Raw genomic sequence first — 98,596 nt, 5'->3', positions numbered from 1 at the left:
CGTACCGGCGCGTGCCACTCGGACTCGCCGATGTCCCGCAGCAGCGCGTCGAGCCGTGCGGTCTCCGCGTCGTACGGGGTGACCCAGCCGGGGATCGGGATACGTGCCGGGCGGCGGCCCAGGCAGTTCTCCAGGACGCGGGACCGCAGCAGCGGGTCGAGGTCCAGGTCGCGGTCCTCGTGGAGCAGTGCCACGGCGTCCCGCAGCCGCAGGGCTTCGTCCGCGCACGGCGCGCAGGCCGTGAGGTGGTCCTCGACGGCCCTCGTCTCCCCGGCCGAACACGCCGAAAGCGCCCAGGCCCCGAGGAGGGACTTGAGCACACCGTGGGTGAGGACCGGCACCTCCGGCTCGGGTTCCCCGGGCTTCTCCTCCGTCCCGTACCCCTCCGCCGTCAGGTCCGCGTGGTCGTCCGCCGACCGGCGCGGCCCCGGTATCCAGGGGGCGCGTGCGACGTCGTCCCCGTCGCCGTCCGCCCCCGTCACAGGGCCCGTCCGTAGCCGGGCGGTCCGCCGCCCTCGGGGTGCCGGGTGTTCGCCGAGGAGAGCAGCTGGAGGCCGAGACGGAGGCGCCGCCGCGCCTCGTCCTCGGTGACGCCGAGGTCGGCGGCGGTCTGCCGGTAGTCCCGCCGCTGGAAGTACGCCAGTTCGAGCGCGGCCCTCAGCGGCGTCGGCATGGACGTCACGATGTAGTCGGCGCGGGCCGCGACGGAGGCCCGGCGGACCTTCTGCTCCAGTTCCTCGACGGAGCCCCGGCCGGTCTCCGCGTACGCCGTCGCCTCGGTCTGCCGCAGCCGGTGCACGGCCTGCGACTGTGTCAGGCGGGCGACCCACCCGCGCATGTTGCCCTGCTTGGGGTCGTACGCGTCGGGGTTCTCCCAGATGTAGCCGAAGACCTCGCGGGTGATCTGGTCGGCCGCGTCGTCGTCGTCGAGGACCCGGTGGGCGAGGCTGTGGACCAGGGAGGCGAACCGGTCGTACAGCTCGCCGAGCGCGGCGGCCTCCCCGCGCGCGAGCCGCTGCTGCATCCTGCGGTCCCAGCGCGGCGGTGTGTCCTTCGCCATCCGACCCTCCGCTCTCCCGGCTTCCGGCTCCCCTCCCGGCTCCCCGGCTCCCCTGTTCTCCTCCAACGTAGTGCGCCCCGCCGACAACGTACGTCCGTTTGCCGCAAGTGCGCCCTTGACGCGGATCCGGGTGGTAAGGAAAGCGTCATCCTTCGGCCCGGGGGTTTCGCGGCGTTCCGGCGGGGCAGGCGGCGTCCGTGACGACGATCGAGGTCGACGAGGACGAGTACGGCTCCTGGACGGTGTTCCGGGTGCGAGGAGAACTGGACCTGGTCACCTCCCCCCGGATACGCCGCCGCGTCCACGACGTGGTCGCGGGAGGCCGCCACGACCTGGTGGTCGACCTGTCCGCCGTCCGGTTCTGCGATTCCAGCGGGGTCGGCATGCTGATCGCGGCCCGCCGGCTGCTGCGTTCCTGTGGCGGCAGGCTCCGGCTGATACTGCCCGAGGACCGGGAGGGTCACGTCGGCCGGGTGCTCGCCGCGCTCGGCGTCCGGCGCCTCTTCGAGGTGTACGAGAACGTGCCGGCGGCGCTCACGGGCACGGATCCGATCGAGGCGGCGCTCACCGACACGACGGCCCTGACCGCGAGCGGTCTCACCGCGACGGACCGAATCGCTCCCTGAGCCGGTACTTGAGCACCTTCCGCAGCGTCTCGTTGCGGGGGAGCGCGTTCACCACCTCCAGCTGTTCCGGCAGCTTGTGGACGGAGAGGCCGGCGGCCCGCAGGAAGGCCGTCACCGAGGGCAGGGTCAGCGGCGCGGCGCCCGGCGGCTGTTCGACGACGGCGCAGACGCGTTCGCCGCGCTCGGCGTCCGGGAGGCCTATGACGGCGGTGTCGCCGACGTCCGGGTGCGTGTGGAGGAGGTCCTCGATCTCCTTGGCCGAGATGTTCTCTCCCTTGCGGATGATGATGTCCTTCACGCGGCCCGTGAGGACGAGGTGCCCGCTCGGGGTGAGGTGTCCGAGGTCCCCGGTGATGAGGAAGCCGTCCTCGTCGAAGGCGGCGGCCGTCTGCGCCGGGTCCAGGTAGCCTCGGCAGACGGCCTCGCCGCGCAGGCGGACCTCGCCGGTGCCGGTGATCCGGATCTCCATCCCGGCGGGCGGACGGCCCTCGGTGGTCGCGAGGTTCTCGGCGGTGTCGTCGGGGGAGCCCATCGTGATCATGGGGACCTCCGTCATGCCGTAGCCGTGGGTGAGCTGGCAGCCCAGCTCCTTCCGTACGGCGTGGTAGATCTCGGGCGGTTTCGGCGCCCCGCCGCCCGCGAGCAGCCGCAGCGTGGGGATGACCGGCCCGTCCGGGTGCCTGCGCTGTTCGGCGAGGAACATCGCGTAGAAGGCGGTGGAGCCGCCGGCCACGGTCACCCCGTGCCTGCGGTACTCGTCCAGGGCGTCCGGCAGCGCGAACTGCTCGAACATCACCGCGGGGAACCCCTGGAGCAGCAGCATCACCGTGTAGTCGGGCCCGGCGATGTGCGCGTACGGGAAGGCCATCGAGCCGACGTCCGCGTCGGTGAGCCGCAGCGCGTGGGCGAGGCAGGAGCCGCCGGCGAGGAGCGAGCGGTCGGTGTGCAGGACGCCCTTGGGGTCGGAGGTCGTGCCGGAGGTCCAGTAGATCCAGCGGACGTCGGTCCCCGAGGAGGGCGGCGGGGGCAGCACGGCCGGGTCGCCGTCGGGGAGGGAGGCGTACGCCTCGAAGACGCCGCGGGCGCCGAGCCGCCGGGCCATCTCCGTGTGGTCGAATCCGCGCCAGACTCCGGGGACGGCGAAGAACTCGGCCTTGGACTCGCGCAGCGCGAAGCCGACCTCCTTGTCCCGGTAGAAGGGGATCACGGGTGTCTGCACGGCTCCGATGCGGGCGAGCGCGAAGGAGAGCACGGCGGTCTCGACGCGGGTGGGCAGCTGCCAGGCGACGACGGTGCCGGGCCGCACGCCCATGCCGTACAGACCGGCGGCGCAGCGCTCGGCGCGCTCGCGCAGGCCGCCGAAGGTGAGGACGCGGTCGCCCTGGAGGAGGACGGGCCGATCGGGGGTGAGGGCGGCGCGGCGGGTGACGAGCTCCCAGAGCGTGCGGGAGTCGCCGAGAGTGTGTGCGGTCTCATTCATCCCGTACTCCTCTTGGCTGACGTTCCGTCAGATCGTGCGGCGAGCGTAGAGGCCCGGCGCTTGTCGGTCCAGGGGTGCGGGGCCTAGCCTGAGTCAGATCTGACGGTCCATCAGAAACATGGAGGGGTCATGACGGAACTGCCCCGCATCATCAGCGTCGACGACCACGTGATCGAGCCGGCCCACCTGTTCGAGACCTGGCTCCCGAAGAAGTACCGCGACCGGGGCCCCCGGCCCCTCACCGCCGGCATCGGCGAGCTCGCCTACGTCGCCGGCAAGTACCAGATCACGATGGACCCCGAAGGCCCGCCCACCGACTGGTGGATCTACGAGGACCTCAGGTTCCCGTACAAGCGCAACATCGCCGCCGTCGGCTTCGACCGCGACGACATGACCCTCGAAGGCATCACCAGGGAGGAGATGCGGCGCGGCTGCTGGGACCCGAAGGCCCGCCTCGCCGACATGGACCTCAACCACGTCGAGGCCTCCCTCTGCTTCCCCACCTTCCCCCGCTTCTGCGGCCAGACCTTCGCGGAGGCCCAGGACAAGGAAGTGGCACTCGCCTGCGTCCGCGCCTACAACGACTGGATGGTCGAGGAGTGGTGCGGCGACAGCGGCGGCCGGCTCATCCCGCTCTGCCTCATCCCGCTCTGGGACATCGACCTCGCCGTCGCCGAGATCCGGCGCAACGCCGCACGGGGCGTCAAGGCCGTCACCTTCTCCGAGATCCCCACCCACCTCGGACTCCCGTCCATCCACTCCGGCTACTGGGACCCCTTCTTCGCCGTCTGCCAGGAGACCGGGACGGTGGTCAACATGCACATCGGGTCGAGCTCCCAGATGCCCGCCGCCTCCCCGGACGCGCCACCCGCCGTCCAGGCCTCGCTCAGCTTCAACAACGCGATGGCCTCGATGATGGACTTCCTCTTCTCCGGCGTCCTGGTGAAGTTCCCGGGACTCAAGCTCGCCTACAGCGAGGGCCAGATGGGGTGGATCCCGTACGCCCTCGAACGCGCCGACGACGTGTGGGAGGAGCACCGCGCCTGGGGCGGCGTCCGCGACCTCGTCCCCGAGCCCCCGTCCACGTACTACTACCGGCAGATCTTCTGCTGCTTCTTCCGCGACAAGCACGGCATCGCCTCGCTCGACGTCGTCGGCCGCGACAACGCCACCTTCGAGACCGACTACCCGCACGTCGACTCGACCTTCCCGCACACCAAGGAGGTCGCCCTCGACCACGTCCGGGGCCTCGACGGCGAGACCGTCTACAAGCTGATGCGGGGCAACGCCATCCGCATGCTGGATCTGGGCATCGTCTGATGGACCTGACCTGCACCGACGAGGAGGAGGAGTACCGCGCCCGGCTGCGGGAATGGCTCACCGCGACCCTGCCCGGCCTTCCCGGGCGGCCCGACCCGCTCGACTGGCCCGCCCGCCGCGCCTACGACTGCGGCTGGCAGCGCAGGCTGTACGACGCCGGATACGCCGACACCCACTGGGACGCCTCCCCGACGCAGCGGCTGATCTTCCTTGAGGAGACAGAACGCGCCGGAGCGCCCTACGTCGGCGCCAACTTCGTCGGGCTCCTCCACGCGGGCCCGACCATCGCCGCCGAAGGCACCGCCGCGCAGCGCGAGCGGTGGCTGCCGCCGATCCTGCGCGGCGACGCGGTCTGGTGCCAGGGCTTCAGCGAACCCGACGCCGGCTCCGACCTGGCCTCGCTCAGGACCCGCGCGGTGCGGGACGGGGACACGTACGTCGTGAGCGGCCAGAAGATCTGGACCTCGCACGCCGAGGTCGCCGACTGGTGCGAACTCCTCGTACGGACCGACCCGGCGGCCCCCCGGCACCGGGGCATCAGCTGGCTCGCCATGCCCATGGACACCCCCGGCGTCACCGTACGGCCGCTGCGCACCCTCGCCGGCTCGACCGAGTTCGCGGAGCTGTTCCTCGACGAGGTACGGGTGCCCGTCTCCCACCGCGTCGGCGAGGAGAACGACGGCTGGCGGGTCACCATGGTGACGCTCTCCTTCGAGCGTGGCACCGCCTTCGTCGGCGAGGTCGTCGCCTGCCGCCGCCTCCTCGGCGAACTCGCCCGCACGGCCCGGGAGAACGGCACCTGGGACGACCCCGTCCTGCGGCGGCGGCTCGGCAGGCTCTCCGCCGAGTTCCAGGCCCTCTGGCGGCTCGTCCAGGCCAACGTCAGCGAAGCCCAGGCCACCGGCGGCGTTCCCGGCGCGGGCGGCTCCGTCTTCAAACTCCACTACTCCCACGCCCGCCAGGAGCTGTACGAGGCCGCCGCCGCCGTCCTCGGCCCCGACGCGCTCGACCTGGACCGCGACTGGACCCTCGACCGGCTCACCTCGCTCTCGTACACGATCGCCGCCGGCACCTCCCAGATCCAGCGCGACATCGTCGCCGAGCGCATCCTCGGCCTCCCGAAGGGACGGTGACCCCCGCCATGGACTTCCGACTCACCGAGGACCAGCGGGCCCTGCGGCGGGGCGCGCGGGACCTGCTCCTCCGCCGCTTCGACCGGGACGCGCTCCGGGCCGCCGCCGCCTCCGGCGCACTGGACCGGAAGCTGTGGCGTGAGCTCGGCGCGGCCGGGTTCTTCGCGCTGCGGCTCCCGGAGGAGGAGGGCGGGGCGGGGCTCGGCCTCCCGGAGGCGGTGCTCCTGTTCGAGGAGGCGGGAAGGGCGCTGCTGCCCGGGCCGCTGGTGGCGACGCACATGGCGGCCGGGGCCGTGCCGGGGGCGGCGGAGGGAGAGACGGTGGTGACCTCCGTCGACGAGGGGCTGGTCCCTTGGCTGGACGAGGCGGACGTGGTGCTGGGGGAGGTGACGGGAGCCGTCCCGATGAGGTCGGTGGATCCGCTGACGCCGCTGCACCGAGTGCCCGGACGCGGGGGCGCGACAGGGCCCCTGGAAGCCGTCCTCCTCACCGCCGCCGAGCAGGTCGGGAGCGCGGAGGCGAGTACCGAGGCGGCCGTCGGATACGCCCGGGGGCGCAAGCAGTTCGGGCAGGCGATCGGCGGGTTCCAGGCCGTCAAGCACCTCTGCGCCGGGATGCTCGTCCGTACCGAACTCGCCCGCGCCGCCGTCCGCGCCGCGTCCGTCACCGCCGACCCCGTCGAGATCGCCGGGGCCAAGCTGCTCGCCGACGACGCCGCCACGGGCAACGCCCGCGACTGCCTCCAGGTGCACGGCGGCATGGGCTTCACCTGGGAGGCGGACGTCCATCTGCACCTCAAGCGGGCCTGGGTGCGGGCCCGGCTCCGGCTGCCCGCCGCGCGGGCCGAGGAGGCGGTGGCCGCCGCCCTGTAACCGGCGGTGGCGCTCCGCACCCGCCGGGTCACGCAATGTCGATACCGGGTTGTGTCCTGCGGCGGGGCCGTCACGGCCCGGAGTCGGCCTCCGGCTCCGGTACGCTCCGTGGGATGCGAGCGCATGTTGACCCGGATCGTCCCGGTGTCGCCCGTTGGGTGACTCCGGTGCCGGGAATGCGCGCCGCTCGCGCCCCGAGGACGCGCCCTGCGCGCTCCTGTTCGACTCCCCGCAGCGCGCGTCGCACAGTATGGACTACGCGTACTCCTTCGCGCTGGAATATGCCCGAAGCGCTTGTTGCGGTGACTGTACGTCAACCATGCTGTCTCGCAAGGAAATCACGTTCCGTCAGGGCGTCGATGGCTGTGAGGCGCGAGGCGATGTGTCCGCCGGTTCGGATGGTGTGAGCGGTGCAGGTGCTTCAGGTTCAGTTGGAAGTCGGGCCCGACCCGGCAGAGGTGGGGCGAGCCCGGAGGTGGGCGCGGTCACGGCTCGCCGGTTCGGGCATAGGGGATGACGAACCGCTGGCCGAGACGCTGGTGCTGCTCATCTCCGAGCTCGTGACCAACGCGGTGGTGCACACCGGCTGTCCGGCCGTGCTGCGGATGCTGTTCGTGGCGGAGGGCGGGGTGCGGGTCGAGGTCGCCGACGCCAGCGACCGTCCGCCGAAACCGCGGCACGCGGAGGGCGAGGACACCAACGGGCGCGGCCTTGAGCTGGTGGACGGCCTCGCGGACCGGTGGGGCTGGCAGCCCGAGGGTGCGGGCAAGAGCATCTGGTGCGAGGTGGACCGGGCGCCGGTCGGGCCCGTCCCGGGCCCGGGGCTCCCGGTGTCGCCCGGCCGGGTGCACTGTTGACGGTTCGTTCCGTTTTGCCCACTCTGGTGTGAGCGATGCGCGGCGAGGGGAGCCGAGGGCCGCGGGCCCTCGGCGTGTGCGGGTCGCTGCCGGGTGGCGGCGGCTCTGCCGCCGCCCGCCGGCCCGATCCGGAAGGCAGGCCTCACAGGATCGCGACCGGTGCCACCGGTGTGCCTGTGCCGCCGACGAAAGGTTCCGGCATCGCGGAGAGCAGGAACGCGTACCGCCGCTCTTGTGCACAGGCTGTGGACAGGGATTCCAGATTCCAGTTCTGCCCCTGGAGCATTCCCATCTCGACGAGGTCAAGGGCGTGCACGGGAAGCCACAGGTCCTCGATCTCCGGCGGGAAGATCTCGAAGGTGAGAGTGTCGTTGGCGACGGCCGCCACGTCATGGGCGTGGAACCACTCCGGCGTACGGACCGAAAGGCCTGGTGACGGGAAGGCGTACCCGTGCCGGTCCCCGGCCAGGTACAGCCGCATCTGACCCGTCCGTACGAGCACGATGTCGCCGGAGCGGACCGTCACTCCGCCGAACTCCGCCGCCTCGTCCAGGTCCTCGGGGGTGACCGGGTGGTTGCCCGGCAGCCGGTCCAGGCCCTTCGCGGCGGCCACGTCGAGCAGCACCCCACGGCTCACGAGGTGCCGGGCGGTGTGGATGCCGCTGAACTCGGAGCGGCCGTGCGGGGTGATGGAGGCGGCGGGCCGGCCGTTGTAGATGCGGCCCGAGTGCGAGACATGGGTCAGGGCGTCCCAGTGGGTGCCGGCCTGGAGGCCCAGGGTCACGGCGTCGTCGCTGGTGGCGACCGTGCCGGGGCCGAAGAGCTCCTGGTTGATCTGGACCATGACGTGGAGCGGATTGACCCGGCCGGGGATCATGCCGGTCTGCACGCCGTCCTGCCTGAGGTCGACGGCGAGCGGGACGCGGCGGCCGGTGCGGACGGTGGCGACGGCCTCCCGTACCACCTCGTCCGTGACGAGGTTGAGGGTGCCGATCTCGTCGTCCTGGCCCCAGCGTCCCCAGTTGTTGACGCGTTTGGCCATCTCGTGGAATGCGGCGGGCAGAGACATCGGGGGCCTCCGGGGTCTTGTTTTCCGGTATCTGACGGACCGTAGAATCCTGACGACGAACGAATCTAACGGGCCGTCAGAAAATGCGGGAAGGGGCCGGGCGTGGGGAACTTCTTGACTGGCAAGGTCGTCGCCGTCACGGGCGCGGGACGGGGTATCGGCCGCGCCGTCGCCCTCGCGTGCGCGGCGGAGGGCGCGAACGTCGTCGTCAACGACTACGGGGTGTCGATCGAGGGCGGGGAACCCACCTCCGAGATCGCCCTCTCCGTCGTGAAGGAGATCGAGGCGGCGGGCGGCACGGCCGTCGCCGTCGCCGACGACATCTCGACGATGGCGGGCGGACAGCGGGTCGTCGACACCGCCCTCGCGGAGTACGGGCGGATCGACGGCGTCGTGTGCGTCGCCGGCATCCTGCGCGAACGGATGCTCTTCAACATGACCGAGGAGGAGTGGGACCCGGTCGTCGCCACCCACCTCAAGGGCACGTTCACCGTCTTCCGGGCGGCCTCGGCCGTCATGCGGCGCCAGGGGACCGGCACCCTGATCGGCTTCACGAGCGGCAACCACCAGGGGTCCGTGGCCCAGGCCAACTACTCCGCCGCGAAGGGCGGGATCATCTCGCTCGTACGGTCGGCGGCGCTCGGCCTCCACAAGTACGGGGTCACGGCGAACGCGGTGGCGCCGGTGGCGCGGACGCGGATGTCGGCGAACGTCCCCATGGAGCTCAAGGAGATCGGGGAACCGGAGGACGTGGCGGCGCTCGTCGTCTACCTGCTCTCCGAACGGGCCCGGGAGGAGCGGATCACCGGCCAGGTCTACACGATCGCGGGCCCCAAGATCGCGGTCTGGGCCCAGCCGAGGGAGCTGCGGGCGGGGTACGCGGAGGGCGGCGGGTGGACCCCCGAGCGCATCGCGGACTTCCTGCCGGGGACGGTGGGGGTGGACCCGATGCCGATGCTGGCACGCCTTGAGGAGATGGCCCGGGCGGCGGCGGAGGGCTCACGGCCCAACGCGGTCGGGGAGGGCTCTCGCTCCGGCGCGGTCGCGGAGGGCTCCAGCTCCGTTGCGGACGCGCCGACGGGCAGCAAGGGGAGCGGCTCATGAGGGGAGTGGTGTTCGACGGGAAGCAGGTCCAGGTCGTCGACGACCTGGAGGTACGGGACCCCGGCCCCGGCGAGGTCCTCGTGGGGATAGCCGCCGCCGGTCTCTGCCACAGCGACCTGTCCGTCATCGACGGAACCATCCCCTTCCCCCCGCCCGTCGTCCTCGGGCACGAGGGCGCCGGAGTCGTCGAGGCGGTCGGGCCAGGGGTCACGCACGTCGTCCCGGGCGATCACGTGGCCCTGTCGACCCTCGCCAACTGCGGTGCCTGCGCCGACTGCGACCGGGGCCGGCCCACCATGTGCCGGAAGGCGATCGGGATGCCGGGGCGGCCGTTCTCGCGCGGCGGGCGGCCGCTGTACCAGTTCGCGTCGAACTCGTCGTTCGCCGAGCGGACGGTCGTCAAGGCGGTCCAGGCGGTGAAGATCCCCCAGGACATCCCGCTGACCTCGGCGGCGCTGATGGGCTGCGGCGTCCTCACCGGAGTCGGGGCCGTACTCAACCGGGCGAAGGTCGGCCGGGGCGAGACGGTCGTCGTCATCGGCACGGGCGGCATCGGCCTCAACGTCCTCCAGGGCGCGAGGGTCGCGGGCGCGCTGACGATCGTCGCCGTGGACACGAACCCGGCGAAGGAGGCGGTGGCCCGGCAGTTCGGAGCGAGCCACTTCCTGACCTCCACCGACGGCGTACGGGACATCCTGCGCACCGGCGCCGACCACGTCTTCGAGTGCGTCGGCCACACCGGCCTCGTCCGTACCGCCATCGACCTCCTCGACCGGCACGGCCAGGCGATCCTCCTCGGCATGACCGCCCCGAAGGCGGAGGCGAGCTTCCTCCCCGCGGCGATGTTCCTGGACAAGTCGATCCTGGGCTGCCGCTACGGCTCCTCCCGCCCCCAGCGGGACATCCCCCTCTACGCCGAGCTGTACCGCTCGGGGCATCTGCTCCTCGACGAACTGGTCACCACCACCTACCCGGTGGAGGAGTTCGCGCGGGCGGTGGAGGACGCGGAGGCGGGCAAGGTGGCCCGGGGGGTGCTCACTTTCTGACCGGCCGGGTCCGGCATCCGAGGTCCCGGCGGGACCGCTTCCGGGCCGCGCGGCGGCGCTGCTTTTGGGCCGCGTGGCGGGGTCGCTCCCGGGCTGCGTGGCGGGACCGCTCCCGGGCCGCCCGGCGGCGCCTCTCCCGGCCGGCCGGGTCCCTCGAAACAGGCTGGGCACAGGGGCGTACGGCCGTTACGGTCCTGATCATGTCCTACCGTGAGCTCGCCACCCGGCCCGTCCTCGCCTGGTGCGCCGTCACCGCCGCCGGGCGGCTGCCCGTCGCCATGGCGCCGCTCGCGCTCGTCTTCCTTGTGCGCGAGCGGCCCGGCGGGTACTCCCTCGGGGCCGTGCTCGCCGCCGCGTACGTCATCGGGGAGATCGTCGCCGCACCCGTCCTCGGCCTCCGCATGAACGCCGAACGGGCCCGGCCGCAGCTCGCCGCCGGGCTCGCCGTCGGTGCCGTCGGGTTCGCCGGGCTCGGGGTCGCGTCCGACGCGCACCCCGTCGCCCTCTCCGCCCTCGCGGTGCTCGCGGGCGCCGGTCCCGCGGCCGTGGCGGGCGGGCTGCGCGCGCTGCTCACGAGCATGGTTCCCGAGCGGGCCGTCACGCAGGCGATGAGCATGGAGTCGATGCTGACCTTCGGCGTCTGGGCGGCCGCCCCCGCGCTCGCCACCGGCCTCGCGCTCGGCGCCGGCCCCGCCGTACCGCTGCTCCTCATGGCCGTCCTGACGGGGCTCGCCGTGGCCGGGATGTGGCTGCTGCCGGCCGGCTGGGCGGCCGAGCCGCCGGAGAAGGGGGTCTCCGCGCGGCGGGCGCTGCTGCGGGCCTGGCCCGTGTACGTCCTCGGGGCCGCCGGGCTCTCGCTGCTCGCGCTCGCCGAGCTGCTTTTGCCCGCCCTGCTCGAACAGCGCGGGATCGCCATCGGCTGGGCCGGTGTGCTGCTCGCCGGGTTCTCGATCGGCTCGGCGGCCGGCGCGTTCGTCTACGGCCTGCGGGGGCACTGGCCGGGCCCGCTGCTCGTGCAGTCCGTCGTCCTGGTGCTCGCCGTGACCGCGGGAGTCGCCCTCGTCGCCCTCCTGCCCTGGACCGCCGCCATCGGCGTCGTCCTGGTCGCCGCCGGGCTCCTCCAGGCCCCCGCCGCGCTCACCCGCAACCTCGCCCTGCGCCGGCTCCTCCCGCCGTCCGCGCTCGCCGCCGGGTACTCGGTCATGTACGCGGCCGTCGGCGCCGGTTACGCGGCGAGCGGCGCCCTCGCAGGAGGCCTGCTGAAGGTCGCGGCCCCGTCGACCGCGATCCTCTGCGGCGTCGCCCTGACCGTGCTGCTCACGGCGGTCGGCGCGGTGGGCGAGCGGCGGCTGACCCTCCGGGCCGGGGACGCTCAGGAGGAGGTCGCGCCCGTGGAGGAGCGGAAGGTGCGCCGGTAGGACGTCGGGGTCACCCCGATCGCGCTCATCAGGTGGGTGCGCAGCGACTGGGCCGTGCCGAAGCCCGCGTCCCGGGCGATGCGGTCGACGGGCAGGCCGGTGGACTCCAGGAGGTGCCGGGCGCGTTCGACGCGCTGCTGGGTGAGCCACTGGCCGGGGCTGATGCCGACCTCGTCACGGAAGCGGCGGGTGAACGTCCGTACGCTCATCGACTCCTTGCCGGCCAGGTCCCGCAGCTGGATCGGCTCGTGGAGGTGGGCGAGCGCCCACGCGCGCGCGGTGGTCGTGGTGTGGGTGCCGGCCTCCGGCAGCGGCCGCTCGATGTACTGGGCCTGGCCGCCGTCCCGGTGCGGCGGCACGACTGTCCTGCGGGCGACGTCGTTGGCGACCGCCGTGCCGTGGTCACGGCGCACGATGTGCAGGCACAGATCGATCCCGGCGGCCACGCCCGCCGAGGTGAGGACGTCGCCGTCGTCGACGAACAGGACGTCCGCGTCGACCCGTACGCGCGGGAAGAGACGCTGGAAGTGCTCGGCCGAGGACCAGTGGGTGGTGGCCGGGCGCCCGTCGAGGAAGCCGGCGGCGGCGAGCACGTACCCGCCGGTGCAGATGGAGACGAGCCGGGTGCCGGGCCGGATGTGGGCGAGGGCGGCGGCCAGCTCGTCGGTGAGCCTGCCCTCGTCGTAGACGGGGCCCAGTTCGTACGAGGCGGGCACGACGACCGTGTCGGCGGTGGCGAGCGCCTCCGGGCCGTGCTCGACGTGGACGGAGAAGTCGGCGTCGGTCGGGACGGGCCCGGCGACCGGGGCGCAGGTGACGATCTCGTAGAGCAGCCGGCCCTCGGGGTCCCGGGCGCGGCCGAAGATGCGGTGCGGGATGCCCAGTTCGAAGGGGAGGAGGCCGGGCAGCGCGAGGACGGCGACGCGGTGCGGGGGCGGTTCGGACGGCGACGGCACGGGCGGTGCTCCCTCCGGAGGTCGGTCGAAAAATCAGTGGTGGTCCAGACCACTCGGGTGATAGGTCAGCTGTCCGTGACGGACAACACGTACAAGTCTGAGGCCCCCGAGCGGATTCCCGCGCCGGCGGAGCCGCCCGCCGAGTCACCCGCCGGGCCGCCCGTCGAGCCGCCCGCACTGTGGAACCGTAACTTCCGGCTCTTCTTCGTCGCCCGGGGCGTCGCCGTCTTCGGCGAGGGCATGGTCCCGGTCGCCTTCGCCGCCGGCCTCCTCGGCGCCGGCCACCCCGGCTCCACCGTCGGCTACGCGCTCGGCGGCTGGACGGCCGCCTTCGCGCTCTTCGTCCTCTTCGGCGGCGTCCTCGCCGACCGCTTCACCGCCCGCCGCATGATGATCCTCGCCGACCTGCTGCGCCTGCCGGGAGCCGCCGTCCTCGCCGTCTCCTTCACGCTCGGCAGCCCGCCGCTGTGGGCGGTGTACGCCCTCTCCGTCGCCGCCGGCATGGGCGCCGCCCTCTTCCAGCCGGGCGTCGCCTCCACCATCCCGCGCATCGCCCCCGACGTGCAGCGCGCCAACGCCGTCCTGCGCGTCGTCGAAGCCCTCATGACCATGGCGGGCCCGGCCGCGGCCGGCCTGCTCGTCGCCCTGTGGGACGCGGGCGCCGCCTTCGCCGTCAACGGCGTGACGTTCGCGGTCAGCGCCCTCTGCCTCGCCCTCATGCGCATCCCGCCCCTCCCCTCCGACTCCCGGCGCCGCGACTCCCTCGGCGCCGAACTCGTCGGCGGCTGGCGTGAGTTCAGGTCACGGAGCTGGCTCTGGGGAGTCATCTCCATCTGGACGGTGTACGGGCTGACCGTCGCGGGCCCCATGGTGCCCCTCACCGCGAGCCTGGTCACCGGGGATCACGGCTCGGCCGCGTACGGCGTGCTCATGGCCGTCAACGGCGCCGGCAGCGCCGTCGGCGGCCTGCTCGCGCTCCGGCTGCGCCCGCGCACGCCCCTCGCGGCGGGCGCGGTCGCGCTCCTCGGCCTCCCCGTGAACCTCGCCCTGCTCGGCCTGGGCGCGCCGGTGGCCCTGCTCGGCGCCGGGCAGTTCATCGGCGGCGCGGCCTTCGCGTTCTGGCTGGTGATGTGGTCGACCGCGGTGCAGACCCATGTACCGCAGGAGGCCCTGAACCGGATGCACGCGTACGACGTGGCCGGCTCGCTCCTCATGATGGGCGTCGGCCGGACCCTGTCGGGGCCGGTGGCGGCGACGGTCGGCACGGAGGCGGTGCTGCTCACGGGGGCGGGCATCGCGGTGCTCGTGGTGGGGGCGCTGCTCGCGGTACGCCCGATCAGGACGCTGCCGAGGATGTGAGCTGCTCGCGGTGCGCCCGATCAGGACGCTGCCGAGGGCGTAAGGGGGCGGGTGTCCCGATCCTTTGCAAACCTGTCATTCGGGCCAATGGCGGGGCGGTGGTGGAGACGGGAGCCTCGGTGGCATGGCCCAGACAACCGAGAGCCCCGCAGGTCGCGCCCCCGACCGCCCTCCCCTCCGCACCCCCCGCTTCCACCGCGCCTGGTTCGTCGCTGCGGTCACCTTCGTCACGATCATCGGCGCGGCCGCCTTCGCCTCCCTGCCGGGCCTGCTGATCGAGCCGCTGCACGAGGATTTCGGCTGGTCGCGGGGCACCATCGGCTTCGCCGTCTCGGTGAACCTGGCCCTCTACGGCCTGACCGCCCCCTTCGCCGCCGCCCTCATGGACCTCTTCGGCATCCGCCGGGTCGTCGCCGTCGCCCTGACGGTCATCTCCCTCGGCTCGGTCCTCACGGTGTGGATGACGGCGGCCTGGCAGCTGGTCCTCTACTGGGGCGTGCTCGTCGGCCTCGGCAGCGGCTCCATGGCCCTCGCGTTCGCCGCGACCGTCACCAACCGCTGGTTCGTCGCCCGCCGGGGCTTGGTCACCGGCATCCTCACCGCCGCAGGCGCCTCCGGGCAGCTGGTCTTCCTCCCCCTCCTCGCCTGGCTGGTCGAGCACCACGGCTGGGAGCCGGCCGCCGTCACCGTCTCCCTCGCCGCCCTCGCGGTCGTCCCCTTCGTGTGGCTGCTGCTCCGCGACCACCCGGCGGACGTCGGGCTCGCCCCGTACGGCGGGGAGTACGCCGACAAGCCCGCCCCCGTCACGGGCGCGGCCCGCCGCGCGGTCACCGTCCTCCTCAAGGCGGCCCGCACCGGCCCGTTCTGGCTCCTCGCGGGCACCTTCGCGATCTGCGGCGCGTCCACGAACGGCCTCGTCAAGACGCACTTCGTGCCCGCCGCCCACGACCACGGGATGCCGGTGACGGCGGCGGCCGGACTGCTCGCCGTGATCGGCGTCTTCGACGTCGTCGGCACGATCGCCTCGGGCTGGTTCACCGACCGCTTCGAGGCGCGCCGGCTGCTCGCGGTCTACTACGCGCTCCGAGGGATCTCCCTCCTCTTCCTCCCGATGCTGCTGGCCCCCTCGGTCCACCCCCCGATGCTGTTCTTCATCGTCTTCTACGGCCTGGACTGGGTGGCCACCGTCCCGCCCACGATCGCCCTGTGCCGCGAGCACTACGGCGAGGACTCGGCGATCGTCTTCGGCTGGGTCCTCGCGTCCCACCAGGTCGGCGCGGCGGCCGTCGCCTTCGCGGGCGGCGTGGCCCGCGACGTCTTCGGCACGTACGACGTCGTGTGGTACGCCTCGGGCGCGCTGTGCGCGGCGGCGGCGCTGATGGCACTGGTGATCAGGCGGCCCCGGACGGAGGGCCTGCCGTCGGCTGGAGCGTGAGGGCGCGCCGGGTTCAGCCGGCCTTGTCCAGCGGCTCGAACCCGACGTGAAGGCGCATGCCGAGCGCGACGGCGAGGCGTTCGAGGAGCGGCAGGGTGGGCATGGTGCCGCCCGCCTCGAACCGGGCGACGGCCGGTTGCTGGAGCCCCGCCGCACGGGCGAGCTGCGTCTGTGTCATGCCGAGCTCCTCCCGGCGCTCCCGCACCGCCCGACCCAGCTCGAACCGGACCCGAGTCGCCTCGCAGGAGGCCCGTGCCTCGGGATGCACCAGGGCCTGCTCACGCAGCCCGTCCCAGTCCGTACGGTCGCTCATCGAGTCACCCCTCGTCGACGGTGTGTTCCTGCGTGACGCACGCCGCCCACGCGCGCACAGCCCGGTCCAGTTCGGCGGCCTCGTGCTGCCGGGTCTTGCGGAAGACGGTCAGCAGGATGATTCTCCGGCCGGGAGCGATCTTGTACTCCACCTCCGGCTCAAGTTCGACATGGCCCATGGCATAACAGGGACGTTATGGCGAGCGTACTCCGTGTGCGCGTCGTTCGCCGGGGAGTACCCGAAAGGGTGAGGGCGCGGGCTACCCCCTGAACCGCCCGAACCGCCCCCGGTGGAACAGCAGCGGGTCGCCCTCGTCGGCCGCGCCCAGGGACTCCACCCGGCCCACCACGATCAGGTGGTCGCCGCCCGTGTGGACGGTGGTGATCGTGCAGTCGATCCAGGCGGGGGCGTCCGGCAGGCGGGGGGAGCCGGTGGCCGGGGCCGGGGTCCACTCCACGCCCGCGAACTTGTCCGCGCCGCTCACCGCGAACGACCGGCACAGTTCGCCCTGGTCGGCGCCGAGGACGTTGACGCAGAAAGTCCCGGCCGCCGCGATCCGGGGCCAGGTCGTCGACGTGCGGGCGACCATGAAGGCGACAAGCGGCGGGTCGAGGGAGAGCGAGGCGAAGGACTGGCAGGCGAAGCCCGCCGGGCCTTCGGCGTCGAGGGCCGTCACGATCGTGACCCCGCTCGGGAAGTGGCCGAGGACGCGGCGGAACTCGGCCGGGTCGACGGGCGGCCGCTCGTCCTCCCGTACCGCGCGCAGTACCGGCCGGGGCAGTGGTTCCACGGCCGTCGGCGAACCGGCCGCTCTCAGGTGTCGGACGGCGGTGGCCGCCATCCCCGCGTGTCCCATCACGTCGTCCATTGAAGCTGACGGGCCGTCAGATGGGAAGCCCCGGGTCGGCCGGGGAATCGCCGTCCGGGGGAGCGGGTCAACGCCCCTCGTACCGCGCCTCCCGTCGCTCCACGAAGCTCGCCACCCCCTCCCGCGCGTCCCTCGTCGCCATGTTGAGCTCCTGCGCCGCCGCCTCCGCGGCGAAGGCGGTGGAACGGTCGACGTCCAGGGACGCGTTCACCAGCTGCTTCGTGAGGGCGAGGGCCCGCGTCGGGCCCTGGGCCAGGCGTTCCGCCCATTCCCGGGCCGTCTTCGCCAGGTCCTCCGCCGGGACGACCCGGTTCACCAGGCCCAGCTCCTTCGCCTCCGCCGCCCCCACCGCGTCACCGAAGAACAGCAGCTCCTTCGCCCGCTGCGGCCCGATCAGCCTCGGCAGCAGATACGCCCCGCCCCCGTCGGCGACCAGCCCCCGCCGGACGAACACCTCGATGAACCGGGCCGACTCCGCCGCGAGCACCAGGTCGCACGCGAAGGCGAGGTGTGCGCCGATGCCCGCCGCCGTTCCGTTCACCGCCGCGATCACCGGTTTCTCGCAGTCCAGTACGGCTCCGACGAAGCGCTGCGCCCCGCGCCGGATCGTGCGCGTCACGTCCCCGGGGACGGTCTCCGAGACGGCCGGCGCGCCCCGCAGGTCGGCCCCCGCGCAGAAGCCCCGGCCCGTCGCCGTCACCACCACCGCCCGGACGTCGGGGTCCGCGGACGCCTCGGCGAGCAGGGCGATGATCCGTTCCCGCTGGTCCCAGGTGACGGCGTTCATCGCCTCGGGGCGGTTGAGCGTGATCCACGAGACGCCGTTCTCGATGCCGTGGAGTACGTCGGACATGGCTCTCCTATCGGCAGACCGCCAGCGCGTCCAGGGCCACCGCGCCCTGCCCGCGCGGCAGCACCATCAGCGGGTTGATGTCCAGTTCGGCGAGGTCGCCGTCGAGTTCGAGGGCCATCCGCTGCACCCGCAGGACGACCTCCACCAGCGCGTCGACATCGGCCGGCGGGGCACCCCGTACCCCGTCGAGGAGGGCCCGGCCCCGCAGCTCGGCGAGCATCGAACGGGCCTCCCGCTCACCGAAGGGCGGGACGCGTACGGCCGTGTCGTTCAGGACCTCGACCAGGACCCCGCCGAGCCCGACCGTCACCGTCGGGCCGAACAGCTCGTCGCGGGTCACGCCCACCACCATCTCGACCCCACGCCCCACCATCTGGCAGACCAGGATGCCGTCGAGTTCGACCGACTCGTAGCGGGCGATGTCGGTGAGCTCGCGGTACGCGTCCCGCACCTGGCTCGCCGACGTGAGACCGACCTTCACCAGGCCGAGCTCCGTCTTGTGGGCGAGCTGCGCGCCCGAGGCCTTCATCACCACCGGGTAGCCGACAAGACCGGCGGCCCGCACGGCCGCCGCCGCGCTCGTGACGAGCTGCTCGCGCGGCACCCGGATCCCGTACGCCCGCAGGAGCTGCTTCGCCGCGTGCTCGCTGAGCCGCCGGCCGGGCCGCATGAGCGCCCGCGCCTTGCGGAGGGACGGGGAGGGCGTGCGGGGTGCCTCGTCGAAGGGGGAGCGATAGCCGGTGGTGAAGCGGTGGTGGTCGAGGTAGGCCTTCACGGCCCCGATGCAGTTGGAGAACGTACGGAAGGTGGCGAGGCGCGAGGAGCCGAGGAGGGTCGTGCGGTACGCCTCCTCCGTGCCGACCGGGGAACCCCAGACCACGCACACCAGCTTGTCCGTCTCCTCGGCCGCGTCGACCAGGTCCTGGGCGAGCCTGTCGCTCATCGGAGGGAAGGGGCCGGTGATGGGACAGATGAGGACGCCGACGGACGGGTCGGCGAGGATCGCGTCGATGATCTTCCGGCCGCGCCAGTCGCCGACCGGGTGCCCGCCGTTGTCGACGGGGTTGGCGACGTTCAGGTACTCCGGAATCCACTGGTGGAGTTCGTCCTGCTTGGTCACCGGGAGGGTGGGCAGCCGGAGGCCCGCCGCCGTGGCCAGGTCGGCGAAGTGGGCGCCCGTGCCGCCGGAGATCGAGTAGACGACGACGCCCTCGGCGACCGGCTTGCGGGCGCGGGCGAGGAGCGTCGCGGTGTCCTGGAGCTGGTCGAGCCCGTCGACGCGGATCACCCCGAACTGGCGCATGGCCGCGTCGACGACCTGGTCGGCGCCGGTGAGCTTGCCGGTGTGGGAGGCGGCGGTACGGGCCCCGGTCTCGGTGCGTCCGACCTTCACGGCGACGACGGGGACGCCGTTGCGGGCCGCGCGGTCGGCGGCGAGGAGGAAGGAGCGGCCGTCCTTGAGCCCTTCGACGTAACAGGCGATGGCGCCGACCTCGGGCCGTCCGGCGAAGTAGGAGAGGAAGTCGGCGGTCTCCAGGTCGGCCTCGTTGCCCGTGGGCGCCCAGTGGGAGAGGCGGACACCGAGCTCCTGGAGGGTGAAGACGGGCCGCCCCTGGTGGCCGGACTGGGTGATGAGCGCGACGGCGGGTCCTTCGAGGTCCTCGCGGAAGCGCTCGAAGGCGTTGAGGTTGGTGTTGGGGCCGAGGAGCCGGAGTCCGGAGCGGCGTACGGCGGCGGCGAGACGTTCCTGCGCGGCGGCGCCCGCCTCACCCGTCTCGGCGAACCCGGAGGCGAACGCGACGGCGAACCTCACCTTGGTGGCGGCGAGTTCCTCGATGACGGGGAGCGGGTCGGCGACGAGGAGGACGGCGAGGTCGACGGGCTCGGTGAGCGCGCCGACGGAGGGCACGCAGTCGATCCCGAACACGCTGGTACGGGTGGGGTGGACGGGCACGATCCGGGCGCCGACCCGCTCGGCCCAGGCGAGCAGCTGCCGGGTGATCCCGGTGTTGGGCCGCCCCTCGGTGTCGGAGGCGCCGACGACGGCGACGGACTCGGGCCGGAAGAACCGGTCCAGGTCGGGCACGGGCGCGTACAGCGGGCGTCCGCTGACGTCCTGGTCGCCGGCGACGGCGAGGACGCCGTGCACGGCGGTCCCCGGCGACTCCCCGCAGGCGACCACGCGGGCGCGGAGGTCGGTGGTGAAGGTGCCGTGAGTCGATCCAAGCATGGGGGAGCCCGCCCTTCACCCGTCCGTATACACCTGACGCTCAGTCAGATTAGCGAACTGACGCTCAGTCAGGAATGGGTGTGCGGGGACCGGCCCGCGGATGTGCGAAGCGGACCGGGCCCGCGGACGTCCGTGGACCGACCGCGGATGTGCGCAGCGGACCGGCCCGCGGACCTCCGTGGACCGGCCCCCGGACGCCCGCGGACCGGTCCGCGAAGAAGGGCCCGCCGGACGGCCGGAGGGCCCCTCGTGGGTCACGGACCGCCGCACACCGGGCGGTGCCGCTCCCCGCTCACGACCCCGTGTCAGCCGTTGTCGTAACGGTTCACGAAGTTCACGCGCGCGAAGGTCCATGAGTCCGGCGACGCGTTCGTCCAGCCGATGACCGCGGTGGTCGCGAGCGTGCCGCCCGCGAGGGCCGGCCAGGTGAACATCCGTTCGCCGCCGTCGGCGTAGCCGTACATCGCGCCGAGGTCGTCGCGGCCGTCACCGTTGTAGTCGCCGACCACGATCTTCATGTTCGCGCGGTGCAGGTCGCCGGCCTTGACGTTCAGGGCCACCTGCAGCGTGCCCACCGTGCCGTCCCGGTTGCCCTTCAGGACCTGGAAGCCGTCGTGGCCGTCGACGTAGTCGTACCAGAAGCCCGCGTCGTCGCGGCCGTCACCGTCGAAGTCGCCCGTGTGGATGTCGGTGCGGTCGAGCGCGCCCCAGGTCTCGGAGCCCCAGACCTGCCGGCCGGAGCCGAAGGCACCCGCCGGGGTGGCCGTCCACATCCACAGCTTCACGGCCGTGTCGCCGTACTTGTAGAGGGCCGCGACGTCGTCGCGTCCGTCGCCGTTGAAGTCGCCGGTGGCGTACTTCGCGTTCGCCGCGGTCCAGGAACCGGCCGGGGCGGTCCAGCCGACGACGGGCGCGGCGAAGGTGCCGTTGGCGGCGGACCGGAACGTGAACATCGAGTCGTGGCCGTCGGCGTAGTCGTACCAGGCCATGAGGTCGTCGCGGCCGTCGCCGTCGAAGTCGCCGCTGTGCAGCCGGACCCGGGAGAAGGTCCAGTGCCCGGGCGCGACCGACCAGGAGGAGACCGGGGTCGCGAACGTGCCGTTCGCCTGGCCGAGGAACGTCCACAGCTTCACGGAGCCGTCCGCGTAGCCGTAGAAGACGGCGACGTCACCGCGTCCGTCGCCGTTGAAGTCGCCGGACGCCTTCTTCATGTTGTCGTGGTGCCAGTTGCCGGCGGGCGTCGAGAAGGCGGAACGGGGGGTGCCGAGGGCGCCGGTGGCGCTGCCGCCGAAGACGTGCATGCCGTCGTGGCCGTCGGCGTAGTCGTACCAGTTGACCATGTCGGCCCTGCCGCTGCCGTCGACGTCGCCCCGCACGGCCGAGCCGTTCGTCCACTGGGACTGGCCCTGGGCGTCGTACACGACGAGGTTGCCGCGCTCCTGGAGCACGACCTGGCCACCGGCGGCCGTGGTGCCGGACTGCCACAGGGTGGCGGTGCCGGCGGCGTCGCGCACGACGAGGTTGCCGTCGGCGCCGAACAGGGCGGTGGCGCCCGCGTTGCCGGCCGTGTTCGACGACCAGAGCACGTGGCCGGCCTTGGCCGTGACGACGAGGTTGCCGTCGGCGCGCATGGTGAGCGTGGCGGCGGCGGAGGCCAGCGTGTCGCCGGAGGCCAGGCGCTGCCCGGCGGCGAGCCGGAAGCCGGTCACCAGGCCGTCGGTCCGTTCGGCCACGGCTCCGTTGCGGGTCTCCGTCACGCCGAAGCAGCCGCCCTGCCAGGAGCGGCTGCTGACGCCGACCAGCTCGACCGCGCCGTTTCGCTCGCGCAGGACGGGGCCGCCGCTGTCGCCCTGGCAGATCGCGTCGTCGGCGGAGCTGCCGGCGATGCCGAGCGTGGTGGCGTCGACCGTGTTCACGCCGAAGGAGGCCACGTGCAGCCGGTCCGGCACCCACTGGGTCTTCGTCCGGCCGAAGCCGGCGACCTTGAGGGTGTCACCGGCCGCCGCGGGCCCCGAGGCCAGGGCCACCGGCTGGATCCCGGTCGCGGGGGTCGCGAGCCGGGCCAGGACGAGGTCGCGCCCGGCACGCGGCACGAGCTCGGTGATCTCCGTGACGTGCCCGCCGGTGGTCGCGGTCAGATCGGCGCGGCCGATGGTCGCCACGGTCCGCAGAGCGGGTGCGCCGGCCGCGACCTCGCCACCCTGTAACGGGCTCGCGGCGAAGCAGCTGGCGGCGGTGACGATCCACTGCGGGTCGACGAGCGCGCCGGAGCAGCCGCGCAGCTGGTCGCCGCTGCCTATCTGGAGCTGCGCGGTGAAGGCGTACGAAGTGTCCGTGACCGCGGTGCCGGAGACGGCCTGCGCGGGGGCGCCCGTCAGGACGAGGGGTGCGGCGATCAGAGCGGCCGACAGTGCGGCGAGACCCGCGGGTCTGGTGTGTCGCATCAGTGAGTTCCTTGGTGGCAGGTACGGCGAAGGGGCGTGACCGGGGACTACTTGGAGGTCCTGATCTCCACGAGCATGTGGGGACGGCCCTCGGGGTCCGCGGTCTCGCCCACCGGCTTCCAGGAGTTCGCGGGGATGTCGTACGTCTTCTCCTCGGTGCCGACGGTCATGTCGAGCTCCGTCGCGTACGCGTTGCTCTTCACGCCGTACACCGTGGGGATCTCCAGCGTCAGCCAGCCGCTGTTGCCGGTGGCGCGGAAGCAGACGCGGGACTTCTCGCGGGACCAGACCTCGAGGAGGCCCGTCCCCGAGGCGCAGTCGGCGAGCAGGATGTGACCGTCACCGCGCTTGAGGGTGATGCCCTGCTCCGCGAGGATCTTGTCCGCCTGCGGATAGTCGTAGCTCTCGACGGCGAAGCCGGGGGCCTCGTCGGCGACGGCCTCCGCGGTGGTGGCGTGTGCCGGGGCGGGGCTGCCCGCGGGGGCGGCCGTCACCGCGATCCAGGCCAGGGCGCCGGCGGCCGCCGAGGCGCCCAGGATGCGCCCCGCGAGGCGCCCCGCTCTGGACGCCGTGGTGGTGCGTGCCTTCATCTCAGTCCTCGTGGTCGGTTCCGCCCGAATGGCCGGAACATGCTCGAAAAGGGCGGTAAGGCTGCGGTACGGCACGCCGGAAAACCTTTCCGTCCGACCGGACGAATAAGGGTGCTGAATCAGCCACCGGCACCTCCGAATTTCAGCGGGAGCCACCCCTGGGAGGGGGTGGCGTCATGAAGATCACGCCCGCAGCCCCAGGTATGTAAGACCGCCCGTCGCATGCTTGTCCATATGGCAAACCATCAGAAACGGTGCAGATCAACGAGTTTGAGTATGACCTGCGTCACCCCGCGAAAGGGATGCCCTGGACTCGGTGAAGAATTGATGGAGCTATCCGGAATGCAGGAATTCGCCTCTGGGAAAGCAGGTGGACGGCCCGAGGTGGCCAGGTATCGTGCCCGGCTGTACCGACGGAATTGACACCGTCGTATCCCGATCGGGAAGGATGCTTACTTTGTCAGCGTCATTGTGGAGCAGGCGCCGGATACTCACGACCGTCGCCGCGGCGACCGCCGCCCCCGCCCTGCCGTCCATCCTCACCCTGACCGCCACGCCCGCCCACGCGACCGGCACCGTCGACGGCACCCCCGACACCGGTCTGCCCGACAGCGAGCGGGGCCGGGCCGTCTGGGCGTACAAGATCGGAGGCCGGGCGGTGCGCGAGGCAGCCGCCGCGGCACTCGTCGGCTCCCCGGCCGCCGTCTCCGCCTTCCTCGCCACCCAACTCCCCGCGGCACGCGCGGAGGACAACCGCTTCGCCGTCCTCACCAGCCTCCCGTACGCGGGCACCTCCGCCCGCGGGTCGGCCGAGGCCGCGTTAACCGCGGGAGACGCCGCCGTCGCCGCGTTCCTCCGCGACGGCTACTCACAGGCCGTCGAGACGGACCTCAGGGCGTCGGTCTTCACCATCATGAACAACGGCGGCACCGCCGTGCGGCGCGACGCCGGTGCGGCACTGGACCAGGGCACCGCGGCGGCCCTGCGCACCTTCCTGGTGGAGACCCAGCACACGGCCCGGCAGGAGGACGAGCGGGTCGAGACCCTCGCCATCCTCAACACCGCATCCCCGGAGGTGAAGAAGTACGCCGAACGCGCCCTCAACGACGGATCGCCCGAGGCGATCCGCCAGTTCCTCGCCTCCGGTCAGTACATCGCCCGCGCCCGCGACGAGGAATCGGCCACGATCGGCCAGCTGGTCGCCATCGTGGAACGCGAGGGCGAACGAGCGAGACTCAAGACCGAACAGGCCGTCGCCGCCTCCGACCGCGCCAAGGAAGCCGCCGAGAAGGCCAAGGCCGCCGCCCTGCTGGCCGCCGAGAACGCGCGGAAGGCCCAGCAGGACGTGGCCAAGTCGGCCGCCGCGGCCAACGACGCCGCCAGCGCCGCACGGGGAGCCGCCGACGCCGCCTCCACCGCCATCGCCGCCTCCCGCACCGCCCAGTCCGCCTCCCACCGGGCGGCGCTCGCCGCCCAGGCCGCCGCCGCTGCCGCCGCCTCGGCCGGAAACGCCGCCTCCCGCGCCTACAACGCCGCCATCGCCGCCTCCAAGGACGCCACCAAGGCCGCGGCCGCCCGCAGCGCAGCCCAGGGCGCCCGGGACGCCGCCGCCCGCGCGACCACCGCCGCGAACGCCGCCGACCAGGCCGCCATCGCCTCCCAGCAGGCCGCCGGCGCCGGCTCCGCGGCGGCGAGCGCCGCCCAGAACGCCGCCGCCGCGGCGAACGCGGCGGCCGACGCCGCCGCCAGCGCCGGCGCCGCCAAGACCCAGGCCGCCAAGGCCCGCCAGGCCGCCGCCGAGGCCAACGCCGCCGCCGCCCGCGCCACCCGCGCCGCGTCCACCGCCCAGATCCTCGCCGGCCGGGCCGCGGCCGCCGCCCGGGTCGCCCGCGACGCCGCTCGCAGCGCCGCGTCCCACGCGCTCAAGGCCGCCGCCGCGGCCGAGGACGCCGCCGACAACGCGGGCAAGGCCATCGAGTACGCCAAGCGGTCCACCGAGTACGCCGCCGCCGCCGTCGAGGCCGCCACCACCGCGGCCAACGCCGTCAAGGAGGCCCAGGCCGTCGAGAAGGCCGCCCGCGAGGCCGAGACCGCCCGCATCACGGAGGACACCGAACTCGGCGTCCTGGAGGCCCGGCTCAAGGCGCAGGCCGAGATCGACGACGTCGCCCGGGCCGAACGGGAACGCACGGAGGCGGACAAGACCGCCACCGAGATCAAGGACCTCATCGCCGCCGCCGAGACCGCACTGCGCGCCGGAGACACCGCCAACGCCCTCACCGCCGGCCGGAAGGCCGCCGTCCGGCTCCTCGACGCGACCGGCACCTGGACCCGCGAGGCCGCCGAGTACGCCATCGCCGGCACCGACCAGGACATCCTCAACTGGATCGACGCCGACCGGCTCCTCGCCCAGCGCACCGACGACCGGGAAACCGTCCTCGCCATCGCCAAGGCGGCCAAGTCCGCCGTCGCCGATGCCGCCAGGGCCGCACTCGCCAGTGCCGACCCCGACGCCGCCCGCGCCTTCCTCGACCACGGGGTCATCGAGGCGGCCGCCACGGACAACCGCGTGAACGTCTTCAGGATCCTGGGAGAGAACCCCGGCACGGCCGTCCGCACCAAGGCCGAGGCCGCCCTGAACGACGGCCGGGCCATCGCCCTGCACCGCTTCCTCAGCGTCGAACTGCCGGCGGCGGTCAAGGAGGACGACGCGGTCGAGGTGTTCCGGCTCCTCGGCGCCGGCGGCCCCTACATGAAGTCGGCGGCGCAGATCGTCCTGGAGGGCTCCGCCCGCATGCGGCGGGCCTTCATCAGCCACGACCAGCACGACATCGCCCGCCTCGACCACGACCACGCCACCCACGTCTCCGCCATCCGCGCCGCCATCGCCCACGCCGCGAAGGTGGCCGCCAAGGCCCTGGAGGACGCGGCCCTGGCGTCCAAGGCCGCCGCCGAGGCCCGCCAGGCCGCCCAGGAGGCGGCCGACTGGGCGACCAAGGCGCAGGGCTACGCCGACGACGCCGCGAACTCGGCCCTGCAGGCGAAGGCGAACGCCGACGCCGCCGACAAGTCGGCCGCCGACGCCGCCGGTTCGGCCGCGCGGGCGAAGGCAGCGGCGTCCGTCGCGCGAGGCGCGGCCCGCTCGGCGAACTACTCCATGCGGCAGGCGGCGGCCTCGGCCGCCCAGGCGGTCTCCTCGGCCACCAGCGCCCAGGCCTCGGCCTCCCGCGCCCAGGCCTCCGCCACCCAGGCCGGCCAGGACGCGAAGGCCGCCGCCGACGCGGCCAGCCAGGCGCGCTCCATCGCGGTCGCCAAGCGGGAGGCCGAACTCGCGGCCGCCGCGAAGGCCGCGGCCGAGGCGGCCAGGCAGCACGAGCAGTCCGGGACGAGCCCCGTCGCACCGGACGACGACGCCGACACCAAGTTCTGGGGCCTGTGGCCCGAGGACATGTCGGACCCGAAGGACTGGGCCGCCGTCACCGGCCACTGGAGCACCATCGCCGGCACGGCCGCGGTCGTCCTCGGCATCGGTGCGCTGTTCTTCCCGCCGCTCGGCGTGGCCGCCGCGGTCGCCGGCGTGGTGTCCTGGGGCCTCCAGGGGGTGAGCGCGATCCTCAGCGGTGTCGGATACGGCTGGGACAGCAGCCAGTTCAAGTCGGCGCTCGGCATCTTCGTGATCGGCGGCCTGTTCCTCGGCAAGGGCGCGCTGTTCAAGAAGTTCGGCGTGGCCGAGGAGATCGGCGCCAAGGTGTCGACCATCGCGAGCGACGTGACGACCACGGTGATCGGCTGGCTGACCTGGTAGAGGCGCCGCGCCGCACGCCGCCGTCCCCGGCCGGGGCGGGAACCTCCCGAGGATCCCGCCCCTGTCGGCCCGGGGCGGGAGCTGCCGAGGCCCCCGCCCCTGCCGGGCCGGGGCGGGAGCCTCCCCGCCCCCTACGCCCCGCGCCGTGCGATCCGCCGCGCGATCTTCTCCGCGTCGCGCGCCAGCTCCCGGAGCATCCCGCTGATCGGGTTCGTGAACCCGGTGAAGTACAGGCCGGGCGCCTCGCTCGGGCACCGCGCCCCGCTCACCACCGGCATCCCGCGCCCGTCGAGAACGCCCAGGTGGCCGAGGAGCGGTTCCAGGGCGCGCCGGTAGCCGGTCGCCGCGATCACCGCGTCCGGGGCGATCCTGCTGCCGTCCGCGAGGACCACCTCGCCGCCCTCGAAGGCCTCGACGGCGGCGACGATCTCGACCTTCCCGGCCCGTACGGCGTCGATCAGGCCCACGTCCTGGACGGGGACGGCGCCCTCGCGCTGGCGGGTGGCGAGGCCCTTCTCCGGCCGGGGCAGTCCGTACGCCGAGAGATCCGGCGTCGCGAACCGGGCGAGCAGGGCGCCGAGGCGGTCGACGAAGGCCACGGGCAGCCGCCGTATCAGGATGGCGGAGCGCTGCGCGGGCCAGCCGGCCGTCGTGCGGCGCACGATGTGCGGGGCGGTGCGCACCGCGAGCCGTACCCGCCCCGCGCCGCCCTCGGCGAGGTCGGCGGCGATCTCGGCGCCGGTGTTGCCGATGCCGACGACGAGGACGTCCTTCCCGGCGTACGGCCCGGGGGCGCGGTAGGTCCTGGCGTGGCTGAGCTCGCCCGTGTACGCGTCGCGGCCGGGCCACTCGGGAAGGCGCGGGGTGTGGTTGTAGCCGGTGGCCACGACCACCGCGCGTCCGGTGAGGCGCCGCCCGCCGGTCGCGTGCAGGACCCAGTCCTCACCGGCCCGCTCGATACGGAACACCTCGACGCCCGTCACGATCTCGAGCTCGTGCTTCTCGGCGTACGTCTCCAGGTAGCGCACCACGTCCGCGCGGGCGACCCAGCGTCCGGAGGAGCGGGGTATCCGAAGCCCGGGGAGGGCGGAGAGCCGCCGTGTGGTGTGCAGCCGCAGCCGGTCGTAGTGGGCGCGCCAGGAGGCGCCGACGGCGTCGGATCTCTCCAGGACGACGGCCCGGACGCCTCGCGCGCGCAGGGCGGCGGCGACGGCGAGTCCGCCGGGTCCGCCGCCGATCACGTACACGGGGTGGACGGGCGGTTCATGGGGGGTGGTGACCATGAATGCTGAGCGTAATGACGTGTACACGTAGTGGGTCTCGACCAAGAGGGATTTCGGTTGCGAATCGGTCACGCGTGCCCACCCCTTGCGCCGGCGGCCGGGCCTGCGCTGAACTGACGTACCGTCAGATCCGGCTCGTCGAGGGGACAGGACACCCATGCAGACCGTCTGGCTCACCGGCGCCGAATGGCTCGCCGTCCTCCGCATCGGCCTCGGCCTGTGGTGGCTGGAGAGCTGGCGCCACAAGGACAGGAAGGGCTGGTTCGAGCGCGGCACGGGCATCGCCTGGGCCGCCGACGTCGCTGCCAAGCACCGGTGGCCCCAGGTCGGGAAGGGCTTCGACACGGTCGTCGCGCCCCGCCCCAGGCTCATGGCGTACGTCGTCGTCTACGCCGAACTCTGCGTCGGCCTCGGCCTGGTCACCGGCCTCCTCACCCCCGTCGCCCTCGCCGGCGGCCTCCTCCTCAACCTCCTCTACCTCGTCCTGATGATCCACGACTGGGCCGAGCAGGGGCAGAACGCGATGATGGCGCTGATCTCGCTCGTCGCCCTCCTCGCGATGTCCTGGCAGACCTGGTCCCTCGACTCCGCGCTCGGACTCTTCCCGTGACGGCGACGGAACGCGACCGGACAGGCCCGATGACGGCCGCCGACCCCGACATCGACGCCTTCACCCGGCCCTACTGGGACGCCGCCGCCCAAGGCCGGATGCTCCTTCGCCGGTGCGCGGACTGCGGCCGCGCCCACCACTACCCGCGCGAGTTCTGCCCGCACTGCTGGAGCGAGGACGTCCGCTGGGAGCGGGCGAGCGGCCGGGCCACCCTCTACACCTGGTCGGTCGTCCACCGGAACGACCTCCCGCCCTTCGGCGAACGGGTGCCGTACGTCGCCGCCGTCGTCGGCCTCGCCGAGGGCCCGCGCATGATGACGCAGGTCGTCGGCGTGCCGGAGGAAGACCTCCGGATCGGGATGGACCTGGAGGTCGCCTTCCGGGCGGAGGGCGAGGTCACGGTCCCGGTCTTCGGGCGCCCGCGCTCAGAGGGCTGAGATGTTCCGCCAGAGGTGGGCGCGGTCGCTCGGGTCGCAGGTGTACGTCATCGCGAACGGCGGTCCGGTGAGCAGGCAGTAGCCGCTGTTCACGTTCTTGATGGTCCGCCCGGCGGACGTCGACGTGCCGATCTTCCAGGACTGGACGTCGGAGCCGTTGCAGGCGGCGACGGTGACGGTGGAGCTCGACGGCTGCAGGCACTTGCCGGAGATCTTGCTGATGAGGCGGAAAGTGCCGTTCGCCCCGGGGGAGTACGTCCAGGAGTAGGCGAGGTAGCCGCCGTTGGTGGGCTTCGAGCCGCACTCGTACGTGTCGACGAGGACGGCGTAGCCCGCGTCGTTCTCCGCCAGGCACTGGCCGTTCGAGGCGTTCTGCAGGGAGTACGTCCCCGAGGGCGCCGAGCCGCCGGAGGAGGGCGGCGGGGGTGCGGGCTGCTGGGTCGTCGGGTCCGGCCGGGGAGCGGGACGGGTCGTCGTACCGCCGCCGGAGGTGCTGGTGCTCGAACCGCCCCCGGACCCGCTTCCCGACCCACTGCCCGATCCGCTGCCGGACCCGCCCCCTCCACCGGGCACGGTGCCGGTACCGCCCACGCCGCCGCCACCGCCGGGCGGGGGCGGGACGGCCGGGGAGGTGCCCGGCGGCTTCGGGCCCGGCGGCTTGGACGACGGGGTCTTGGCGCCCGGCGTCTTCGCGGACGGCGAGCCGGGCCCGGTCGACGAGGGGACGTTCGCGGGCTGCGAGGCCACGCCGGACGGGGGCGCGGAGGAGGTCCCCGGGTTGGCGCCGAGGCGGCCGATCTCGTACGGGCCGAGGGCGACGGTCAGGGTGGTGCCCGTCGCCACGACGACGGGCACGGCCAGCATGACGAACCGGTTGCGCCGCCCCTCGCGCTTGCCGGGCGCGGCCTGTCCGGTGACGGCCAGGGGATCCGGCGAGGCGGTCGCGGGCTCACGCCCGCCCTGCGGGGTGAGCGAGGCCGTCGCCACGTCCTTGGCCGGCTCGGCCTCCTCCAGCTCGGCGAGCTGCTCGGCCGTGGGCGCCCCGGCGGCGAACGCCGCCCGCTCGCCGATCCGCTCACTGACGGCCGCCGGCCACACGACCCCCGCGGCCTGCTCCTCGGTGAGCCCGACGAGCTCCTCGGCGGTGGGCCGGTCCGCCGGGTCCTTGGCGAAACACCTCTGTACGAGCGCCGCCAGCTCGGGCTCGGACTCCGTGAGCCGGCCGAAGTCGGGCTCGCCGTGGACGACCCGGTAGAGCAGGTCGGGCCCGGAGCCGTCACCGAAGGGCGGACGGCCGTTCGCCGCGTAGAGGAGGAGGCTGCCGAGCGCGAAGACGTCGGCGGCGCCGGTCAGCCGGCGGTCGGCGACGGCCTGCTCGGGCGCCATGTAGGCGGGGGTGCCGATGACCATGCCGGTCCTGGTGAGGCGGCTCTGGTCGGCGGCGCGGGCGACGCCGAAGTCGATGAGCGAGAGGCCGGAGGAGGTGAGCATGACGTTGGAGGGCTTGAGGTCACGGTGCACCATGTCGGCGCCGTGCACGACACGCAGCCCGGCCGCCGCCCCGTGGAGGAGCCGCCACAGGGCCTCGCCGGGCAGCGGGCCGCCGTTCAGCCGGATGGCCTCGCTGAGGGTGATGCCCGGTATGAACTCGGTGGCGAACCACGGCGGCTTCGCCGTGCGGTCGCTCGCGAGCAGCTTGGTGTTGGCCCCGGCGGGCAGCCGGGCGAGGTTGTCGAGCTCGTGCCCGAAGTGGCTCAGGAAGTCGGTGTCCTCGGCGAGCACGGGCAGTACCCGCTTCACCGCCGCGAACGTGCCCGGAACGGCGCCGAGATAGACCCGCCCCATCCCCCCGGACCCGAGGACGCCGAGCAGCCGGAACGCCCCGATCTGACGAGGATCCCCCGCTTCCAGCGGCATGGCCCCGCTGCCGCTCAAACTGTCCGGATGCGAATTGTTTTCCGATTCCCCCTGCATGGGCGACACAGTAGCCGAGCGGGCCGACGATCTGAATGTGGGTCAAGTGCGCGTCAGGCAGCTCCGGTTGCCGCCGGTAACTGCCGGGCGGGATCCGTCTCCCGCGCCTCGCGGGCTTCCCCCGCCGGGAATGACCAGCGGGGCCTGAAGCCGGCCGCCCCAAGGGCCTACACCCGCGCGGTCAGCGCCAGGATCTCCGGTGCCGCCTCCGCCAGGGACGGGAAGTGGCGATGGGCCTCGGGGTGCGGGGCTTCGGTGTTGACGGTCCACACCGTCATGCCGGCCGCGAGCCCGGACCGTACGCCGGACGGCGCGTCCTCGATCACCAGACATTCCGCCGGGTCCGCGCCCAGCTTCTCGGCGGCGGTCAGGTACGGGACCGGGGACGGCTTCCCCTCCGCCACGGAAGCCGCGTCGATGACGAGCGCGGGTATCGGAAGCCCGGTCCGCTCGAACCGGCCCCGCACCCGGTGCTCGTAGTTCGACGTCACGAGCGCCCACCGGTCCGCCGGCAGCGCGGCGAGCAGCTCGGCCGCCCCGTCGAAGGCCGCGTACGTCCCCGTACGCACGTCCTCGTCCTCCAGCTCGTGCAGGAGGGCGAGGCACTCGTCCGGATCGGCGTCCGGCGCGACGGTCGCGAAGGTCTCGACCGGCCGCGTCCGCAGCGCGACGGCGTACACCTCGTCCCCGTCGAGCCCGTACCGCGAGGCCCACGCGTGCCACACGCGGCGCTGGTTGGCGACGGCGTCCACGAGGGTGCCGTCGACGTCGAAGAGGAAGAACGTCGTGGGGATCACGCCCCGGAGGCTACGACGAGCCGTCCGGGGCGCGACCGCCCGGTACCGCGCTACGCGGTTTTCACGACACCGACGTGAACTTGGTCCCCTCGCCCGCGTACAGCGAGGTCGCCGTCTTCGTGAACGGCGTGGCCCACGCCCCCGTCCCCAGGTACACGTGCGTCCCCGCCGCCCCGTAGGCGACGAGGTCGGGCCGCCCGTCGTTGTTCGCGTCGTCGACGCCCACCAGCTGGCTGTACGCGCCCCAGCCCGTGCCGATCTTCGTCCGGGCCGCGAACGTGCCGTCGCCCTTCCCGAGGTACAGCCACAGCACGCCCGCCGTGTCGCGGGCGACGAGGTCACCGGCCGGGCCTCCGGCGAGGTTCCCGACGGCCGTCAGCTGGTTGTGGACGCCCCACCCGGAGCCGACCCTGGTGCGGGTGGCGTAGGGAGTGGTGGCGCTGCCCGTGCCCTTGTACAGCCACAGCACGCCGGAGGCGTCCGTCGCGACGAGATCGGCCCTGCCGTCGCCCGTCAGGTCGGAGCCCGCCGCGAGCTTGTCGTAGATGCCCCAGCCGGATCCGACCCGCACACGGGCCGCGAACGTGCCGTCGCCCTTGCCGAGGTAGTTCCACAGCACGCCGGTCGTGTCCCGGCCGATGAGGTCACCGGCGGCGCTGCCCGCGTTGTTCCCGGCCGCCTCGATCAGGTTGTACGTGTTCCACCCCGTACCGACCTTCACGCGCGGCTTCGCGGGCGTCACCTGACCGGCCACCGGCCAGTCGAGGGTGTCGTCCCGCCACAGCGTCCCCGACGCGTCCCGCGCGAGCAGGTCGGGCGAGCCGTTGTCGCTGAGGTCGTGCGCGTTCGCCTTCCGGGTCACCTTGAACGAGCCCGTCGCGTACCCCGGGTACCCGATGCCGTTGGTCGGCGTGAGGGTGACCTGCCAGGTGTAGTCGCCGTTCGGGGCGCTGATCCCGCCCGTCAGGCCGTCCCACGTGAGCCTCACGGGCGCCGACGGCCGCGAGAGGCGCTTGGTGAACGTCCGCCCGGTCACGTTGTGCCGCAGGGTGACGTCCACGTTCACGTTGTACCGGGAGAGCTGCCACTCCATGGGCACCAGACCGCCGTTGCGGTCGAGCTCCGCCACGGCGGGGACGGCGCTGCGGAGTACGGTCGGCGAGGTGGACGCGCCGGGCGTGCCCGCGACCAGCGAGGCCTGCGGGTAGCCGCCCTCCCCGATCTTGAACAGCCCTTCCCCGTCGGTCGACTTCCCGCCCTGGACGTAGATGCTTCCGTCGGGCGCGGTCGACGTGGACGTGAAGTGGTCGAGCAGCGGCATCGTCTCGCCGGTGAGGACGTTCTGCGCGGTCAGCGCGTACAGCGGGTCGGGGGAGGGGGCGGTGAGCCCGCCCGGCACCCCGTACAGCACCCAGTCCCCGCTGAACCCGGCGACGACACCGCCGGTGCCCGCGCCCAGGGAGATGTACTTGAAGGGCTCGTACGCGCTCCGCTTCTGCACGGCCACCCGCATGACGCCGTCCACGGTCTCCGTCCACGCGAGGTACGCCGGGCTGACGGCGCCGGTGACGGTGGCCGGGTCGAAGGGCCGGGTCGCCTGCTCCGGCGCGTGGAAGTTGCCGAGGAGGTTCGTCAGGGCGCGCCAGTACGTGGTGGTGCTGACCGCTGTCTTCCTGAACATGAGGGACACGTCGGCGCCGGAGTGCGCGACGATCCTGTAGTCGCGCGCGTAGGGGAGGTACGAGATCCTCTCCTGCTGCTGCACGCCGTTCACCCGGGTGAGCCGGTAGAGGTCCTCTCCGCCGGCCGTGTTGGGCACGGCCAGGTAAAGCGTCGATCCGGCTGCCCCGGCGACCCTGTAGTTCGTCCCGAGCGACGCGGACGGCTCGACGAAGGACGTGAACATGCTGACGCTCATGTCCCGGAGGACGAAACGATTCCCCTCGCGGGTGATGACCGTGTCCGAGCGGCTCGGGTGGGCGAGCGTCCCCGGAATGTCGGTCCTGCTGCCGTCGGACAGCCTCGTCCACGTCAGCGCGGTCCCACCCGTGCCGTCGTCCTTCGAGGTGAGGAAACCGGTCGTCCCGGCACTGACGAGCTTCTCGCCGGCCGGGAGGGTGACGGTGGTGTCCTGCGTCGCCGCCACGGCGGCCACGGCCGTCGGCGCGGCGACCAGCGCCGTCCCGCCGACGGCGGTGACGGCGAGCACGGCGGTGACGGCCACGACGAGCCGACGACCGGATCTGTGCGCGTGATTCATGGTGCGTGTCCCCCCCCAGGGATACGGGCGCGGTGTCGGCAACACCGCGCCCGTTCCTCATGATTGCGTAGAGGCCGCAGCGTACGAGACGAAGGACGACCACGTCGCGGGGGAGACGGCGAGCTGGGGGCCGTGGGGGTTCTTGGAGTCGCGGAGGTGGATGGTGGTGGGGTGGGCGGCGACTTCGAGGCAGTTGCCGCCTTCGGAGTCGCTGTAGCTCGACTTGCGCCAGTCGTAGGCGACTTCGACGCACTCGCCGCCTTCGGAGCTGCTGTAGCTGCTCTTGAACCAGGCCAGACCCGTGGTGTTCATCGTTCTCCCAGCAGTTTCTCGATCCAGGTCAGCGACTCGTGTTGCGTGAGCGCCCGCGACCGGATGATCCCATAGCGCTCGGCGTGCTGGCGGACCTCCTCCGGGTCGGTGATCAGCCGGGCGTGCCCGTAGATCTCGGTGTACGCCGTCTCCCGTCGACCCTTGGGCGTGAGCAGGGTGAAGGCGCCGTCCAGGTAGGGGTGTTCGTACCCGTCCTGGGGCATGATCTGGAAGTCGACCGTCCGTCGACGGGCCACGTCGAGGATGCGCCTCAGCTGCTCACGGTGGACATCGGGGCCGCCGAACGGCCGGAGCAGAACGGCCGCCTCCAGGACGAAGCTGATGGTGGGTGCGGGCCACTTGTCGAGCAGCACCTGACGGGAGATCCGGTCGGCCACCCGCTTCTCGACGGTCGCCTCGTCCAGCATCGGACGGCGGTCTCTGAAGAGGGACAGTGCGTAGGCGGGCGTCTGCAGAATGCCCGGCACTGCCTGCACCGCGTAGTAGTGCAGCGCCACCGCCTCCGACTCCGCCTTCGCGAAGTCCTGGAACCAGTCCGGGTGCCGTACCCGCGCCTTCGCCTGCGCCTCCCGCACATCATCGACCGCTGCCACCAGCACCCCACCCGCATGGAGCACAGGGTCCGCCCGCAACAGGAAGTCCGGCTGCGGAATCCGTACCCCCCGCTCGATCGCCGAGATCAGGTCCTCGCTGCAATGAGTGATCGTCGCCAGTTCCGCCTGGCTCAGGCCCGCGTTCTTCCGCAGCACCTTGATGATCTTCCCGAGCGCACGGAACAAGTGCGCCGTACCGTCTGCTTCCATCGGCCGTTCCGGCCGTTCCGCCTCGTTCTCCGACATCCGTACCGCCCTCTTGGCGCACCCGTACAGTGACTCAGCGTCGTCGCGTCGCTGCTGTTCAGCGTAGGGCGCACCCACCACGCTCAGGGGCATGAAGTCCGAAACAGCCACCCCAACCAGTGAGTTCACGCTCCGGCTCTCGGCGACGCGCCGGGGCGCGCGCCTCGCCCGGCTACTCGCCGTGCAGCAGCTCCACGACTGGGGCGTGACCGGTTCCGCCGCCGATGCGGCCGAGGTGGTCGTCGCCGAGCTCGCCAACAACGCGGCCCTGCACGGACGGGTCCCCGGCCGGGACTTCGAGGTGCGGATGGCTCTGGACGACGAGCACGACCACGTACGGATCGAACTCTCCGACGCGCGGGGCGAGCGCCGGCCGTTACCGTCCGCGCACCCCGACGAGGGCGGCTACGGGCTGCTGCTCGTCGCCGCCCTCGCCACCGCCTGGGGCGTGAAGGACCGCTGTCGGCAAGACGGTCTGGGCGACCGTCCCGCTGACCCGTCAGAACACGGTCTCGCCCCCCAGATAGGCCGCCAGCCGAAGGTCCTCGAAGGGAGCCCTCCAGTCGCCGGTTCCCCTGGCGAAGTAGACGTCCCCACCGGAGGTGTACCCCGCCAGATCAGCGCGGCCGTCGCGGTCGACATCGCCCACACCGACCGGAAGGAAGGGACCCCAGTTGTCACCGATCCGGCTACGGGCGGTGAAGGTGCCGTCGCCCTTGCCGAGGTAGAGCCAGAGGACACCGGCCGTGTCACGGGCGACGAGGTCTCCGGCGGCGGCGCCGCCGATGTTCCCGGTGGCGGTGATCTTGTTGTAGATGCCCCAGCCGCCGCCGATTCGGGTGCGCGTCGCGAAAGGGGCGGTGGTGGATCCTGTGCCCTTGTAGAGCCAGAGGACGCCGGTCCTGTCGGTGGCGAGCAGGTCCGGGCGGCCGTCGCCGGTGAGGTCGCTGCCACCGGTGAGCTGGTTGTAGATCTGCCAGCCGCCGCCGACGCGGACACGGGGTGCGAGCGTGCGGCCGACGCCCTGGTGGTGCCAGAGGACGCCGGTCTTGTCGCGGGCGACGATGTCGGCGTACGCGGAGCCGACGACGTTCCCGGGGGCGACGAGCTGGTCGTAGGTGTTCCAGCCCGTGCCGATCCGTACGGCGTCCTCGTCCTGCCAGGTCGGTCCCCAGCGGGTCGTGTACCCGTCGTGGACGAACAGTTCGCCCCTGTGGTTCCGTACGAGCAGGTCCGAGCTGCCGTTGTCGTCGAAGTCGTGCGAGGTGGGCTTCCGGACGACCTTGAAGGCGCCGGAGACGACGAGGTCGGGGCCGATCCCGTCGTGGGGAGTGGCCGTCATCTTCCAGGTGTAGTCGCCGTTGTACGCGGTGAGGGAGTCGCCCAGGAGGCCGTTCCACTTCACGGTGCGGCTTCCGTCGGAGAAGTGGGCCGGGACTGTCGCCCGCTTTCCGGTGGCCTTGTGGACGAGTTCGACGCGTGCGGTGGCCCCGATCCGGCTCAGAGTCCAGGACAGGGAAACCGGGGCGGGGGTCCGGTCGAAGTCGATCGTCTCGGGGACGTCCTGCTTCACCAGCTCCAGCCTCGTGGGCTCGCCGGTGCTCGCCACCAGGGTGACCACCGGCCGGGCGCCCTCGGTGCCGGGGGCGATCCGGTACAGGCCCTCGCCGTGCTCGACGGTCCCGCCCCGTGCCATCTGGACTCCGTCGGCGCCGGACACGGAGCTCGTCGTGTGGTCCAGGAGCTTGACGGTCTCACCTGTTGTGAGGGAGCGGGCGTACAGCGCGTACAGAGAGTTCGCCCGCAACGACAGGTACGGCGTCGAGAACTGCCGGTACGTCACCCAGTCACCGATCAATTCGATGGCGACGGAGGCCGTGGTGCCCAGGTCGTGGCGTACGGTCTCGTCGGTGCCCCGCCGGGTCGCGGTCACCTTCACCGTGGAGTCCGGCGACTTCTCGACCCAGGCGATGTGGGTGGCCGACAGGGTGGTGCTCCCCACTTCGCCCTCGGGCAGCTCGTACTCCTCGACGACCGCGGCTGTCGCGATGTCCACGACTGCCGCGCGATTCCGCTTCATCCCGTCCACGGTGCCCGAGTAATGGATCACGGCGCTGTCGGGCGACTCCACGTAGAGGTAGGTGATCACGGCGTCGGCCGGCAGACCGGTCACCGTCTGATCGACCAGGGCACCCTGCGGCTTGCCGACGATGTGGATGTCGGTGCCGCCGGTGGAGTTGGCCTTCTTCATGACGAGGCGGGTGCCCGCGTACCTCGCCAGGGTGTAGCCGCCGCCCAGAGGGCTGACGTCGATCTCCAGCGGCTCACCTCCCCTGGCCATGTCGTACAGCGTGAACACGCCGTCCTTCGAACCCCCCGACACGATGTCCGTCCCGTGGGCCGACGCGTACGAGCCGGGAAGGACCGTCGTGGCGCCGTCCGCATACCGCGTCCACCGGTAGGTGAGGGGTGTGTTCGTGATGCTCTGGGCGCTCAGGAAGCCCGTCGGGCCGGCGCCGGCGACCCAGGCGTCGACCGGGAACGGAGCGACGTCCTCCGTCGACTGCACGGCCGTCGTCACGGCCCCCGTCGTCGCCATGGCCGCCGGCGCCGCGCCCGTCGCCGCCCCGCCCGCCGTGACGGCGAGGGCGACGGCGACGGCGGTGGTGAGCCGGTACCGGGATGCGCGTGCTGTGGACACGTGTGTTTCCCCCAGAGGTGTGGGCATGGCGGGTGATCCGCCATGCCCACATGACTCACGAGGGAGCCGAGAAGTTGTACGCCGGTGTCAGAAGAGCTCGACGGTGCCCTCGCCCAGACCCGGGTTGTAGGGCGCCCAGCGGGACGTGAAGGGGGCGCGCCAGTCGCCCGTGCCCCGGTAGCGGTAGAGGCTGCTGTAGGAGCCGCCGCCGTTGTTGTACGCGATCAGGTCGTTCCGGCCGTCGCGGTCGGTGTCGCCGACGCCGACCAGGCTCGTGTAGGGGCCCCAGCCGCTGCCGATCCTGGTGCGGGGTGCGAAGGTGCCGTCGCCCTTGCCGAGGTACAGCCACAGCACGCCCGCCGTGTCGCGGGCGACGAGGTCTCCGGCGGCGGCGCCGCCGATGTTCCCGGTGGCGGTGAGCTGGTTGTAGATCCCCCAGCCGCCGCCGACCTTGACGCGCGTGGCGAAGGGATCGGTGGCCCTGCCCGTGGCCTTGTAGAGCCAGAGGGTGCCCGTGGTGTCGGTGGCGAGGAGGTCGGGGCGGCCGTCGCCGGTGACGTCGGAGCCGGCGGTGAGCTTGTTGTAGATGCCCCAGCCGCCGCCGATCTTCGTCCGGGGGGCGAGGCCCTTGCCGTTGCCCTGGTGGAGCCAGAGCACACCGGTCCTGTCGCGGCCGACGACGTCCCCGGCGGTCGTGCCGGTGATGTCGCCGGTGGCCGTGATCCGGTCGTACGTGTTCCAGCCCGGCCCGATGTCCATCGGGTCGAGGGCGTGGATGGTGGAGGAGCCCTCGATCTGACGGAAGTCGTACGCGCGCAGGAAGCCCGTCCCGTCCCGGGAGAGCAGGTCCGCCGAGCCGTTGTCGTCGAAGTCGTGCGGCTTCGGCGCGCGGGCGACGGTGAAGGTGCCGGTGCGGACGACGTCGGGGCCGATGCCGTTGGCGGGCTTCGCCGTCATCGTCCACGTGTACTCGCCGTTGTACGCCGGGACGCCGTTGGTGAACATTCCGTTCCAGGTGATCGGGAAGTCGGTCACTCCGGCGCGCGGGACGCCGTAGCCGCCACCTCCCCTCAGGCCTGACGCGGTGTGGGTGATGGCCAGGCTCACGCGGGTGTTGAACCGGCTGAGCGTCCATGACGCCGTCACCGCCGTGCGGTCGAGGTCGATCACGCCGCTCGGCGGGAGGGTCTCCTTCTCCACGGTGAGGGCGGTGGGCCGGCCCGCGCTCGTCACGAGGGTGGCGACCGGTGTGCCGTCGGCCCCGGGGGCGACGCGGTAGAGGCCCTCGCCGTGCTCGACCGTGCCGCCGAGGACGAGCAGGGCGCCGTCGGCGTCGGTGGTGCTGGACTGGACGTGGTCGAGGAGTGCGACCGGGTCACCGCCGGCCGACGGACGGGCGGTCAGCGCGTGCAGGGCGTCGGTGACGACGGCCGTGCCGCCGCCGTTCCTGTTGTACGTCACGTGGTCGCCGACCACGCGCAGGAGGATGCCGTCCGCGTTCCTGAGGGTGTCCAGCGGTGTCCGCTCGACCGTCGTCCCGCCCCGGCGGGCCACGGCGAGGGTCGCCTTGCCGCCTGCGGGCGTCTCGGTCCAGGCCACATGGGTCGGGGAGACGACGGTGGAGCCGGTGACCGTGTTCGGGGCGGTGTCGTACGTCTCGGCGAGCGCGCCGGTGGCGAGGTCCACCACGCTCACGTGCTTGGTGGTGACCCCGTTCACCACGCGGTAGTGGTGGAGCACGAGGGTGCCGGGCCCGTTGCTGTGGTTCAGCAGGGCGGTGGAGCCCTCGGGCAGGGCGACCTTCCGGTCGACGACCTGCCCCTCCTCCCGGGAGACCAGGTGGTATTCCCGGCCGCCTTCGGGGCGGCTCACCGACATGACGAGGGTGGAGCCGACGACCCGGTGGAGGACGTACGGGGCGGCGGTGGTGCTGAAGGCGGACGTGTCGATCACGAGGGGGTCTGCGGCCCCGCTCATGTCGGTGAGCGTGTACGCGTTCCCGTTCCGGGTGGCGACGGTGTCCGTGCCCATGGCACCCCAGTGGGTGCCGGCGGGCAGCGTGGTGGTGACGCCGTCGGAGAAGCGCGTCCAGCGGTAGACGATGGCGGCCCCGTCGGTGGCGCTCAGCATGCCGGAACGGCCGGCGCTGACGAGCTTCGAACCGGCCGGGAGCGTCAGCGTGTCCTGTTCACCGGAGGCCGCCGTGACCGCCGCCGGCGGGGTGGCCGGGGCGGCGGCGAGGGCCGGGGACGCGAGTCCGGCCGTGGTGGTGACGGCGAGCACGGCCGCGACGGCCGTGCCCAGTCGTCTCCCGGTGGTGCGCATGTGCATCAAAGGGTGTTCCTCCCCCAGTCCTGTGGGCATGGCGAGTGACCGCCATGCCCAGAGGACCGATGAGGAGGTCGAACGGTTGTACGCCGGTGTCAGGACACCGAGGTGAACTTGCTGCCCTCGCCCGCGTACAGGTTGGTCGTCATCCGGCTGAAGGGCGTGAGGGCGGAGCCGGTGGAGCGGTAGACGTACGTGCCGCCCGCCCCGTACGCGATCAGGTCCGGGCGTCCGTCGGCGTTCACGTCACCGGCGCCGACGAGCTGGGAGAAGGCACCCCAGCCGCTTCCGACCCGCACGCGGGTGGCGAAGCCGCCGGTGCCGTTGCCCTGGTAGAGCCAGAGGACGCCGGCGGTGTCGCGGGCGACGAGGTCGCCCGCGGACGAGCCGGCGATGTTCCCGACGGCGGTGAGCTGGTTGTAGATGCCCCAGCCGCCGCCGACCCGCACGCGGGTGGCGAACGGGGCCGTGGTGCTGCCCGTGCCCTTGTAGAACCAGAGCGCGCCCGAGGTGTCCGTGGCGAGGAGGTCCGCACGGCCGTCGCCCGTCAGGTCGGAGCCGCCGGTGAGCTTGGTGTAGCCGCCCCAGCCGCCGCCGATCCTCACGCGGGTGGAGAGGGTGCCGTCGCTCTTGCCGAGGTAGTGCCAGAGGTAGCCGGAGGTGTCGAGGGCGAGGAGGTCGCCGTGTGCGCTGCCGGCGATGTTGCCGACGGCTTCGATCTGCTTGTACGTGTTCCAGCCCGTGCCGACCCTGGTCCGCTTGGCGGTGGTGACCTGGCTGCCCGACGGCCAGTCGAAGAGGTCGTCCCGCCACAGGACACCAGAGGCGTCACGGGCGAGGACGTCCGTCGAGCCGTTGTCGTTGAAGTCGTGCGGATTGGCCTGGCGCGAGACCTGGACCCTCCCCGAGGCGGTCGCCGGGCTGCCGAGGCCGTCGGCCCGGGTGGCGGTGATCTGCCAGGTGTAGGCGCCGTTCGGGGCGCTGACGCCGTCCAGGAGGCCGTTCCAGGAGAAGGCGACCGTGCCGGCGGGGCCCGGCGGGGACAGGCGCTGGGTGAGCTTCCTGCCGGTGGCCGTGTGGGTGAGCGTCAGGTTCGCGGTGGCGTTGGTGCGGGACAGGGTCCACTCCATGGGGACCGTGGTGCCCGGCTTCTCCAGGTTCACCGAGGCGGGGACCTTCGAGCCGGTCACCTGGAGGGACATGACCCGGCCCGTGTCGGCGGTGAGCATGACGTCCGGGTGGCCGTCGGGGCCGGGAACGATACGGAAGATCCCGTCGCCCGCGCCGGAGAAGCCGCGTACGAGCACGGCGCCGTCCGGGGCGTGGGCGACGCTGGAGAAGTTGTCCAGGACCTTGTACGGGGCGGCGGTGGCGTCGGTGAGGCTCCGCGCGTACAGCGGGCTCGGCGGCTCGCCGGCGGTCGTGCCCGGGACGCCGTACAGGAGGATGTCCCCGACGATGCCGGCGACCACGACGCCGCTCATGGAGCTGTCCATGACGAACCGCTTGGAGCCCGCGGCGATCACGACGCCCTCGTCCTCCGGGTACTGGACCCATGCCTGATGGGCGGTGGTGTAGGCGCCCGTCGAGCTCTGGGTCCACCGGTAGGTGCCGTACGAGCCCTCCCAGTCGATGACGCTGTTGCTGAGGGCGCTGGTGGTCGCCCTCCACCACGAGGGCCTGTAGGCGCTGGCCGGCGTGGACCGCGTCATCTCGGTGCCCAGGACGATCAGGTTGTTTCCGTCGGATGCGACGACCTTGTAGTCCGTGTTGCGGGTGCGGGACGACAGCTTCGACTTCTGGGAGACGCCGTTGACCTTGGCGAGCTTCCACAGCTCGCGGTAGCCGTCGGTGTTGGGGACCGAGACGCTCACGTAGAGGTTCCCGCCGACGGCGCCGACCAGCTCCGACGACGCCCTGAACTCGGAGTACAGGTCGATGTACGTGGAGAAGGACGCGCCCGACCTCATGTCCCGCAGCCAGACCGCACCGCCGCTGCTCGTCACGACGATGTCGGAGTTGCTGTCGTGGACCCTGGTGCTCAGGCCCGTGCTGACGGGCACGATCGAACCGTCGGAGTACTTGTGCCATTCCAGGACGGTGTTGCCCTCCTCGTCGTGCCGGGACGTGAGGTAGCCGGTCGTGCCGGTACTGACGACCTCGGCGTCGAGGGGCAGGTTCGCCTCGGCGGCCGTGGCCGGAACGGCCGCCGGGACGGCCGCGAAGGCCGGGGCGGTGACGAGGGTCCCCGTCACCGCGGTGACGGTGGTGACCGCGAGGACGGCGGTGACGGCGGCGGCGAGACGACGAGTGGATGAAAGGTGCACGGTGTGAATTCCCCCCAGGCCAAACGGGCGTGGCGATCGCCACGCCCGTTTGGACTCATGATCGGCGCCAGGGGTTGTACGCCCGGCTCGAACAGCTGGGCGGTTCAGGAGAGCGGGCCGTACGCGTCGGCGCCACCGTCATCGGGGTCGTCGGCGGGCCGGGACCGCCCCGGCCCTCAACCGCGCTCCACCACACCCCGCACGTACGCCGCCTGCCCCGCGTGCTGGAGGTCGTCCGCGATCACCGACACCAGCCGGACACCGAGGGTGACCGGCGGGTCCCAGGTGGTGTCGACGACCCGGTCGAGGTCCGCGTTCGTGACCGTGCCGACGAGCTCCTCCGTACGGGCGTGCACGGCGTCGTGGTAGCCGAGCAGCAGCTCGGCCGGGGCGCGGACCTTTCCGGCCTGGGCGCGCGACTGTCCGTAGCCGGTCGCCGCCGGGGGGAACGGGAGCCCGAAGCGGTCCCGCCAGCCGTCCGTGTCCCACAGCTGGTCCCTGCCGAAGGCGCCCGCGAGGTGGTCGTCCTGGATGCGGGTGAGGTGCCAGACGAGCCAGGCGATCGAGTTGGCGCCGGGATCGACGCGTACGGCGAGCTGCTCCTCGGTGAGGCCGTCCACGGCCTCGTGGACGGCCTCACGGATCCGGCCGAACGAGTCGGCCAGCAGACCGGCGCTGTTCATGGGGGACTCCTCACTGCGACGACTGTCGGAATCTACGACGGATCCGGGTCGGCGGGAGGAGGCGCACCGGCGGACCTGCGACGGATCCCCCGAAGTCAGGCCCCGCGAGCCCGGCCTGATCGACAAGACACCCCCTAGGACCGCTTCCTCCTCCGCCACGCCTCCACCGCCGCCTCCACGTCGAACGGCCTCAGGTGCAGCGGCGGCCCGGCGGGCGGGCGGAGCAGGGCTTCGGCGATCTTGGTGTTGATCTCTCCGAGGATCCGGCGGACCTGGCTCTCCGAGACGGCCGCGGCCGCCGCCGCCTCCGCGTCCTCGGCCTCCTTGCGCAGGGCGAGGGAGGGCGGCAGCACGGACGCGCCCTCGCGGTGCATCTTGCCCTTGATCCACCACAGCTCGTCGTAGGGGGCCGAGTCGTCGGGCAGGGGCTTGCCGAAGCCCGCCAGGCTCCGGAACTCACCTCGTTCCGCGGCCTCGCGGATCTGCTTGTCCACGAACGACTCGAAGCTGACACCGGGCGGCTTCCGTTCGGTCATGTGTCCAGACTACGTAAGTCGCGGCGCCCGGGTGTGGTGTTCACGGTCTACTGCGGCACGCGATCTTCCGGCACGCTGTGGTCCGTTCAACGCGCGTCAACTCTTGTCCCGTCTCGGTACCCGGAGGATGCATGCGTGCCCGGATCACCCCCCTCGGCACCCTGCTCGCGCTCGTCGCGGGCCTGCTCACCGCGCTCGTCACCACCACCCCCGCCCAGGCCGCGCCCGCCTTCAAGGCGCCCTACCCCTGCGGCCAGACCTGGACCTACAGCCACCACTCGGCCGAGGTCCGCCAGGCCCTCGACTTCATCCGCTCCGACGGCGGCACGACGGCCGGCACCCCGGTCCTCGCCTCGGCGTCCGGCACCGCCTACCGCTACTCGCAGCCGTCCGGTGCGGGCAACTACATCGTGATCGACCACGGCGGCGGCTGGAAGACGTACTACTTCCACCTCAACGCGTACTCGGTGGCCCACGGCACCCAGGTCGCCCAGGGCCGGCAGATCGGCACCACCGGCAGCACGGGCAACAGCTCCGGCGCCCACATCCACTACGAGCAGCTGTACAACGGCGTCGGCCAGCCGATCGTGATCAACGGAGCCTCCCTCGCCCCCTATCCGGGCTCCTACGGCTCCAAGTCCCTGACCAGCGACAACGGGTGCTCGGGCGGGGGCGGCGGAAAGTACTGGGTCGACACCTTCGCCAACGCCACCGGCTACGCCCAGGCGAACACCACCTCCCCGCAGGGAGTCCTGAACGCCGGCACCAACTACGTCTACTGCAAGGTCTGGGGCCAGGAGATCCGCGACGCCTCCGGCAACTACAACCACTGGTGGCTGAGGACCGACCTCGACACCGTCTACGCCGGGAAGAACGGATACGGGGCGTACGTCTCCGCCTACTACCTGTCCCGCTGGGGCAACGACGAGGCCCGCGACAACAACGGGACGGTCATCCCGAACTGCTGAGAACCCCGAAGGGGCCCCGGGCCCCGGGGAGTCCTGAGCCCGCCGGCCCCGCAAAGGGCAGGAGCCCCGCTCGTGCCCGAAGGCACGGAGCGGGGCTCCTTGGGTACTGCTCTAGTCGTGCTTCGCCGACCCAGGCACCTTAGGCCGGGGAGACGTTCTCCGCCTGCGGGCCCTTCGGGCCCTGCGTGACGTCGAAGGTCACGAGCTGGTTCTCCTCGAGCGAACGGAAGCCGTTCGCGTTGATCGCGGAGTAGTGGACGAAGACATCCGGGCCGCCGCCGTCCTGGGCGATGAAGCCGAAGCCCTTTTCAGCGTTGAACCACTTGACGGTTCCGGTAGCCATAAGCCCTCCTTGGGCCAAAGGGTTGCCCTGCTCCAGAACCTGCAAACAAGTCTGAAAACTACAAAAGCCTGCGGGTCACATGCTCCGCAGGCTCTGTACTGCAAGGGAAACCAAACTGCAACTTGCGTCGAGCCTAGCACGCAGGACGCTCGGGACGGAAGAGCGAAAGATCACGTCACCCGCATGTTTGATCTCGCTCCGTGCGCTGACGCGCGTGCCCCGGCGATGCCCACGGTACGAGACGGGTCTAGCCTCACGATGTGGACAATGCAACCGACGACCAGCAGCGAAGCCGGCCCCGCGTCGGGCACATCCAGTTCCTGAACTGCCTCCCCCTCTACTGGGGTCTGGCGAGGACCGGAACGCTCCTCGATCTGGAGCTGACGAAGGACACCCCGGAGAAGCTCAGCGAGCGGCTCGTCCGGGGCGACCTCGACATCGGCCCCATCACGCTCGTCGAGTACCTGCGCAACGCGGCGGACCTGGTGGCGCTCCCGGACATCGCCGTCGGCTGCGACGGTCCCGTCATGTCCTGCGTGATCGTCTCCCAGCGGCCCCTGGAGGAGCTGGACGGGGCGCGCGTCGCCCTCGGCTCCACCTCCCGCACCTCCGTACGCCTCGCCCAGCTGCTGCTCGCGGAGCGGTTCGGGGTGGCGCCCGACTACTACACCTGCCCCCCTGACCTGGGCCTGATGATGCAGGAGGCCGAGGCGGCCGTCCTCATCGGCGACGCCGCGCTCCGGGCCTCGCTGCACGACGCGCCCCGGCTCGGCCTCCAGGTCCACGACCTCGGCCTCATGTGGAAGGAGTGGACGGGCCTCCCCTTCGTCTTCGCCGTGTGGGCGGCCCGCAAGGACTACCTGGCGCGCGAACCGGAGACCGTCCACGAGGTCCACCAGGCGTTCCTGGCCTCCCGCGACCTCTCCCTCGAAGAGGTCGCCAAGGTCGCCGAGCAGGCCGCCCGCTGGGAGACCTTCGACGCCGAACTCCTGGAGCGGTACTTCCGTACGCTCGACTTCCGCTTCGGCCCCGAGCAGCTCGCCGGAGTCCGCGAGTTCGCCCGGCGCACCGGCCCCACGACCGGCTTCCCCGCGGATGTCGGGGTCGAACTGCTTCCGGCGTCTTCCCTTTAGATCCGCCGGCCCTTTCAGGGCCTCCGAGGTCTGCTCGGATCTCCCGGGAATTCGCCGCCGGGTCCCCGCCCGGTAAGCGGCCGGTAATGCATTCGTATATCCGTGGTCCGCGCCCGAACCGTCCGTATTCCCGTCGCGGGCCCCCCGGGGCACCCAGCGGAAGCCGGGAAGACCCCTGGCGTACGCTGGTTCGGTCCGTCAGAACCCCTCCGAAAGGGACACATCCGGTGACCGAGAAGGCCGAACTCCAGTCTGTTCTCGACCGCGCTGCCGCGGGTGGCCGGATCACCCCCGAGGAGGCGCTCGGCCTCTACCGCTCGGCGCCCCTGCACGCCCTCGGCGCCGCGGCCGACGCCGTGCGCCGCCGCCGGTACGCGGGGACCGAGCACATCGCGACGTACATCATCGAGCGGAACATCAACTACACGAACGTCTGCGTGACGGCGTGCAAGTTCTGCGCCTTCTACGCCGCCCCGAAGGACACGAAGAAGGGCTGGACCCGCGACCTCGACGACATCCTGCGCCGCTGCGCGGAGACCGTGGAGCTCGGCGGCACCCAGATCATGTTCCAGGGCGGCCACCACCCGGACTACGGCGTCGAGTACTACGAGAAGCACTTCGCCGCCATCAAGCAGGCCTTCCCGCAGCTGGTCATCCACTCCCTCGGCGCCTCCGAGGTCGAGCACATGGCCCGCATCTCCCAGGTCTCCGTCGAGGAGGCGATCACCCGCATCCACGCGGCCGGGCTCGACTCCTTCGCGGGCGCCGGAGCCGAGCTGCTGCCGGAGCGGCCCCGCAAGGCCATCGCCCCGCTCAAGGAGAGTGGCGAGCGCTGGCTGGAGATCATGGAGATCGCCCACAAGCTGGGCGTCGAGTCCACCTCCACCATGCTGATGGGCACCGGCGAGACCAATGCCGAGCGGATCGAGCACCTGCGCATGATCCGTGACACCCAGGACCGGACGGGCGGCTTCCGGGCCTTCATCCCGTACACGTACCAGCCCGAGAACAACCACCTCAAGGGCCGTACCCAGGCGACGATCTTCGAGTACCTGCGCATGATCGCGGTCGCGCGCCTCTTCCTCGACAACATCGCGCACATCCAGGGCTCCTGGCTGACCGTCGGCAAGGAGGCGGGCCAGCTCTCCCTGCACTACGGCGCCGACGACCTGGGCTCGATCATGCTGGAGGAGAACGTCGTCTCCTCGGCCGGTGCCAAGCACCGCTCCAACCGCATGGAGATCATCGACCTGATCCGCAAGGCGGGCCGCGTCCCGGCGCAGCGCGCGACCACGTACGAGCACCTCCTCGTCCACGACGACCCGGCGAACGACCCGGTCGACGAGCGCGTCGCCTCGCACATCTCGTCCATCGCGATCGAGGGCGGCACGGCACACCCGGAGCTCAAGCTCCTCGACGCCAACTGACGCGCGCGTGCTCACCATCCACGTCGCCGAGGCGTCCCCGGAGACCGCCGTCCTGGTCGACGGCGCCCTCGTCGCCGCCGTCGGCCCGTACGAGGACCTGGCCGCCGTACGGCCCGAGGCGCGGGTGCGGAACTGGCCCGGCATCCTCACCCCCGGGCTCCTCAACCCGTTCGGCCCCGAGCTCCTGGAGGGCATGTACCACCCGGACCCCCGGGAGGCCGCGGGCTTCGGCACCGAGCCGATCCCCGGGGAGCGGGCGCAGCGGATCTTCCGGGCCGACCCCGCCCGGCGCGGTGCCTCCGCGCGCCGGGGGGTGCAGCGGCTGCTCGCCCACGGGACCGTCGCCATCGCGGGCGAACTGCGCGGCGCGGCCGCCGTGGACGCCGTGCGCCGGGCAGGGCTCGCCATCGCCCGCCGTCCGGAGCGGCTCCCGGGGCCCCCGTCGTTCTCCCCGACGCCGCTGGTGCTCCTGCCCGGCCTGGTGCCGGGAGGTCCCGCCCGCTTCGCCGTCTTCGACGTCCCCGACCGGGCGGGCCTGGTCCGCCTCGGCGCGTCGACCTGCGTCGCGACCGTCCTCGGCGGCCGGCTGGTGTTCCGGCGGCAGTAGCGGGGCCGGTACCGGCGGCGGAGGCCGGTGGCCGGGGGCGCCGGCTCAGAGGGCCCAGGGCCCGCCCCCGTACGCTCAGCCGCCCTCGATCGGCGCCGGTTCCTTCGTCTCGACCGGGTTCTCGTCCGCGTACCGCACCAGGTCGAGGAAGCGCGGATCCTCGGCGACGGTCAGCAGCTGCCGCGGTGACACCGGCGCCGACACCTCGTCCGGATCGACGGACAGCAGGACGCGACTCCCGCTGTACCGGAAGCTCAGGTACGACCCCCACGTGTCCGGCTCGTTGACCGCCATCGAGACGAGTTGCGCCTCGCGGTTCCCGTCGAACGTGACCTCCTCGCACCGGAAGCCCCTGACCGGCTTGTCCACGCAGGGCTTGGGACCGTTCACGCCGAAGGGCCGTACCGACACCGTCATACGGAAGGTCTCGCCGCCCGAGGCGATCCGGTAGACGTGCACCTCGTCCTTCACCGGCCGGATCTCGGTCACGGTCGCGGGAAGCAGTTCGTCGAGCAGCGCCGCCACCCGCTGCTGGTGCGCCGCGCGGCGCTCGCGCTCGGGCTCGGACAGGCCCTCGGGGTTGTCGGGCGGTGTGACGCCCGGGGTCGCCTCGATCGTGACGGGGGCGTACGTCATGCTCGGGCCGGCGGTCGCGCTCGTGCCGGGCGACGACGGCACCGCGGCGGGTGTCGTGAGCTCAGGGCTCGATCCCGGCAGCAGCGTGAGGCCGAGCGCCCCCGCCGTGACCGCGCCGAACGCGGTCGTGACGATCGCGATCCGGGCCCGCGTCCGTCGCCTGCGGCCCTCGCGCACCGCGAGGGGGGCGAGGTCGGGAAGTGGGGGAAGGTCGTCCGCCGTGCGTTCCATGGTGCTGCGGAGCAGCGAGATGTCGTCGGTGTCCACGGTGGACCTCAGCTTCCTGTGGTGGAGAGCCCGGCGTCACCCAGGCGTTCGCGGAGTCGGGCGAGCGCGCGCGAGCACTGGCTCTTGACGGTGGCCTCGCTGCAGCGCAGGAGGGTGGCCACGGAGGCCACGCTCTGGTCGTCCCAGTAGCGGAGGACGACCATCGCGCGGGCCCGTGGCGGCAGCTCGGCGAGCGCCGCGAGCAGGGTGACGCGCAGATCGGTGTGGTCGGTGGCGGCCGCCGGGCTCATTCCGCCGGTGCGGGTGAGCGCGAGCAGGTCGCGCAGGCCGCGCCGCCGCTCGGCGAGGAAGGTGCGGGTGAGCACGGTCTTGGCGTACGCGTGCGGATGGTCGGCGGTGCCCGCGCGCCGCCAGTGCTGGTACAGCTTGGCCAGCGTGGTCTGGGTCAGGTCGCGGGCGGTCTCGGCGTTGCCGCAGAGGAGGTACGCCGTGCGGTACAGCCGCTGCTGCCCCGCCCGGGCGAACTCCTCGAACCCGTCGGCGGACGAAGGCGCTGCGGACCGGGCCGACACGCCGTCCGACTGCCGGGCGGACACGCCGACCGACTGCCCGGCCGACACGCCGACCGACTGCCGGGCGGACACGCCGTCCGACTGCCCGGCCGACACGCCGACCGACCCGTCGGCGGACGCGCCGACCGTTCCCCCCGTGGGCACGCCGTCGGCGGGACCGGTCGCCCAGCCGTCCCGCCCGGCAGGGGAGCCGGGTCTCACTTCGATCGGTACCGCCATCGCGTTCCTGCCTTCTCTCGCCTTCGGTTCCGGCCCGTGCCGGCCGGGGGTGTCGCACACTCATCCGTCCTTGAGCGCTGCCGCGCCGAAAAGGTTGAAGCGGTACGAGGAGAGATTTCGGCGGCTGCCACAATGACGGGGTGACCCGAGCCTCCCTGGACAAGCAGCCGCACGAAGTCGCCTCGATGTTCGACGACGTGGCGGCGAACTACGACCTCACCAATGACGTGCTCTCCCTGGGCCAGGACCGGCGCTGGCGCAAGGAGGTCGCCAGGGCGGTCGACGCCCGCCCGGCGCAGCGGATCCTCGACCTCGCCGCGGGCACGGCCACCTCCTCCCAGCCCTTCGCGCGGGCCGGGGCGTACGTCGTGCCCTGCGACTTCTCGATCGGCATGCTCCGCGTCGGCAAGCAGCGCCACCCGTGGATGCCGTTCACCGCGGGCGACGGGACGAAGCTGCCGTTCCGCGACGACGTGTTCGACGCCGTCACCATCTCCTTCGGGCTCCGCAACATCCAGGACACGGAGCAGGCGCTGCGGGAGCTGTACCGGGTGACGAAGCCCGGCGGCCGGGTCGTCATCTCCGAGTTCTCGCACCCGACCTGGGGGCCGTTCCGCACGGTGTACGAGGAGTACCTGATGCGTGCGCTGCCGCCGGTGGCCCGCGCGGTCTCGTCCAACCCCGACGCGTACGTGTACCTCGCGGAGTCCATCCAGTCCTGGCCGGACCAGCCGACCCTGGCGGGCATGCTCCAGAAGGCCGGCTGGTCGAAGGTGGCCTGGCGGAACCTGACCGGCGGGATCGTCGCGCTCCACCGGGGCTTCAAGGCCTGACGGCTACTTCGCGTACAGCCCGTAGCCGCCGACGCCGGTGTACACCGCGTCGCCCACCGCCCGATGGACGAGCGTGCCGTTCACGAGGTCCGTCGGCGGGGTGTGGACCTGCGTGCCCGTCATCAGGGTCGTGGAGCCGCCGCCGTCCAGATTGAGGGCGTCGACGATCGCGAGCTCCGGCGCGTCGAGGAGGGCGGCGAAGGTACGCAGGTAGTCGCCGTCCTCGTTGTCCTGCCCGGTGAGGGTGACGAGCACCGGGCGGCCGCGGACGTTGGTGCCGAGGGCCGTGCGCGAGTCGGTGCAGATGAGGGTCGTGCCGTCCGCGCCCTTCTCCGTGCCGCTGCACGAGTCGGGCAGCTCGGCGGGGACCTCTCCGTTCCGGAGCAGCGGGTGGAACGAGCTGACGACGTCGACCGAGTCGTCCAGCGGGATCTCCCGCTTCATCGTCACGTCGTGGAGCTTCTGGTCGATCGTCACCGTGTCGTCGCGGACGAGCCGGCCGCGGAGCCACTCGGCGCCGGTGCCGATGCCCTGGATCACGTGGCCGCCCGTCGGGACCATGGTGCCGCCGCGGCCCTCGCGGGCCTCGGTGACGACGCCGTGCGCGTCGACGACGACCTCGAAGCCGGCGTCGGCGGTGGCGGCGACGGCCGGGTCGGTTCCGGGGCGGGGGACGGGAGCGCCGTAGTCGTCGGTGAAGACGACGATCTCGTCGGCGTCGGTGTAGACGGGCGGGCTCGCGCTCACCTGGACGTCGTCGGTGTCGCGCGCGCAGTGCGGGGCGCGGCCGGGGGTCCGGTTGATGTCGTCGATCCGCAGGGTCTCGCCGGAGGGCGCGGTCAGGTTCAGCTCGGTGAGGAGCTTGGTGACGTACGGGATGCCGTACTGGATCACCGCGCCGGAGCTGCCCTTGCCGCCGCTCCAGCAGCTGGAGCTGTGGAGGGTGCCGTCGGTGGCGGAGACGCCGGTGTGCGCCACGGTCTTCTCGGCGCCGCTGTCGGCGGGTTCCCGCTGGAACAGGCCGCCGTTGACGCCGGCGTGCGGGTGGCGGGTCGGGACGGAGGTGACCCGGGCGAGCTGCTGGGGGAGGGTCTCGGCCGCGGAGTCGTTCGTTCCGATGGCGCTCTCCAGGGTGAGCGACCCGGCGGTGGGGTCGATCTCGACGATCTGGAGGACGCGGGCCTTGTCGCGGTTGTCGAGGGCCGTCTCGGTCCAGGTGGTGCGGGTGACGCCGGGGGTGACCGTGACGGGGGTGCCCTTGGTCCAGGCGGCGAGCGGGCTGGGGACCGGTGCGTCGGCGCCCGAGGCGGGCGAGGTGAGGGCGAGTGCGGCGCCGAGGGCGGCGGCCACGGCCACCCAGGGGCGGTGGATCCTGGTCACTGGCAGTCCGCCGTTCCGTTGACGAGCTCGTGCGAGCGGAAGGTGCCGGCGAAGGGCGCCGGGACGGTGGTGCTGTCGCCGCGCAGGACGACATAGGCGCCGAACCGCTTCAGGCCGGTGGAGTCCGAGGGGTCGGCCCAGGTGCCCGTGTACGTCGGCTCGGGGTAGAAGCAGACGTGCTTCGCCGTCCGGTTCCAGGCGGACTTGGGCGCGGGCTCGGTGCCGTAGCTGTTTCCGTGGTTCTGGGTGGCGGCGTCGGTCCTCGGGAGGTGGACGGTCATGGCGCCGCGTCCGTTGGGCTCCGTGAAGGTGCAGACCCGGTTGTCGGGGCAACGCTCGTAGCCGGTGAAGCAGAGGGCCCGGGTCGGGACCGCCTTGTGGGAGCTGAGGGTGCCGGTGAAGCGGGGGTCCGTCGTGTACTCGGCGGAGTTGCCCGGCTTGACGGTGGTGAGGAGGCCGCCGAATCCGGCGTCGACGTAGGCGCAGGCCCACAGGGCGGTGTTGTTCTTCGCCGACAGCGTCCTGCCGTCCCAGGCGGCGTCGTAGCTCTCCAGGCTCTGCCGGTCGGTGAAGTCCCGCCGCTCGCCGGTGCCGTCGGCCCCCGAGTAGAGGCAGAGGGTGGCGGGCGGGCAGTCGTCGAAGGGGGCGGGGTCGGCGTTCGCGGGGAGCACGAGGAACACCGAGCAGAGGAGGGCGAGGGCGGCGGTGATCAGCGCGCCCCGGCGTATGTCGATACGGAAGTCGGTCACGGATGATCATCGTGCCATCACTCTCGGCTCACGGGAACGCGTGCTCGCCGCAGGGGAAGCGCCGGGGAAGCCCTGGGGTGACCCTCCGGTCCCGCGGCGACCGCCCCCCATAGACTTCGACACGTCCTTCCATCGCCGAACCACCGGGAGAAACCGCCGTGAGCGAGCAGCCCCTCTCCGAGCACAGCGCGGACGTCATCGTCGTCGGAGCGGGCCCGGCCGGCTCCACCACCGCGTACTACCTCGCGAAGGCCGGACTCGACGTCCTCCTCCTGGAGAAGACCGCGTTCCCCCGTGAGAAGGTCTGCGGCGACGGCCTCACCCCCCGCGCCACCAAGCAGCTCGTCTCCATGGGCATCGACATCTCCGAAGAGGCCGGCTGGCTGCGGAACAAGGGCCTGCGGATCATCGGCGGCGGCGTCCGCCTGGAGCTGGACTGGCCGGAGCTCGCCTCGTACCCGGACTACGGACTCGTCCGCAAGCGCGACGACTTCGACGAGCAGCTGGCCCGCCAGGCCCAGAAGGCCGGCGCGCGCCTGTACGAGCGCTGCAACGTCGGCGCCCCGATCATCGACGACCGTACGGGCCGGATCACCGGCGTCCACGCCAAGCTCGGCGAGGAGAAGCGTGAGGTCACCTTCCACGCCCCGCTCGTCGTCGCCGCCGACGGCAACTCCACCCGGATCTCCCTCGCCATGGGCCTGCACCGGCGCGAGGACCGGCCGATGGGCGTCGCCGTCCGCACGTACTTCACGTCCCCCCGGCACGACGACGACTACCTGGAGTCCTGGCTGGAGCTGTGGGACCGGCGCGGCCCGCAGGACCGTCTGCTTCCCGGCTACGGCTGGGTCTTCGGCATGGGTGACGGCACCTCGAACGTGGGCCTCGGCATCCTCAACTCCTCGAAGGCCTTCCGCGAGCTGGACTGGCGCGAGGTCCTCAAGGCCTGGTGCGCCTCGATGCCGGAGGACTGGGGCTTCACCCCGGACAACATGACGACGCCGATCCGCGGCGCCGCCCTCCCGATGGCGTTCAACCGCCAGCCGCACTACACCAGGGGCCTGCTGCTCGTCGGTGACGCGGGCGGCCTGGTCAACCCGTTCAACGGTGAGGGCATCGCGTACGCCATGGAGTCCGGCCAGATCGCGGCCGACGTCATCGTCCAGGCGCACGCCCGCTCCACCCCCGCCCAGCGCGAACTGGCCCTGCGGAACTACCCGCAGGTCCTCAAGGACACCTACGGCGGCTACTACACGCTCGGCCGCGCCTTCGTGAAGCTCATCGGCAACCCGAAGGTCATGAAGATCGCGACCCAGCGCGGTCTGACCCACCCGCTGCTGATGAAGTTCACCCTGAAGATGCTGGCCAACCTCACCGACCCGACGGGCGGCGACGCCATGGACCGCATCATCAACGGCCTGTCGAAGGTGGCCCCGAAGGCCTGACCGCCGGGACCGCGCGTACGAAGAAGGGCCGTCTCTCCCCCGAGGAGTGACGGCCCTTCCGCGTGGCTGCGCGGGTTCGTGCGGGATCAGAGGATCCGGACGGCGCCCGACGGGGTGTCCCAGTCGAGGGAGCGCTCGACGACACCCGTGGACGGGTTCTGCGCGCCGACGTACATGCCGCCGCCCACGTAGATGGCGACGTGGTACGAGCCGCTGCGGCTGCCCCAGTACAGGATGTCGCCCGGCTGGAGGTTGCTCAGCGAGACGGACGTGCCCATGCTCGACTGGGAGCTGGAGACGCGGGGGAGGTCGATGCCGGCCGCGGCGTAGGCGGCCTGGACGAGACCGGAGCAGTCCCAGGAGTTGGGGCCGGTGCCGCCGCTGACGTACGCGTCGCCGACCTGGGCGCGCGCGAAGGCCACGATCGAGGCGGCGGTGCCGGAGGGCGCCTGCGTCTCGGTGGTGCCGGAGCCGGCCGTGGAGCCGCTGTCGAAGGACGACGACGAGCCGCCGTCGTTCGACGAGACCGCGGACCGGGCGGCGAGCCGGGTGCGCTCACGGTCGCGGGAGGCGCGCTCCTCGGCCTCCTGACGCTCCTGCTCGGCCTTGAGGCGGGCCTCCTCGGCGCGCTCGGCCGCGGCCTTGCGGTCCGCCTCGGCCTTGGCCTTCTTGGCTTCCTTGGCGGCCTTCTGCAGCGCCGCGTTCTCCTGCGCCTGGAGGCTCTGGTCGAGCGCCTCCTGGTGGGAGGCCTCGGCGGAGGCGGCGACGGCGCTGGCGAGACCGGCGCCGGACTCGAGGGAGCCCAGGGTGGGCATTTCGATGGTCTCGGTCACCGGCTCGGCGTTCGCCGGCCCGGCAGCACCGGCCACCGCGATGGTGCCGAGGACGCCACCGGCGACTCCGGCTCGCAGCGCGAGCTTCGAGGCGCTGCGGCGGGGCTTCCGGTGGCTGGGTATGTGAGCGGTGTGGGACATGGGTACAACCGCTATCAGGGCTTCACGGTTCCCTTCAAGAAACGTGGGGTGCGCCACAGTTGCGTTTGGAGTCGGCTAATCCGCTTCTGTGGGGCCTTTATTGACGCCGTAACGGGCAAAACGGGCAGGGCGCACTCGGCCCTTGATCATGGGTTTTCATTGAAACGCCCGAATTGCCCGACGCTTACCACCTCTTGACGCCGATGGCCAAGCCCCACACTTTCTCCATCTCTCCGGTGTGGCGCAGGTCACATCCGCGTCTCACGAAGGCTCGTGAAAGCGCTCACGCGTCCATCCCCGTCCACCGGACCCCCCGACCGGGCGACCGGCGCATGCCTTATCACCCGGACGCGTCCATCACCAATTTGCTTGTAGGGGGCATCTCTTGATAGAGCGACACCCCCTCCGATCAGCGATTTCCGGTCCGGATGTCACATCTGGTGATCACCTGGGCGCTTCGCGCGACAAGATCACCGCTCATCCGACTTCATGATCCTTCGTCAGGTGGTGGAGATCACAAAGTCCTTGGCGCACCCCGTGTCGCAGATCACAGAGGGGCGGGCATAAGATGCGGGGCAGCCGGGCTTGTGAACTGCCTCACATGGGGGCGATCTTTCACGGTCCGGCCGTGCGGTCCAACGGTCAAGGACGACTGGAAGGAGCGAGGAGCGTGAATGCGTACGCGCCCGTCCTCGTGCTCGGTGCCCTGGGTGCGGGGTTTGCGATCTTCTCCGTGGTCATGGCCACGCTTATCGGCCCAAAGCGGTACAACAGGGCAAAACTTGAGGCGTACGAGTGCGGCATCGAGCCGACGCCCACTCCCGCCGGAGGCGGCCGCTTCCCGATCAAGTACTACCTGACGGCGATGCTCTTCATCGTCTTCGACATCGAGATCGTCTTCCTCTACCCCTGGGCCGTCACCTTCGACGCCCTGGGGCTTTTCGGGCTCGTGGAGATGCTGCTCTTCGTGCTCACCGTCTTCGTCGCCTACGCCTACGTGTGGCGTCGCGGCGGCCTGGAATGGGACTGAGGGGCTGAGGGGCACCTATGGGACTGGAAGAGAAACTCCCGAGCGGCTTTCTGCTGACGACGGTCGAACAGGCCGCGGGCTGGGTGCGCAAGGCGTCCGTGTTCCCCGCGACCTTCGGCCTCGCCTGCTGCGCCATCGAGATGATGACCACGGGAGCCGGCCGGTACGACCTGGCCCGCTTCGGCATGGAGGTCTTCCGCGGCTCGCCGCGCCAGGCCGACCTGATGATCGTGGCCGGCCGGGTCAGCCAGAAGATGGCACCCGTCCTGAGGCAGGTCTACGACCAGATGCCCAACCCCAAGTGGGTCATCTCCATGGGCGTCTGCGCCTCGTCGGGCGGCATGTTCAACAACTACGCGATCGTCCAGGGCGTCGACCACATCGTGCCGGTCGACATCTACCTGCCCGGCTGCCCGCCGCGCCCGGAGATGCTGCTCGACGCGATCCTCAAGCTCCACCAGAAGATCCAGGGCTCCAAGCTCGGCGTGAACGCCGAGGAGGCGGCCCGGGAGGCGGAGGAGGCGGCGCTCAAGGCGCTGCCGACGATCGAGTTGAAGGGCCTTCTCCAGTGAGTGACGAAACCCCGAACCCCGAGAAGGAGCTGAGCGAGCAGAACCTGCCCGGTCAGCGCGGGGACCACGGCGAGGAGGTCCGCGTCCAGCGCGGCATGTTCGGCGCCCAGAGCGGCGCCGACACCTCCGGCTACGGCGGCCTCGTCCGCTCCATCCGCCTCCCCGGCCCGGCCACCCGCCCCTACGGCGGCTGGTTCGACGAGGTCGCCGATGAACTCGAAGGCGCGCTCGAGGAGCAGGGGCTGCTTCCCGGGAACGCCATCGAGAAGACCGTCGTCGACCGCGACGAGCTCACCTTCCACATCGAGCGCGAGCACCTCGTCCGGGTCGCCCGCACGCTGCGCGACGACCCGGCGCTCCGCTTCGAGCTCTGCACCGGCGTCTCCGGCGTCCACTACCCCGGGGACAAGGGCCGCGAGCTGCACGCCGTCTACCACCTGCGTTCGCTCACCCACGGCCGGCTGATCCGTCTGGAGGTCTCGGCCCCCGACGCCGACCCCCGGATCCCGTCCCTCGTCGCCGTCTACCCGACGAACGACTGGCACGAGCGCGAGACGTACGACTTCTTCGGCATCGTCTTCGACGGCCACCCCGCCCTCACCCGGATCATGATGCCGGACGACTGGCAGGGGCACCCGCAGCGCAAGGACTACCCCCTCGGCGGCATCGCCGTCGAGTACAAGGGCGCCCAGATCCCGGCTCCGGACCAGCGGAGGTCGTACTCGTGACAACTCCCCACGCGTCTCCCCGCGAGACGACAGAAGGCGCCGTCTACACGGTGACCGGCGGTGACTGGGAAGAGGTCGTCCAGTCCGCCGCCAAGGCCGACGACGAACGCATCATCGTCAACATGGGCCCCCAGCACCCGTCCACCCACGGCGTGCTCCGGCTCATCCTGGAGATCGACGGCGAGACCGTCACCGAGGCCCGCTGCGGCATCGGCTACCTCCACACCGGCATCGAGAAGAACCTCGAATACCGGACCTGGACGCAGGGCACCACCTTCGTCACGCGCATGGACTACCTCACCTCGTTCTACAACGAGACGGCGTACTGCCTCGGCGTGGAGAAGCTGCTCGGCATCACCGACCAGATCCCGGACCGGGCGAGCGTCATCCGGGTGCTCCTCATGGAGCTCAACCGGCTCTCCTCCCACCTGGTGTGCATCGCCACCGGCGGCATGGAGCTCGGCGCCACCACGATCATGATCTACGGCTTCCGGGACCGCGAGATGATCCTGGACCTGTACGAGCTGATCACCGGCCTGCGCATGAACCACGCGTTCATCCGCCCCGGCGGCCTCGCCCAGGACCTCCCGCCCGGCGCCGTCGACGCCGTCCGCGAGTTCGTGAAGACCATGAAGAAGAACCTGCCGGAGTACGACAAGCTCGCCACCGGCAACCCCATCTTCAAGGCCCGCATGCAGGACGTCGGCTACCTCGACCTCACCGGCTGCATGGCCCTCGGCGCCACCGGACCGATCCTGCGCTCGGCGGGCCTCCCGCACGACCTGCGCAAGACCGACCCGTACTGCGGCTACGAGAACTACGACTTCGACATCCCGACCGCCGACACCTGCGACTCCTACGGACGCTTCCTCGTCCGCCTGGAGGAGATGCGCCAGTCCCTCCGGATCGTCGAGCAGTGCCTCGACCGCCTGGCGCCGGGCGACGTCATGGTCGGCGACAAGAAGATCGCCTGGCCCGCGCAGCTCGCCCTCGGCGCCGACGGCCTCGGCAACTCGATGGACCACATCAAGAAGATCATGGGCACCTCCATGGAGGCCCTGATCCACCACTTCAAGCTGGTCACCGAGGGCTTCCGGGTCCCCGCCGGGCAGGCCTACGCGGCCGTCGAGTCGCCCAAGGGCGAACTCGGCGTGCACGTCGTCTCGGACGGTGGCACCCGCCCGTTCCGGGTCCACTTCCGCGACCCGTCCTTCACCAACCTCCAGGCCATGGCCGCGATGTGCGAGGGCGGCCAGGTCGCCGACGTCATCGTCGCCGTCGCCTCCATCGACCCCGTGATGGGAGGCGTCGACCGATGACCGACCAGATCAGCCTGGGCATGCCCCAGCTCCCCGCCCCGGCGTACCCGGCGGACGTCCACGCCCGTCTCACCGACGACGCGAAGGCGATCATCGCCCGCTACCCGGACTCCCGCTCCGCGCTCCTGCCGATGCTGCACCTCGTGCAGTCGGAGGAGGGCCACGTGACCCGGACCGGCATGGCGTTCTGCGCCGACACGCTCGGCCTCACCACCGCCGAGGTCACCGCCGTCGCCACCTTCTACTCGATGTACCGGCGCAAGCCCTCCGGCGACTACCAGGTCGGCGTCTGCACCAACACGCTCTGCGCGGTCATGGGCGGCGACGCCATCTTCGAGGAGCTCAAGGCCCACCTCGGCGTCGGCAACGACGAGACCACCGAGGACGGCAAGATCACCCTCGAACACATCGAGTGCAACGCGGCCTGCGACTTCGCGCCCGTCGTGATGGTCAACTGGGAGTTCTTCGACAACCAGACCCCCGAGTCCGCCAAGAAGATGGTGGACGACCTCCGGGCCGGGCGGACCGTCGAGCCCACCCGCGGTGCGCCGCTCTGCACCTTCAAGGAGACCGCCCGCATCCTCGCCGGCTTCCCCGACGAGCGCCCCGGCGCCGTCGAGGCCACCGGCGGCGCGGGCCCCGCCTCCCTCGTCGGCCTGCGCCTGGCCAAGGGCGAGAACCCGTCCCACCGAATCGTCCATCCGCGCGGTGAGTCCTCCGGTCAGGAGGGGGAGTGATGACCTTGGCCGCCGAGATCAACAACAGCAGCCCCGAGAAGCTTCTCGCACCCGTCCTCTCGGCCTTCTGGGACCAGCCCGACTCCTGGACCCTGGAGACCTACGAGCGCCACGAGGGGTACCGGGGACTCCGGCGGGCCCTCGCCATGAGCCCCGACGACCTCATCGCGTACGTCAAGGAATCCGGCCTCCGCGGCCGCGGCGGCGCCGGCTTCCCCACCGGCATGAAGTGGCAGTTCATCCCGCAGGGCGACGGCAAGCCGCACTACCTCGTCGTCAACGCCGACGAGTCCGAGCCCGGCACCTGCAAGGACATCCCGCTCCTCTTCGCCAACCCGCACTCCCTCATCGAGGGAATGATCATCGCCTGCTACGCGATCCGCTCCGAGCACGCGTTCATCTATCTGCGCGGCGAGGTCGTGCCCGTCCTGCGCCGTCTGCACGAGGCGGTCCGCGAGGCGTACGACGCCGGCTACCTCGGCCGGAACATCCTCGGCAGCGGCCTGAACCTCGACATCACCGTGCACGCGGGCGCCGGCGCGTACATCTGCGGCGAGGAGACCGCACTGCTCGACTCGCTCGAAGGGCGGCGCGGCCAGCCCCGGCTGCGACCCCCCTTCCCCGCGGTCGCCGGTCTGTACGCCTGCCCCACTGTCGTGAACAACGTCGAGTCCATCGCGTCCGTTCCCGCGATCCTCAACCGCGGCAAGGAATGGTTCACCTCGATGGGCAGCGAGAAGTCCCCGGGCTTCACGCTCTACTCGCTGAGCGGGCACGTCACCTCGCCCGGCCAGTACGAGGCCCCCCTCGGCATCACGCTGCGCCAGCTCCTCGACATGAGCGGCGGCATGCGCGCCGGCCACCGCCTCAAGTTCTGGACCCCCGGCGGCTCCTCCACCCCCATGTTCACCGACGAGCACCTCGACGTGCCCCTCGACTACGAGGGAGTCGGCGCCGCCGGATCGATGCTCGGCACCAAGGCGCTCCAGTGCTTCGACGAGACCACCTGCGTCGTCCGGGCCGTCACCCGCTGGACCGAGTTCTACGCCCACGAGTCCTGCGGCAAATGCACCCCCTGCCGCGAAGGCACCTACTGGCTCGTCCAGTTGCTCCGCGACATCGAGGCCGGCCGGGGACAGATGTCCGACCTCGACAAGCTGAACGACATCGCCGACAACATCAACGGCAAGTCGTTCTGCGCCCTCGGCGACGGCGCCGCCTCGCCGATCTTCTCCTCGCTCAAGTACTTCCGCGAGGAGTACGAGCAGCACATCACCGGCCGGGGCTGCCCCTTCGACCCCGCCAAGTCGACCGCCTGGGCGGACAACCACAAGGAGGTGACCGCATGACCGTCATCGCGTCCACCCCCAGCGGCGGCGGCAGCGCGCCCGTCCCGCCCGAGGACCTCGTGACGCTGACCATCGACGGCGCCGAGATCTCCGTCCCCAAGGGGACGCTCGTCATCCGCGCCGCCGAACAGCTCGGCATCGAGATCCCGCGCTTCTGCGACCACCCGCTCCTCGACCCCGCCGGCGCCTGCCGCCAGTGCATCGTCGAGGTCGAGGGCCAGCGCAAGCCGATGGCCTCCTGCACCATCACCTGCACCGACGGCATGGTGGTGAAGTCGCAGCTCACCAGCCCGGTCGCCGAGAAGGCGCAGCACGGCGTGATGGAGCTGCTGCTCATCAACCACCCGCTGGACTGCCCCGTCTGCGACAAGGGCGGCGAGTGCCCCCTGCAGAACCAGGCCATGTCCCACGGGCAGGCCGAGTCCCGCTTCGAGGGCGTCAAGCGGACGTACGAGAAGCCGATCCCGCTCTCCACCCAGGTGCTGCTCGACCGCGAGCGGTGCGTGCTCTGCGCCCGCTGCACCCGCTTCTCCAACCAGGTCGCGGGCGACCCGATGATCGAACTGGTCGAGCGCGGTGCTCTCCAGCAGGTCGGCACCGGCGTGGGCGACCCCTTCGAGTCGTACTTCTCCGGCAACACCATCCAGATCTGCCCGGTCGGCGCCCTCACCTCGGCCGCCTACCGGTTCCGCTCCCGCCCCTTCGACCTGGTCTCCTCGCCGTCGGTGTGCGAGCACTGCGCGGGCGGCTGCGCCACCCGGACCGACCACCGGCGCGGCAAGGTCATGCGGCGGCTCGCCGCCGAGGACCCGGAGGTGAACGAGGAGTGGATCTGCGACAAGGGCCGCTTCGGCTTCCGGTACGCCCAGCAGCGCGACCGGCTCACCACCCCCCTCGTCCGGAACCCCGGCACCGGTGAACTGGAGCCGGCGTCCTGGCCCGAGGCCCTGGAGGCCGCCGCCCTCGGCCTCGTCCGCGGCCGCACCGGTGTCCTCACTGGCGGCCGGCTGACCGTCGAGGACTCCTACGCGTACGCCAAGTTCGCCCGCGTCGCCCTCGACACCAACGACGTCGACTTCCGGGCCCGGATCCACTCCGGCGAGGAGGCCGACTTCCTGGCCTCCGCCGTCGCCGGACGGGGCCGCGACCTGGACGGCACGGGTGTCACGTACACCTCGCTCGAAGCCGCCCCCGCGGTGCTCCTCGTCGGCCTGGAGGCCGAGGAGGAGGCCCCCGGCGTCTTCCTGCGGCTCCGCAAGGCCTGGCGGAAGAAGGGCCAGAAGACGTACGCCGTCGCCGCCTTCGCGACCCGGGGCCTGGAGAAGGCGGGCGGCACCCTGCTGCCCGCCGCCCCCGGCACCGAGACCGAATGGCTCGACGCGCTGACCTCCCGGGTCGGCCTGGAGGGCGACGGCCTCGCCGCCGCCCAGGCCCTCCGCCAGGACGGCGCCGTCATCGCCGTCGGCGAGCGCCTCGCGGGCGTCCCCGGGGCCCTCACCGCCGCCCTGCGTACCTCGGCCGCCACCGGCGCCCGGATCGTGTGGATCCCCCGCCGCGCCGGCGAACGGGGAGCCGTCGAGGCCGGTGCGCTCCCGGCGCTGCTGCCCGGCGGCCGGCCGGCGACCCACCCGCGCGCGCGTGAGGAGGTCGCCGCCGCCTGGGGCGTCCGCGAACTCCCGCACCGCTACGGGCGTGACACCGGCCAGATGATCGAGGCCGCCGCCACCGGCGAACTCGGCGCCCTGCTCGTCGCCGGCGTCGAGGTCGCCGACCTGCCGGACCCGGCACGCGCGCGCGAGGCCCTCGAAGCGGCCTTCGTGGTCTCCCTGGAGCTGCGGCCCAGCGAGGTCACCCGGCACGCCGACGTCGTCCTCCCGGTCGCCGCGGTCGCCGAGAAGTCCGGCACCTTCCTCAATTGGGAAGGCAGGGCCCGGCTCTTCGAGGCCGCGCTCAAGCCCGAGCAGATGACCCGGCCCGTCGCCCCGGGCGACGCGCGCGTGCTCCACATGCTCGCCGACGCCCTCGACGTCCATCTGGCCCTGCCCGACCTCAGGGCCGTACGGCGGGAGCTGGACCGGCTCGGCGGCTGGACCGAGGAGCGGGCCTCCGAGCCCGTGGAACCCGCCCAGGCCGCGCCCCGGGCCGGCGAGGGCGAGGCCGTCCTCGCCGGGCACCGGCTCCTGCTCGACCTGGGCCGGCTCCAGGAGGGCGACACCGCCCTGGCCGGCACCCGGCACGCGGCGGTCGCCCGGCTCTCCGCCGCCACCGCCGCCGACACCGGCGTCAAGGACGGCGACGTCCTGGAGGTCACAGGACCCGCCGGCTCGGTCGCCTTCCCGCTCCAGGTCACCGAGATGCCGGACCGCGTCGTCTGGGTCCCGCTGAACTCGGCGGGCCGCGGCGTCCTCTCCGACACCGGCGCCCGCCCCGGCGACCTGGTCCGCATCGGCGCGGTCACCACGACGGAGGTCAAGGCATGAACACCCTCGCCGCCGAAGACCTGTCCATGTTCGGCACGGACCCCTGGTGGCTCGTCCTGATCAAGGCCGTCTTCTGCTTCGCCTTCCTGATGATCACCGTGCTCTTCTCCATCGTGTGGGAGCGCAAGGTCGTCGCCTGGATGCAGCTGCGCGTCGGCCCGAACCGGCACGGCCCCTGGGGCCTCCTCCAGTCCCTCGCGGACGGCATCAAGCTGATGCTCAAGGAGGACGTGATCGTCAAGAAGGCCGACAAGGTCGTCTACGTCCTCGCCCCGATCGTCGCCGCGATCCCCGCGTTCATGGCGATCGCCGTGATCCCCTTCGGCCCGGCGGGCAACGAGGTCTCGATCTTCGGCCACCGCACCGCGATGCAGCTCACCGACCTGCCGATCGCGATGCTGTACGTCCTGGCCATCGCCTCGGTCGGCATCTACGGCATCGTCCTCGCCGGCTGGTCCTCGGGCTCCACGTACCCGCTCCTCGGCGGCCTGCGCTCCTGCGCGCAGATGATCTCGTACGAGATCGCCATGGGCGCGGCCTTCGCCTCCGTCTTCCTCTACTCCGGGTCGATGTCGACCTCGGCGATCGTCGAGGCACAGGCGGACCGCTGGTTCATCATCCTGCTGCCGGTGTCGTTCATCATCTACATCGTCACGATGGTCGGCGAGACGAACCGCGCCCCCTTCGACATGCCGGAGTCCGAGGGCGACCTCGTCGGCGGCTTCAACACCGAGTACTCGTCCATCAAGTTCGCGATGTTCATGCTCGCCGAGTACGTGAACATGGTGACGGTCTCGGCCGTGTCGGTGACCCTCTTCCTGGGCGGCTGGCGGGCTCCGTACCCGGTCTCCACCTTCTGGGAGGGCGCCAACCACGGCTGGTGGCCGATGCTCTGGTTCGTCCTCAAGGTGCAGCTGCTGCTCTTCTTCTTCATCTGGCTCCGCGGCACCCTGCCCCGGGTCCGCTACGACCAACTGATGAAGCTCGGCTGGAAGGTCCTCATCCCGGTCTCCGTGGTCTGGCTCATGCTGGTCGCCACCGTCCGGGCCCTGCGGAACGAGAACATCGCCTTCACCAACATCGTCCTGTACGTCGCCGGAGCCGTCCTCGGGCTGCTGCTGCTCTCCTTCGTCGTCGACGTCTTCCGCGACCGGAAGGCGAAGGGCGCGGCGGCCGGACCCGCCGACGAGCCCGCCTTCGACCCGATGGCCGGCGGCTTCCCCGTACCGCCCAAGCCCGGACAGTCCCTGCCGCCCGTGCCACGGCGCAGGCCGCGGCAGGACCGGGACCTCGTTGTCAGTGGCGCCCCCGATACTGCTACTGCGAGTGATGGAAAGGAGACGGACGGTGTCTGACTTCCAGAATCCGGTGGCCGGCTTCGGCGTGACCTTCAAGGCCATGTTCAAGAAGCGGCTGACCGAGCAGTACCCGGAGCAGCAGAAGACGACGGCGCCCCGCTTCCACGGCCGGCACCAGCTCAACCGTCACCCCGACGGTCTGGAGAAGTGCGTCGGCTGCGAGCTGTGCGCCTGGGCCTGTCCCGCGGACGCCATCTACGTGGAGGGCGCGGAGAACACGGACGAGGAGCGCTACTCGCCCGGCGAGCGCTACGGCCGCGTCTACCAGATCAACTACGCCCGCTGCATCCTGTGCGGCCTGTGCATCGAGGCGTGCCCCACGCGGGCGCTGACGATGACCAACGAGTTCGAGCTGGCCGACTCCTCCCGCGCGAACCTGATCTACACCAAGGAGCAGCTCCTCGCGGGCCTGGAGGAGACCATGGTCGACACCCCGCACGCGATCTTCCCCGGCATGACCGAGCAGGACTACTACCGGGGGCTCGTCGACAAGGCCGCGCCCGGCACCGTCCGCCAGGTCGCCGTGTCCAAGGGGGAGAACGGCGAGCCGGAAGAGGTGGACGCATGAGCGCCGAACTCGCGGCGTACACGACGTCGGGCGGTGAGGCCTTCCAGTTCTGGGTCCTCGGCACCGTCGCCGTCGTCGGCGCGCTGTGCACGATCCTGATGCGGCGGGCCGTCCACTCGGCGCTCTGCCTCGCCGGAACCATGATCATCCTGGCGGTCTTCTACCTGGCCAACGGCGCGTACTTCCTCGGCATCGTCCAGATCGTCGTCTACACCGGCGCGATCATGATGCTCTTCCTCTTCGTCGTCATGCTGGTCGGCGTCACGGCCGCGGACTCGCTGAAGGAGACCCTCAAGGGCCAGCGCTGGTGGGCCGCCGCCTGCGGCCTCGGCTTCGGCATCCTGCTCGCCGCGGGCATCGGGAACGCGTCCCTGACGGAGTTCGCCGGACTCGGCGCCGCCAACAGCGCGTACGGCGGGAACGTGGAGGGCCTCGCCGCCCTCATCTTCACCAAGTACGTCTTCGCCTTCGAGATGACCGGCGCGCTCCTCATCACCGCCGCGGTCGGCGCGATGGTGCTCACCCACCGCGAGCGCACCGAGCGGGCTCGCACCCAGCGCGAGCTCTCCGAGCAGCGCGTACGGGAAGGCACGCACGTGCCGCCGCTCCCCGCGCCCGGTGTCTACGCCCGGCACAACGCCGTGGACATCGCGGGACTGCTGCCCGACGGCACGCCGGCGGAGCTCACCGTCATGCAGACCCTGCGCAAGCGGGGCCAGATCCGGGACGTCTCCACCGAGGCGCTCGCCGACCTCAAGGCCCTGGAGCAGCGCTCCGAGGAGCGGCTCGGCCGCGACCGGGACGATGAGGAGGCCACCCGGTGAACCCCGTCAACTACCTGTATCTCGCCGCCCTGCTGTTCACCATCGGTGCGGCCGGGGTGCTGATCCGGCGCAACGCGATCGTGGTCTTCATGTGCGTGGAGCTGATGCTCAACGCCTGCAACCTCGCGTTCGTCGCCTTCTCCCGTATGCACGGAAACCTCGACGGCCAGATCTTCGCGTTCTTCACGATGGTCGTCGCCGCCGCGGAGGTCGTCGTCGGGCTCGCGATCATCGTGTCCGTCTTCCGTGCCCGCCACTCGGCCTCGGTCGACGACGCGAGCCTGATGAAGCTGTGAGGGGCTGACCGTGGAAAATCTCATCGCTCTGCTCGTCGGAGCGCCCCTGCTCGGCGCGGCCGTCCTGCTCTGCGGCGGCCGGCGGCTCGACAGGATCGGGCACTGGATCGGCACGCTCCTCGCGGCCGTCTCCTTCGCCGTCGGCCTGGTCCTCTTCGCCGACATGCTCGGCAAGGGCGCCGAGGACCGGGCCCTGCACCAGCGGCTCTTCTCCTGGATCCCCGTCGAGGGTTTCCAGGCGGACGTCGCCTTCCAGCTCGACCAGCTGTCGATGACCTTCGTCCTGCTGATCAGCGGGGTCGGCACGCTCATCCACGTGTACTCCATCGGATACATGGAGCACGACGAGCGCCGCCGCCGCTTCTTCGGCTACCTCAACCTGTTCGTCGCGGCGATGCTGCTGCTCGTCCTCGCCGACAACTACCTGCTCCTGTACTTCGGCTGGGAGGGCGTCGGCCTCGCCTCGTACCTCCTGATCGGCTTCTGGCAGCACAAGCCCAGCGCGGCCACCGCCGCCAAGAAGGCCTTCCTGGTCAACCGGGTCGGCGACATGGGCCTCTCCATCGCCATCATGATCATGTTCACCACCTTCGGCACCTTCGCCTTCACCCCGGTGCTCGGGGCGACCGAGGAGACCGGTCAGGGCACGCTCACCGCGATCGGTCTGATGCTGCTCCTCGCCGCCTGCGGCAAGTCGGCCCAGGTGCCGCTGCAGTCCTGGCTCGGGGACGCGATGGAGGGCCCGACCCCGGTCTCGGCCCTCATCCACGCGGCCACGATGGTGACCGCTGGCGTCTATCTGATCGTCCGCTCCGCGAACATCTTCAACGCGGCGCCGGACGCCCAGACGGTGGTCGTCGTGGTCGGCGCGGTCACGCTCCTCTTCGGTGCGATCGTCGGTTGCGCCAAGGACGACATCAAGAAGGCGCTCGCCGGTTCGACGATGTCGCAGATCGGCTACATGATCCTGGCGGCCGGGCTCGGACCCATCGGCTACGTCTTCGCGATCATGCACCTGGTGACCCACGGCTTCTTCAAGGCCGGACTGTTCCTCGGCGCCGGTTCGGTCATGCACGGCATGAACGACGAGGTCGACATGCGGAAGTACGGCGGCCTGCGGAAGTACATGCCGGTCACCTTCGTCACCTTCGGGCTCGGCTATCTCGCGATCATCGGCTTCCCCGGCCTCTCCGGCTTCTTCTCCAAGGACATGATCATCGAGGCGGCCTTCGCCAAGGGCGGCACCCAGGGCTGGATCCTCGGCTCCGTCACCCTGCTCGGCGCGGCCATCACCGCGTACTACATGACCCGCGTGATGATCATGACCTTCTTCGGTGAGAAGCGCTGGCAGCCGGCGCCCGACCCGGACAGGGCGGCCGGTGTCGAGCCCGGCGCCGAGGCCGCGCCCGGCGAGATGCCGCACCCGCACGAGTCCCCGAAGTCCATGACCATCCCGATGATCCTGCTGGCCTTCGGCTCGGTCTTCGCCGGCGGCGTCTTCGGCGTCGGCGACCGGTTCGTGAAGTGGCTGGAGCCCGTCACCGGCTACGCGCACGGCCACCCGCCGATCAGCGCCGCCGCCGTCACCTCCGCCACCGTCGCCGTCATGGTGATCGGCGTCGGCCTCGCCTACCTCCAGTACGGGCGCAGGCCCGTCCCGGTGGTCGCCCCGCGCGGCTCGCTGCTCACCCGGGCCGCCCGCCGCGACCTGCTCCAGGACGACTTCAACCACGCCGTCTTCGTCCGCGGCGGCACCCACCTGACCCGCTCGCTGGTCTACGTCGACCACAGCCTCGTCGACGGCGTGGTCAACGGCACCGCGGCCTCCGTCGGCGGACTCTCCGGCCGGCTGCGCAAGCTCCAGAACGGCTACGCCCGCTCGTACGCGGTCTCCATGTTCGGAGGTACTGCGGTGCTGATCGCCGCGACCCTGCTGATGAGGGCGGTGTAACTACATGTCCTTCCCGCTCCTTACGGTGACGGCAGCGGTTCCGGCGGTCGGTGCGATCCTCACCGCCGCCGTCCCCGCCGCCCGCCGCACCGCCGCCAAGTGGCTGGCGCTGCTCGTCTCGCTCGCCACGCTGGTGCTCGCCGCCGTCGTCTTCGTACGGTTCGAGCCCGGCGGCGAGCGGTACCAGCTGACCGAATCGCACTCCTGGATCAAGGACTTCGGCGTCCGCTACGAGCTGGGCGTCGACGGCATCGGGGTGGCGCTCATCGCGCTCACCGCGCTGCTCATCCCCTTCATCGTCCTCGCCGGCTGGCACGACGCCGACCAGGAGGCCTCCTCCAAGCGCTGGCGGCCGACGCAGGGCTTCTTCGCCCTGATCCTCATGGTCGAGGCGATGGTGATCCTCTCCTTCGAGGCCACCGACGTCTTCCTCTTCTACATCCTGTTCGAAGCCATGCTCATCCCGATGTACTTCCTCATCGGCGGCTTCGGCGACCGGGCCCACGCGGGCTCCGACGAGAACGCGGCGGCCCAGCGCTCGTACGCGGCCGTCAAGTTCCTCCTCTACAACCTCGCCGGCGGTCTCGTCATGCTGGCCGCCGTCATCGGGCTCTACGTGGTCGCGGGGAACTTCTCGCTCACCGAGATCGCCGAGGCCCGGGCCAACGGTTCCCTCGAGATGGCGACCAGCACGGAACGCTGGCTGTTCCTCGGCTTCTTCCTCGCCTTCGCGGTGAAGGCGCCGCTCTGGCCGCTGCACACCTGGCTGCCGAACGCGATGGGGGAGGCGACCGCCCCGGTCGCCGTCCTCATCACCGCCGTCGTCGACAAGGTCGGCACCTTCGCGATGCTCCGCTTCTGCCTCGGGCTCTTCCCCGAGGCCTCGAAGTGGGCCACCCCCGCGATCATCGTCCTCGCCCTCATCAGCATCGTGTACGGGGCGCTGCTCGCGGTCGGCCAGCGGGACATCAAGCGCCTGGTGGCGTACGCGTCGATCTCGCACTTCGGCTTCATCGTCCTGGGCATCTTCGCGATGACCAGTCAGGGCCAGTCCGGTGCCACGCTCTACATGGTCAACCACGGCATCTCGACGGCCGCCCTGATGCTCGTCGCCGGCTTCCTGATCTCCCGGCGCGGCTCGCGGCTCATCGCCGACTACGGCGGGGTGCAGAAGGTCGCCCCGGTGCTCGCCGGCACCTTCCTGATCGGTGGCCTCGCGACCCTGTCGCTGCCCGGACTCGCCCCGTTCGTCAGCGAGTTCCTCGTCCTGGTCGGCACCTACGCCCGCTACCCGGTGGCCGGGATCATCGCCACCACCGGCATCGTCCTCGCCGCGCTCTACACCCTCGTCCTGTACCAGCGGACGATGACCGGGCCGGTGAAGGAGGAGGTGCGGTCGCTGCCCGATCTGCGGGCGCGTGAACTGGCGGTGGTCGTCCCGCTGATCGCCGTCCTGATCTTCCTCGGAGTCTTCCCGAAGCCGCTCACGGACGTCGTCAACCCGGCGGTGCGGCACACCATGTCCGACGTACAGCAGAAGGACCCGCAGCCCTCTGCGCCCCAGAACGTGGAGGCGGCCAAGTGAGCACTTCCGTCGTCGCATCCTCCGTCCACAGCCTGTGGACGACGGCGGCCGATCCGCTGAACAAGATCGAGACGCCCCACATCGAGTACACCCAGCTCTCACCCGTACTCATCGTGATCGGCGCCGCGATCCTCAGCGTCCTCGTCGAGGCCTTCGTGCCCCGCAAGGCCCGCTACCACAGCCAGGTGTTCCTCAGCGTCGTCGCGCTCGTCGCCGCCTTCGCCGCGATCGTCGGCCTGGCGGCCGGCGGCTACGGCTCCACCAAGGCCCACATCGCGGCCATGGGCGCCATCGCCGTCGACGGGCCCGCTCTCTTCCTCCAGGGCACCATTCTCCTCGCCTCGATCGTCGCGATCTTCACCTTCGCCGAGCGCAGGCTCGACCCGGCCGACCACGGCCACAAGGTCGACTCCTTCGCCGCCGAGGCCGCCGCCGTCCCCGGCAGCGACCAGGAGAAGGCCGCCGTCAAGGCCGGGTTCACCACCACCGAGGTCTTCCCCCTCGCGCTCTTCGCCATCGCCGGCATGCTGGTCTTCCCGGCGGCCAACGACCTCCTGACGCTCTTCGTCGCCCTGGAGGTCTTCTCCCTCCCGCTGTACCTGCTCTGCGCCGTCGCCCGCCGCAAGCGGCTGATGTCGCAGGAGGCGGCCGTCAAGTACTTCCTGCTCGGCGCCTTCTCGTCGGCCTTCCTGCTCTTCGGGATCGCCCTGCTCTACGGCTACGCGGGCTCCGTCTCGTACGCCACCATCGCCGACGTCGTCGACGGCGCCGTCAGCTCCGTCAACCCGGCGCTCGCCGGCACCATGGGCAACGACGCGCTGCTGCTCATCGGCTTCGCCATGGTCCTGACGGGGCTCCTCTTCAAGGTCGGCGCCGTGCCGTTCCACATGTGGACCCCGGACGTCTACCAGGGCGCCCCGACCCCGGTCACCGGCTTCATGGCCGCCGCGACCAAGGTCGCCGCGTTCGGCGCGCTGCTCCGCCTGCTGTACGTGGTGCTGCCCGGCCTCACCTGGGACTGGCGGCCGGTCATGTGGGGCGTCGCCATCGTCACCATGCTGGGCGGTGCGATCGTCGCCATCACCCAGACCGACATCAAGCGGCTCCTGGCGTACTCGTCGATCGCGCACGCGGGCTTCCTGCTCGCCGGCGTCATCGCGGCCACGCCGAGCGGGATCTCGTCCGTCCTGTTCTACCTCGGCGCCTACTCCTTCGTGACGATCGGCGCGTTCGCCGTCGTCACGCTGGTCAGGGACGCCGGCGGCGAGGCCACCCACCTCTCCAAGTGGGCCGGTCTCGGGCGCCGTTCGCCGCTCGTCGCGGCGGTCTTCGCGGTCTTCCTGCTCGCCTTCGCGGGCATCCCGCTGACCTCCGGGTTCTCGGGCAAGTTCGCGGTCTTCAAGGCGGCGGCGGAGGGCGGGGCGGGTGCGCTCGTCGTGGTCGGTGTGCTCTCCTCGGCGATCGCCGCGTTCTTCTACATCCGGGTGATCGTGCTCATGTTCTTCAGCGAGCCGAAGGCGGACGGCCCGACGGTCGCCGTGCCCTCGGCCCTGACGACGCTCACCATCACGGCGGGCGTGGCCGTCACGCTGGTGCTCGGCCTCGCGCCGCAGTACTTCCTGGACCTCGCCAACCAGGCGAGCGTCTTCGTGCGATAGCCGCGGCGCGACAGAGGGCCCGGTCTCCGCGTGCGGGGGCCGGGCCCTTCGTCGTACGCCTACGCCTTCGGGTGGTCCTCAGGGCAGGGGGTGCAGTGCACCCGCGGGTTGTACGGGGCGAAGACGCCCTTCGGGTTCTTCTTGAAGATCCACGCGTGCAGCGAGTAGTGCGGCCCGAGGGGCTCGAAGTCGAACCGCCCGTCGAAGCCCCGGCCGAAGAGCTGCGGCCTGGGCCGGTTCTTGTTCGGGTCGGGGACGACCCACTCGACCGCGACCAGCTCGCGCTTGCCGGTCTTGTGGTCCTCCTCGTACAGCACCGCGGCCGGCCTCCTCGGGTCGGTCGAGCCGAGGTTCGCCGGGTTGACGTAGTGGTAGCCCATGCCGCCGAGCTTCGGGTCCTCGACGCAGTCGTCGGTGCGCATGAAGCCGTCGGCGATGGCCTTCTGCTCCGACCTGTACTTCACCGTGGCGTCGTACGTCTTCTTGAGGTCGGGGTGCGGGAAGTCGGTGACCGGCTTCGCGGCGGGGGCGGCGGAGACGGCCGGGGCGGTCCCCAGGGCCAGCGAGCCTATGGCGGCCAGCGCGAGCGCGGCCATCAGGGGACGGGGTCGTGCGGACATGTGAGTGTGCTCCTCGGAAGGGCGGGGCGCGCCGGTACGGGCGCCTGACGTGGGCGGGCTCCCCCCCGGCTCCCGCCCTCAGCAGCATCGGCCGCCCGCCCCGCCCCCGCACCCGGGACTGGCCCAGCGGAGTGGACACGCGGTGTGACCAGGGGTGGAACCGCCGAAACCGCCGAACGACCCCGCCCTCCGGCGGCTCCCTAGGCGGAGGGGGCGATCCGGCCCCGGACCTCGCCCAGTGCCACCCGGGTGCCGTCCGGGCCCGGAGCCCAGGCGGTGAGGACGACCTCGTCGCCGTCCTCCAGGAACGTCCGCTTGCCACCGGACAGTTCGAGGGCGTCGCGGCCGTTCCAGGTCAGCTCAAGGAGCGAACCGCGCTGGTTCACCTCGGGCCCGGAGACCGTCCCGGAGCCGTACAGGTCACCCGTGCGCAGCGAGGCGCCGTTCACCGTCATGTGGGCGAGCTGCTGCGCCGCCGTCCAGTACATGGAGGAGAACGGCGGCTCCGCCACGACCTCGCCGTTGATCTCCACCGTGATCCGCAGGTCGAAGCCGCCCGGCTCCTCCTCCGCGGCGTCGTCCAGGTACGGAAGGAGCGGGAGGTCACGGGCCGGCGGGGCGGTCCTGGCCGCGTCCAGCGCCTCAAGGGGCGTCACCCACGCCGACACCGAGGTCTGGAACGACTTGCCGAGGAACGGGCCGAGCGGCACGTACTCCCAGGCCTGCACGTCCCGCGCCGACCAGTCGTTGAGCAGCGTCAGACCGAAGACGTGCTCCCGGAAGTCGGCCAGCGGGACCGGCCGGCCCAGCTCCGACGGCGTACCGACCAGGAAGCCGACCTCCGCCTCGATGTCCAGCTTGATCGAGGGCCCGAAGACCGGGGCGGCGTCCGTGGGTGCCTTCCGCTGGCCCGAGGGGCGCACGACATCGGTCCCCGACACCACGACCGTGCCCGCACGGCCGTGGTAACCGATCGGGAGGTGCTTCCAGTTGGGGGTGAGCGCGTCGCCGTCGGGACGGAAGATGCGTCCCACGTTCGTCGCGTGGTGCTCGCTCGCGTAGAAGTCGACGTAGTCCGCGACCTCGTACGGCAGGTGCAGCGTCACCTCGTCGAGGGGGTGCAGCAGCGGCTCGACGTCCGCCCGGTGCGCGGGGACCGTCACCCAGGCCGTGAGCGCCCGGCGCACATCGCGCCAGGCGGTCCGCCCGGCCGCGAGCAGCGGGTTCAGGCTCGGCTTGGCGAGGAGCGCCGCGTACGGGGAGCCGAGCGCGTGCGCCGCGGCACCCGCGTCCAGCACGTGCCCGCCGATCCGGACGCCGAGCCGGCGGCGGCCGGGCTCGTCGGCGGTCGAGAAGACGCCGTACGGGAGGTTGTGCGGGCCGAAGGGATCGCCCTCGGCCAGGTCGAGCGGGCTGTGCTCGGACATCGGTACGTGCCTCGCTTTCCAGGTGTGTGGGGGACACGTTACGGGGCGGGCCGCCGGGCGCGGATGACATGGATCACAGAGAAAGTGCGGCCTCCGTGGGCAACTGTCCGGCTTCGCGCGGTTTGTGTGCGGGGTGGGGTCGGCACCCGGTTCCGAGCTGCGAAAACGGGGCTCCCGCAGGGGCGTTGCCAGGCCCTACGATCACGGTGGTATCGCGCCGCGTGAAGTCGCCGCAGGCGCGCGCCCGCACTTCTCTCACTCCTCCCTGACCAGGAAAAAGGTCCGCACTGTGAAGATTCGCCGCATTCTCGCGACCGCCGTGGCCGCCGCTGTGACCACCCCGGTCGTTCTCCTTTCCGCCTCGCCCGCGTTCGCGGACACGAAGCCGTCGTCCACGACGACGCAGAAGCCCGCGTCGGACGAGGGTGACTCCGAGGACGACATGCCGTCACTCGAGGAGCTGAAGGCGGCCGTCGCCGCGGCGCAGAAGGCGTACGACGAGGCTGTCGTCGACCTCGCCAAGGCCGAGGCCGACTTCAAGGTCCTGGACAAGGACGACCACCCGCTTCAGCTGGCGGTCCGCGAAGCCAAAAAGGCGGCAGAGGCGGCCGCTGCCGCCAAGACCGCCGCGGACGAGGCGCTCATCCAGGCCGAGAAGGTCCTGAAGGACCTGCCTGTCGACGCCACCGAGGAGCAGAAGACGGCTGCCGCCGCCGCCGTCACCGCCGCGAAGGAGGCGGCCGGCTCGGCTGCCGCCGCCAAGACCGCCGCCGACAAGAAGTACACCGATGCCGACACCACCCGCGACGACGCCATGGTCGCCGCCAGCAAGGTGATCGGCCTCGCCCAGAAGGTGAAGGAGGCCGCCGCCGAGGACCTCGCCGAGGCCCAGGAAGAGCTGGAGTTCTTCGAGGAGATCGGCGGGGAGTGCGAGGAGGACCCCTCCCTCGACATCACGCTGAGCGGCCCGAAGGCGGTCACCGCCGGTAAGCCCGCGTTCTTCTCGCTGCGTGTCACCAACACCTCCGACGGCGTCCTGGACGCCGTCAACGCCTTCGCCCACGCCTTCCGGGCCTACGAGCCCGGTGAGGTCATCGACGAGGAGACGGACCTCACCGGCCGGCTCATCCACGTCGAGTGGTCCTCCGCCGACAACCTCGAGTGGACGAAGTTCACCGAGGAGTTCGAGTCCATCGAGATCGGCGAGCTCGCCAAGGGCGCCAGCTACGACGTGAAGCTGCGCCTCACGGTCGCCGCCGACGCCCCCGCGGGCAAGGGCTCGGCCTTCGGCTACGCCGAGTACGAGAACAACGACGGCTCGTGCGGCATGGGCGACTTCGAGGACGCCGACTTCGACATCCTCGCGGCCAAGGGCGACAAGCCGAAGCCCACGCCCACGCCGACGCCGACCCCGTCGGCGACGACCGCGACGCCGACCCCGGCGCCGACCGTCACCGGCGGCAACAGCAACACCACCCAGCAGGGCGGCTCGTCCGGCACCCTCGCCGCCACCGGTGCGAACGACACCCTCCCGCTCGGCCTCGCCGCCGGTGCGGCCGTCGCCCTCGGCGCCGGCGCGCTGGTCCTCGCCCGCCGCAAGGCCGGCGCGAAGGCGTAAGCAGCTGGGGAAAGGCGCCCGTACCGACCCCGGTACGGGCGCCTTCCGCGTACTCAGCCCGCCGTGCGCGGGATCCGCTGCTCCCACGTCCGGTGGAAGACGACCTCCCCGCCCTCCTTGCACACCACCTCGTCCGTGGTGAGGAAGGAGTGCGCGTCGCAGGTGATCTCCGAGCGGGTGTCCACCGTGACGTCCCAGGCGTCCTCCGGCCGGTGCAGCCGGATCGACCATTCCGACCGGGTCCGGGCGGACAGGGGGCCGCTCTCGTCGATCGTGTACGTCTCCACCGCGTCCTCGGTGAACTCCAGGCCGTCCGGGTGGACCCGCGTACCGCCGTGCCTCGGGTCGACCTCCAGGGTCCACTCGCCCCTCGCCACGTCCCTGACCACCAGCCGCTCCGGGCGCGGTTCCTCCAGGGTGGCCGGGACGACCACGCCGAGCGGCTCGGACTGTTCCGGCTCCTGCCAGGTGACGGCGGCCTCGGTGGAGCGGCGCACCGGAAGGGTGAGGGAGGAGCCCGCCGGGTCGAGGGTGAAGCCCGCCGCGTCCGGCTGGGGCCAGATCCACGGCCAGTACGTGGAGGAGACGGCGAGACGCACCCGGTGGCCCGGCGGGAAGCTGTGCCCGATGCCGTTCAGCTCGAAGGCGAGGCTCTCGGTCTCGCCGATCTGGGCCTCCACGGCCCGGTCGCGGCCGTAGCGGGCGGAGAAGTTCAGCGCGCCCCGGGTGACGAGGGTGGAGGAGCCGTCCGGTGCGATGTCGCAGAGCCGGGCGACGACCTGTCCGGTGGGGGCGGCCGCGCGCACGGCGAGGTTCACGGACGGCCGGCCGAGGATCTCGATCGGGGGACCGTCCTCGGGGACGGGGAAGTCGAAGCAGGCCGCGTGGGCGTCCTCGCCCCGCTGGTCCGGGGGCAGGTCGGCGTCGTTGCCGAAAGGGAGGAAGCTGCCCGCGTCGAGCCCGGTCTGCTGGGGCGAGTCGACGACGACGGGGGCGCCCTGGAAGGCGTACGTGACGGGGGTGACGTGCGGGGAGGGCCAGGCGGGGTCGGTGACCCAGCGGCCCGGCAGCTCCTCGTACACGGTGGCCGGGGGGTGGGACTCGCTGATCCAGGAGCGCAGCAGCGGCTCGGCCATGACGTCGTTCTCGACGCCCTTGAGGTGGTGGTCCCACCAGCGGAGGGTCTCCTGGAGGAAGCCGATGGCGGGTCCGGGCGGCAGGCCGCGGTCGGGGTACTGGTGGCACCAGGGGCCGATGATGCCGCGCACCCGGTCCTGGGGGAGGTGCTCGGAGAGGCGGAGGACGGTGTCGCGGTACGGGTCGTGCCAGCCGCCGACGGCGAGGACGGCGGCCCGGATCGCGCCGTAGTCCTCGCGGACGCTGCCGTGCTTCCAGTAGGCGTCGCGGGTCTGGTGGGCGAGCCAGGTGTGGATGAGGGGGGTGACGGCCTCCAGGCGCTTCAGCCACATCGCGCGCCACTCCTCGCCCGCGTAGCGGGGGTCGGGAGGGCGGCAGACGAAGGCGAGCATGGTGGCGGCCCAGGCGTGCGTGCCGGCGCCGAGGACGGAGCCGCCCAGGGAGTGGACGTCGTTGTCGTAGCGGTCGTCGGTGGAGCAGACGGTGACGATCGCCTTGAGGGGTTCGGGGGCGAGGGCGGCGATCCGGAGCGAGTTGGAGCCGCCCCAGGAGATGCCGAACATGCCGACCTTGCCGGTGCACCAGGGCTGCTCGGCGAGCCAGTTCACGACGGCCACGCCGTCGGCGAGCTCGACCGGGTCGTAGGCGTCGCCCGGCAGGCCCTCGCTGTTGCCGTGGCCGCGGACGTCGACGCGTACGGAGGCGTAGCCGTGCCCCGCGTACCAGGGGTGGCGCTGCCAGTCGCGGGGTGCGGTCCAGTCGGTGAGGCGGTGGGGCAGGTACTCCAGGAGGGCCGGTACGGGGTCGTCGGTGAGCGGCCGCCACACGCGCGCGTACAGCCTGGTCCCGTCCGGCAGGGGGATACGGATGTCCTCGTGGCGGGTCTCGTACGGGAAGGCGGTACGGATTCTCATCACGGCTCCCTGGTGGACGGGGTGCGAGGGCGCTGTCGATCCCCGTTCGGGACAAAACGCCTACTCCTGGTCGTATGAGCTGATCACGAACATACCGGGGGTGACGGGAAGGCGCCCACGGTGATCGAAAGGTGACCGGATACGCTGGCTTGAGTGAATCCAGCGACACATCGACAATCCGTGTGATCTTCAACAGTCCATGTGAACCATCCGTGTGATCGTCAGCAGGCGTCAGCAGACAGGAGACCCCCTCGTGACCGTCGTCGGGCCGTTCGGTCTTAGCGTGCGGGACCAGGCTCTTGAGGCCGATGTGCAGACCGGGCTGGCGGCTGTGGAGGCGGGCCTCCTCGACGCCACCAAGAGCGACGTGCCCTTCATCACGGAGGCCGCGCAGCACCTCGTCCTCGCCGGCGGGAAGCGGTTCCGCCCCCTGCTCGTGATGCTCGCCGCCCAGTTCGGCGACCCCTACGCGCCGGGCGTCGTGCCCTCCGCCGTCGTCGTCGAGCTCACCCATCTGGCCACGCTGTACCACGACGACGTCATGGACGAGGCCGACGTCCGGCGGGGCGTTCCCAGCGCCAACACCCGCTGGGGCAACTCGATCGCCGTCCTCACGGGTGACTTTCTCTTCGCCCGCGCCTCGCACACGCTCGCGGACCTCGGTCCCGAGGCCGTACGGATCCAGTCCGAGGCGTTCGAACGGCTCGTGACCGGCCAGATCCTGGAGACCGCGGGTCCCAGCGACGGCCGTGACCCCGTCGCCCACTATCTCGACGTCCTCGGCGGCAAGACCGGCTCGCTCGTCGCCGTCTCCTGCCGCTTCGGCGCCATGATGGCCGGCGCCGACGAGAGCGTCGTCGACACCCTCACCCAGTACGGGGAGCGGCTCGGCGTCGCCTTCCAGCTCGCCGACGACGTCCTCGACATCGCCTCCGACTCCCACGAGTCCGGCAAGACCCCCGGCACCGACCTCCGCGAGGGCATCCCGACCCTGCCCGTCCTCCACCTGCGGGCCGCCGCGGCCGCCCACGGGCGCCCGGAGGACCTGGAGCTCGTCGCCCTCGTCGACGGCGACCTCAGCGACGACGAGCGGCACGCCGAGGCCCTGCGCCGGCTGCGCGCCCACCCCGCCCTCGAGCAGGCCCGCCGGGACACGGTGCGGTACGCGGAGGAGGCGCGCGCGATGCTGGCGCCGCTGCCCGACGGGTACGCGAAGGCGGCCCTCGCGGAGATGTGCGACGCGGTGGTCCACCGCGCCGGCTGATCCGCCCCGTCCGCCGCTCGGGTGACCCGGTCTCAGGGTCGGGTCATCCCGAAGCAGTACGTGAGGTTGATCCCCGGGGCTGACGTATCCACGCCGCCGCTTTGGTGAGATGGATCCATCGACCACGGAGGTAGCGGAGACCATGGCAGAGACCCGTAAGGCGAGCCGGTTCATCGTCCCGGTCGCGGTGGCAGGAGTGGCCGCGGCGACCATCGGACTCGTCCCGGCGCTGGCGGCGTCCGGCGACCCCGACCTGCCGGAGATCACGGCCCAGCAGCTCATCGAGAAGATCGCGGCTTCGGACACCCAGACCCTGTCCGGCACGTTCAAGATCTCCACCGACCTGGGGCTGCCGTCCTTCGGCGGTCTGGTGTCGGGCCTCGGGGGCGTCGGCGGTGGTGGCGGCTCGTCGGCCGACCCGTCGGAGAAGCTCACCGAGCTCGTCTCGGGCACCCACACGCTGCGTGTGGCGGCGGACGGCCCCGAGCGCCAGAAGCTGACCCTGCTCGACGGCTCCGACGAGTACAGCCTGATCCACAACGGCGACGACGTCTGGGCGTACGACAGCAAGTCGAAGGAGGTCTTCCACGAGAAGGCCCCCGAGGGCGCCGAGGCCCCGGCGGACAAGGAGGTGCCGACCACGCCGAAGGAGCTCGCGGACGAGGTCCTGAAGGCGGCGGGCGACACCACGTCGATCACCGTCGGCGGTACGGCCAAGGTGGCCGGCCGGGACGCGTACCAGCTGGTGATCAAGCCGAAGCAGACCGGTTCGACGGTCGAGTCGGTGAAGATCGCCGTGGACGCGGCGAACGGCACCCCGCTGAAGTTCACCCTCGCCTCGGTGGAGGGCGGCAAGCCCGTCGTCGACGCGGGCTTCACGAAGGTCGACTTCGCCAGGCCCGCGGCCTCCGAGTTCACGTTCAAGGCCCCCGAGGGCGCGAAGGTGACGGAGGGCGCCGCGGAGAAGGCGGCGGGGGAGTCCGGGGAGGAGAAGCTCCCCGAGGAGTTCGAGAAGGGCCTCGGTGAGCTGGAGAAGGGCTTCGGCGGCTTCGCCGAGGGCCTGAACGTCATCGGCGAGGGCTGGACGACGATCGCGAAGCTCGACACCGGGGCCCCGGCGCCGAAGACCGACGAGGCGCCGAAGGAGCTCCAGGGCTTCCTGGACTCCCTCGGCGACAAGGTCACCGGCACGTTCGGCACGGGCACCGTCTTCAAGACGAAGCTGGTGAACGCGCTCCTCACCGACGACGGCAGGATCTACGTCGGCGCGGTCACGAAGGACGCGCTCGTGGACGCGGCGAACGCCGGCAAGTAGCCGGCGGGGCAGGGCTGATTGGGACCCCGGGCGGGTCGGGGGCGATGGTCACCGGCCCGCCCGGGAGCTTTTCGCGCGCGGCTACGGGAACGTCAGCCTGAAGCTGTTGATGTAGCCGGTGTCGACCGAGGCCTTGTCCTGGGCGCGGAGCTTCCAGGCGCCGTTGGCGACCTCCGAGGAGGCGTTCACGGTGTAGGTCTGGACGATGTTGTCGGCGCTGCCGCCGGAGCGGTTGCTCAGGCTGTAGACCGAGCCGTCGGGAGCGACGAGGTCGACGACGAGGTCACCGCGGTAGGTGTGGACGATGTTCACGTCCACCTTGAGGGTGGCGGGGGCGTTGCCGCTGATGCCGGTGACGTCGACCGTGGAGGTCACCGCGGCGCCGTTGTCCGGGATGGACACGTCGGCGGTGTTCTCGAAGACCGTGCCGGTGGGCGGCGGGGTCGAGGAGCCGGACAGCGTCCAGATCGCGTGGGCGATGGCGTCGCTGTTGCGGTCGAGGGCGGTGTCGTTGATGTTCGCCGTCGTGTCGCAGGACGAGTGGTAGCAGCGGTCGAAGGCCGTGGCCGTACCGCCCCACTTCGACACCTGCGCGCTGGTCTTGACGCGGCTCGCGCCCGTGAAGAGACCGCCCACGGGTATGCCCACGTTCTTGAACGAGGCGTGGTCCGAGCGGCCGTCGCCCTCGGTCTCGATCTCGGTGGGGACGCCGAGACCCGCGAAGTAGTTCTTGAACGTCGTCTCGATCGTCGGGTCGTCGTCGTAGACGAAGTAGCCCGGGTTGGGCGAGCCGATCATGTCGAAGTTCAGGTAGCCGGAGAGCTTGGAGCGTTCGGTCGTGGGCAGCTGGCTCACGTAGTACTTCGAGCCGACCAGACCGAGCTCCTCCGCGCCCCACCAGCCGAAGCGCAGGTGCTTGGCGGGCTGGTAGCCGGAGCGGGCCACGGCGAGGGCGGTCTCCAGGACCGCGGCCGAGCCGGAGCCGTTGTCGTTGATGCCGGCGCCGGAGGAGACCGAGTCGAGGTGGGCGCCGGCCATCAGGACCTGGTTGGGGTCGCCGCCCGGCCAGTCGGCTATCAGGTTGTAGCCGGTGGCGCTGTTGGACGTGAACGTCTGGACGGTGGTGGTGAAGCCGGCGGCGTCCAGCTTGGCCTTCACGAAGTCGATGGACGCCTTGTAGCCGGCACGGCCGTGGGCGCGGTTGCCGCCGTTGGCGGTGGCGATCGACTGCAGGTCCGTCAAGTGCTGCTTGACGTTGGCCAGCGGGATGTCGGGCGCGGCGGCAGCGGCGGCCGGGCCGGCCGAGGCGCTGGTGCCGGTGAGTCCGCCGAGGGCGAGCGCCGCGAGGGCGGCGACCGCGGTGACGCGTCTGGGCACGGAGATGTTCATGTGGGGGCTCCGGATTCCGAACGGGGATGGGACGGAACGTGCGAGACGCCTCGGGCCGGGGAGCCACGAGGCGCTGGAGCTGTACGAGTGCGTGTGCGGTGTTCAGTTGTTCCGGCGATCGGTTGTTCTGTTGCGCGGTTGTTCTGTTGGGCGTGCTGAATGTTCAGGGGAATGTTGAGTTCACGTCAAGAGCGGAAACCGGTCAGGCGCGTTCGCCCAGCGGACGGTCGGCTGACGACGGGCTTCCGCGCGGGCGGGCCCCTGTTCGGCCGGAGGGTGCGCCCCCGCCGCTCGGCGAAGATCATCCCGGGTGCAGAATGACCCGTATGCCTACCTCGAACACACCGATAACGGCAACGCTCGACGACGCCCCGATGATCGGCCGCACCCTGGCACGAGCCTTCGGCGACGACCCGATGATGCGCTGGTTCTTCCCCGACGACGCCACGCGCGAGGCCGGTCTCGGCCGCTACTTCACCACGCTCTTCACCCGGCAGTACGGGCTCCACGGCTTCTGCGAGCGCACCGAGGCGGCCGCCTCCTTCTGGGTGGCGCCGGAGGGGCAGGAGAAGGCCGTCCCCGACGCCGACACCGTCCAGGAGCTCACGGAGATCCTCGGCGACCGGGCCGGGCTCTTCCGCGAGGCCGTCGAGGCGGCGGCCGCGCACACGCCGCCGGAGCCCCACTGGTACCTGGCGGTCATCGGCGCCGACCCGGCCGCCCGGGGCCGGGGCCACGGCTCGGCGCTGCTGCGCTCGGGCCTCGCCCGGGCCGACGCGGCGGGCCTCCCGGTCTACCTGGAGTCCTCCAAGCCGGACAACCTCCCCGTCTACGAGCACTTCGGCTTCGCCGTCCTGGGCGAGGCGTCCCTGCCGGGCGGCGGCCCGACCCTGTGGGTCATGCGCCGGGCGCCCCGGGACCTGTCCTAGGAGATGCCTCAGGGGGTGCCGACGCGCAGGTGGTCAAGCAGCCCCGCGGGCTCCGGATACGGCTCCTCGCGGGGGAGCAGCCGGCGGGCGGCGTCCGGCCCGCCGGTCCGTACGAGGTCGCGGACGCGGTGCGCGAGCGGGGTCACGTCGGTGACGGACACCGTCCACTCGTCGGCGTACCGGCGGGTGGCCTCGCCCGAGAGTCCGAGCTGGAGCGAGCGGTACGGGAGCGCCTGGAGGCGCGGATCGCGCTCCGGGTCCCACTGGACGCGCGTCGGGGCCTCCCTCAACTGCCGCTTCCAGGAAGCCTGGTCGGGGTGGAAACCGCGCTCGTAGTGGGAGAGGCAGGCCTTCCGCAGGGCCCACTCGAAGCCCTCGCGGCTGATCTCCACGGCGAGGACGGTCTCCTGGCCCTCCTTCGTCCCCCAGCCGGAGCGGTACATCATCCACAGGAACGACGGTTTGATCCACGTCATCCGGTCCCGCTTCCAGGCGGCCGGAAATCGGCCCTCGCGGGCCGCGGGCAGGCCGATTTCGGGTCGGTACGCCTGGTAGACGGTGACCGTACGATCGGTGTGGAGCGCGCGGATCCGGTACTTCGGCTCATCGGTGGCCGGCTTCGGTTCTTCCATGGGCCTCAGGATGGGTGAAGTCCCCCCGGGACGACCACCGGTTATCCGTGGGCCCTCCCGGCGGGACGTTCTCATGACACCGTCGCCGCCTCCTTCGCGTCGTACGCCTCCCGGGCCGCCGCGATCTCGTTCTGGTGCTGCTCGGTCCAGGTGACCAGGGAGCGGATCGTGGTGTGCAACGTGCCGCCGAGGGGCGTCAGTTCGTACTCCACGCGCGGCGGGACCACCGGGTGGACCGTGCGCTTCACCAGGCCGTCGCGCTCCAGCTGGCGCAGGGTCACGGTCAGCATGCGCTGGCTGACGCCGTCGATCTCGTGCTTGAGCTCCGTGAAGCGCAGGACCCGGCGGTCGAGGAGGGCGATGACGAGGAGCGACCACTTGTCGGCGACGCGGTCGAGGATCTGGCGCACCTCGCAGTCCTCCCGGGTGTCCCACTGGAAGGGGTCGGGGTCGCCCCCGGTTCCATAGGTTCCCGCGCAGTGACTCGGTTCCTTCAAAGTGCCTTCTTCCATGGCACCCGATGGTCCCGCAGGATGCAGGTGGTTACAAGAGGGAACCGACCCTCGGATCGGTAACCGGCCACCCCAACCCGTCCTGCCCAGGAGGCAGTTGTGTCCCTACGTGCCTGGCGTCTGCTCCTCGTCCTCTCCGGGACGATCTTCCTCGAAGGCATCGACGTCGCCATGCTCGCCGTCGCCGTCCCCTCCGTCCGCGCCGACCTCGGCCTCACCACCGGCACCGCCGCCTGGGTCATGTCCGCCTACGTCCTCGGCTACGCCGGCTTCACCCTCCTCGGCGGCCGCGCCGCCGACCTGCTCGGACGGCGCCGGATGCTCCTCGGCTGGCTCACCGTCTTCCTGCTCTTCTCCGGCCTCGGCGGCCTCGCCGACGAGGGCTGGACACTGATCCTGGCCCGCTTCGTGACCGGCGTCGCCGCCGCCTTCATGACCCCGGCCGCCCTGTCGATCATCACCACGTCCTACGAGGAGGGCCCCCAGCGCAACAAGGCACTCCTGGTCTTCGCCGGCACCGCCGCCGGCGGCTTCTCGCTCGGACTCGTCATCGGCGGGCTGCTCACCCAGCTCGGCTGGCGCTGGGTCTTCTTCGCACCGGTCCTGCTCGCCACCGCGATCCTGGCCGCCGCGATCGTGCTGATCCCGAAGGAGCCGCGCCCGGCCCGCGTCAAGGGCGGCTTCGACCTCGGCGGATCGCTCACCGCCGCCGGCGCGATGCTGCTCCTCGCCTACGGCGTCGTCCGCCTGGAACACGGCTTCGCCGGCTGGCAGGTCACCGTCGCCGCCCTCGCCGCGGGACTCCTCCTCGCCGGGGCCTTCGTCGCCGTCGAGCGCCGGGCCGCCACCCCGCTCGTCCGCCTCGGCATCCTCCGCAGGGCCTCGCTCGTCCGCGCCGACCTGGGCGCCCTGCTCTTCGTCGGATCCTTCTTCGGCTTCCAGTTCGTCGCCACGCTCTACCTCCAGGAACTGCGCGGCTGGTCCTCCCTCCAGACGGCGCTCGCCCTCCTGGTGATGGGCGTCGACGCGGTCCTCGCGCCCACCCTGACCCCGCGGCTCGTGGCCCGGTTCGGCAACGCCAAGGTGATCCTGGGCGGCTTCGTCCTCGCGGTCGTCTCGTACGCGTTGTTCCTGCCGGTCGGCCCGGACTGGTCGTACGCGGCCATGTTCCCGACGCTGTTCCTGACCGGGCTCGCGTTCGCCCTGGCGTACGGGCCGCTGACCATCGCCGGTACGGACGGCGTCGCGGAGGCGGAGCAGGGGCTCGCGAGCGGACTGCTCACGACGGCGACCCAGTTCGGCTCGGCGGTCGGCATCGCGGCGGTGACCGCGGTCCACGGACTGGCCGGCGGTGGCCTCGAAGGCTTCCGCGCGGCGCTCGTCGTCCCGCTGGTCATGGTCGCCCTGGGGGCCGTGATCACGGCGACGGGGGTACGCGCGGAGGCGGCCGGATCGCCGGAGGCACCGCAGCCGGAGGCCGCGGCCGACGACACCCCGGTGATCGCCGGGGCTGCGACGAAGGTCACGGTCTGAACGCCCCCGCCCGCCCCTAATGTGGAGGGATGGAGTTTTCGCCCGGCTGCCCGTTGATCGACGTCGCCGCCACGTACATGCCCCGGCTCTCGGAGTTCACCTTCGAGCCGGGGCTCGTGGCTGCCGTCGACCAGCACGCGGCCGCCGTGTGCGACGCACTCGTCCCCGCGCAGCGGGGGCCGGAGGGCCGGACCGTCCTGCGGGAGGAGCTCGCCGACTACGTCCTCGGGTTCACCGACTGGCTCTCCGAGGTCGACTGGACCGAGCCCGTCGGCCACGACTTCGCGACCCTCCGTCTGACGGCGGTCTGCTGGCTGATCCGGGAGCACGACCTGCTTCTGGACGCCTGAGCCCCCGGCCTACATCGGGTCCATCGGAGGCTCCTGGCCGGGACGGCGCTCCATGCGCTCCTGCCCCTCGCCCCGCTGCATCCGCTCCTGCGCCGACGGCATCCCGCTGCGGGCGTCCTCGCGGCCCCTCTGGTAGGCCGCCACCTGGTCCTTCGCCCGCCCGGTCTCCGACTCGGCCGCCGAGAGCCAGCGCTCCCAGCGTCCCCGCATCGGGGTGACGAGACCGCCGCCGACGCCGACGATCACGACGCCCGCGATCATCGCGAGCACGGCCGTGAGCACCGGGCCGGTCACCGAGGTGGCGATGCCCGCCTGGCTCAGCGCGGCGATCACGCCGAGGCCGACGATGAACGCCCAGGCCGCCGTGGCGAGGACCTTGCCGTAGGACGTCTGGCTCAGCGCGCCGCCCACGATGTCCCGTACCGCGCGGGCGATGGCCATGGCCACGACGACGATGACGCAGGCGACGATCGCCCTGGGCAGCCAGGCGACGATGCCGTTGATCATGACGCTGACCGGGTTGGGGCCGAAGACCCCGAAGGCCAGCTGGAGGGCGATCAGCAGGACCGCGTAGTAGAGGATCTTGGCGATGATGCCGGTGGCGTCGTACTTCGATCCCTTGAGGGTGTTCGCGACGCCGCTGCGCTCGGCCATCCGCTCGAAACCGACGCGGCGGAGCAGCCGGTCGGCGACCTTCGCGATCATCTTGGCGACGAACCAGCCGATGAGCAGGATCGCGAGGAAACCGATGAACTTCGGAACGAACTCGGCGACGGCGGACCACGCGTCCGTGAATCCCCGGCCGAAGTCGACCGAGAGGGCGAGGGGCTGCGACATGGAGCCATCTCCACTCGGGAGGGCCCCTTCCGTTCGGGGGCCTGGACCTCCGACGTAACTACGGGTGGTGCGCGCCCGCCCGCTGTCAGCGTCCCGGCTGGGCCGATGGGGTGGGAACCGGGGGCTCCGCCGCCGTCGCGGGACCCGTTTCCGCCGCCGTGGCCTTCGCCTTCTCGACCGCCGCCCGGCTGCGGCGGGCCGTGCGCAGGGCGTCCCAGGTGAGGATCGTCAGGGCCAGCCAGACGAGGGAGAAGCCGGCCCACCGCTCCGGCGGCATCGCCTCGTGGAAGTAGAGGATCCCGAGGAGGAACTGGAAGGTCGGCGCGAGGTACTGGAGGAGTCCGAGCGTCGACAGCGGTACGCGGATCGCCGCCGCCCCGAAGCAGACGAGCGGGACCGCCGTGACGATGCCGGTGGCGGCGAGCAGCACCGTGTGCCCGGCGCCGTGGCCGCCGAAGGCGAGGGTGCCCTGGGTGCCGAGCCAGACGAGGTAGCCGAGGGCGGGCAGGAACTGGACGGCGGTCTCGGCGGCGAGCGATTCGAGGCCGCCGATGTTGACCTTCTTCTTCACCAGGCCGTAGAGGGCGAAGGAGAAGGCGAGGGTGAGGGAGATCCAGGGCGGCCGCCCGTACCCGACGGCCAGGACGAGGACGGCGGCGAAGCCGATGCCGACGGCGGCCCACTGCGCGGGGCGCAGTCGTTCCTGGAGGACGAGGACACCGAGGGCGATGGTGACGAGCGGGTTGATGAAGTAGCCGAGGGAGGCCTCGACGACGTGCCCCGTGTTGACGGACCAGATGTAGAGGCCCCAGTTCACCGTGATGACGGCGGCGGCGACGGTGATCAGGGCGAGCTTGCGCGGGCTGCGGACGAGCTCGCGTATCCAGCCCCAGCGGCGCAGGGCGAGCAGGGCGAGGCCGACGAAGGCCAGCGACCACACCATCCGGTGGGCGAGGATCTCGATCGCCCCGGCCGGCTTGAGGAGGGGCCAGAACAGCGGGACCAGTCCCCACATGCCGTAGGCGCCGATCCCGTAGAGCAGTCCTGCTCGTTCCGTGGTCTCCGTGGTCTCCGTCTTCACCGGACCTCCTGCCCTGTGCCGCGCTGTCCTGTCGACGGTAGCGCCGCACGGGGCGGGTTGTCATGCCCGTACCGCTATACGGTCATGACAATTCGGTGTCGTCGTTCAGGAGGCGGCGAGCGCGGCCCTGATCGACTCGGCGATCGGCGTGGTCGGACGGCCGATGAGCCGGGCCAGATCGCCGTTCCGCCGGGCGAGCGCGCCGCGCTCGACGGCCCGGTCGACGTCGACCAGGATCTCGGCGAAGGGCGCGGGGACACCGGCGCCGGTGAGGATCGCGAGGTGGGTCTCGGCGGGGACGTTGCTGTACGCGATCTCCCGGCCGGTCTGCGCGGCGACCTCGGCCGCGTACTCGGCGAATGACCAGGCGGTGTCGCCGCTCAGCTCGTACGCCCTGTTCAGGTGCTCCTCGGCCGGGCCGGTCAGGACGGCGGCGGCCGCCGCCGCGTAGTCGGCGCGGCCCGCGGAGGCGACCCTGCCCTCGCCCGCGTTGGCGACGACGGCGCCGTGGGCCAGGACGGGGGCGAGGTTGGCCGTGTAGTTCTCGGAGTACCAGCCGTTGCGGAGGAAGGTGTACGGCAGGCCCGAGGCGAGGATCAGCCGCTCGGTCTCCTTGTGCTCGGCGGCCAGGTCGAAGTCGGCCTCGTCGCCGCCGAGGACACCGGTGTACGCGAGCTGGGCCACGCCCGCCGCCTTGGCCGCGCTGATCACGGCGGCGTGCTGGGCGACCCGCTGCCCGACCTCGCTGCCCGAGATCAGGAGCACCCGGTCACCGGCCTCGAAGGCGCCCGCCAGGGTCTCCGGACGGCTGTAGTCGGCGATCCGCAGCTCGACACCGCGCTCCGCGAGGCCGGCCGCCTTCTCCTTGTTCCGGACGACGGCGGCGACGGACCCGGCGGGGACGGTGGTGAGGAGGGTGTCGATGACGAGACGGCCGAGCTCTCCGGTGGCTCCGGTGACGACGATGCTCATGGTGCTTCCTTTCCCGTGGGCTGCGGCGGGCGATCCGCCCACCGGCACTCACCGTACGACGGGCGCTAACCTTTCGAAAGTACCCACTTTGACGTAAGGTACTGGCATGGAGGTAAGGGGAAAGGTGGACGGAAAGCCCATGAAGGCCGACGTGAACGAACCCATGTGCCCCTCGCGGCTCGTCCTCGAACACGTCACCAGCCGCTGGGGCGTCCTGATCCTCGCGGCCCTCCTGGAGCGCTCGTACCGCTTCAGCGAGCTCCGCCGCCGGATCGGCGGCGTCAGCGAGAAGATGCTCGCCCAGACCCTCCAGACCCTGGAGCGCGACGGCTTCGTCCACCGCGACGCCAAGCCCGTGATCCCGCCCCGCGTCGACTACACCCTCACCGACCTGGGTGCGGAGGCCGCCCGCCAGGTCTGGGAACTGGCCCGCTGGACGGAGCGCCGGGTCGGGGCCGTGGAGGAGGCCCGTGCGCGGTACGACGGCGAACGTCGCGAGCGCGCCACGGATTCGTCCCAATGATGGTGTAACCAGGGCGAGTTGACACCGCCAAGTCGTACGATCTGCTCACTGTCCGGGGAACCGTGAGGGACCGTGGGGGAACTGTGGCGTACGGGGACCGAAGACTGCTGCGTGCCTGCTGCGCCGTGCTGGTGGGCGGCCTGATCACCACCGGCTGCGGCGGCGGGGACGACGGGAAGAGACCCGACGGCAAGAGCGGCAAGGGGAGCACGAGCGCGTCGGCCGCCCCGACCACGGCCACGCCGGCACCGGCCCCCAGGCCGACCGCCCTCGACTTCGTCCCCGACCCGAAGCGCGCGCCGAAGAACAGGGCCGACGCCCGGCGCATCGCCCTCGCCGTCGTCGCGGGACCCGACGCCTGGGGCCCCGACTACGTCAAGCGCACCCCGCACCTCAGCGACCCGGACTACTGGCCCGTCCTCGGCGCCGACTGCTCCTGGGAGACGGCCACCCGGCCTTCCACCGTGCTCTACAGCGTCACCGCCTACAGCGAGATCCCCGCCCGGGGCGCCCTCGGGAACCTCAGGGTCGCCGCCACCGTCACCGTGCACCGGACCGAGACCGACGCGGACTGGGAGATGGCCGGAACCCTGGAGGAGGCACTCCGCTGCCCCGACCAGAAGCTGCGCGACGGCGAACGTATCTCCGGCCTCATCTCCCTCGGCAACCCCTTCGGCGTCGGCGGCAACTACACCGCCACGGACTCCCTCGGAGAGCGCGGGCGCTACCACAGCGACGCCGTGAAGGGGGAGCAGTTCTACAGCTGGTACCAGTCGCGGATCGGCCAGGTCACCGTCGCCACCGTCGTCAAGGGAGCACCCGGCTACAGCGAGGAGCAGACCAGCACCACGGCCGGCACCGTCGGCGGCCAGGTGCAGGCCCTCGTGACGATGATCGGACGCGCGCAGGACGAGCTGGAGGTCCGGTCATGAGCAACCCGACGACTCCCGAGCCGCCGGAACAGGGCCCCGGGCCGGAACAGGGCCCCGGGCCGGAACCGGGCCCCCGGCCGGAACCGGGCCCCCGGCCCGAGCCGGAATCGCAGCCCCAGCCCGGTTCGGGACCCCAGCCCCTGCCCGACTCGGGAACGCAGCCCCGGTCCGATTCGGGACCCCAGCCCCTGCCCGACTCGGGAACGCAGCCCCGGTCCGGGCCTCCGCCCCTCCCCCCGCACCCGCCCCGCCACCAGCCGGGTGCCCTTCAGCCGCTCCTGCCCTCCGACCCGTCCGCCATCGCCGGCTACCGGCTCCTCGGCCGCCTCGGTGCCGGCGGCATGGGCGTCGTCTACCTGGGCCGCACCGAGAACGGCGAGCTGGCCGCCGTCAAGGTCACCCACGCCGACCAGGCCGAACAGCCCGACTTCCGGGCCCGTTTCCGCCGCGAGGTCGAGGCCGCCCGCCGGGTCGTCAGCCCCTGGGCCGTGCCCGTCACCGGCGCCGACGCCGACGCCCCCGAACCGTGGATGGCCACCGCCTTCGTCCCCGGCCCCTCCCTCGGCGAGGCCGTCACCGCACACGGCCCGCTGCCCGAGCGCAGCGTCCGCCTCATCGGCTGGGCCGTCGCCCGCGCCCTCTCCGCCGTCCACGCGGCCGGGCTCGTGCACCGGGACGTCAAGCCCGGCAACGTCCTCCTCGCCGTCGACGGCCCGCGCCTCATCGACTTCGGCATCGCCCGCCTCGCCGGCGAGACCGCCCTCACCGCCACCGACATGGTCGTCGGCACCCCCGGTTTCCTCGCGCCCGAGCAGGCCGAGGCCCGCACCGACGCCATCGGGCCGCCCGCCGACGTCTTCTCCCTCGGCTGCCTCCTCGCGTACGCGGCGACCGGCCGCCCGCCCTTCGGCACCGGCGCCGTGGACGCCCTGATGTACCGCACCGTCCACGACGAACCCGACCTCGCCGGCGTACCGGCGGGGCTGCTCGACCTCGTCCGCGTCTGCCTCGCCAAGGACCCGGCCGCCCGGCCCACCGCCGCGGAGATCGGAGTCCGGCTCACCGAGGACAGCCCCGCCGGCGGCGCCGACTGGCTGCCCGGCCCCGTCGTCCGGACCATCGCCGAACGCTCCGCCCGGATGCTCGCCCTCCCCGAGATCGACTCCACCCGCACCGGCCCCGCACCGGCCGCGCCGCCGCGGCGCGACAGGCGCGGCTTCCTGCTGCTCGCCTCCGGCGCCGCCGTCCTCGCGGTGGGCGGCGGTTCCGTCGCGGCCTGGTCGGCCATGAAGGAGGACGACGACACCGAGGGGAAGAAGCCGGCTCCGCCCCGCACCCCGTGGAAGATCGGCGTCCTCGCCGACCTCTCCGGGCCCGACAAGGAGATCGGCCTCGCCCAGGAGCGCGGCGCCCGTCTCGCCGTCGAGCGGTTCAACGCCCGTAAGGACAAGCCGTACACGCTCGAACTCAAGGTCTCCGACGACCGCGGCGACCGCACCACGGCCCTCGCCTCGGCCCGCAGGCTCACGACCGACCCGCGTGTCCTCGCCGTCCTCGGCCCGACGTCCGACGGCGTCGGGCAGGCCGTTCTTCCCGCCTTCCAGGAGTCCGGCCTCGCACTGATCACGGTCTCCTCCGGGTACAACCTGCTCACCGTCGGCGACGGGGACAGCGCGCCCAACGTCACCGTGCTGCGGGCGATCCCGAACCACCCGTACGCCGGGATGCACCTCGCCTACGCCGTCACGCTCCTCTCCGAGGTCCGCAGACCCGGGGTTCTCCAGGACCGCACCGACGACCAGTACAGCTGGCAGCTCACCCGGGGCGCCCAGTTCGCCTTCGGGCAGGCCGGCCTCACGCCCCACTTCCGCGTGGTCCCGGCCGCCGCACGGGACTACCGGCGGGTCCTCGGCGAGATGATCGACGCCGGCATGGACGCCTACGTCCACTGCGGAGTCCGCGAGACCGCCGTCCTCGCCGCCCGCGCCCTCAACGAACTCCGCTTCACCGGGCCCCGGTTCGCCGGTCAGCACGCCTTCGGGCCGGCCTTCCTGAAGGAGGCGGGCGCCGACGCGGAGGGCTGGTTCCTCGGGGCCCCCGTGCTCGACGCCGTCACCCGCAAGGAGGCCGCCGGTTTCGTCGCCGCGTACCGCGAGCGGTTCGGCGCCGCCCCCGCGTACTACACGGGAGAGTCGTACGACGTCGTCACCATGGTCCTCGAACAGCTCGCGCGCGACGCGAAGGCGGGCCGCGCCCCGGCCCGCAAGGGACTCTGGACGCAGCTGCGGAAGCAGAAGTACACGGGCGTCATGGGCGGTTACACCTTCGACGAGGCCGGCGACCTCAGCAACGGCGGCACCTTCGTGCACGCGGTACGGGACGGCGCCTACACGCTGATCGGCCCCGCGCCCGTCGCCCCCGCGAACAAGGCGAAGCCGAAGGCCTGACCCGTGCAGCCACTCCGCAGGGGCGACCCCTCCTCGATCGCCAAGTACCGGCTCCTCGGCCGCCTCGGCGCCGGAGGCATGGGCGTGGTGTACCTCGCCCGCTCCGGCGGCGGGGCGCTCGTCGCGCTCAAGCTGATCCGCGCCGAGCACGCCGCCGACCCCGGCTTCCGGGAGCGGTTCCGACGCGAGGCGCGCGCCGCCGGGCGGATCACCGGGCGCTGGGTCGTCCGCGTCCTCGGCGCCGACCCCGAGGCCCGGGAGCCGTGGCTGGCGACCGAGTACGTGCCGGGCCCCTCCCTCTCCGAGGCCGTCGCCCTGCACGGCGCCCTGCCCGAGCCGACCGTACGGGCCCTGGGGGCCCGGCTGGCGTCCGCGCTCGCCGGCCTGCACGAGGCCGGGCTCGTCCACCGGGACGTCAAACCCGGCAACGTCCTCCTCGCCCTCGACGGGCCCCGGCTCATCGACTTCGGCATCGCCCGCTCCGCCGGGGCGACCGCGCTGACCGCCACCGACGCGATGATCGGCACCCCCGGCTTCCTCGCCCCGGAACAGGCCCGCGCCGCCGGGGCCGGTGAGGTCGGACCTCCGAGCGACGTCTTCTCGCTCGGCTGCGTCCTCGCGTACGCGCTGACGGGGGAGCGGCCCTTCGGTACGGGCGGGGTCGCCGCCGTCGTCTACCGCACCGTCCACGAGGAGCCCGCCCTCGACGGCGTACCGGACACGATCCTGCCCCTGGTCAGGGCATGTCTGGCGAAGGATCCGGCGGACCGGCCGACGGCGCCGGAGGTACGGGCCGCCCTGGGGGAGGCCGACGCCCCGGCCGACGACTGGCTGCCGTCAGGGCTGCCCGCGCTCATCGCCCAGCGCTCCTCACATGTCCTGGACCTGCCGGTCCCCGAGCCGACGATGCTCGTCCACGCGGACCCCCCGCTCTCAAGGCGCCGGTTCCTGGCCGGCGGTTCGGCGGCGGCCCTGGCCGGTGCGGGCGGCCTGACCGCCTGGCTCCTGAGCCGTACACCGGGGGGCACGGGAGGGGGCACGCCCGGCGGGACGGGCGGCGGCACCGGGGGACCGCTCGCCGCGTACACGCTCGGCCTGCTCACCGACCTCAGCGGCCCCCTGAAGGGGTACGGCCGGGCCCAGGAGCGCGGGACCAGGATGGCCGTGGAGGCCCACAACGCCCGCGGTGACCGTCCCTTCGACCTCGTCCTGCGTGTCGCTGACGACGGCGGGGACGCGGCGCGCGCCAAGGCCGCCACCCGCACCCTGCTCAAGGACGAGAACCTGATCGGGGTCGTCGGTCCGACGTCGGCGGAGACCGTCGTCGCGGCAGTGGCCGAACTCGTGGACCGATCGGTACCGCTGGTGAGCGTCCTCGCCTCGGTGCCGGTCGGCACCACGCTGAAGGGGCAGGTCTTCAGGCCCACCTACTTCGAGCCGCGCACCTCCCCCGACTCCCTGATCGTGCCGTACGTCCGCTACCTCTCCGAGCACAAGGCCGTGCGGACCGCGCTCGTGGAGGACCGTGCCGGCGGCCGGTACACCTGGTTCGCGGTCAGGAGCATCAAGAACACCCCGCCCGCGCAGGACCTCGGCGGGGTGGCGACCTCCCACCCCGTCGAGGCGGGCAGCGAGGACTTCGCCTCCGCCGTACGGGCCGCGCTCGCCACCGACCCGCTGGGCGTGATGTACGTGGGGACCTCACCGCGCCGGGCGGCGCTCTGCGCGAAAGCGCTGCGCGACCAGGGGTACGAGGGGCCGCGCGGCAGCGTCGAGGCCGTGCTCCACCCGGAGTTCCTCAGGCTCGCGGGTCCGGCGGCCGAGGGCTGGTACTTCGGTACGGCCTTCGCCGACCCCGACGGCGTCCCGGCGGCGAAGGACTTCACGGCGGCGTACCGGAAGCGCTGGGGCATCGCCCCCGCGACCCCCGTCGAGCCGTACGCCGCGGAGGTGTTCGACGCGGTCAACTGGACGATCCAGGCGCTCGGCACGGCGGTCGCGAACAACGCCGAGTCGGAGGCCGCCGGGGTGGCGAACAACCTGCGCCAGAACCCGCACCACGGTGTCATCAGGCAGTACTCGTCCGCGGGCCGGGACAGCAGTGTCGCGGCGCTCGTCGGGCTCTTCCTCTGGCAGGTGAAGGGCGGAGTACCGCGGTTCCTGGGGGAGTTCGCGAAGGCGGCGGCCGCCGAGGGGACATGAGGAAGGGCCCGGTCCGCAGGCCGCCGCGGACCGGGCCCCTCCGTGCGGCTGTCAGCCGACGACCGTCCAGGTGTCGTTCCCCGCGAGGAGCTGGCCGAGGTCGCCCTTGCCATACTGCTCCACCGCCGTCTCCAGCTGGTCGGCCATCAGGGTGTCGTACACCGGCCGCTCCACCGATCGGAACACCCCGATGGGGGTCTGGTGGAGGGTGTCCGGGTCGGCGAGCCGTGAGAGCGCGAAGGCGGTGGTCGGGGTGGCCGCGTGGGCGTCGTGGACGAGGACCCGCGATTCGTTCTCCGGTGTGACCGTGACGACCTGGAGGTCGCCGGTCGCGGGGTCGCGGACGACGCCCTTCTCGTCCTCGGCGCCGAAGCGGATCGGCTGCCCGTGCGTGAGGCGGATGACCGCCTCCTTCGCCTGGTCCTGGTCCTTGAGCACCTCGAACGCGCCGTCGTTGAAGATGTTGCAGTTCTGGTAGATCTCGACGAGCGCCGTGCCGTTGTGGTCGGCTGCCTGCCGCAGCACCTCGGTGAGGTGCTTGCGGTCGGAGTCGACCGTACGGGCCACGAAGGAGGCCTCCGCGCCGAGGGCCAGCGACACCGGGTTGAAGGGTGCGTCCAGCGAGCCCATCGGGGTCGACTTGGTGATCTTGCCGACCTCGGACGTGGGGCTGTACTGGCCCTTGGTCAGTCCGTAGATCCGGTTGTTGAACAGCAGGATCTTCAGGTTGACGTTGCGGCGCAGCGCGTGGATGAGGTGGTTGCCGCCGATGGAGAGCGCGTCGCCGTCGCCCGTGACGACCCAGACGGACAGGTCGCGGCGGGAGGTGGCGAGGCCGGTGGCGATGGCCGGGGCGCGGCCGTGGATGGAGTGCATCCCGTAGGTGTTCATGTAGTACGGGAAGCGGGAGGAGCAGCCGATCCCGGAGACGAAGACGATGTTCTCCTTCGCCAGACCGAGCTCGGGCATGAAGCCCTGCACGGCGGCGAGGACCGCGTAGTCACCGCAGCCCGGGCACCAGCGGACCTCCTGGTCGGACTTGAAGTCCTTCATGGACTGCCGGCCCTCGGCCTTGGGCACCAGGCTCAGCAGCGTCTCCGTGGTCTCAGGCATCGATGGCCTCCTTGAGGGCGGCGGCGAGCTGCTCGGCCTTGAACGGCATGCCGTTGACCTGGGTGTGGCTGCGGGCGTCGACGAGGTACTTCGCCCGGACGAGGGTGGCGAGCTGCCCGAGGTTCATCTCGGGGACGACGACCTTCTCGTACCCCTTGAGGACCTCGCCGAGGTTCTTCGGGAAGGGGTTGAGGTGCCGCAGATGGGCCTGGGCGATGTGCCCGCCCGCCCTGCGGATGCGGCGGACGGCCGCCGTGATCGGCCCGTAGGTGGAGCCCCAGCCGAGCACCAGGGTGCTCGCACCGTCCGGGTCGTCGACCTCGACGTCGGGCACGTCGATGCCGTCGATCTTGGCCTGCCGGGTGCGGACCATGAACTCGTGGTTGGCGGGGTCGTACGAGATGTTGCCCGTGCCGTCCTGCTTCTCGATGCCGCCGATGCGGTGCTCGAGCCCCGGCGTGCCGGGCACGGCCCACGGGCGGGCCAGGGTCTCCGGGTCGCGCTTGTACGGCCAGAACACCTCGGTGCCGTCGTCGAGCGTGTGGTTCGGCCCGGTGGCGAACTGTGTCCGCAGGTCGGGGAGGTCCTCGACGTCCGGGATGCGCCAGGGCTCGGAGCCGTTGGCGAGGTAGCCGTCGGAGAGGAGGAAGACGGGCGTGCGGTACGTGAGGGCGATCCGGGCCGCCTCGATCGCCGCGTCGAAGCAGTCGGCGGGCGTCTTCGGGGCGATGACCGGCACCGGCGCCTCGCCGTTGCGGCCGTACATGGCCTGGAGGAGATCCGCCTGCTCGGTCTTGGTCGGAAGACCGGTGGACGGGCCGCCGCGCTGGATGTCCACGACGAGCAGCGGCAGCTCCAGGGAGACCGCGAGCCCGATCGTCTCGGACTTGAGCGCCACACCGGGGCCGCTCGTCGTCGTCACGGCGAGCGAACCGCCGAAGGCCGCGCCGAGCGCGGCGCCGATGCCGGCGATCTCGTCCTCGGCCTGGAAGGTCCGCACACCGAAGTTCTTGTGCTTGCTCAGCTCGTGCAGGATGTCCGATGCCGGGGTGATCGGGTACGAGCCCAGGTAGAGCGGCAGGTCCGCCTGCCGGCCCGCGGTGATCAGTCCGTACGACAGGGCCAGGTTCCCCGAGATGTTCCGGTACGTGCCGGTGGGGAAGGCCCGGGTCGCGGGGGCGATCTCGTAGGAGACGGCGAAGTCCTCGGTGGTCTCGCCGAAGTTCCAGCCGGCCCGGAAGGCGGCCACGTTGGCCTCGGCGATCTGCGGCTTCTTCGCGAACTTCTGGCGCAGGAAGGTCTCGGTGCCCTCGGTCGGCCGGTGGTACATCCAGGAGAGCAGCCCGAGCGCGAACATGTTCTTGCTCCGCTCGGCCTCCTTCCGGGAGAGACCGAACTCCTTCAGGGCCTCCACGGTCAGCGTGGTCAGCGGGACCGGGTGGACCCGGTAGCCGTCGAGCGAACCGTCCTCCAGGGGCGAGACGTCCCAGCCGATCTTCTTCATGGCCCGGGGAGCGAACTCGTCCGTGTTGACGATGATCTCGCCACCGCGCGGCACGTCCGCGAGGTTGGCCTTGAGGGCGGCGGGGTTCATCGCGACCAGCACGTTCGGGGCGTCGCCCGGGGTCAGGATGTCGTGGTCGGCGAAGTGCAGCTGGAAGGACGAGACACCCGGCAGGGTTCCGGCGGGTGCCCTGATCTCGGCCGGGAAGTTCGGCAGCGTGGAGAGGTCGTTCCCGAAGGACGCCGTCTCCGAGGTGAAGCGGTCACCCGTCAGCTGCATACCGTCACCGGAGTCACCCGCGAAGCGGATGATCACCCGATCGAGACGGCGTACTTCCTTCTCTGTGCCGTGGTGCTTCGTCGGGGCGCTGCGCTGCTCTCCGAGCAGTGCCTCACCGGCCTCGCTACTGACCTGGCTGGTCACTGAACTGGACCTCCCTCGCGGCAAGGGGACTCTCCGCCGGAGGCGGGAGAAGGCTCGGGCGCGGTCGGCCGATCACCGTCCGTCCCGAAGCCCACCCTACGACGGCAGGGAGGGCCTTCCCGGGACTTCTCGTATCGCGGACGTCTTTTTGAGACGCCTTTTTGGCGTGAATCGACACGTTCTGTCGTCGGCGAGAGTCTCGGAATGTCCGATTCCGCCCCCCTCCGGGCTCGGGGCCCGCAGGGTGCCGACGGGCGGCCTCCACTCCCCGCCCGACTGACAGGGGGTCAGATTCTCAGGATCTCAGATACGTCAACACCGCGAGTACCCGTCGATGATCGCCGTCACTCGGCGAAAGACCCAGCTTCAGGAAAATATTGCTGATGTGCTTCTCCACCGCGCCGTCGCTCACCACCAGCGCCTTCGCGATCGCCGAGTTCGTCCGGCCCTCCGCCATCAGGCCGAGCACCTCCCGCTCGCGCGGCGTCAGGTTCGCCAGCACGTCCTGCTGACGGCTCCGGCCGAGCAGCTGCTGCACGACCTCCGGATCCAGCGCCGTACCGCCGCCGGCGACCCGCACGACCGCGTCCACGAACTCACGTACCTCGGCGACCCGGTCCTTGAGCAGATACCCCACACCCCGGCTGGAACCGGCCAGAAGTTCCGTGGCGTACTGCTCCTCCACGTACTGCGAAAGGACCAGCACCCCGAGGCCCGGATACTCCTTGCGCAGCCGCACCGCGGCCCGTACGCCCTCGTCCGTGTGCGTCGGCGGCATCCGGACGTCCGCGACGACCACGTCCGGCAGGGCGCCCTGCCCCGCGAGGCCGGCCACGGTCTCGACGAGCGCGTCCCCGTCCCCGACACCCGCGACGACCTCATGCCCCAGATCGGTCAGGAGCCGGGTCAGGCCCTCCCGTAGCAGCACTGAATCCTCGGCGATGACCACACGCACCGCCCCCTCTTGCCCACCCACGCCGTACAGCCCCCACGTCCTGTCGTCCGAT

General features: G+C 71.9%; 84 protein-coding genes and 1 pseudogene. 44 read left to right on the top strand and 41 right to left on the bottom strand.

Annotated elements, in window-relative coordinates; genetic code table 11:
- Nucleotides 1-395 (bottom strand): zf-HC2 domain-containing protein (locus ACFVYX_RS11000; protein WP_389681127.1); only part of this gene is annotated, 395 nt, incomplete at its 3' end.
- Nucleotides 396-478: 83 nt separating this feature from the next.
- On the bottom strand, nucleotides 479-1,060 hold the full coding sequence (locus ACFVYX_RS10995; RefSeq protein WP_389681006.1) for a sigma-70 family RNA polymerase sigma factor: 582 nt from the start codon (nucleotides 1,058-1,060) through the stop codon (nucleotides 479-481).
- 197 nt (nucleotides 1,061-1,257) lie between these two features.
- Between ACFVYX_RS10995 and ACFVYX_RS10990 the strand changes: the two genes are divergently transcribed.
- A complete protein-coding gene (locus tag ACFVYX_RS10990) occupies nucleotides 1,258-1,686 on the top strand; it encodes an STAS domain-containing protein (protein WP_389681005.1) in 429 nt (142 codons plus the stop codon).
- On the opposite strand, the gene ACFVYX_RS10985 is transcribed toward ACFVYX_RS10990, so the two are convergent.
- Nucleotides 1,658-3,166: a class I adenylate-forming enzyme family protein gene (locus tag ACFVYX_RS10985; RefSeq protein WP_389681004.1), complete on the bottom strand. Its 1,509-nt coding sequence runs from the start codon at nucleotides 3,164-3,166 to the stop codon at nucleotides 1,658-1,660. The genes ACFVYX_RS10990 and ACFVYX_RS10985 overlap by 29 nt on opposite strands.
- 129 nt (nucleotides 3,167-3,295) lie before the next feature.
- On the opposite strand from ACFVYX_RS10985, the gene ACFVYX_RS10980 reads away from it, so the two are divergent.
- From ACFVYX_RS10980 to ACFVYX_RS10965, 4 genes are all read left to right on the top strand, one after another.
- Nucleotides 3,296-4,486, top strand: a complete 1,191-nt coding sequence (locus tag ACFVYX_RS10980) for an amidohydrolase family protein (protein ID WP_389681003.1) — start codon at nucleotides 3,296-3,298, stop codon at nucleotides 4,484-4,486.
- The gene (locus ACFVYX_RS10975) at nucleotides 4,486-5,619 is read left to right on the top strand and encodes an acyl-CoA dehydrogenase family protein (protein ID WP_389681002.1); all 1,134 of its coding nucleotides are present in this window, start codon (nucleotides 4,486-4,488) and stop codon (nucleotides 5,617-5,619) included. The genes ACFVYX_RS10980 and ACFVYX_RS10975 overlap by 1 nt, the downstream gene beginning before the upstream one ends.
- 8 nt (nucleotides 5,620-5,627) lie before the next feature.
- Nucleotides 5,628-6,491 carry an acyl-CoA dehydrogenase family protein gene (locus ACFVYX_RS10970; protein ID WP_389681001.1) on the top strand — a complete coding sequence of 288 codons (864 nt, stop codon included), beginning with the start codon at nucleotides 5,628-5,630 and terminating at the stop codon, nucleotides 6,489-6,491.
- 410 nt (nucleotides 6,492-6,901) lie between these two features.
- A complete protein-coding gene (locus ACFVYX_RS10965; protein ID WP_389681000.1) occupies nucleotides 6,902-7,348 on the top strand; it encodes an ATP-binding protein in 447 nt (148 codons plus the stop codon).
- Nucleotides 7,349-7,490: 142 nt separating this feature from the next.
- On the opposite strand, the gene ACFVYX_RS10960 is transcribed toward ACFVYX_RS10965, so the two are convergent.
- Nucleotides 7,491-8,417 (bottom strand): cyclase family protein, encoded by a 927-nt coding sequence (locus tag ACFVYX_RS10960; protein ID WP_389680999.1) that lies wholly within the window; start codon nucleotides 8,415-8,417, stop codon nucleotides 7,491-7,493.
- A gap of 102 nt (nucleotides 8,418-8,519) precedes the next feature.
- On the opposite strand from ACFVYX_RS10960, the gene ACFVYX_RS10955 reads away from it, so the two are divergent.
- The 3 genes from ACFVYX_RS10955 to ACFVYX_RS10945 all read left to right on the top strand — a co-directional run bounded on the left by ACFVYX_RS10955 (nucleotide 8,520) and on the right by ACFVYX_RS10945 (nucleotide 11,985).
- Complete coding sequence (locus tag ACFVYX_RS10955) at nucleotides 8,520-9,521, top strand: SDR family oxidoreductase (protein ID WP_389680998.1); 1,002 nt, start codon at nucleotides 8,520-8,522, stop codon at nucleotides 9,519-9,521.
- Nucleotides 9,518-10,567 (top strand): Zn-dependent alcohol dehydrogenase, encoded by a 1,050-nt coding sequence (locus ACFVYX_RS10950; protein ID WP_389680997.1) that lies wholly within the window; start codon nucleotides 9,518-9,520, stop codon nucleotides 10,565-10,567. The genes ACFVYX_RS10955 and ACFVYX_RS10950 overlap by 4 nt, the downstream gene beginning before the upstream one ends.
- Before the next feature lie 200 nt (nucleotides 10,568-10,767).
- Entirely contained in the window at nucleotides 10,768-11,985 is a 1,218-nt protein-coding gene (locus tag ACFVYX_RS10945) for an MFS transporter (RefSeq protein WP_389680996.1), read from the top strand.
- Here the strand turns inward: ACFVYX_RS10945 and ACFVYX_RS10940 are convergent.
- Nucleotides 11,940-12,941 carry a GlxA family transcriptional regulator gene (locus tag ACFVYX_RS10940; protein WP_389680995.1) on the bottom strand — a complete coding sequence of 334 codons (1,002 nt, stop codon included), beginning with the start codon at nucleotides 12,939-12,941 and terminating at the stop codon, nucleotides 11,940-11,942. The genes ACFVYX_RS10945 and ACFVYX_RS10940 overlap by 46 nt on opposite strands.
- Nucleotides 12,942-13,010: 69 nt before the next feature.
- Here ACFVYX_RS10940 and ACFVYX_RS10935 point away from each other — a divergent pair, with 69 nt between their 5' ends.
- The gene (locus ACFVYX_RS10935) at nucleotides 13,011-14,300 is read left to right on the top strand and encodes an MFS transporter (RefSeq protein WP_389681126.1); all 1,290 of its coding nucleotides are present in this window, start codon (nucleotides 13,011-13,013) and stop codon (nucleotides 14,298-14,300) included.
- A gap of 124 nt (nucleotides 14,301-14,424) precedes the next feature.
- On the top strand, nucleotides 14,425-15,735 hold the full coding sequence (locus tag ACFVYX_RS10930) for an MFS transporter (RefSeq protein WP_389680994.1): 1,311 nt from the start codon (nucleotides 14,425-14,427) through the stop codon (nucleotides 15,733-15,735).
- A 13-nt stretch (nucleotides 15,736-15,748) separates the two neighbouring features.
- Here the strand turns inward: ACFVYX_RS10930 and ACFVYX_RS10925 are convergent, their stop codons facing one another.
- From ACFVYX_RS10925 to ACFVYX_RS10895, 7 genes are all read right to left on the bottom strand, one after another.
- Nucleotides 15,749-16,048: a helix-turn-helix transcriptional regulator gene (locus tag ACFVYX_RS10925; protein ID WP_389680993.1), complete on the bottom strand. Its 300-nt coding sequence runs from the start codon at nucleotides 16,046-16,048 to the stop codon at nucleotides 15,749-15,751.
- Between the two features lie 4 nt (nucleotides 16,049-16,052).
- Nucleotides 16,053-16,226 (bottom strand): DNA-binding protein, encoded by a 174-nt coding sequence (locus ACFVYX_RS10920; RefSeq protein WP_389680992.1) that lies wholly within the window; start codon nucleotides 16,224-16,226, stop codon nucleotides 16,053-16,055.
- A gap of 81 nt (nucleotides 16,227-16,307) precedes the next feature.
- Nucleotides 16,308-16,889 carry a flavin reductase family protein gene (locus ACFVYX_RS10915; protein ID WP_389681125.1) on the bottom strand — a complete coding sequence of 194 codons (582 nt, stop codon included), beginning with the start codon at nucleotides 16,887-16,889 and terminating at the stop codon, nucleotides 16,308-16,310.
- A 94-nt stretch (nucleotides 16,890-16,983) separates the two neighbouring features.
- Nucleotides 16,984-17,769, bottom strand: a complete 786-nt coding sequence (locus ACFVYX_RS10910; protein ID WP_389680991.1) for an enoyl-CoA hydratase/isomerase family protein — start codon at nucleotides 17,767-17,769, stop codon at nucleotides 16,984-16,986.
- 7 nt (nucleotides 17,770-17,776) lie between these two features.
- On the bottom strand, nucleotides 17,777-19,999 hold the full coding sequence (locus tag ACFVYX_RS10905) for an acetate--CoA ligase family protein (RefSeq protein ID WP_389680990.1): 2,223 nt from the start codon (nucleotides 19,997-19,999) through the stop codon (nucleotides 17,777-17,779).
- 305 nt (nucleotides 20,000-20,304) lie between these two features.
- Nucleotides 20,305-22,443, bottom strand: a complete 2,139-nt coding sequence (locus tag ACFVYX_RS10900) for a trypsin-like serine protease (RefSeq protein WP_389680989.1) — start codon at nucleotides 22,441-22,443, stop codon at nucleotides 20,305-20,307.
- A 47-nt stretch (nucleotides 22,444-22,490) separates the two neighbouring features.
- Nucleotides 22,491-23,033, bottom strand: coding sequence for a hypothetical protein (locus tag ACFVYX_RS10895; RefSeq protein WP_389680988.1), 543 nt, complete (start codon nucleotides 23,031-23,033; stop codon nucleotides 22,491-22,493).
- Between the two features lie 448 nt (nucleotides 23,034-23,481).
- Here ACFVYX_RS10895 and ACFVYX_RS10890 point away from each other — a divergent pair, with 448 nt between their 5' ends.
- Nucleotides 23,482-26,838: an ALF repeat-containing protein gene (locus ACFVYX_RS10890; protein ID WP_389680987.1), complete on the top strand. Its 3,357-nt coding sequence runs from the start codon at nucleotides 23,482-23,484 to the stop codon at nucleotides 26,836-26,838.
- 131 nt (nucleotides 26,839-26,969) lie between these two features.
- Here ACFVYX_RS10890 and ACFVYX_RS10885 read toward each other — a convergent pair whose 3' ends face one another.
- Nucleotides 26,970-28,121: a flavin-containing monooxygenase gene (locus tag ACFVYX_RS10885; RefSeq protein WP_389680986.1), complete on the bottom strand. Its 1,152-nt coding sequence runs from the start codon at nucleotides 28,119-28,121 to the stop codon at nucleotides 26,970-26,972.
- Between the two features lie 157 nt (nucleotides 28,122-28,278).
- Here ACFVYX_RS10885 and ACFVYX_RS10880 point away from each other — a divergent pair, with 157 nt between their 5' ends.
- A complete protein-coding gene (locus ACFVYX_RS10880; protein ID WP_389680985.1) occupies nucleotides 28,279-28,731 on the top strand; it encodes a DoxX family membrane protein in 453 nt (150 codons plus the stop codon).
- A gap of 29 nt (nucleotides 28,732-28,760) precedes the next feature.
- Complete coding sequence (locus ACFVYX_RS10875) at nucleotides 28,761-29,168, top strand: Zn-ribbon domain-containing OB-fold protein (protein WP_389681124.1); 408 nt, start codon at nucleotides 28,761-28,763, stop codon at nucleotides 29,166-29,168.
- Here the strand turns inward: ACFVYX_RS10875 and ACFVYX_RS10870 are convergent.
- The 5 genes from ACFVYX_RS10870 to ACFVYX_RS10850 form a co-directional block, all read right to left on the bottom strand.
- Nucleotides 29,157-31,085, bottom strand: coding sequence for a protein kinase (locus tag ACFVYX_RS10870; protein WP_389680984.1), 1,929 nt, complete (start codon nucleotides 31,083-31,085; stop codon nucleotides 29,157-29,159). The two genes, ACFVYX_RS10875 and ACFVYX_RS10870, sit on opposite strands and share 12 nt — an antisense overlap.
- Nucleotides 31,086-31,309: 224 nt before the next feature.
- A complete protein-coding gene (locus tag ACFVYX_RS10865) occupies nucleotides 31,310-31,939 on the bottom strand; it encodes an HAD family hydrolase (protein ID WP_389680983.1) in 630 nt (209 codons plus the stop codon).
- A 61-nt stretch (nucleotides 31,940-32,000) separates the two neighbouring features.
- Nucleotides 32,001-34,199 (bottom strand): FG-GAP repeat domain-containing protein, encoded by a 2,199-nt coding sequence (locus ACFVYX_RS10860; RefSeq protein ID WP_389680982.1) that lies wholly within the window; start codon nucleotides 34,197-34,199, stop codon nucleotides 32,001-32,003.
- Nucleotides 34,200-34,256: 57 nt separating this feature from the next.
- Entirely contained in the window at nucleotides 34,257-34,511 is a 255-nt protein-coding gene (locus ACFVYX_RS10855; RefSeq protein ID WP_389680981.1) for a DUF397 domain-containing protein, read from the bottom strand.
- Complete coding sequence (locus tag ACFVYX_RS10850) at nucleotides 34,508-35,335, bottom strand: Scr1 family TA system antitoxin-like transcriptional regulator (RefSeq protein ID WP_389680980.1); 828 nt, start codon at nucleotides 35,333-35,335, stop codon at nucleotides 34,508-34,510. Before ACFVYX_RS10850 ends, ACFVYX_RS10855 begins: the two co-directional genes overlap by 4 nt.
- A 127-nt stretch (nucleotides 35,336-35,462) precedes the next feature.
- Between ACFVYX_RS10850 and ACFVYX_RS10845 the strand changes: the two are divergent.
- Nucleotides 35,463-35,898 (top strand): annotated as a pseudogene (locus tag ACFVYX_RS10845) (ATP-binding protein).
- Here ACFVYX_RS10845 and ACFVYX_RS10840 read toward each other — a convergent pair.
- From ACFVYX_RS10840 to ACFVYX_RS10820, 5 genes are all read right to left on the bottom strand, one after another.
- Entirely contained in the window at nucleotides 35,871-38,072 is a 2,202-nt protein-coding gene (locus ACFVYX_RS10840) for an FG-GAP repeat domain-containing protein (protein ID WP_389680979.1), read from the bottom strand. The pseudogene ACFVYX_RS10845 and the gene ACFVYX_RS10840 sit on opposite strands and share 28 nt — an antisense overlap.
- Nucleotides 38,073-38,159: 87 nt before the next feature.
- Nucleotides 38,160-40,403: an FG-GAP repeat domain-containing protein gene (locus ACFVYX_RS10835; protein WP_389680978.1), complete on the bottom strand. Its 2,244-nt coding sequence runs from the start codon at nucleotides 40,401-40,403 to the stop codon at nucleotides 38,160-38,162.
- A gap of 92 nt (nucleotides 40,404-40,495) precedes the next feature.
- Nucleotides 40,496-42,727 (bottom strand): FG-GAP-like repeat-containing protein, encoded by a 2,232-nt coding sequence (locus ACFVYX_RS10830; RefSeq protein WP_389680977.1) that lies wholly within the window; start codon nucleotides 42,725-42,727, stop codon nucleotides 40,496-40,498.
- A 176-nt stretch (nucleotides 42,728-42,903) separates the two neighbouring features.
- Nucleotides 42,904-43,410: a DUF664 domain-containing protein gene (locus ACFVYX_RS10825; protein ID WP_389680976.1), complete on the bottom strand. Its 507-nt coding sequence runs from the start codon at nucleotides 43,408-43,410 to the stop codon at nucleotides 42,904-42,906.
- A gap of 134 nt (nucleotides 43,411-43,544) precedes the next feature.
- Nucleotides 43,545-43,946, bottom strand: a complete 402-nt coding sequence (locus ACFVYX_RS10820) for a DUF1992 domain-containing protein (protein WP_389680975.1) — start codon at nucleotides 43,944-43,946, stop codon at nucleotides 43,545-43,547.
- Nucleotides 43,947-44,077: 131 nt separating this feature from the next.
- Here ACFVYX_RS10820 and ACFVYX_RS10815 point away from each other — a divergent pair, with 131 nt between their 5' ends.
- Complete coding sequence (locus ACFVYX_RS10815) at nucleotides 44,078-44,914, top strand: M23 family metallopeptidase (protein ID WP_389680974.1); 837 nt, start codon at nucleotides 44,078-44,080, stop codon at nucleotides 44,912-44,914.
- A 139-nt stretch (nucleotides 44,915-45,053) separates the two neighbouring features.
- Here ACFVYX_RS10815 and ACFVYX_RS10810 read toward each other — a convergent pair whose 3' ends face one another.
- Nucleotides 45,054-45,257: a cold-shock protein gene (locus tag ACFVYX_RS10810; RefSeq protein WP_015035453.1), complete on the bottom strand. Its 204-nt coding sequence runs from the start codon at nucleotides 45,255-45,257 to the stop codon at nucleotides 45,054-45,056.
- Between the two features lie 260 nt (nucleotides 45,258-45,517).
- Here ACFVYX_RS10810 and ACFVYX_RS10805 point away from each other — a divergent pair, with 260 nt between their 5' ends.
- The 3 genes from ACFVYX_RS10805 to ACFVYX_RS10795 all read left to right on the top strand — a co-directional run bounded on the left by ACFVYX_RS10805 (nucleotide 45,518) and on the right by ACFVYX_RS10795 (nucleotide 48,424).
- The gene (locus ACFVYX_RS10805; RefSeq protein ID WP_389680973.1) at nucleotides 45,518-46,390 is read left to right on the top strand and encodes a menaquinone biosynthetic enzyme MqnA/MqnD family protein; all 873 of its coding nucleotides are present in this window, start codon (nucleotides 45,518-45,520) and stop codon (nucleotides 46,388-46,390) included.
- Between the two features lie 227 nt (nucleotides 46,391-46,617).
- Nucleotides 46,618-47,817: a cyclic dehypoxanthinyl futalosine synthase gene (gene mqnC, locus ACFVYX_RS10800; RefSeq protein ID WP_389680972.1), complete on the top strand. Its 1,200-nt coding sequence runs from the start codon at nucleotides 46,618-46,620 to the stop codon at nucleotides 47,815-47,817.
- Between the two features lie 7 nt (nucleotides 47,818-47,824).
- The gene (locus ACFVYX_RS10795; RefSeq protein WP_389680971.1) at nucleotides 47,825-48,424 is read left to right on the top strand and encodes a hypothetical protein; all 600 of its coding nucleotides are present in this window, start codon (nucleotides 47,825-47,827) and stop codon (nucleotides 48,422-48,424) included.
- Nucleotides 48,425-48,499: 75 nt separating this feature from the next.
- Here the strand turns inward: ACFVYX_RS10795 and ACFVYX_RS10790 are convergent, their stop codons facing one another.
- Both ACFVYX_RS10790 and ACFVYX_RS10785 read right to left on the bottom strand, forming a co-directional pair.
- Nucleotides 48,500-49,327 carry a hypothetical protein gene (locus ACFVYX_RS10790; protein WP_389680970.1) on the bottom strand — a complete coding sequence of 276 codons (828 nt, stop codon included), beginning with the start codon at nucleotides 49,325-49,327 and terminating at the stop codon, nucleotides 48,500-48,502.
- Nucleotides 49,328-49,335: 8 nt separating this feature from the next.
- Nucleotides 49,336-49,860, bottom strand: a complete 525-nt coding sequence (locus ACFVYX_RS10785; protein ID WP_389681123.1) for a SigE family RNA polymerase sigma factor — start codon at nucleotides 49,858-49,860, stop codon at nucleotides 49,336-49,338.
- A 359-nt stretch (nucleotides 49,861-50,219) separates the two neighbouring features.
- Between ACFVYX_RS10785 and ACFVYX_RS10780 the strand changes: the two genes are divergently transcribed.
- A complete protein-coding gene (locus tag ACFVYX_RS10780) occupies nucleotides 50,220-50,912 on the top strand; it encodes a demethylmenaquinone methyltransferase (protein ID WP_389680969.1) in 693 nt (230 codons plus the stop codon).
- A 3-nt stretch (nucleotides 50,913-50,915) separates the two neighbouring features.
- On the opposite strand, the gene ACFVYX_RS10775 is transcribed toward ACFVYX_RS10780, so the two are convergent.
- Together ACFVYX_RS10775 and ACFVYX_RS10770 are read right to left on the bottom strand one after the other, a co-directional pair.
- Nucleotides 50,916-52,292 (bottom strand): phosphodiester glycosidase family protein, encoded by a 1,377-nt coding sequence (locus ACFVYX_RS10775; protein ID WP_389680968.1) that lies wholly within the window; start codon nucleotides 52,290-52,292, stop codon nucleotides 50,916-50,918.
- Nucleotides 52,289-53,041: a peptidase inhibitor family I36 protein gene (locus tag ACFVYX_RS10770; RefSeq protein ID WP_389680967.1), complete on the bottom strand. Its 753-nt coding sequence runs from the start codon at nucleotides 53,039-53,041 to the stop codon at nucleotides 52,289-52,291. Before ACFVYX_RS10770 ends, ACFVYX_RS10775 begins: the two co-directional genes overlap by 4 nt.
- A 158-nt stretch (nucleotides 53,042-53,199) precedes the next feature.
- Here ACFVYX_RS10770 and ACFVYX_RS10765 point away from each other — a divergent pair, with 158 nt between their 5' ends.
- Nucleotides 53,200-54,486, top strand: a complete 1,287-nt coding sequence (locus ACFVYX_RS10765) for a geranylgeranyl reductase family protein (protein WP_389680966.1) — start codon at nucleotides 53,200-53,202, stop codon at nucleotides 54,484-54,486.
- An 86-nt stretch (nucleotides 54,487-54,572) separates the two neighbouring features.
- Here ACFVYX_RS10765 and ACFVYX_RS10760 read toward each other — a convergent pair whose 3' ends face one another.
- Nucleotides 54,573-55,460, bottom strand: a complete 888-nt coding sequence (locus ACFVYX_RS10760; RefSeq protein WP_389680965.1) for a C40 family peptidase — start codon at nucleotides 55,458-55,460, stop codon at nucleotides 54,573-54,575.
- 670 nt (nucleotides 55,461-56,130) lie between these two features.
- On the opposite strand from ACFVYX_RS10760, the gene ACFVYX_RS10755 reads away from it, so the two are divergent.
- Genes ACFVYX_RS10755 through nuoN form a run of 14 tightly spaced genes read left to right on the top strand, consistent with a single transcriptional unit; the run spans nucleotide 56,131 to nucleotide 71,915 of the window.
- Nucleotides 56,131-56,490, top strand: a complete 360-nt coding sequence (locus tag ACFVYX_RS10755; protein ID WP_019888619.1) for an NADH-quinone oxidoreductase subunit A — start codon at nucleotides 56,131-56,133, stop codon at nucleotides 56,488-56,490.
- A 17-nt stretch (nucleotides 56,491-56,507) separates the two neighbouring features.
- The gene (locus tag ACFVYX_RS10750) at nucleotides 56,508-57,062 is read left to right on the top strand and encodes a NuoB/complex I 20 kDa subunit family protein (protein ID WP_384873377.1); all 555 of its coding nucleotides are present in this window, start codon (nucleotides 56,508-56,510) and stop codon (nucleotides 57,060-57,062) included.
- Nucleotides 57,059-57,790, top strand: coding sequence for an NADH-quinone oxidoreductase subunit C (locus ACFVYX_RS10745; protein WP_389680964.1), 732 nt, complete (start codon nucleotides 57,059-57,061; stop codon nucleotides 57,788-57,790). The genes ACFVYX_RS10750 and ACFVYX_RS10745 overlap by 4 nt, the downstream gene beginning before the upstream one ends.
- Entirely contained in the window at nucleotides 57,787-59,109 is a 1,323-nt protein-coding gene (locus tag ACFVYX_RS10740; RefSeq protein ID WP_389680963.1) for an NADH-quinone oxidoreductase subunit D, read from the top strand. Before ACFVYX_RS10745 ends, ACFVYX_RS10740 begins: the two co-directional genes overlap by 4 nt.
- Nucleotides 59,106-59,846: an NADH-quinone oxidoreductase subunit NuoE gene (gene nuoE / locus ACFVYX_RS10735; RefSeq protein ID WP_389680962.1), complete on the top strand. Its 741-nt coding sequence runs from the start codon at nucleotides 59,106-59,108 to the stop codon at nucleotides 59,844-59,846. The genes ACFVYX_RS10740 and nuoE overlap by 4 nt, the downstream gene beginning before the upstream one ends.
- A complete protein-coding gene (gene nuoF / locus ACFVYX_RS10730; RefSeq protein WP_389680961.1) occupies nucleotides 59,846-61,195 on the top strand; it encodes an NADH-quinone oxidoreductase subunit NuoF in 1,350 nt (449 codons plus the stop codon). Before nuoE ends, nuoF begins: the two co-directional genes overlap by 1 nt.
- Nucleotides 61,192-63,675 (top strand): NADH-quinone oxidoreductase subunit G, encoded by a 2,484-nt coding sequence (locus ACFVYX_RS10725; protein ID WP_389680960.1) that lies wholly within the window; start codon nucleotides 61,192-61,194, stop codon nucleotides 63,673-63,675. Before nuoF ends, ACFVYX_RS10725 begins: the two co-directional genes overlap by 4 nt.
- A complete protein-coding gene (nuoH, locus tag ACFVYX_RS10720) occupies nucleotides 63,672-65,030 on the top strand; it encodes an NADH-quinone oxidoreductase subunit NuoH (RefSeq protein WP_389680959.1) in 1,359 nt (452 codons plus the stop codon). The genes ACFVYX_RS10725 and nuoH overlap by 4 nt, the downstream gene beginning before the upstream one ends.
- Entirely contained in the window at nucleotides 65,023-65,601 is a 579-nt protein-coding gene (gene nuoI, locus ACFVYX_RS10715; RefSeq protein ID WP_389680958.1) for an NADH-quinone oxidoreductase subunit NuoI, read from the top strand. The genes nuoH and nuoI overlap by 8 nt, the downstream gene beginning before the upstream one ends.
- Nucleotides 65,598-66,425 (top strand): NADH-quinone oxidoreductase subunit J, encoded by an 828-nt coding sequence (locus tag ACFVYX_RS10710; protein ID WP_389680957.1) that lies wholly within the window; start codon nucleotides 65,598-65,600, stop codon nucleotides 66,423-66,425. The genes nuoI and ACFVYX_RS10710 overlap by 4 nt, the downstream gene beginning before the upstream one ends.
- Nucleotides 66,422-66,721, top strand: a complete 300-nt coding sequence (gene nuoK / locus ACFVYX_RS10705) for an NADH-quinone oxidoreductase subunit NuoK (protein ID WP_030549909.1) — start codon at nucleotides 66,422-66,424, stop codon at nucleotides 66,719-66,721. Before ACFVYX_RS10710 ends, nuoK begins: the two co-directional genes overlap by 4 nt.
- A 10-nt stretch (nucleotides 66,722-66,731) precedes the next feature.
- Nucleotides 66,732-68,672, top strand: coding sequence for an NADH-quinone oxidoreductase subunit L (gene nuoL, locus ACFVYX_RS10700; RefSeq protein ID WP_389680956.1), 1,941 nt, complete (start codon nucleotides 66,732-66,734; stop codon nucleotides 68,670-68,672).
- 4 nt (nucleotides 68,673-68,676) lie between these two features.
- Nucleotides 68,677-70,257, top strand: a complete 1,581-nt coding sequence (locus ACFVYX_RS10695) for an NADH-quinone oxidoreductase subunit M (RefSeq protein ID WP_389680955.1) — start codon at nucleotides 68,677-68,679, stop codon at nucleotides 70,255-70,257.
- Nucleotides 70,254-71,915 carry an NADH-quinone oxidoreductase subunit NuoN gene (nuoN, locus tag ACFVYX_RS10690; protein ID WP_389680954.1) on the top strand — a complete coding sequence of 554 codons (1,662 nt, stop codon included), beginning with the start codon at nucleotides 70,254-70,256 and terminating at the stop codon, nucleotides 71,913-71,915. Before ACFVYX_RS10695 ends, nuoN begins: the two co-directional genes overlap by 4 nt.
- Nucleotides 71,916-71,974: 59 nt before the next feature.
- Here the strand turns inward: nuoN and ACFVYX_RS10685 are convergent, their stop codons facing one another.
- On the bottom strand, nucleotides 71,975-72,535 hold the full coding sequence (locus tag ACFVYX_RS10685) for a hypothetical protein (RefSeq protein ID WP_389680953.1): 561 nt from the start codon (nucleotides 72,533-72,535) through the stop codon (nucleotides 71,975-71,977).
- Nucleotides 72,536-72,735: 200 nt separating this feature from the next.
- Nucleotides 72,736-73,962 carry a fumarylacetoacetase gene (gene fahA / locus ACFVYX_RS10680; protein ID WP_389680952.1) on the bottom strand — a complete coding sequence of 409 codons (1,227 nt, stop codon included), beginning with the start codon at nucleotides 73,960-73,962 and terminating at the stop codon, nucleotides 72,736-72,738.
- A gap of 289 nt (nucleotides 73,963-74,251) precedes the next feature.
- On the opposite strand from fahA, the gene ACFVYX_RS10675 reads away from it, so the two are divergent.
- Nucleotides 74,252-75,580, top strand: coding sequence for a peptidase (locus ACFVYX_RS10675; RefSeq protein WP_389680951.1), 1,329 nt, complete (start codon nucleotides 74,252-74,254; stop codon nucleotides 75,578-75,580).
- 53 nt (nucleotides 75,581-75,633) lie between these two features.
- On the opposite strand, the gene ACFVYX_RS10670 is transcribed toward ACFVYX_RS10675, so the two are convergent.
- Nucleotides 75,634-77,631 carry a CocE/NonD family hydrolase gene (locus tag ACFVYX_RS10670; protein WP_389680950.1) on the bottom strand — a complete coding sequence of 666 codons (1,998 nt, stop codon included), beginning with the start codon at nucleotides 77,629-77,631 and terminating at the stop codon, nucleotides 75,634-75,636.
- A 253-nt stretch (nucleotides 77,632-77,884) separates the two neighbouring features.
- Between ACFVYX_RS10670 and ACFVYX_RS10665 the strand changes: the two genes are divergently transcribed.
- Complete coding sequence (locus tag ACFVYX_RS10665) at nucleotides 77,885-78,895, top strand: polyprenyl synthetase family protein (RefSeq protein ID WP_389680949.1); 1,011 nt, start codon at nucleotides 77,885-77,887, stop codon at nucleotides 78,893-78,895.
- 142 nt (nucleotides 78,896-79,037) lie between these two features.
- Nucleotides 79,038-80,210, top strand: a complete 1,173-nt coding sequence (locus ACFVYX_RS10660; protein WP_389680948.1) for an outer membrane lipoprotein carrier protein LolA — start codon at nucleotides 79,038-79,040, stop codon at nucleotides 80,208-80,210.
- 81 nt (nucleotides 80,211-80,291) lie between these two features.
- On the opposite strand, the gene ACFVYX_RS10655 is transcribed toward ACFVYX_RS10660, so the two are convergent.
- Nucleotides 80,292-81,599: a M28 family metallopeptidase gene (locus tag ACFVYX_RS10655; protein ID WP_389680947.1), complete on the bottom strand. Its 1,308-nt coding sequence runs from the start codon at nucleotides 81,597-81,599 to the stop codon at nucleotides 80,292-80,294.
- Nucleotides 81,600-81,916: 317 nt separating this feature from the next.
- Between ACFVYX_RS10655 and ACFVYX_RS10650 the strand changes: the two genes are divergently transcribed.
- Complete coding sequence (locus ACFVYX_RS10650) at nucleotides 81,917-82,528, top strand: GNAT family N-acetyltransferase (RefSeq protein ID WP_389680946.1); 612 nt, start codon at nucleotides 81,917-81,919, stop codon at nucleotides 82,526-82,528.
- Nucleotides 82,529-82,536: 8 nt separating this feature from the next.
- On the opposite strand, the gene ACFVYX_RS10645 is transcribed toward ACFVYX_RS10650, so the two are convergent.
- Both ACFVYX_RS10645 and ACFVYX_RS10640 read right to left on the bottom strand, forming a co-directional pair.
- Complete coding sequence (locus tag ACFVYX_RS10645; protein ID WP_389680945.1) at nucleotides 82,537-83,160, bottom strand: DUF4291 domain-containing protein; 624 nt, start codon at nucleotides 83,158-83,160, stop codon at nucleotides 82,537-82,539.
- Nucleotides 83,161-83,231: 71 nt separating this feature from the next.
- Nucleotides 83,232-83,672 carry a winged helix-turn-helix transcriptional regulator gene (locus tag ACFVYX_RS10640; RefSeq protein WP_389680944.1) on the bottom strand — a complete coding sequence of 147 codons (441 nt, stop codon included), beginning with the start codon at nucleotides 83,670-83,672 and terminating at the stop codon, nucleotides 83,232-83,234.
- Between the two features lie 99 nt (nucleotides 83,673-83,771).
- On the opposite strand from ACFVYX_RS10640, the gene ACFVYX_RS10635 reads away from it, so the two are divergent.
- A complete protein-coding gene (locus ACFVYX_RS10635; RefSeq protein ID WP_389680943.1) occupies nucleotides 83,772-85,205 on the top strand; it encodes an MFS transporter in 1,434 nt (477 codons plus the stop codon).
- A gap of 29 nt (nucleotides 85,206-85,234) precedes the next feature.
- Nucleotides 85,235-85,555, top strand: a complete 321-nt coding sequence (locus ACFVYX_RS10630) for a DUF6401 family natural product biosynthesis protein (RefSeq protein WP_389680942.1) — start codon at nucleotides 85,235-85,237, stop codon at nucleotides 85,553-85,555.
- A 9-nt stretch (nucleotides 85,556-85,564) separates the two neighbouring features.
- On the opposite strand, the gene ACFVYX_RS10625 is transcribed toward ACFVYX_RS10630, so the two are convergent.
- From ACFVYX_RS10625 to ACFVYX_RS10615, 3 genes are all read right to left on the bottom strand, one after another.
- Nucleotides 85,565-86,392: a hypothetical protein gene (locus tag ACFVYX_RS10625; protein WP_389680941.1), complete on the bottom strand. Its 828-nt coding sequence runs from the start codon at nucleotides 86,390-86,392 to the stop codon at nucleotides 85,565-85,567.
- Between the two features lie 85 nt (nucleotides 86,393-86,477).
- Entirely contained in the window at nucleotides 86,478-87,407 is a 930-nt protein-coding gene (gene rarD, locus ACFVYX_RS10620) for an EamA family transporter RarD (RefSeq protein ID WP_389681122.1), read from the bottom strand.
- Between the two features lie 171 nt (nucleotides 87,408-87,578).
- Nucleotides 87,579-88,445: an NmrA family NAD(P)-binding protein gene (locus ACFVYX_RS10615; RefSeq protein WP_389680940.1), complete on the bottom strand. Its 867-nt coding sequence runs from the start codon at nucleotides 88,443-88,445 to the stop codon at nucleotides 87,579-87,581.
- Nucleotides 88,446-88,551: 106 nt separating this feature from the next.
- On the opposite strand from ACFVYX_RS10615, the gene ACFVYX_RS10610 reads away from it, so the two are divergent.
- The 4 genes from ACFVYX_RS10610 (at nucleotide 88,552) to ACFVYX_RS10595 (ending at nucleotide 94,549) form a co-directional block, all read left to right on the top strand.
- A complete protein-coding gene (locus ACFVYX_RS10610; RefSeq protein ID WP_389680939.1) occupies nucleotides 88,552-88,968 on the top strand; it encodes a winged helix-turn-helix transcriptional regulator in 417 nt (138 codons plus the stop codon).
- 83 nt (nucleotides 88,969-89,051) lie between these two features.
- Nucleotides 89,052-89,900: a hypothetical protein gene (locus ACFVYX_RS10605; RefSeq protein ID WP_389680938.1), complete on the top strand. Its 849-nt coding sequence runs from the start codon at nucleotides 89,052-89,054 to the stop codon at nucleotides 89,898-89,900.
- Nucleotides 89,901-90,178: 278 nt separating this feature from the next.
- A complete protein-coding gene (locus ACFVYX_RS10600) occupies nucleotides 90,179-92,347 on the top strand; it encodes a bifunctional serine/threonine-protein kinase/ABC transporter substrate-binding protein (protein WP_389681121.1) in 2,169 nt (722 codons plus the stop codon).
- 3 nt (nucleotides 92,348-92,350) lie between these two features.
- Nucleotides 92,351-94,549 (top strand): bifunctional serine/threonine-protein kinase/ABC transporter substrate-binding protein, encoded by a 2,199-nt coding sequence (locus ACFVYX_RS10595; protein WP_389680937.1) that lies wholly within the window; start codon nucleotides 92,351-92,353, stop codon nucleotides 94,547-94,549.
- A gap of 51 nt (nucleotides 94,550-94,600) precedes the next feature.
- On the opposite strand, the gene ACFVYX_RS10590 is transcribed toward ACFVYX_RS10595, so the two are convergent.
- The 3 genes from ACFVYX_RS10590 to ACFVYX_RS10580 all read right to left on the bottom strand — a co-directional run bounded on the left by ACFVYX_RS10590 (nucleotide 94,601) and on the right by ACFVYX_RS10580 (nucleotide 98,544).
- Nucleotides 94,601-95,662, bottom strand: coding sequence for a 2-oxoacid:ferredoxin oxidoreductase subunit beta (locus ACFVYX_RS10590; RefSeq protein ID WP_389680936.1), 1,062 nt, complete (start codon nucleotides 95,660-95,662; stop codon nucleotides 94,601-94,603).
- Nucleotides 95,655-97,589, bottom strand: coding sequence for a 2-oxoacid:acceptor oxidoreductase subunit alpha (locus ACFVYX_RS10585; RefSeq protein ID WP_389680935.1), 1,935 nt, complete (start codon nucleotides 97,587-97,589; stop codon nucleotides 95,655-95,657). Before ACFVYX_RS10585 ends, ACFVYX_RS10590 begins: the two co-directional genes overlap by 8 nt.
- A gap of 295 nt (nucleotides 97,590-97,884) precedes the next feature.
- Nucleotides 97,885-98,544: a LuxR C-terminal-related transcriptional regulator gene (locus ACFVYX_RS10580; protein WP_389680934.1), complete on the bottom strand. Its 660-nt coding sequence runs from the start codon at nucleotides 98,542-98,544 to the stop codon at nucleotides 97,885-97,887.
- Nucleotides 98,545-98,596: the final 52 nt, after the last annotated feature.

The organism is Streptomyces sp. NPDC058326, assembly GCF_042879855.1.
Lineage (GTDB): Bacteria > Actinomycetota > Actinomycetes > Streptomycetales > Streptomycetaceae > Streptomyces.
The sequence above is the reverse complement of the archived record's forward strand: the minus strand, read 5'-3'. Positions and strand labels throughout refer to the sequence as shown.

Coding starts and splice junctions, on each gene's coding strand:
- ACFVYX_RS10995 (WP_389681006.1), bottom strand. CDS start 1,060: ATGGCGAAGGACACACCGCCGCGCTGGGACCGCAGGATGCAGCAGCGG.
- ACFVYX_RS10985 (WP_389681004.1), bottom strand. CDS start 3,166: ATGAATGAGACCGCACACACTCTCGGCGACTCCCGCACGCTCTGGGAG.
- ACFVYX_RS10980 (WP_389681003.1), top strand. CDS start 3,296: ATGACGGAACTGCCCCGCATCATCAGCGTCGACGACCACGTGATCGAG.
- ACFVYX_RS10975 (WP_389681002.1), top strand. CDS start 4,486: ATGGACCTGACCTGCACCGACGAGGAGGAGGAGTACCGCGCCCGGCTG.
- ACFVYX_RS10970 (WP_389681001.1), top strand. CDS start 5,628: ATGGACTTCCGACTCACCGAGGACCAGCGGGCCCTGCGGCGGGGCGCG.
- ACFVYX_RS10960 (WP_389680999.1), bottom strand. CDS start 8,417: ATGTCTCTGCCCGCCGCATTCCACGAGATGGCCAAACGCGTCAACAAC.
- ACFVYX_RS10950 (WP_389680997.1), top strand. CDS start 9,518: ATGAGGGGAGTGGTGTTCGACGGGAAGCAGGTCCAGGTCGTCGACGAC.
- ACFVYX_RS10945 (WP_389680996.1), top strand. CDS start 10,768: ATGTCCTACCGTGAGCTCGCCACCCGGCCCGTCCTCGCCTGGTGCGCC.
- ACFVYX_RS10930 (WP_389680994.1), top strand. CDS start 14,425: ATGGCCCAGACAACCGAGAGCCCCGCAGGTCGCGCCCCCGACCGCCCT.
- ACFVYX_RS10925 (WP_389680993.1), bottom strand. CDS start 16,048: ATGAGCGACCGTACGGACTGGGACGGGCTGCGTGAGCAGGCCCTGGTG.
- ACFVYX_RS10920 (WP_389680992.1), bottom strand. CDS start 16,226: ATGGGCCATGTCGAACTTGAGCCGGAGGTGGAGTACAAGATCGCTCCC.
- ACFVYX_RS10915 (WP_389681125.1), bottom strand. CDS start 16,889: ATGGCGGCCACCGCCGTCCGACACCTGAGAGCGGCCGGTTCGCCGACG.
- ACFVYX_RS10910 (WP_389680991.1), bottom strand. CDS start 17,769: ATGTCCGACGTACTCCACGGCATCGAGAACGGCGTCTCGTGGATCACG.
- ACFVYX_RS10905 (WP_389680990.1), bottom strand. CDS start 19,999: ATGCTTGGATCGACTCACGGCACCTTCACCACCGACCTCCGCGCCCGC.
- ACFVYX_RS10900 (WP_389680989.1), bottom strand. CDS start 22,443: ATGCGACACACCAGACCCGCGGGTCTCGCCGCACTGTCGGCCGCTCTG.
- ACFVYX_RS10895 (WP_389680988.1), bottom strand. CDS start 23,033: ATGAAGGCACGCACCACCACGGCGTCCAGAGCGGGGCGCCTCGCGGGG.
- ACFVYX_RS10890 (WP_389680987.1), top strand. CDS start 23,482: ATGCTTACTTTGTCAGCGTCATTGTGGAGCAGGCGCCGGATACTCACG.
- ACFVYX_RS10885 (WP_389680986.1), bottom strand. CDS start 28,121: ATGGTCACCACCCCCCATGAACCGCCCGTCCACCCCGTGTACGTGATC.
- ACFVYX_RS10880 (WP_389680985.1), top strand. CDS start 28,279: ATGCAGACCGTCTGGCTCACCGGCGCCGAATGGCTCGCCGTCCTCCGC.
- ACFVYX_RS10875 (WP_389681124.1), top strand. CDS start 28,761: ATGACGGCCGCCGACCCCGACATCGACGCCTTCACCCGGCCCTACTGG.
- ACFVYX_RS10870 (WP_389680984.1), bottom strand. CDS start 31,085: ATGCCGCTGGAAGCGGGGGATCCTCGTCAGATCGGGGCGTTCCGGCTG.
- ACFVYX_RS10860 (WP_389680982.1), bottom strand. CDS start 34,199: ATGAATCACGCGCACAGATCCGGTCGTCGGCTCGTCGTGGCCGTCACC.
- ACFVYX_RS10855 (WP_389680981.1), bottom strand. CDS start 34,511: ATGAACACCACGGGTCTGGCCTGGTTCAAGAGCAGCTACAGCAGCTCC.
- ACFVYX_RS10850 (WP_389680980.1), bottom strand. CDS start 35,335: ATGGAAGCAGACGGTACGGCGCACTTGTTCCGTGCGCTCGGGAAGATC.
- ACFVYX_RS10835 (WP_389680978.1), bottom strand. CDS start 40,403: ATGCACATGCGCACCACCGGGAGACGACTGGGCACGGCCGTCGCGGCC.
- ACFVYX_RS10825 (WP_389680976.1), bottom strand. CDS start 43,410: ATGAACAGCGCCGGTCTGCTGGCCGACTCGTTCGGCCGGATCCGTGAG.
- ACFVYX_RS10820 (WP_389680975.1), bottom strand. CDS start 43,946: ATGACCGAACGGAAGCCGCCCGGTGTCAGCTTCGAGTCGTTCGTGGAC.
- ACFVYX_RS10815 (WP_389680974.1), top strand. CDS start 44,078: ATGCGTGCCCGGATCACCCCCCTCGGCACCCTGCTCGCGCTCGTCGCG.
- ACFVYX_RS10810 (WP_015035453.1), bottom strand. CDS start 45,257: ATGGCTACCGGAACCGTCAAGTGGTTCAACGCTGAAAAGGGCTTCGGC.
- ACFVYX_RS10760 (WP_389680965.1), bottom strand. CDS start 55,460: ATGTCCCACACCGCTCACATACCCAGCCACCGGAAGCCCCGCCGCAGC.
- ACFVYX_RS10750 (WP_384873377.1), top strand. CDS start 56,508: ATGGGACTGGAAGAGAAACTCCCGAGCGGCTTTCTGCTGACGACGGTC.
- nuoE (WP_389680962.1), top strand. CDS start 59,106: ATGACCGACCAGATCAGCCTGGGCATGCCCCAGCTCCCCGCCCCGGCG.
- nuoF (WP_389680961.1), top strand. CDS start 59,846: ATGACCTTGGCCGCCGAGATCAACAACAGCAGCCCCGAGAAGCTTCTC.
- ACFVYX_RS10725 (WP_389680960.1), top strand. CDS start 61,192: ATGACCGTCATCGCGTCCACCCCCAGCGGCGGCGGCAGCGCGCCCGTC.
- nuoH (WP_389680959.1), top strand. CDS start 63,672: ATGAACACCCTCGCCGCCGAAGACCTGTCCATGTTCGGCACGGACCCC.
- ACFVYX_RS10710 (WP_389680957.1), top strand. CDS start 65,598: ATGAGCGCCGAACTCGCGGCGTACACGACGTCGGGCGGTGAGGCCTTC.
- ACFVYX_RS10695 (WP_389680955.1), top strand. CDS start 68,677: ATGTCCTTCCCGCTCCTTACGGTGACGGCAGCGGTTCCGGCGGTCGGT.
- ACFVYX_RS10685 (WP_389680953.1), bottom strand. CDS start 72,535: ATGTCCGCACGACCCCGTCCCCTGATGGCCGCGCTCGCGCTGGCCGCC.
- fahA (WP_389680952.1), bottom strand. CDS start 73,962: ATGTCCGAGCACAGCCCGCTCGACCTGGCCGAGGGCGATCCCTTCGGC.
- ACFVYX_RS10670 (WP_389680950.1), bottom strand. CDS start 77,631: ATGAGAATCCGTACCGCCTTCCCGTACGAGACCCGCCACGAGGACATC.
- ACFVYX_RS10660 (WP_389680948.1), top strand. CDS start 79,038: ATGGCAGAGACCCGTAAGGCGAGCCGGTTCATCGTCCCGGTCGCGGTG.
- ACFVYX_RS10655 (WP_389680947.1), bottom strand. CDS start 81,599: ATGAACATCTCCGTGCCCAGACGCGTCACCGCGGTCGCCGCCCTCGCG.
- ACFVYX_RS10650 (WP_389680946.1), top strand. CDS start 81,917: ATGACCCGTATGCCTACCTCGAACACACCGATAACGGCAACGCTCGAC.
- ACFVYX_RS10645 (WP_389680945.1), bottom strand. CDS start 83,160: ATGGAAGAACCGAAGCCGGCCACCGATGAGCCGAAGTACCGGATCCGC.
- ACFVYX_RS10640 (WP_389680944.1), bottom strand. CDS start 83,672: ATGGAAGAAGGCACTTTGAAGGAACCGAGTCACTGCGCGGGAACCTAT.
- ACFVYX_RS10630 (WP_389680942.1), top strand. CDS start 85,235: ATGGAGTTTTCGCCCGGCTGCCCGTTGATCGACGTCGCCGCCACGTAC.
- ACFVYX_RS10625 (WP_389680941.1), bottom strand. CDS start 86,392: ATGTCGCAGCCCCTCGCCCTCTCGGTCGACTTCGGCCGGGGATTCACG.
- rarD (WP_389681122.1), bottom strand. CDS start 87,407: ATGTGGGGACTGGTCCCGCTGTTCTGGCCCCTCCTCAAGCCGGCCGGG.
- ACFVYX_RS10615 (WP_389680940.1), bottom strand. CDS start 88,445: ATGAGCATCGTCGTCACCGGAGCCACCGGAGAGCTCGGCCGTCTCGTC.
- ACFVYX_RS10610 (WP_389680939.1), top strand. CDS start 88,552: ATGGAGGTAAGGGGAAAGGTGGACGGAAAGCCCATGAAGGCCGACGTG.
- ACFVYX_RS10590 (WP_389680936.1), bottom strand. CDS start 95,662: ATGCCTGAGACCACGGAGACGCTGCTGAGCCTGGTGCCCAAGGCCGAG.